Below are 114,062 nucleotides of genomic sequence, written 5' to 3' on the forward strand. Positions count from 1 at the left end.
CAAATATTGTATTGTTTGACTTTACTTGAAAGGTGATTGAAAAATGGAAAAGAACTCAGGAAAAACTTATATTTGTACAAGCATCCACTTTAAAGGTGGTGTGGGCAAAACAACATCTACGGTGAATTGTGCTGCTAAGCTTGGAAAATTAGGTTATACGGTTTTAGTAATCGACTTAGATAGCCAACGTAATGCAACAAAACATATTTCAAATGTTCCAGATATTAACGATATAGATGGCACTCTAAAAGATATTTTTGAAAACTATAAAACAATTAACATTCACGATGTTATACAAGGTCCAGATAAAACCAACTTTGAAAATGTGTCTTTGATTGCTTGTGCTAATAACATTCGTGATGTTGAAATCAATATTCAGCGTTCTAGTCCAGTTCCTAATGAAATTATTAGAAGTGTATTAAGAAAGATAAAAGGGGATTTCGACTTTATTTTGTTAGATTGTCCACCGCGAATGGAAACTCTAACTTTTAATGCTTTGTTAGCATCAAACAGTTTATTAATTCCATTACAGGGTGAATACAGTATTCAGGGTTTGGAAGATATACTTAACTCTATGGATGACTTAGAGACAAGCAATCCAGATTTAAAAATTCTATCGCCAGTACTAAACTTTTATAACAAGCGTAATACAGTGGATCTTACCTTGGCTGAAGATATTCGCAATGAATATGCTCAACCAAAATTGCAAGAAAAACTGGTAAATAAGGAATTAATCTGTATTCCAAATGCTACGGTTTTTAGTCAAGCATCATATGTTAAGTGTTCCGTATTTGATCTGGATGCTGGAAAAGAAACACCAGCAAAACAAGCAATTAATCAACTTGTAGATCTAATGGTTTCTGAATACAAAAAATTATAAGGTGCTGATATGAACTTTAAAGATAAAGTAAAAAGCATGAAAAAAACATCTGTTGCTAATGCAACAGGGAGTGATGCTCAAGTTACTGATGTAAAAGAAAATACAGTGACTCCAACTATAGAAGAGGGGAGTCTTAACCCACTAGCTAAGCGAGAAACAAAAAATATTGTTAGCGGATCTCATTTAGAATCAATCGACATTGATTTAATTGATCCATCACCTTATCAACCACGTATCATGAATAAACGTGTATATGAGAAGTTGCCAATTTTGGCTGCTGATATAGAAACTAATGGACAAATTAACCCGATTACAGTTCGACAGAAGGGTAATCGTTACGAGTTAATTGCTGGTGAGAGACGTTTTAGAGCAATTAAAGAGATTTTAAAGCTCAAGAGAATTACTGCTTTAGTTAAAACATCTATGAATGATGATAAAGCTGCTATAACAGCTTTATTGGATAATACTGCTAGACAAAATCTTTCAGATTTTGAAAGCATATTAAAAATCAAGCAATTATGTGAAGAGTTTGGTTATCCTTTTGAAAGTTATGAATTTGTTACTGAAAAATTTGCGATTGATAAGTCGAAGTATTTCCGTCTCAAATATATTCTAGACTTACCTGAGTTCATTTTGGACTCTTTGAACGAAGATCCTGAGCTAATTTCTGGATATATTGCTCAAGAAGTGAATACCGCAATAAATAAAGCTTTAGAAACTAAAACCAAAAAAGCAATTTTCGACTTGTTAAGACCAGAATGGGATAAATACGTTGAAGAATTTAAATCCACGGGCAAGCGTCATAAAGGATTTATAGCTATTTTGAGTGAAGAAGAAAAAGCGAATAAGGCGACTAAGCCTGAAAAAACTGAAGAAGCTACTACTGAAGAACAACCGAGTAAGATTAAATTCGATTTTAAGACAGATAAGGGCGTTAAATTTGGTTCTATGAGTTCTGAATGTGGTACCAAAGGTAAGAGTGTACTTAAGTTGCGAGTAGCCTTGGATGCAGATATTACAGAAGAGAAAGCTAGAAAAATTGAAGAGTTTTTTAAGAGCTTGAATGATTGAAGTTTCAAAACTTTGAATGAAAAAAACCGGCATTGCCGGTTTTTTTTATAATAGATCTGGATTAAAAGTCTGGTTAAGCCAATCCGAACTACTTGGATTGGTTACTGGTTTTGATTCAGATACGTTTTGACTTGGTTTAGCATTATTAATTTCGGACGTTTCGGTATTTTGAGATGTTTCAACGGTAGGGGAGTGGTCCTGAATGTTTTTATGTTCAGTATGTTTAGCTTCCTTTATCTTAACTGCTTTTTGAACAGGAACCTCCTTGCTCTTGATAGAATTAGTTACGGGCTTTTTAGGTGATTGTTCAATTTGCTCCTTACTACTTTCTGGTATTTGTATGGATATATGATCAAGATACTTTTTTTCAAGATATTCAATATCGTACACATAGTAAGCAGTATTAAACTTGGTGTATGTTTCAACACAAGTACTTAAGCCAAACCTTAATAGGAAAGAATTGACAGAATATAGGCTTGCCATATCCTCATTAACTTCATACAACTTATAAAGGTATGAAAGCTCAATTAGAACCGCTATACCAGCATGTAAAACAGCAGTTATGTAATTTCTACGAAGCTTTCCTTGAGGATGTTTTTTAATTGAATTAAATAGTTTTTGATTTGCATTTTTATCTATTTTCATTCGTACAGGCTGTGCAAACGTCTCGTCTATTTCATTTTGCACTGGCGCATTTAGAAAAATCTTCTGCTTGTCAGTACAAAAGATAAATCCTAAATACAGCAGACTTAAACTAAAAGCGTTTAAGTCTAGACCTGGTAGATTTCTATTAACACTACTAATCACATCAAGATCTTCTCTTGTTAAGTGAATTAATTGATAGGATAGTTGTATGTAGTTTGAATCTGTCATTTGATTTCTGCGTACATTTTATACATGTATTTAGCTAACTTATATAAACCTTTAGCATTGGCGTACTCTGGTGATTCAGCGATTCTTACGTTCGGTAAGTCGTACTTTTCTTTAATCTCTTTTTCAAGAAAAGCTGCACCGCCTCCACAAAATAATACTAATGCTAAATCATCGCCTCCACCGATCTGTTTAGAGATAAAGTTATTTAATTCGATCATGAATTCGTTTTTAGCTTGCTGAATTAAACCTGTAATATCTTTGGCTTGAGATCCTATACCATAAGTTCCAGATTTTAGTGCGAAATCTAGCCAGTTAGCGTTAACTGTTTTATAGCCAGATTCAAGAATTAAGCTAGTGATTCGTTCATAGATGGTAAGAATACCAAGGTTACGTGATGTAGAACGATGGCCATCAAGCATGTTTCCTCCATCTAATGTGACTACAATATCAGTGGTTTTACCGCCAATATCGATTACAGCACATTCAGAACTTATTAAAAGATCACTATCTTCTGAACCGTTTCCGTGTACATCAATAATCTCATTAAAATAAGCTGTTTGAGCTTCACATTTAACAATATGTCTTTTAATGATATTAAGCGGTTTACCAGCTTTATGATCTTTTAAGTTGAAGCAAACATCACCATTGAGTAGAAAATTAGTTTTCATATCAATAAGTGGCATGTTTTTGGTTTTTTCAGGTGTGTAATAGCGACTAACAGGAAGTGAAGTAGCGATTGCAAACGCTCTACCATCATATGTTCCGATATGGTCAATATAGGCCTTAATTGCCTGGTGTATTAGTGCCTTGTTATATTCAGATGTCGGGTATTCGTCTGTTCTGGTATCCAGAGGAACACTACTATTGATCTTCTTACCAACTGTATAAAAGTTTTCATTAACTTTAACCACATAATAGTCAGTAGAATCCTCTTCGCCAGTGAGGACTTTTCCTGAATAAGCAATACTAGGAATAGTCAGTTTGATTTCATTTCCATCTTGATCTAGACCAGCATAAAGCTTTGTACCGCCATGTCCATCATCAATACCTAGAACAATATAACGTTCTTCAATCGCTGGTTTTTCATTTTGAGTATTTTTCATAAGTTTACCTTTCAATTTTTCAAGATTTACAACGAGTAACGTCTTCTACCGCGTCTAGTGTATTTATTGCCCCCAAAAACTAAGCGTCTAAGAGCAGAGGGGATATAGCTGTATTTGTATTTAAATACTTTTTCAATAACCAATGTTGCTACTATCAAGCCGATGAAAAGCATAAGTTTGAACAAGGAAAACTTAATAACAACAGCTAGAAAAGGTATAAACAAATATCCGTTTAAACCGCCCCATAGGATTAGATTTAATCTAAATTGCGACCAGTGTGCATATTGATCATCCATATTCGCCTCTTAATAAATCAGTTTGTAATAGTAGTCTTCATGCAAACGACCAGCTTTGAGTAGATCGTCAGCTTGTTTCCTGAAACTCTTACTGATGTTTGGATCTGAACCATCAGAATTAATCATTAACTCTCGAATAAACTTCTGTTGAGCATGAATATCATCAATTAAAAGCAATTCTTCTTTCAGTTGAGGTGATAAAATTAAGTGTTCCCTTACAGCAAATACCTTGCCGTTCACATCTTTAACAAGACGTTGAGCAATCAATGTATAAACTGAACCAATAATGTCAGCTGCAGCCTGAAGATGTTCTTCATGCTTAAAGCGCTTCAACATACGTGGAATAATTTTGTCTACGGTGGTTGCGTGAACCGTTGCAAAAACAGGGTGGCCAGTTAAAGAAAGTTCTAGAGCTGCAGAAATTGTTTCTTTATCTCGCAATTCACCGATTTCAACTGCAGCAGGACGTCTACGCATCGCCTCTCTATTTGCATCCGCAAAAGTCTCGAAGTTATTGGGGATTTCGCTTTGACTAACAATACTGTGTGTGCTTTCAATTGCGTCATACTCGTATTCGATAGGCTCGTTGTGAGTCAAAATATTTCCACGAATATGAGTATTATTTTCCAACACATAGCGAATATTTGAAGCTAGTGTTGTACTTTTACCAGAACCAGTGATACCGCCAATGATGTAGCAACCATTGTGAGGTAGCGATCTTTTAATGAAATCTTCATCTAAACCCACTTTTGAAAAGTGAGGGGGAATGCCAGAAATTGTACGTAACGTTATCTGAAAAGAATCTCCAGATCCACGATACGAAGTTCGAGATACGTTCACACGAAAGTTATAACGAGTTTCCTTACCTGAAGCGTCTTTCTGCAGAATACGATATGCCTTATTAATAAACTTATTATTAATAAGGACTAAGTAGGCATTTTCATCAGCAATCGTTCTTAGGATGTGTAGAGCTTCATCACGATTGATAATACGGTGTGTTAACGAATATAACTCCAAGTCTTTCATCATTGTGATGGGGCGATCTGGACTAATGAAAATATCTGAAGCACCATGAGCTAATGCTTCATATAGAAGACTTTCAAATTCATCGCGACTTTTAAACCCTTGTTTCGGATCTTTGTATGTCGTTATGGCTGTTAATGTAGCCAAACCAAAACCACGGCTAGAATCGTAGTCTTTGCGAATGTCTTTGGTAGCTGTCAGAATCTTATTTTCAGATCCTTTAATCTTGTTAACATCAAATAATGCAGATTTTGCTTTTAATGTCGAAACCTTCATTTGCATTTAAAACTTCCAATTGAGTTAGCGAACTTAAGGTTCGCTAACAAGGTTAATTTTTGGAATTTGATAGCTAGGTGCAATTTGTTCAGGTTGGAGAATTGGTTTCCAAGTTTCAATATTTGAATTGAACTGCGGTAATTGTTGGATTTGAAGCAATTTCATATCAAGAGCAATAGTGTCTTGTGTAGAAGAAACAGCCAGTGATTGACTGCTAATTGCTGGCATTGATAACTTGCCCTCTAAAACAAACTTATGGAAAGTAACCATCCCCAAATAATCTCGTTTAAGACGATCTACTGCATCTTCAACAATATTTCGGCCCTCAACTAAACCCATTTCATAAGACTTAGCAGCAGTCTCTTTCCATATTTTTCGTTCTTGTTCGTTAGCTGGTAACATTTCTTTCGGAATGAAAGTCACGTAATCAACATTGCTATCAAGTGTAGGGAAAACAAGGTACTGACGCCAATCAGGTGCACGAGTACTGAAACGAGCTTGTTTCAAGATTTTATAAGTCTGCTTAGTCGTCTTGTACGACATGGCATTAGGTGTCTCAGTTACATCTTTTGATTCAATAATAACCGGGGGAACAACAACATCTTTGATCATGTAAGGTTTAAAGTTAAAGATTGTATCAAGGTTACGCTCTTGGCTTTTGATGACCTCACGAGCGTTGCTTAAATAAGTATTGATCCCTAACTTAATACCTTTTTGCTTAACTAATTCAAGCATGGCTTCATAACGAGCTTGCTGTTCAACATTACTAACATGAACTTCTAAAGAAGACTGGTTAGATGGGTTTAGTAGCTCTTGTAATGAAGCATTATTTGAGTAGTCCATAAAAACTCCAGATATGTATAAAAGGATTTAAAGGGTATTAGTTATAAGTCAATAAAATACTTTTATTTTGATGATCTAGAGTTATCGAAGCAGTATTTAAATATGCAGAAACATCGCGTAAAGCTTCTACACCAGTAAGACGCTTTTTATTAAAATTAACAATTGGAAGCTCATGAGTAGGACCAGCTTCTACAAAACGGTATCCGTATTGGCTAGAAATACTTTTAATTAAAGGTATTGGATCGCCTATGTAGTCGATATTTAAAAGGTCATGGTTGATGCTACCTTGTTTCTTCTGAACAGTTTGCATTTGAATTGCAGAAGAGTTCTTTAAGTTCTGTTGTGCAATTAAAGCCTCTTGAGATGCTTCAGATATAATAGATAAAGGGCTTGCTACGTTTAATTGAGTTACATCACGACTAGCACACCCAGACATCATTAAACCAATTGCAAGAACGCTTAAAAGCTTTTTATTGTGCTTCATTTTTACTCCAGATTAAGTGGGTATAAAGACAAAATGATTTTAGTCTAAAAACTATTAAAATGCACTTTATTAATTATAAAAAATCCCTTAAAAGGTATAAAGCCGACTTTTAGGCACTCGCTTAAACCTAATTTATAAGCTTTAACGTATATCTAAGGGCGTTCTTCAGGCAGTCGTACCTGGCCTAAACAAGACAAATCTGTAAAAAATACTCTTTTTAAGTGCATTGTCTGTCCAAAACAATGCTTTTTTTTAGTAGTACTTATCTGAAATGGAAATACAACGTACTTTTTTCAATCAATTATAGAGAGTAAATGAGCTCTTATAGTTTGCTAGACGTCTTTTATATTCCTTTATAGTCTTATTCTTTCTTTTTATTATCTTTTCTATTCTTTTTTGTTCTTTTTTTAGAATATAATTTATACAGAAAATAACAAAGTACATTTATTCTTTTTTTAATTAAAATAATGTTAATACTGTAATTTATATTTTACAGTATAGAAGTATATTAATAAAGATGTATATATGCTTTTTTTAATTAATATTAAAAATATTATTGGTGATAATACAATTTATTTATAAGCCAGCTTCTTTAATATTAAATAAATTGATAAAAACTGTTTGAAAAAAAATGCATCTTGGTATATACCATTCCTAATTTGAAAGTTTAAAGACATTAAAACTGCTACTTATAAAAACCTACCTTATGGTTTAGTGCTGTACATCTTAAATATAAAGATTTGACACCTTAAACACCAATTAAACTGCAATAATGATAGGCTTAGATCGTATTTTTCCCTAAAAATTTAAGGCATCACAACTGGCAAAAGACTATTGAAACTATGCATATCAAGCACTTCACTGTAAAAAAGGTCCACTGTGTTTTTATGATTTCTCAACTTCATTTTTTTGATTTTTCCACTGTACTAACAAGAGAGGAGTCAAAAAAGACATTTGCATTTATTGGGCTTAAAAGTGAAAAACATTTTGCTTAAAGTGAAAAACGTTTTAACGAGTACTTTTAGAAAGGTGTTTAACGTTGTAGTATGTGCTCATGTTTTGCATGTGGATTAAGGGTGGTAGTGGTGAGCAGTTTTGAGAATCCTAATAGCTATCCAAAGACATTAAAAGAATACACAAGTCGTATAGAAGATTTTCCGTATTCTACTAAGACTAAATATGATATTGAGCTTAAGCAAAAGATTGATAAACATTTAGATAGTTCAGAGCTAGATTTAAAAATGTTATATGAAAACATATATTCTGAATTTAAAACTAAATCTGAAAATGGTTATTACGCGGAATCTACATTTAGAACATATCGTGCATATTTAGTGTATGGAATCGGTCTAAAGCTTAATGAGTTAAATAATGGCTCTATTAATGATGAAGATATAGATGCTGGTTTTGATGAATATTTTTTAGAAGAATTATATTTAAGAATCATTAACACAAAATATACAGCTAATAAGGACAAACCTAAGCGTACTTCTGAGCTGAAAACAAAGTACTTTGAACGCACGTTTTACAACTACTTGGTAAGAGAATTCGAGCATAAGAACGAGAGTAACACCAGGGTTAGTGAGTTTGATCGGATGATGGTTGCTTTTGTTGATGCCAATCTTGTTGTTGGATTGCGTCCTGTTGAGTGGTTTTCCGTTTCATTCTGTTGTGCAGTAAAAGGACCAAAACTGATCATGATTGTGGAAAATGGCAAGGCTACACATGGTCGGGCTAATGGACTTAAAAGGTATTTAATACTTGATGACCTTAAACATGAAGATCAAGAAAAGATATACCTTTATTGGAACTTGCTAAATAGGTATGTGAGAAAGGTATCTAGTTTAAATAAAAGTAGTGGCTATACCTTTGGATGGGATGAAAAACAGACTTTTATTAAAATACTGCAAGAGCGTTTACGTTTAAGTTATATCAATTACTTTAAGCTTAGAGGCAAGGTTTTAACTAATGAAGATCAACGACCTACTTTATACAGTACAAGGCATCAATGTATTGCAAATGCTAAGGTAAAGGGTATTGATAAGTTTGTGATAGCCGGTGCTTTTGGACATGCTGGTAAAGATACTGCTTCTAACTTTTATGGGCGAAAGTGGAGAGGCCATAGTGGTTTTAGTATAAAGCCTACTTTAGATTCTATTGAAAACGTTAATGGTAGCCATGAATTTGTTAAAACACTTTTAGCTAATAACCTAGATACCTTTTATTATTTTGATCTTAATATAGCAAATGAGTTTAATACCGACTATTATAAGGACGAATTAAAGTCGGGTTTAGTGATTGACTAAATGGATAACTCTAAAACTAATTTGACTACTTCAACATGGGGTTCTCCCTACGCTGAAGTATCAATAATAGGTAAAAGAAAATACGCAAGGCTTTTAAGAGTGTTGGTTAGTACGTTTGCCTCATTGTGTATTTTAACCGTTTTAACAACGCTTAGTTTTGTAGCTTTTAAACTCACCACAACAGATTTTGAATCTTTGGTTTTTGATGACGGCACACCAGTTAAGTGTGTGCTTAGCTCTAAATCAGATCGTCCAATTCCATCTGTTATATATCAGCCAGCGAAATAGGAGTGCTGTTGTGTCTAAAGACAAATCTAATGAAAACGCTGAAATAGGTTCTTGTGATCCTAGTCTTTGGCTCAGAAAACAGGTGGATGAAAAAGATAAGGAGATTGCAAAGTTAAGACGATGGCTTGTTTTCGTGTTTTTCGCTTTTATCGTGAGTGCTGTTCTTGCGATGATTATTTTTGCTGCCTTTAATGCATACCCAAAAGTCAAAGCTGTTCAAACAGTAGATAACTCGGTTATCTGTCCAATCGAAGCATCAAAAAACCCTCGCGTTACTGACGTTGTTATTTCTGAATTCGGTAAGAGTGCAATTCTTTCTGTCTACAACTTTGATTTCTTGAACTGGCGTGACGTTATTAACAATGCTGGTTCAATGTATTTCACTGAGGGCGGTAAAGATTCATTGATGAAGCAAATCGCTCAATCACAAACAGTTGGCACAATCGTACAAAACAACCTAACGATGCGAACTACTGCTACTGATGTTCCACAAATCGAAAACCGTGATTTACATGCTGCAGAACCTAGTTGGACTGTTCGTGTTCCTATCACTACTCAATTCTTCTTAGGTGACAAACAACCTAAAGAGACTCACCGCTTCATTGCGACAGTTACTATTGTTGAGCATCCACGTTCTTATCTGAACTACAACGGTATTGCTGTTAAGACAATTACGTTAACTCCAGCGCGTTAATTGGATGATACTTATGAAATTGAAAAAATTATCTTTGGCTCTTTTTGCTTCTACTGCATTAACTACAATAGTTAATGCTGCTGATATGCCTCCGAATACTTTTGCGGATGCTCAATCTCCTTTGGTTGCACCTGAGGTAGTTGATACAGCATCGGAAATTGACAGACAGGTTCACAATCTTGTTGGTTTGCAGTTCACACCTGAGCAAACAAAAATAGTTAAAGGACTTTTGTTGCAACAAAAACGAAGCCTTTCTAGTCCTTATGTAAATACGCCACAAGCGAAAACCCGTAGTTTGGGTATTTCATTAAACCCTGGTGAGGAACCGCCAGTAATTCGTTTAAGCGCTGGCATGCTATCTACTATTGTCTTTACCGATTCTTCAGGAAATCCATGGAACATTGAAAAGATTTCTTTGGACCGTGGACGTTTCTCAGATGGCTTAGGTGAGCAAAACGAAAAAGAGCCAGACGAAATCCCTGAAACTAACATCCTTTCAATCGAACCATTAGATCCAGCTGCTTTCGGAAACGTAACGGTCACATTAAAGGGATTGGGTGCTCCAGTAATTTTGATGTTAGCTACTGGCCAACGTGATTTAGATGTTCGTGTAGACGCACGTATACCTGGTCGAAGCCCAACAGCCAAAGCTATGTATTCAACAGGCAATCAAACATCGATTATTCCAGATGGTGTGAGTTTGCAATTTATGGATGGCTTAGCGCCTGAGGGTGCTGTTGAAATGCGAACTGATAGTCCTAATGTCCGTGCTTGGAAGTTTGGTGGCTATATATATGTGCGTAGTAACTTTGGTGTTATTCAACCAGCCTTTTTGAGTTCTTTCCGCGCTAACAACGGTATGAAGATCTTCCGTTATGAAGATTCTGAAGATCTGAAGTACATCACATTTTCAACGACTGGCGGTACACCTAAAACTGTTTACCTCGAAGACGCATTTTAAGTCATTAAGTGAGAATTAAAAATGGATTCAACGAACCAACAAAATAACCCGAATGACATTGAAGAGAATTCTAGTCGTAGCACTGAAGTAGGTACTACCGATGAAACTATTATTTCTGCAAACCAAGTTCATTCAGAAGAAGACCAACCTAAAAAACTGAAAAATACAAGTATTAAAACTGCTAACAAAAAACGTGTTTTTGCAGATACGCGCTTTCGCGTTGTTGCAATTATTGGTTTGGTAGTAGTTGGTGGATTAGGCTTTTTTATGTTTAACCCAATGGGGAAAAGTGACCAACTAGCTTTAGATAATCAGGTTGCTATTGCTACACCAGAAATCCAAGGACAGGGTACAAATGTTATCCCTCCTGAATACGTAGAATATGAACGTCAAAAACAAGCTGAAGAAGCTGCTCGAGCTGGCAAAAATGGTGAAAGCTATTTGCCCGAATTTAAAACAGTTGCAACACAAGATCCAAACGGCGATCTGAACGATCAGAATTTTATTACAGGTCCAAATGGGCAACCTGTAAACGGTTCTGCAACAGGTGGTACACCAAATATTACGCTTGAACTTGACCAGATGGCCAGAGCTAATATGGCAAATCAAGGTGGTGCATTACCTCAACCAACTAGCGGTGGTCTACCACAACAACCACAAACACAAAACGGTGCTAATCAAAACGCACCGATTTATCAAACTAACTACGCGCAACAATATGAACATGCTTCATCTGCTGCTAATGATGTTGCTAATGTATATAGCCAACAAGCAGCTGCTTATGCAGAACGTAATGCTGCAACGCGTGAATTAAGTCAAACTGCTTTTGTTGATCAACTTGCTGCGTTTTCTAATACAAAGAACAAGGTCAACGGATATTCAACATATAAATATTCACACAACACTAAAGCATCGGAAGGGCAACAAAACCTTGGAAGCTTGAACGTTGCGAATACGACTAGCGAATCTACTAAAGGACTAGCAATCATTAAAGCTGGTACAACAATGAAAGCGCGTTTAGATACAGGTGTGAATACTGATAAAGGTAAAAACCTATTTGCTACTGTTATTGGCGGTAAATTTAACGGCGCAAAACTTATTGGTACTGTTGGTCTGAATACTGCGGATATTGAATTTAACTTTACCCGTATGTTGTTTAAGGGCGAAGAGTATGCAATCCAAGTACGAGCTTTAACTCTTGGAACAAAACAATCGGGCATGGCTGATAAAGTCCAAAAACACACTTTGCAAAAGCTTGGCGGTATGGTTACTGCTGGAATCTTTGAGGGTTACGGACAAGCCTATCAAAACATTGGTACAACCCAAATCACAAATACTGGCAATGTTGTAAGCACGAAGGAAGAGCCAAACGATAAAGAAATTGCCGGGAACATCATTGGTAACGTTGGTACGGAAATGGCGAACATGGCACGTACATCAACAGTTCGACCAACTACGTATATCGTTAACAGCGGAAAAGTATTTGAAGTCTTTTTTGATGCTGACGTAACAACACCGAAAAGTAAGGGGTAAGCGAAATGTCTGATAATCAAATGACTGCTGAACAGGCAAAGAAAAATCTAAAAGATGCTGAAGGCAAACCCCAAAAAGGCGAAGGTCGTGCGAAGGGTGGTATTCCTCCAAAACTTCTTATTGTTATTGGTGTTATTGCCTTAATTATGATTGGTACTTTCTTTTGGATACAAATGAGTAAACCAAAAGACGTCAGCACGGCAGTTGCTCCAGAACAAACACCAGAATCCATTGATACTGTTGGTCAAGGCATTCAACAAACACAAGCAACATACAATCAAAATCAACAACCTTTAAAGGACAATAGTATTGCTGATGATACGGCGTTCATTGTTGATGAAAATATTGTGTTTAAAGATCCTACCACTGGTCAATACATGATTATGTACAAATCCATGTCGTATCCGATTGATTCTGATCTAGGAATAGAGGCAATTAACTTCTATCAAAGTCAGGGTACGAATGCACTTATTTTATTACAACGTTTGAAAGAAAAAGAGCAAGCGCATGGGCAAGTACAAAACGGCGAACAAACTGCAGTTGCTCAATCAGAAACCATAATCAAAAATGAACAACTGAAAGCTGAAAATGACGATCTTAAAAACCTTGTTGAATTGCAAGAACAGGCAATTAAGGAATTAAAGACTAGTTTAATCAAAATAGCTAAAGACCAGACTAAGCAAAAGGCTTTAAGTACATCGGGATCTAAAACCTTATCAATTCCAAAAGGTGCAAAACGCTTGGATGCTTTTGCGGTTGTAGGCGATCGCGCTTGGATGACAGATTCTCAAAACCATACATATACAGTCTATGTAGGTCAGAAGATGCCAGACAATCGCACGGTCTATGCTGTTGACGAAAACGAACAAGCCATTTGGGTGAAATAAGGAAAATAGCGTGGATGCATTAGATATAGTTAAAGCGATATTAAACATATACGGTCCACTACTAAGCTTTATACGCATTTGCTTTGTTGTAACGGGGTTGGTGATTACTGGCACGGCGCTTTTTGACTTAGTGCAAGCATCATCACCTCAACAAAAGTTCTTTGGTCATGGAATGAAAGAGCCTACCACTGGTGGGGCATTGTTGAAGATTCTTATCGGTGGTGCTTTTGCATCACTTGGATATGACGGATATATCATTGGTGCACTAGGTTCTTCATTGTTTGGTGGTAATGGCATAGAACTTGTAACGGTACAAAGTTACTTGCCTAATGCTGGTGCTAATGATTTAGGTGCATATATCGTTACGGCGGTTGTAGGTTTTACGCAACTGGTAGGGATTATAGCGGTAGCTCGTGGCTTATATGGTTTTGTAGAGAAAATTGATGCTCAAGGCAATGCGACATACCGCAAAGCATGGGTTTTAATTATAACAGGTGTATTATGCGTATACGTTCAGGACGTACACAATGCCTTTGTTAATACCTTTGGAACACAAATAGGAGGTACCTTTTTTACAATATTTTAAACAATCTTCTTAAAATAGGGTGAGAGTTTCTTAAAAACCTTGTATAAGATATTGAAGATATTTAACGAGAAGTTTAAAATTAAGCAACTTAAAGCAATAGGGTTTTAAGAATGTTTAATTACAGTGCGGAGATTAGCTCCCGTATATTAAATAAAAGGAAAGTGACAATGGTATCATTAGTAAAACACTCAGTTCGCACTGTAAAAGCGACTGCATTCCGCGCAAAAGTAATGTTTTTAGCTTTTGTTTCTGCATTAATGGGTCAAGTTGCATATGCAAACACTGGCACATGGAACCCGGGTGGTTCAGCTTACGGAAAACACGCTGCTGGTTCTGATGCGAATGAAATCTTAGGCCGTGGTGAAACATTAGGTCAAAACGTTTATAAATTCTTAATCGTAGTGTTCATGGTGCTTGGTTTAGGCTTAGTTGGTACTGGTTTGTATATGATGTATACATCAGAAGAAGATCAACAAAAGAAAAAGAAAACTGCTTGGATCTGTATTATTGTAGGTGGTGCGTTATCAATCGTAGGCTTCATCATGTTCTCTGCTGCGAACACTATTACTGGTAAAGCGTAATATAATAATAAATAAGTTTAAAAGCGTGGCTTAGGCTGCGCTTTTTTTATTTTAAAAATAGTATATACATGTTTTAATTAGACCTTACTTAATAGTATTAAGGGGTTTAAGTGAAACATATAAACCGTAAGTTTGGTATTTTAAGACCTATTAACGGCGTAAACGACAAGCAAGAGATACGTCAAGATAAAACTATCCATGATGGTTTTAAAACCAATGAGACAATAAAGCAAATAATGTCTTCACAACCAGCTAAATGCTACTTTTGTGATTTCTATGACGAATACTTTTTAGAGCCACATCACTTAGACGGCGATCATAGCAATCATACGGCTGAGAACATTGTAGCGGTCTGTACGCTATGCCATGCACAAAACCACATCTTTGCACTATCACTGGAAAAGAAAGCTGAAATATGCGTATTGAGTACGAACATACCTCAAGAGATCTTTAATCAATATCAACGTTCATTACTGGTGTTATCGCATAAGTCTGACAACCAAGATCCTGAGCTTGCTAAGTTCGCACGGCGACATCGCCAAAGCTTGCTTGTAGAGCCGTTAAAGCGCCATCAACGCCCTAATCCTACAAAGATGTCTGAAGCAGAATACGCACGTAATATGTTTGAGGATATACAGGCGTTTAATGCGATTAAGACACGAGCCCAAAGCATTGATACCCAACTGTACTTCACGGACATTAAGTTCAACACAATGGCTGAATATGAAGAAGCCAAGCAAGAAGATATGTTGGTAGCGAACGTTGATTACGTAGACCAGCTCCGCAAGTACAAAGAGTGGTATTTGAATGCCATCAAAGAGAACAAAAACTTTTCTTTGTATCAACTCGCAAAAGCTTTGGAAAAGGTATCAGACGAAGCATACGAGAGCTTTAATCTGCCAAACCACTACATAGTATTTTCCCCGAATATCTTTACTGACGAGCAGTATGAGTACTACCAAACACTAGATGTATTTAAGGGTTTGGGTGATAAGTGAGCTCACAAAAATGACAGAATGCTTAGCAGATACCGAATACATAGATATGAGCTTAGAAGAGGTTATATCGGGCATAGTGTTACAGCCATTTAAGCCTGACATAGTGAATGATATAGCGGTATTGGATAGCGTATTTGAGACGGACATATTGAATGATGAATACTCATTTATTGGTCCATACATCTACAAATATTGGGAACTTGGGATAGATGCACTACCAAAGGAAACGCACGATCAGCTATCGATATTTCGCTTATGCGTTATAGGTACTGAGGCTTTCAACTTCCTGAACGATTTGTATATACCAACGACACGGGACACTGGCCATACATCTAACACGCTATTGCTACTCCATGTTGTACATATAGCGATAGGGAATCAGACAACAACTGGTGAAGACACAACGGGGCATTTTCAAGATCCACTGATTAAAGCGCTACTGTTGATGAATATCCCCGTTAACAGCGATTGTTTGCTGTTGGATGACACTTTGGTACACCTAAACAAAATAACGGCGCTGAGTGGCTTAGACGTTGAAATACAGGTTAAGCAAAGTGTGAGTGTGAAGCATAAGAAATTACTGAGCACCAACTTTGGATTTGACAATCCATTATCAATTATAAGCGTTTTGGAACAAAAGAAACTGTCTGAAGAACTGACACGCTACTTTCCGATGATACACCTACCAACGTCCGTAGAAGATGCGACAAACCAGATAGATACGGGCAACTTAAAAATGAGTTCGCTGCAATCTTTTTGTATATACCAAAACTTAAAGCTATCGGTGTCTAAAGTTTTCCACGAACAGGGCTTATACCAGAACAAAGAGATCTACATAGAGCTTGATAAGGTTCACTTCCAACTTAAAAATACAGGTTCCTTAAACTTCAAGGTGGGTACTTTAGGGGAAAGCCAAGAGGTTTTAGAAACGGCGTTTTGGCAACTGCTTAACAAGGGTTTAGTGTTTGACCTAAATAGTTTTAAGAAGTATGTCGAATTAAAAGAGGACGAAACCGTTAAAACTGATGTATTTACTAATTCAAAAAATGATAATATCCCTTTTAACAGTACCTTCTATGAGCTTTTATTAAGGTTGGTTTTAGATACAAGCTTAAAACCCTCTGTTAAAAGTCTTGAGGTCGCAATTCAAAAAAAGGATTTCGACAGTGCGATTAACGTTTTAAGAGAATTACCGTTTTTTAGTGCTTAATGCTTAAAGACATGTCTAATCAAAGATAGACGTAGAAAGGTGAATTAATAAAGGTGTTTAAATGAGTAAGAAGAAAGCTGAGAAGTCTGGTTATAATAAGACTGGTTACTCCAAGATTGAAATTATATTGATGTTATTCCTACAAAGCATGAAAGCTGACGTAGAGGATTATTGCGATTTAGAAACAGTATCGGACGAACATACGTTTGTCACAAAAACTGGTGCAATGATTACGATCATCGAATATAAGGGGATTAAGAGTTTAATTAGTGGTGATGCATTCAGCCGTCAAATTGGTTTGATGACGAGCAACATGCGTAACTACTTCAAAGACCGTGGACATACGATTCATCTAGCGTTCAAAGTAGACCATGAGACGCCATACGCCATTCATGACTTGAACGCCATGCAAAAGGCGACCACGGCGCGTTGTGCGATGAATCTAGACATCATCATTGATGAAATGACAGAAACCATTTCAGGCGGTGTATTTAACGAAAGCTGTTATATCGCTTTAATCTCTGAGCCAACCTTACTATCGCCAATCGATAAAGCTCAAGACTCAAAAAACCGTAAAAAGCTACTGTCGCAAATTACAATGCCAAGTACGGTCAATGCTCAAGACATGCTTAAATCATCGGACAGCTTATACGTACACCATGAGTCTTTTGTCTCACAATTCTTAAACTCACTCTCAACTGAAGAATTTCCAGCAATCTATGAAGTATTGAATGTTATTGAAGCTGGTCTAACGATTAAAAAACAAATTGCCTCACATTCAACTTCAGATGACTTCACCTTGTCTGTGCCGATGTTGAATACACGCTTACCGATGCGTTGGAAAGAAATACCATCAGAACATGATGCGTCACACGTTTTGTATCAACCGATCTCAGAACAACTCATGACGAATGCGATCTTACCTGGTACAAGTCAAGGTTCATTCTATCCAGTGGGAAGTGTTATCACTGACGGCGTTGTATATGCGCCATTGATGGTAGATATATATCCAGCTAAGACGAATACGTTTGAAACGCTATTCCGCTTACTACACCAGGCCAAAACGCACGACACTAACGGTAACATCCGTTCTATCCCATATGCGGTGAGTTACTGTATTACTGGTGATGGTATGGCTGGAACCATGATGAAACGCACGTTATCAAGCGTTATTCACTTTATGACGGCACAAAACAAAGCCATTCGTAATGCTGGTAACATTTTGATGGCCACTAAAAATGACCTAGATCAAGTAGACACTGTTGCTGGTCTGCAAATGACCATGATGACATGGGCACCGAATACCGAAGATGGTGTAAACATTCTTGTAGGACGGCGCCAAAAGCTTTGGAAGAGTTTTGAAGCGTGGGGCGGTGCAAAAGTCATGGAACAGGCTGGCGATCCTATTTTGACTTGGGCATCACATATACCGGGCTTGATGGTACGTAATCACGCACCTATTTCACCAGCACCGTTGTTTGATGTGTTCTACATGTTACCGCTGACACGTATTAACTCACCATTCCATAAAGGGCATCAGCTCAACAAAACCTTAGACGGTAAACTGATTATTCTTGATTCGTTCTCAAATGAAGTGACTGTATGGACGACTATTAACATTGGTAAACCGGGTACGGGTAAATCGGTCACAATGAACAAAGGCATGCTTGAGGACATCATGATGCCTGGTAACGAACGTATCCCGTTGACCTATATTGTCGATGTGGGTGAGTCAAGCCGTGGGTTAGTAGAAACAGTGCAAGATTCATTGCCTGAAGAGCTACGTCACTATGCCATCTATAAGCGTATTAAAAACTCAAAAGAAGAAGCGATTAATCCGCTTGAATTCAGTATGGGCTTACGCTACCCGTTGAACTACGAAATGCGTCAAATGACAGCGTTTTTAAGTTCATTGGTAACACCGCCTGAATTGAAAGGGCAACCAGCCAAAAACACTTCTGACGTTATTGGTGCGGTCCTACGCCGTACATTCTATTTTGCTGATGATACGAATGCTGATCATAAAGCACGTAAGTACATGCGCTTTGCAGATCCAGAACTAGATCGCATCATGGAAAAACACGGACTGATTGAGCCACATTCTGAACAAGGTAAGGATATTTCTTATTACGCTCTACGTGATCTTTTCCATTCAATGAATGAGATCCGTGGACGCACGTTGGCTCACCGTTACGCAATGCCGACTATTGGCGATATGATTGAAACACTTTCTGATTCATCAATTTTAGATGTTTGGAGTGATGTTCATATTGATAATGAACGAGCACTGGACTTTTTGGCGCATCAGATTATGGCTGCACAAAATACCTATCCAGCATTCTTCTATCACACCAACTTTGACATTGGTAACGCTCGTGTAGCTTCTATCGACTTAAACGAAGTTGCGACATCATCAGATCCTAAAACTACATCGCTATTCTTCCAGATTGTACGGATGTTCATTAAACGTAAGTTCGCCGTGAGCCGTGACGATATTCCAAAATTCCCACAAGCTTATCGTGAATATGCAACCCAACTGATTAATGAGCTTCTTGAAGACCGCAAAATTATGTCTTATGACGAATTGCACGTTGCGAAAGGCGATCCAATCCTATTAGAAGAATTGGCTGAAGACGCACGTACATTGCGTAAATGGGGTGCTCGTCTTAACTTGGCATCTCACAAAGTAGAAGACTTTAAAGACTTGGTGGGCTTTGCTACGGCGTATGTGATTGTCGATCCTGGTACACGCGAATCTCGTGAAGCTATTCGTGACAGCATCGGTCTAACTCAACTAGAAATGGATGCGCTTGGTTCAGGTAACGTAGGTTTCTCAGATCAAGGCTTAACGTACTTCAGTAAAATTAAACTCGAAAAAATGGAATGTTCGGGCTTATATACCGTTTCACTTGGTCCAATCCTTTTATGGTCACTCAGTACACATCCCGATGAACGTGCGCTCCGTAACTACACGTATGACCTTATCGGTGAACGTGGTAAGGCGTTGAAGGTCCTTGCACAATTCTATCCAAAAGGTGCGAAGAACCAGATTAAGACACGGCGTACCATGATTGAGAAAAATGCCAAAAATAAAGGCACGGACTTTGACGAAAACAAAGCAACTGCTTCAGTGATTTCTACCATGGCACAAGAGATGGTTGTTGAATATCAACGCTATGAACTTGAGCAAAACATGAAGAAAAAATTACTGAACCAACGTAAGTCTGAAGCTGTTTCTTCTTAACTCCAATCAGCTATATAGATTTGCGTTAATTGGTATATACATTGAAGTGCTTGGATATGGGTAAGGTCGTTAAACAACGACTTTGCCTATTATCCTGAAGATAAAAGAGTAGGTCGCAAAGTATGGCTTCTACACAAAAATACGGCACACAAACAAAGTTCAGACCTAGTTCGCTTAAGCGTGATACACGATCAGGCTTAGAGAAAATCCATTTAAAACTTACAGCGCCAGACGGCGCTAATTATTTGGTTGGCGTTCTTGGTGCTATTGCAGTTATTTTGTTTGTTGTTCCGTTTGGCGGTGAGATATTTATAGGGATCGCGTATTACCTATTAAAACGCTACACACATCCGAATGATTACTTTTTTGAGTGGCCATTCCGTGCGCCGTTGCATTCAAACTCACTGGATGCGTCAACTGACATTACATCACGCGTAAAAGATGACGTACTGGACAATCCAAAAGCCTTTTTGGAATACGCACGTACCAATCGCGATAAGCTACAAGGTGAGGGTGTGACTTACCTTGGTCGTTGCCGTGAAACTGGTCTACCTGTTTATGCATCCAACTCCGATGACCGTACACATCAAATTGTGTTAGGTACTACGGGTTCGGGTAAAACAGAATACATGCTAGGTAACTGTGCCAACCAGTACGTACAAAACTCAGGTTATATCTTTGTAGACGCAAAAGGTGATACCAAGGCTCAACAAGACCACTATCGTTTATGTAACCGCTTTGGGCGTAATGAGGATCTATTAACGATCAACTTCATTACCTCAGGTCGTAACATGCTACGTGCACAAACCGACAAGATGACCAACTCAATGAACCAAATGAGCAACACCAGCTCAGGGATGTTGATTGAATTCTTGATCAACTTGCTTGATGACTCAGGCGGTGGCGGTGGTGACATGTGGAAAGGTCGTGCGATGGCCTTTATCGCTGCACTTACACGAGTTTTGGTCTATCTACGTGACAATGGCTTCATTCAGCTTTCACCAAAAGTATTCACGCAATACATGGAACTTGAAGCACTTGAAGAATTGGTATTTTGTCATAACGATAAATACGGGATTGACTTTGAACGTGTGGCTGAACAGCTTCAAGGCTACCTCGTTTCATTACCTGGTTATTCAAGCAACCCTAAAAAGTTAAAGAAACAAGAAACCAAAACCCGTGAGCAACACGGTTATATCACCATGCAGTTAACCAAGGCGATTAACGACTTGACGTTTAACTATGGTCACATCTTTGGTGTAGAGCATGGCGGTGATATTGATATTTTTGACGTTGTACTTAACCGCCGTATCTTAACTGTGCCATTACCAGCTCTTGAGCGTTCACCAGACTCACTCAAAATGCTCGGAAAATTAATCATTGGCTCAATTAAACAAATGATGGCTGGTTCCCTTGGTAACAAAATGGAAGGTTTACGCCGTGCCATTATTGACGCACGACCAACCAACGCCTCTACTTCATTTAAGCTATTTTTGGACGAATGGGGCTACATCGTTATTGTCGGTGCTTCGGTTTTACCAGCTCAGGCACGTTCGCTTAACTTCTCTATTACGTTCGGTGCTCAAACATTTGAAGATATTGAACGTGGATCTAAAGAGGAAGCAGCTGCTACATGGGGTAACACGACCGTTAAAGCCATTGGACGTACTACTTCGGGTGCTGAAAGTACAACATACAAATTGGTTGATGGTTTTGCTGGTGAAGAGTGGCAAGGTAAAGTTAACTCAATCAATATGTATCAAGGTCTAGTATTCAACCGTTCGGTACCACAAACAGAAGTCCAGTTCGCCAAAGAAAAACGTGTGACAATTGAACAAATTGCCGGACAGCACAACGGCGAATTTACCTTGCTCATATCAACTAAAGGGGAAGGTGGTAAAACTTCAGACGTTAAAATCGTATCAATGTTGGCGTTCTATGTGGCTGGTGATCAACCCAAGTACTTACGCTTAAATGACCTTTGCCCAATCTTCAATATCCAAAAATCTGAAATCTACGATCCTACTTTAAAAATTGAAGACTTCATTCATGAGATTGAGGAAAAACACACGCTACTGACAGACAACAATTCATCTGCCAATGTCACGGCGCTTGGTGATTTTGAGATCTGCAGAAAGCTCAATAACACCTTGTACGAAAACAACAACACGGTAAAAGACTTTACTCAAGATTTTGTACATCAGATTCTTGAAGCAAGACGTCTTGAATCCATCACACCTGAAGGGATGGCACCTGGTCAAAGAACAGTAATGTCTTCGTCCACGGCGAAAGGTGAAATCTCCAAAGAACAAAAACACCGTGAAAGTATTGTTTCAGCACAAAAAGAAGCAAACATTAAAGACCAGATTATTGAGAAGCGAAAACAGTTCCAGTACTTCGGTAAAGATTCTGACATTTCACCTCAAGTACAAGCTGGTGCTTACAACAATGCGGATCTTGATGCTGAATTTAATATCTATGGTGAACGTATAAGCGAACCTGAACAGGCTCAACAGGAAAGTGATGTTGAAACTGTGACTCGCGCCGTTATCACACCAATGAACCTAGACAGCTACTATGATGAATTGAAAGAGATCCTAACAGGATATGACTTAACCGTTGCGCCAATTACTGAATATCAGCTTGTTCAGATACCACGCCATGTAAAACCTGAAGATCAGACACAATACATTGCGGAAAACAAAGCCAGTCTTGATCAAGCCATCTCACATAGCACTAAAAATGAAATGGAATTCGTAGAACAACAGTATGCAGCTAAGTTTGAAAAAGCTTTGATGAAAAACCCGTTCTCGCACGAATGCGTTACTTTTGAAAAATTGTTGGTGATACTTGGTTCAAAAGGTTCTTCAGCTTCATTACGATCAGGCATTACAATCAAAAAAAAGGATGACTAAACGCATCCATGTAGAAGACATAAGGCTGGTTATCCAGCCTTTAGTTTTTTTGGGTGAGCTGTTTGTACTTAATACGCCTTAATTCATCACTCGGCATGTATTGGGCTATTTCATATTCGCTCTTATACGGCGTTTCATTGAATATGGCCAATAACAACAACTGCGACAGCGGAATGGCTTCAGGCACCATCATTTCGATTAAGCGAAACTTTTCAGACGCATTCACATCAAATGCAACCAATAGCGCCGTATATGGAATGTGGCGATCTGCAAGTGATAAATCGGGGTAAATAGGTTGGTCCTAGTGCTAACGTTTGAAAGTCATACATATTCAAGCAAGAGATAGCTTTAGGTACATTGGATAGGTTCACGGCGTAAGATTCAATGTTTGAACACATATTGGCATCCAGTTTGGTTTTAACCCTAGTTTAGATGCATTTTAATATAATAACTTAGTTTTAACGTGCATATTCTTAAACATAACTAAACCACTTCTTAAAACCTTGTTTTGTTTTAGGCTTAATCGGTATATACCATTTCATAAAAAGTTTAATGAACTGTGTTTTACCCTTTACAATCCTTAATACATCAATTAAATTGCCCTTAAATCACATCCAATATACAGGATATAGGCAATGACTAAAGAACAGCTAGAAAACTTACAAACACTTGGAATGACTGACTATAAAACACGTTTACACGTTAAAGGTGTGCGAATTGTTGAAGTGCAACAGTACTCAAAGTCTGTCGATAACAACGCCGTACAACCACTTGCAACTAATACCACTCAACCGCAATTCTTAAATTAATTTTCCAAAAAAATACTTATAAGCACTTTCTGTATTAATATATCTTTATTAGTTTTAATAAAGCATTAATCAATGGAGTGCTTAAAATGTTAGACACTTTACTTTCGGTATTTTCAGCAAAACATAAGCTTTATAAGAATCTCAAGTTAAAACCCTTTATTGATACCCGTTTAGTCAATTCTGACAGCATCGCCATGACCGATGTTTTCCCTTTTCATCAAATCAAAGATTCTCTTTGTATGACTGGTATATCTCCTACTAATTTTGTACCAGGCAAAAACATTGTTTTGAATCCACATGCCAAAGATAACGATTCCATCAGCTACCTTGGTCAAGATACGCAAAATCATAAGCCGTTCTACATCTCTACCTTTGCTGAAGAATTGGCTGAAGTATTTAATCCGATTTTTGCAGAAATCATTCATCTTGAAACACCATGCTTACTTGACCTATCTGAAATTGGGGGCTTCTCAAATTCCAAGTCGGATTTAAGCCAGTACCGTAGCATTGATGATTTTGTAAAAAACGCATGCCCTGATTACATTAGTGATGTGAGTATGGAAAATTTAGATCGAATGTTGTTATGGCCAGAAATCCGTTTATTGAACTCTCCAGATACAACCACTGATCAATTTTTTATCTATGGCTGGAGTCCTAAGATTTTTGTTCAAAATGCTGGTGGATCACATCACATGGCTGCTGCACATTACTTGGCTAAGAAACTGAGCCAATGTGTGCCGATTCAAAGCAAAGTAAGTTTGAATCTAATCTCAAATAAAGCACTTCAAAACTTTGATTCAAAATACGCTGCGTTCGCCGTACCAGATGATGCATTGATTGATATGGGGAATGATTTATCAGAATCAGGGCTTGAATATCAGCTGGTGTTTTTCCGTGAACGTGAAGTTAATTTTATCTTCTTCAAAAAGAATGATCAGAATGCCCGTGTTATTTCGCTATTCAACAATCTGCATGCTTCATTGAATGGTGCATTAAAGACGGCGGTTCAAGCGCAATTCAAAAATGAAGCACTACTCACCATCATGAGTGCTAACCTCTCTGATACATCAAAAGATCAATTTTTTAGCACACGCCCTCACTTGGCTGAGATCTACAATCACGTTCAAAACGAAGTTTGTTTGAGTGGTCCTAAACCGACTAGCCCGACAATCTAAGGGGTAGGGAATATGGATCACCAATCATCAACTACACCACATGCACTCATTCTCGGTCTGACACTTGAACAGGCCATTTCTGTTTTAGCAAAGAAACCCGTTGATGCTACCCACTACAACTATCTTGAAGATGACGAGTACAACACCTACGTCATGATGAAACCTGAGTGGACTAGTCTCAACAAACATGCCTACCTACATGTAGATGGCTTAACCCATGAGCGTAAATGGATGTTTATGCCGAATGCTTCAGGTGAGTACAACTTACTAGAGGGCTGTATTGACCTGTTTGAACTTAACCAGGCCATCGAACAGCAATATCTTGTGTTTGAACAATTCCTGAATAGCCACGGCGCACCGTTCCGCAAAGTTGGTGAGAAGTTTTCTTTTGTCACTCAACTTCTCTTTGATGCATGGGTGATAGATCCAGAACGTGCGATTCAAAAACTTCATGAGATGAAGGAAACAAAAATCTCATTACAAGTGCCTTTGCTTCATGGGGATAGTCAGCATGATTGATACGCAAAATACTAATGAAAACATTGCTTCAGAAATTGAAGCTCGTAGCGCTTTTGAAAATAGATACGGCGTGGTCGGTAGTCTGTTGGCCAGTGGCAATTATTCTTCTTGGGTGCATCAGGCGAAATGGGAAGCTTTTCGTGATGGTTGGATGCAAAGTGAAGTAGAAACTAAAAAATCTATCTATCAAATGCAAACACCAGCCATCAGCGATGACCAATTGGAAGTGGAAAAATTACTGCAGTTGCTCGATGACTTTTGGAATAAGAAATGGGGCGATTGGAAATCATCTGCAGATATGGTGGCGCAAGGTGAGGCAAATGCCTATGAACATGCGAGAGGATTGCTTGAAACGGCGATAAAACAAGATGAAGCCACATGCCAGTGGTTACGCAATCAATTGGCAACGATTCAAACTGAATTGGATGCTTTTATCACATTCGTTAATGAACACCTTGTTTACCATGAAAGTGATGGTCCAGATTTAATGTCGAAGATCCAGAAGCTCAAACATTTGATAAAGGTTAAACCATGATTACGGTTCAAATAGAGATGTGTGGCTTTGGGATTAAACGGCGTTGGGAGTTTGGAGATCCGCGCCGTGCGCCAATTACAGTTTTAGAAATGGGCTTCATTAAGGTTTGTAAAATGCGTGGTGATAGCAAACTGGTTGAGTTCATGAGGGGTTATGCAGACGACAAAGAATTCAACTGGCATCCCAAAGTTCGCATTGCACGTAGAAAAGCAGAACGTAAAGCCTATTCGTACTATGACAACCACTACAAACAGCAGATTAGAGAACTTTTCGATCGCCAAAATGTAGACCGTCAAAAACAATATGAATTGGAACGCCAAAACAAAGCGTTATTGGCTGTTATTGAACTTAAAAAAGAACAATCGTAGGTATATACCATGACGGGAATTGAATATTTTCAGAAGTATGGCTGGAGTCACGCCGTCCAGTCCGTTAGTCGAATTCCAAGTGAATACAACGAATATTCACCAGATCTCAAAACTGTTGTTGTAAACGGCAACTTTCGTTATGCGATGGCTGCGGAAATCAGCAAAAAGAAAACTGAAGTCTATGTTACTGAGCTCAAACAAATCATTGAGAGTGAAAAGCTACTAGAAGACTTCTTTAACTTGAATCTGGTTGGTATAGAAAAAGGCTTAAGTAATGCTAAGCGTGAAATGCAAGACATGGAAGAACAGGGGATTGTTGAATTCAACCATCGTTTTGATGACGACCTGACTTGCACCACGGAACGCATGAAACTTGCCATCGCTCAAATAGACCATCTTTATCAAAACAACATTACAAAAAGTGAGTAATGCCCATGTTAGAAATGTTCCAAAATCAAACCATGCGATATATCTCTATTGCCATTGGCGTGATTAGTATCTTTATATTCCTATACCTACTTAAACTCGGTGAGGGGCTTGTCATTAGCCTTATGGTTGCTGTGTTCATATGTGGTTTGAGTTTATTCAAACTGAAAAACTACTATGAAAAAAATAACCCATACATCAATGCAGAACACCTTGCTTGGCTGTATGGTGAATTGCAAGAATATGACCAGGATCTATTCACAACTGTCAGCAATCTGACCAAGAGTACTGGACGTTTAGAATTGAGCCAGCTTAAATCAATCCGTAACCGCTATGCTTCTTCCATGAACGAAACTCAACTACAAGCATTGGCCAGTGAACATACTGAAGAAAGCAAATATCGCTTAGACCAGTACAACTACTCAATTTATGTGATGGATGAAATCATTAATCAATATTAATGGCTGTAATCTAATGGTGAGAAATATGAGTCAGCAAAAACAAATTAAGCAAAAAGTGAAGCTTTTAGATATATCCCCTCTATCCGCTTTTTTTGGATTTTAATGTCTGAACTCTCAGTCGTTTATGCGTTTTATTCGCCCTTATATGATGAATTATCGGGTGCCAACCTGATCATCATTCTTCATGCAATCTCTATTAACATCGCCGTGTTATATATCTGCTATACGCGGTATCAAATGTATAAAGAGCTACAAAACTATTGAAAGGTTTATAAAATGAACCTCTGTACACGACAAATTTCACAGAACCCTTATCCTATCAGGATTCTGCCTTCTTAAAATTGCCAAAATTTCCTTAAACTCTTCTTTTTTCCCAAAACCAATTAAACGCTGAATCGCCATTTGAACATAGTCTAAACCATAGCGAAATAAACTCATTGAGAGTCGTCCATGCTTCTTTATTTTTATCGCTTTTTTTTGATCATGTTGCCATTCACCCGTTAAGTAACACCAACAGAAGCTTATAGCTAACACCGCAATCAATTTTTTCACTCGTCTAGGGTCTGTCAAGCGCGTATTTTCAAGATTAAACCCGCGTCCTTTGAGACAACTGAATAAGGTTTCAATTTCCCAGCGTAATGCATAATCCTGAATAGCATTGGCATTAAACTGAGGAGAAACGACGAGTAAAAGCTCTCCATTTTCTAACTGTAGTGCACTTATATATAGTTTCACCCGACCAACCAAAATCCGTCGTTTACGACATTCAATTTGACCAACTTTAAGATGGCGAAATAAATCACTAATTTTATGATTCTTTCCTAAATGATTGGTGACAATGAAGTTTTTTTAACACGAATGCAGAAGTTGATGTCTTGTTCAATTAACCATGTAAACCACTGCTCACCGATAAACTCTCTGTCTGCGAACACATTCACAATACGGTCTTTACCAAAAATGGCTATAAAGCGTTGAATCAAAGCAATGCGCTCTTTCGTATCTGAATTTCCACGTTTATTAAGCAATGTCCAAAGGATAGGTATCGCTATTCCACGATAAACGATTGCGAGCATCAGGATATTAATATTTCGTTTTCCCCATTTCCAATTGGTTCTATCTAAAGTCAGTTGCACTTGGTCGAATGAAAACATATTGAAAATCAACTGAGAAATTTGACGATAATCAAAATACTGACCTGCAAAGAAGCGCTGCATACGTCGATAAAATGATTGTGGTAAGCACTTGATGGGCAAGGCTTTAGATGCAGAAGAAAGATTACATGTTTGCTTTAAAATAATCACAAGCATGATGAGCGCAAAGCACTTTAAATGTGACTTGTTCCATTTTAGAGATTTGTTTAAGATAAGATATAACTCATTGAGATGTATCATAGTATTCGTCGTTAGAAAACAATTATTGTGACATTATTTCAATGAGTTATCTATTTTTGTCGTGTACAGAGAAAAAATATATAAAAGTTGAATCAAATATTAAGAGCAAAAATCCTTAGTTTTAAATATAGATGAATGAAGACAGATGGTCATTAAGCGGTGTAATCAGCACTCTATCTTGGCTTAAATAAGTTATCGTTTTGTTATACCGTTAAAAGCATAATTTATTAAAAAATTTAGAGTTTTAGTTCGCTATCGCTCTACTGTGAACCATAAATGATTAGAAGGATGGGCTTTGTTGTACAAACCTATTCTTAAAGCCATCTTTAGCAATATAATTTCCGAATGAAGAAGCCAGCACCTAAAATTGACCGTACAAGCAATTGCTCCTCATATAACCGAGTTCTCATTAATCGTGGAAATATTGCCATTTGGTTTGATCTTGAAACTCAGAGGTATGCTCATTATTGAACAAAGTAGCAAAACCAGAAGTCATACAATATGGCTTCGACTTTTGTCTCTTAACTCGGTTGGAGGAACGCCAAACCAACTTTTAAAGTTGCGACTAAAAATAGATAACTCTGCATAGCCCAACTGTAGAGCAATATCCGTCAAATTCACATTGCCTGCATCAAGCATACGCAGTGCTTCTTTTTTTCGGACATTTTCGAGTATATCTCGATAGCTTGTTCCTTGCATTTTTAAAGCGCGCTGAAGCTTTTTCGGATGCATGCCCATACAGAGTGCGATATTTTCAATGCTGCAGTCTCCTGTCGCCATCAGCATGCGGACTGAACTCTCTATCAGTGCGGTATTGTCTTCAGTTTTGGTGCTGCTTTGTGTTTCAAGCTGCTGTACGATCAGCTGATTGATGGCATCTTCATTAAAATTATAGGGTTTATAGCTTAAAAAGCTTGCAGGAAAATAAAGTGCATCTTCATCGGTTTCAAACTCTACCTGACATGAAAAATGTGCTTGGAAAGTTTGAGCACCTTTTTGTGGTGCTTTTTGCTTGAAGCAAATTTTTTCTGCATGCCACTGCGGGCCAATCAAATCTTTTAAAATATTCGCGACAAGGCAAATGGCCAGTTGTGATTTTTGTGGTACATCGGTGTTGTATTCACTTAAACGCACAAAGTTCAGCTTACAGAGCAGAGCATTATGTTGCGAGACGTGGAAGACAATGCCTTCAGCATGTAAATAGACATATTTTTGCGCCACGCTTAAGGCTTCAAGTATGGTCATTTGTCGGGACATATAGACGCCAATCAAACCGATTGTGCTAATATTTTGGAGTGCACCGAGTTTTAAACCGAAGCAATCATCCTGACAAGCTAAGGCCGCTTTTTCCAATAAATTTAAATAATGATCATAATGAATAAATGAATCTGGATCACGGAGTAAAGCAGGTAAAATCCCGATCTCTTTCAAGATTTCTATAGGGTTTACGCCATAACTACGGACTAAGTCTTCAAAACCGCCGAGGCTGGCTGCACGAATATAACTTCCCATTACAACATTCCGTGTTGTCCTAAAAGATCAATTTAGTGTCCTAAAAAGTCAAGCATAATTCAAGTCATTTGTTAAAGTAGGATAAGAGATTGTCTCAATCAACATAGAAAAGAAGTATTGAATCACCATTTTTAGCCGTGAAAGGAAAAGCATATGCAACTTACGGTTCAGCCTCATATCGAGCAAACAGTGATAGAACAGACATTACACGATTGTTTTCAATTGCAGCGCAAAAGCTTTCATCAACAAGGCATTGAAACGATTGCGCAACGTAAGCAACATTTACTGAATTTAAAAGCACTGATTAACGATCACCGTGAAGCAATTATTGAAGCCCTGAATCGAGATTATGGCAATCGTTCACGTCATGAAACCTTACTGGCAGAAATTATTACGGTCACAGATGATATTAACGGCAGCATCAAACACTTGAAACAGTGGACTAAAGTACAAAAAAGACATGTCGATCATAGCTTGTATTTTGGTGCGAAGAACCGCGTAATTCCTCAGCCACTGGGGGTGATTGGAATTATTGTGCCGTGGAATTTTCCCATCAATTTGATGTTTTCACAGTTGTCGGCCGTGTTTGCTGCGGGAAATACGGCTATGGTTAAAATGTCTGAAAATTCAAGACATTTGGCTGAATTGCTGATTGAGTTAAGCCCCAAATATTTTAAAGCGGAAAAATTACAGATTTTCGATGAGACTGGTGAAGTGGGTATCGCATTTTCAAAATTGCCGTTTGACCACCTGATGTTTACTGGTTCTGGTGCGACAGGGCGTAAAGTCATGGCTGCTGCAGCACAAAACTTAACCCCTGTGACTCTGGAACTGGGTGGTAAATCTCCTGCGGTGATTGACTCTGAATACCCTATTGAGAAAGCTGTAGAACGCATTATGTTTGTGAAACAGTTTAATGCGGGACAAATTTGTACCAATGTCGATTATTTATTTGTACATGAGTCGAGGTTACAAGCGTTTATTCAAGCGGCATCAGTTTGGGTGCAGGAACATGTGCCTGATATTCATAGCAAAGATTATACTTCTGTGATTGATGAGCGTGCATTTCAGCGCTTAGTACATAGCTTGGCAGATGCTGAAGCCAAAGGGGCTAGTTTAATTAATTTAAATCAGCAAGAGCCTGATGCTGCGACACGAAAATTTCCACTGACTTTGGTGTTGAACAGTAATGATGAGATGGAAATTGATACGCGTGAAACCTTTGGCCCGATCTTGATGGTCAAAACCTACCAAAAGCCTGAAGATGTTGTTGACTATATTGTTCAGCGTGATCGTCCATTGGCCTTTTATCCATTTAGCAATAACAAAAGCTTAGTCGAATTTTATATCAGCAGAGTTATGTCGGGCGGGGTTTCGGTCAATGATGCCTTATTTCATGTCGGGCAGCATGACTTACCATTTGGTGGAGTCGGTGCCAGCGGGATGGGGCACTATCATGGCTATGAAGGCTTTTTGACTTTTTCCAAAATGCGTCCTGTGTTTTATCAGGCGGGTTTTTCAAGCTTGAAGTTTCTCGCGCCGCCTTACGGAAAATTTGCCAATTGGCTGTTGAATTTATTGATTCGGATGAAGTCATAAGCGCTTAAATTTAAAAACAGAAAAATAAAACTATTAAAGGAGTTAATAGGATGAATAAAATAGATTTTGATTATGATCAAATTGTGATTGGCTCAGGCTTTGGTGGATCGGTCAGTGCTTTACGCCTTAGTGAAAAAGGCTATAAAGTCCTGATTTTGGAGAAAGGCTTACGCCGTGAAGATAAGGATTTTCCAACCACCAATTTAGACACCAAAAACTATTTGTGGCGTCCTGAACTGGGATTCAGAGGTACGATGCAATTTACTTTCACCAGTAAAACCACCATTTTGCACGGGGTAGGCGTTGGTGGGGGCTCACAAATTTATGCCAATGTACATTTAATTCCACCTGATGCTGTTTTTGAGTCCGAGGCGTGGACCAAGATTCGTAAAGACTGGAAAGAAACCTTAAAGCCGTTTTATGGTCTCGCTCAACGTATGTTGGGTACAGCGAATAATACTTATACCAATATTGCAGATGACACGTTAAAAGAAGTTGCGAGTGAAATTGGATATGCAGACTCTTTTAAAACGGTCAACACAGGGGTATTCTTTTCGCAAGCAGCTGGTCAGGAAGGTCAATTAGCGAAAGACCCGTATTTTAATGGAGATGGGCCAGATCGTAACTCCTGTATTTATTGTGGTGCTTGTATGTTGGGCTGTCGTAATAATGCCAAAAATACCCTCATGAAAAATTACCTGTATTTTGCTGAGCGTAATGGCGTTGAAATTCGTCCAAGTTCAGAAGTGGTGAAAATTAAACCACTGAATGAAGATGGTAGCGCAGGTTACGAAGTAATAGTCAAAGAAACCCTTGGGAAACAAGTTCGTCAGTATAGTTTGCGCAGTCATGGGGTGGTGTTATCTGCGGGTGTAATGGGCACTGTACCGATGTTGTTAAAAATGCGTGATCAGCATAAAACTTTACCCAATATTTCTTCATTGCTGGGACAGGAAGTTCGGACGAACTCGGAAACCCTGACCACAGTGAACAATACTGGTAAAAAACTGGATGATGGTGTGGCAATCAGCTCCTTTATTTCAGTCGATGCAGATACCAATATCGAGGTCACACGTTTCCCTGAAGGTGCGGATGCTTCATGGATTTATATTCCATACGTGCCGATGGTGACCGGTCAGGGCTTTATGCGCTTTATGAAGTTTGTGTTCAACACTTTAATACATCCCTTAAAAACCTTTAAAGTACTGCGTTATAAGGGTAAAGCCAAAGACTCTATTATTTTATTGGTAATGCAAAAGTCTGAAGCGTTTATTCATTTTGAATGGCGTAGAAAGTGGTATCGACTGTTCAAAAATAGTATCACTGCCGTGCAAAAAGAAGGGGACACGCCACTCACCGTTTCATTCCCAGCGGCTGAAGAAGCCACTAAAATGATTGCACAAAAGTTGGGTGGAGAGCCAGGTTCTGCACTTACTGAAATTCTACTGGGAACGCCAACGACAGCACATATTATGAGTGGTGTCGCGATGGGCAATGACAAGTCGAATGGTGTTGTGGACTTCACTGGTCAAGTCTTTGGTTATCAAAATTTACGCGTATTAGATGGTTCGATTGTACCTGGAAATTTAGGTGTGAATCCCTCACTGACCATTACCGCACTGTCTGAATTTGCGATGAGTCAAATCCCAGTGTTCTCCGCAGAGCGGGCAGCAAAGATTCAGCGTATTGAATTTAGTCAGCCTTTGGAGGGACAGGTGTCTGACTTGAAGGGTACTGGTGATTTAGCCAGTGCATTAAGCAATGCTTAAAAAAAGTGGATATGGTTTGGGCTGGTGATGGTGCCTAATACGGCAAATTAGACAGCCCAAGCAATACAATCTTGAGATCATTATCCCTCTAACGCTTTATGACAGCGTTAGAGGGCGTTGCTGATTTTATGGGCTATAATTCAGAAATTCCTAAGCTAAGAAGAGAGCGAAAAGCTGTCTTACTTTTTTACCGATTAATTGGGGGGCATTACTGAGTCTATTCATAGACCCAAAAGCCATAGTTTATTTTTACTTGTTATAAAATATGACTAGGGTGTGTTGACACTTTTAGCTTAAAAAAATAGCGAAGTAGTAAAATCAAATCGCCGAACCCAATTTTACTATTCGCTATGCCTCGTACCATGCTGACAGATCAACACTGGCAAAAGTTGAAAGTTATTCTGCGTAATTTATCCATTCACCACAACTCAAATTTACGCAATTTTATTGAAGCTATTCTCTATAGAATTAGAACAGGCTGTCCGTGGCGAGATATTCCTTCTTGTTTTGGTCATTCCAACTCTATTTTCAAACGTTTTAATCGTTGGTCAAGCAGCGGTAAGTTACTTAGATTATTCAAATTACTAGCCTCATGCCCCGATATGGAGTGGATTTTTATTGATGGCTCTCATGTACGTGCTCATCAACATTCTGCCGGCATAGCGAATCAATCTATTTCTAAAAGTGTAGGAGGAAACTCCTCAAAAATACATTTGATTGTTGATGCACATGGCAATCCTATTGATTTCATGATTACCGATGGAACCACACATGATGTTAAAGTTGCACCTGATTTAATATCAACATTAGATTTAAAAGAGACAAAAGTGGTATGTGCAGATAAAGGCTATGATTCAGAACCACTGCGTGAACAGATCAGGAAAACAGGGACTAAAGCGAATATACCAAAGAAAACAAATAGCCAATCGAACAATGACCATATGGACTGGTATTTATATAAAATCAGGCATTTAGTTGAAAATATGTTTTGTAGATTAAAGCAATTTAGAGGAATAGCTACTCGATATGACAAGCTCAAAAGAAATTATCAAAGTTCTGTTGCTTTAGCCTGTATATTTTTATGGCTACCTTTATAGGGTTAATTATGAACAGTAAATGTCAACAGACCCTAGTAAAATCAAAATAATAGACTTCCTTCATAAATCATTTTTCAATCAATTTAATAGTTTATCTTTCACCCAATCTAAATTGTATATGCCAGCAAGTAAATTAAACCGCAGGTTTAATCGTTTACGACGATTTCTATATACACAAGATAAAATCTTAAAACATTTCATCCTTCCAAATACATGCTCTACTTGAATTCGTCTACGACCAATCTCTTTATTTAACTTTTTTAATTCAGAATCTAGTTTTTCAGTTTTCTTTGCTTTAGATGGCATGAGGCATCCAAAACCCAATTTCTTTATCCCTAAATACCCCTTATCAACGATAAAAAAGGGCTTAAATTTTAATTTCCTCATGCTTTTTTTAAATATTTTAAAATCATGCATGCTTCCATGACTTCCACATACACTCAGTATTTCACCTGTTGTATAGTGCATAGATAGCTGAAATTTAAAGGTATGTCGCTTTTTTTACCGCTATACCATTTCTTCTGTTTTTTTTTGGACGTTGAACTAATATTTCAGTTGCATCAATCACAACAACTTCCCAATCCACTTCATCTCGATTAGGAAGTTGTTTTGGCAAGTTAAATTTTCCAGAACGGATTAAGGTATCTTCAATAACACGTGTGATACGAATTGCACTCGTTTCAGATACACCGTAACTCATACCAAGATGGAAAAATGTTCGATATTCTCTCCAATATTCTATACATAAGAGCAAACGATCTTCCAACGGTAATTTATGCGGTCGTCCTTTACCAATATGACGGGGTAACTGCTTATTTATCTCGGCCAGCATGAGGTTAAATGTAGCCCAACTAACACCGGTAAGCCTACGAAACTTAACGTCTGATAATTTTTGAATATCTTTGAATTTCATCCAAGGATTATCCCTTGAATTAAATAATTTTGCTGATTAATTTAAGATCAAATAAATTGTACGTTTTTTGATTTATGAAGGAAGTCTAATAACTAAGATCAAAGTAATCATGACTGTTTCCATAGTTTGACCTCTAAATCTTATATTTTATCTCTCTGTACACGACAAATTTCACAGAACCCTTATCCTATCAGGATTCTGCCTTCTTAAAATTGCCAAAATTTCCTTAAACTCTTCTTTTTTCCCAAAACCAATTAAACGCTGAATCGCCATTTGAACATAGTCTAAACCATAGCGAAATAAACTCATTGAGAGTCGTCCATGCTTCTTTATTTTTGTTACAGCTGCTATGATGAATGAGATCGAAAACTGAAATCCCCCACTAGAATTGTTGACTGGAGTCAAAATGAATAAAAAGCGGCCGGTTAATCTTGATATTCGAACCATTCAGCTTCCTCTCACGGCGCTTACATCGATTCTGCACCGGATTTCAGGAATTATGCTCTTTATTTTTCTGGGACTGATACTGTATATGCTGAGCAAATCGTTGGAGTCAGAAAAGGGTTTTAATGAAGTCAAGGAGATTTTTTCTTCACCTTTCGGCAAAGTTAGTTTCTGGTTGGTATACTCTTCATTTATTTATCATCTCGTAGCCGGAATTCGACACCTAGTTATGGATGTGGGTGTTGGTCATACTTTGAAAGGCAGCAATCGCGCCTCTACTATTGTTTTAGTAGTGTCGGGTGTTTTAATGGTTGCTGGCGCCGTATGGATTTGGTAGCTGTGGAGTCGTAATGCGTATTTACAAGGACTAAAAGCGTCCTTTAAAGCTAACTTACGAAAGTATTTATAATCGACGGTTCACGCTTAAACGGTTGAATCCTTTCGGGCTTCCGAATAGCTGTTAGCTGAAAGCTATCATGAGCTAAGTTTTCTGTGCATCATCAAATGTGTTAATGGGAGCGCCATAGTACTAGGTACAAATATGGCTCTAGGACAATGTTAGATGTTTTGGATTTTGAGGCGGATCGCTCTTATCGAAGATCGTCTAATTCGCTCTGAAGCGCAGGTTTTTTGAAACTATCACCTGGTTGGCACACTGTGCGAATCAACATCAGATATGAGAAAGCCAATCAGGTGAACACTACCCTCGAGGGCTCATCTGTCCAGTTAAAGCCTCGAGTCTTTCTGGGTGCGCAAAAGACAAGAAGGTTATATGGGAAAATTATGAGGCCTGGATACCATGCGTCATGGGCGTGCCGATGCTGTGAGTGACAGAGCGAGAAGCAAGTGAAAGTCCCTGAAGTAGGGGCGGGATGCGCCCGAGTGGCATTTTTTGTCTTAAGGTAGATCGCGTAGCTGTTCTTCAGAATAATCTTCAGAGCGTTGACGACAGCCATCGCTGTGCATTCCTCAAGAATAGAATGTGTCGGAAGGGTGGCGTCATTGGTGTTAGTCATCGCTTAGGATTTCTCAATCTGGCTTACACGGGCGCCTGTACCGATATCCCCGCGGATGGCGACGTATCGATGTTGAATTCCTCGCCAGACGAAGTGCAATGAGCTGCGGCTATAGGCTTGCGCAGCCTTAGATAGCCGGCCGTCGCAGGCGCGCCGGTTGGCCGGGATCTTCTTCTGCCCGTCAGGTGTCCGGTCGGAACTCCAGCACGAACGCTACGACCTTTTCGGCGGACATTTCGCACGGCTTCAACAATGTCCTATCTGATGTAACGCGGAAGAGGTTGAAGCTGACAATGTCAGTCCCGTCCAACTCCCTGGCGAACAGACTGTTGCGACGTCCGTCCCCAGATCGCCGGACGATCAAGCTGAAACGCCGGCCTTCATAAGTCCCTTCTCTGTATCCCTCCGCAAGCTTCGCGAAAGCGGCATCGAACTCGGAATGCTCCATGTCATCCATCCTTATTGATAGAACAGAGGCGCGGCGGGTGCGAGACCGCCAGTGCCGGGTCGCGCTAAGGTGCCGGGCAGATTCCTGCAGCCGACGAGGCCCGGGGTGGGCAGGATAATTGAGATGTCGGCGCCCGCATGGCTATCAGCGAAGTCGTCCGTCCAGTCTGCTAGGCAACGTCCACGCCTTTCCAGAAAGCGATGTAATCCCGGATACCCTCGGCATCCGGAGTGGGGGCGGGATAGGTCCAAGCGGCGTTCACGTTGAGCGCGTCACCCGCGCGAACATGAAAGAAGCGCGCGGCGCCTTTGATCGGACAGACAGATGTGTGCGGGCTCATCTCAAGCAGGCTCAGGTCGACTCCTGACGGTGGGAAGTAGTGATTTCCCTCGACGATGACTGTTTCGTCGCTTGTGGCGATAGTAGTGTCTTTCCAGATGGCTGAGACCAACGGACTCTCCTTTTGTATTCATCAACCGGCGAAGGCTCGCGGGCTGGCTGCCCCAAGCCGCACCTCCTCAGGTGGCAGGCGGGTTGCGCCCGAGAAGTTTGTCGAGCTCGCCTCTGACATCGAGCGCGAATAGCTCATCGGAGCCACCGATAAGGGTGCCATTGATGAAGATCTGCGGCACGGAGCTTCGCCCCGACGCTTCCGCCATGGCCTGCCGGTGAGCCGGATCCGCCTCAATATCGAGCTCCTTCCATCGCACGCCCTTTTCCTTGAGGAGCGCCTTCGCTCGGCGGCAGAACGGGCACCAATTCGTGGTGTACAGCAATACATCAGTTGTCATATTGCATCTCCGGCAGTTGCACGCGGATCGCTGTCATGGCGTTGATCTCCAATTCGCGGCGTTCAAAGATGGCGACTGCACCTTGGCCGACATCGGAGCAGATGCTGACGATTGGCCGCTATCCAGGCGACATGGCCCAAAGTGCTTTCACCGCCAGGCAGAGGCCGCACGCGCCTCCTGTAGCGCCGAGCCGATGCTCTAAGGTAACCGAGCCTCGATTGGGACGGAAGCGGTCCCGCTCGAATCGCCCATCATGCTGGTCGAGCATATCAGGACGACGGATAGTGCAGGAACTTTCAAATTGAGCTTGATGTCGAGCCAGGTATCGCGAGCGAAGGCGTTCTAGAGGCCGGGGGGTACGAAGACTGTGTTCGGCAAAACGGTTCACGTTGATCGCCAAAGCTTCCCAGGGCGCACGTCTACGATCGGCGCGACGTGAGATAGCTCGCGCCGCTAGCCCCCGTAGCGCTCCGTCTTGATGATGGAGGCGTCCAAGCCCGCCAGCAGCGCGCTATCGGTTGCGATGTTGACGAATCCGTTAGACCCGCAGACGAACACTTGCGTCGGCTTTCCCTGAAGCCTGGTTAGAATTTCTTGGACCATCATGCCGTCGATCCGTCGCGCAAAGTCCGATGCGCGAACCGGTTTCTCGCGCGTAATCGCGAGCGCCAGGACGAACGCCGGATCGCTGATTTCGATGCAATGAAGTTCTTCTGAGAAGAGAACGTCCTCGGCGGTTCGTGCGGACAGGAGCAACGCTGTCGGAACGGCTTGGGCCAATGCGCGGCGCTGCCGGATCATTGCCATCAACGGCACGAGGCCGGAGCCTCCCCCGATCAACAGAACCGGATCTATGGCAGGCTCAGGCCAAAGGAAATGGCCACCGAGCGGACCGCGAACTTCGATTTCGTCACCAATCGCCGCGATGTCGTGAAAAAACGGCGAAACTTCGGCATCCGGCATGCGCTCGATAGCTATCTCGACGATCGGGGTCGAAACTGCCGATGACGCGATCGAGTAGCTGCGCATTGCACTGTAGCCGTCGGGCGCGGTCAGCCGGATATCGACGTGCTGACCTGCGGTGTGCGCGAACGGCTTGCTCAACCGAAGGAAGAAGCTCTTGATACTCGGTGTTTGCTGGATGATGTCGTCGATCACGCATGATTGCCACGAACGGACTTGCGCTTCGTTTTCAGTCATGGGTGTATCGTTGTTCGCGCCACGGATCGCCGTAGATGTGATAGCCGTGCAGCTCCCAAAAGCCGGCCTCGTCACGCGTCGTGAATTGCAGCGCATTCACCCATTTGGCGGATTTCCAGAAGTAAAGGTGCGGCACTAGAAGACGCGCCGGCCCCCCATGATCGCGGGAAAGTGGCTTGCCCGCATAACTGAGGGCGACCATCGCTTTCCCGGAAAGCAGATCCGTCAGAGGGACGTTTGTCGAATAATTATCGTAGCAGTGCGCCAAGACGAAATCGGTAGGCCGATCAAGCTCTGCATCTGCAAGGATGTCTTCAATGAGTACACCCTCCCAAACGGTATCCAGTTTGGACCAAGAGGTGACGCAGTGAATATCCTTTGTCACCTGGGTCTTTGGTAGAGTGTTGAATTCGCCCCAATTCCACGTTTTGACGGGCTTCGGACCAATTTTGACTGTGAATTTCCAGTCGGAGGGCTCTACCCTCGGCGTAGGGCCGGCCGACAGAACAGGGAAATCCTCCACCAGATGCTGACCTGGCGGAATCCGATCGGACTGGTCGCCTGAACCGCGACCGGTGAAACCTCTGGTGACCATAGTGACCCCTCTTGCTCGATACGGCAGACCGAAGCCGGCCTTCATTTCAGTACTCTGCGTAAAGCATTTGCCCGCACATCCGCCGAATAAGCCAATCGACTAAAAATCAGATACAGATGCTCTATCATCGTAAAAAATCGCGTATCGAACATAGCGTCAGGCCAGCATGATTCCCAATACCCAATGGCTATAGGGTAGATAACCCCAAGGCTGCGTACGCTGATCTGCGGTATGCGGAGCGGAAGTTGCAGGTTCGCTCTCAAACGGATGGGCAGCGTGCAAAGCTCAAGGCTCACCAGCGCATGGTTGCCCAGTTCGCGCTCGCCGGCAGCTTGAGTATATTAAGGACGAAATGTCGATCTGATCTATTCTGGCTTCAGGAAATAGGGAAAATAAGGTCGGACGTTCGCGCACCGTCGCGACGCGCGATCATCCACTAAGCTTCTGTATCGGGGTTGGAGGATCAGATGAACGAGATCGAACGACAAGCGCCTGAGCTGCGGGTGCAAAAATGGATTGGCAAAGATGGGGAAAGTATCGCGCCGTTCAAACTGTCAGATATCGGGCCCGGCCCGAAAATCTTGTTTGCCTTCCAGCATTGGTGCCAAGGTTGCCATTTGCATGGGTTTCCGACGCTACAAAAGTTGCATGCAGCGTTGAGCTCAAAAGACGTGGGGTTCGCAGTGATCCAGACCGTCTTCGAAGGAACGCATGAGAATACCTTCGAGAAGTTGCGCGTGAACCAGCTCAAGTATGAGCTTCCTATCGTTTTCGGTCACGACGAGCAACCGACCGGCTCGCCGTTTCCAACCTTCATGGAAGACTACCGCACACGAGGAACTCCGTGGTTTACGGTTATCGACGCTGGCGGTAGCATTGTTTTCTCGGACTTCCATCTCGACGCGGAGCGACTAGTGAAGCAACTTGAGCAAGGTTAATCGTTGGAAGGTGGGCAATCATCCTGATTGCCACCCATCCCCTGATGCCCACTACAGGCGTTGCGCGCTGTAACTCTGTTGATCAGCGTGCGAAAACCCGGATCCGGATAGGAGGAGCGTCAACGATTGAATCAATCCGTTGGGAGAGGGCGGCTCCGCTCCGTCAGCTCGGCAATAGATAACCCATTCTCGCCGAGCAACTCTCTGATCCGATCGACGATATGAGCCCCTAGCGCCGCTGTCTTGGTCCCCCCCACAGATTCCCAAGATGCGAGTTCACACGCCGATACCTCGTGGTCAGCGCCGAAGTGCTTCTGTCGGTATGTCACCGCCGCCCTTCAATGATAAAGGCGCGGTAACGGGAACCGGCAAAGCGATGAGCAGCGATGGTTTGGTAGGCGGGACTGTCATACCAGTCGCGAGCGGCCTGCATCGTCGGGAAACGCAAGATTACGGCCCCTTCGATGGGCGGCCCCTCCAAATGCTGGATCGCGCCATAAGCGGCGAGAAAGGTAACGTCGTGACCATCGAACGATGGTCCGACGCCTGCAGAATAGGTTGCGAGTGCATGTGGGTCGCTGGTTTCTTCCCGCGTAAAGACGACGAACGCTTCCATCATTAGGCCTCTCAAAGGTTGGATCTGTTGGCCATTACCACCGGTGATGGCCTCACAGTCGTCAGGCTGGCAACTGGAACCCGATTTTCATGAGTGCCTCGACGCACGCATCCTGATCCTGCTGATAGTTGCCTCCGGAGATGCCTATGCCGCCGATCAACTTCCCATCCTCCAGAATCGGATAACCGCCGCCGACAGCGACCATCCGAGGGCGATAGGCTAGCGGCGCCACTTTTGGATCGTTGGTCACATAGTCGTTCCAGACATGGGTCGGGAACCCAAACGAGGCGGAACTCCAGGCCTTGTCGATGGCAACATCGACGGTAAGGAACGGCGCATCGTCGGTGCGCTCGAACGCGCGCAGGTTACCGGTGGCGTCGACGACGGCGACGGCAGCCGGGATGCCGATGGCACGGGCCGCAGCGAGCGCCGCGTCGATGAGGGCGACTGCGGTTTCGCGGTTGATCGAGGCGGTGGCAATAGATTTGGTCATGGGATTCTCATCGCTGGGGCATAACCCGTTCGGCTTTTTGAGGTTGGACAAGATGTTTGGCGATCGCGGTCGTTAGAAGCCTTCGAGGACGATCTTGCCTTTAGCCGCGCCACTTTCGATCAGTGCATGCACCGTCTTCAGATTGGCGGCATTGATCGGCGACAGTCGCCGGGTCAGCGTCGTGCGGATTTTGCCGTCGTCAACCAGCGCTGCCATCGCATCCAGAATCTCGCCCTGCTCATTCATGTCGGGCGTGCCGTAGATCGACCGCGTGAACATCAGCTCGTGGTGGATCGACACCGCCTTGCGCTTGAAAACCATGATATCGAATGCCTTGGGATCGTCGATCAGTCCGAACCGTCCTTGTGGGGCGATCAGTTCGGCGATGTCGGCGACATGTTGCTCGGTATGTGTGGTCGAAAAGACGAAAGCGGGAGCACCGATGCCGAGTTCGGCGATCTGTGGCGCGAGCGGACGAGAATGGTCGATGACGTGGTGAGCTCCAAGCCCTCTTACCCACTCTTGGGTTTCCGGTCGAGAGGCTGTGGCGATGACGGTGAGGTCCGTGCGCTGTCGCGCGATCTGGACGGCGATCGACCCAACCCCGCCCGCGCCACCGATGATGAGGATCGCCTCCGCCGCACCGGGTACGGGCTTCGCCACGTCCAGGCGGTCGAACATCGCCTCCCAGGCCGTCAACGTCGTCAGCGGCAGCGCCGCCGCTTCCGCCCAGGAGAGCGACGCAGGTTTGTGACCGACAATCCGGGCGTCGACGAGATGGAACTCCGCATTGGTACCGGGCCGTGTGATCGATCCGGCATAATAGACCTCGTCGCCTAACTCGAACTGCGTGACGTCGGGGCCGACCTCGCGCACAATCCCGGCGGCATCCCATCCCAGCACCTTCCAATCGCCATCTGCCGGCGGCGTGCTGTTGCGGACCTTGTAGTCGACCGGGTTGACCGAGACGGCCTTCACCTCAACCAGGATATCGTATCCTGCAGCGACAGGCCGAGGCAGATTGATGTCGACCAGCGCGGCATCCGCGGCGATGGGTCCCGGAACCTTGTAACCAATGGCTTTCATAAATGTCTCCAGCTTGCTTGATCGGATGACGCGAATGCTCGTTAGTCAACTTCTTCTACATTGAGGTCCCGACTCTTGAACTGGGTCGCGGTAGCAGATTTCATCGAACACGTCGATCAACAGGCCCTTATGCTCGGTCGCCGGATCGGTGATCGCGTAGAGGGTGGAGGCGTTATCGCCATCATCACCGCTTCCGAGGCGAAACGCCGCGTCGACGCAGATGCCGCACGGACCGATGGTTGATCCTGGCTCGAGATCGACGAGATTGCTGTCCTTGACGCGCTATTCGCGGTCTTAGCCCTTGGCGATGAAGGACTGAACTGCTTGTAGAGCGTCGGTCAGCTGCTATGTCATGGACGCACCTTCATCTTGAGTTGGATTGGACAAGCTTCCGTATAAGGCCCGCTGTAACCGTCAGATGACGGCGAAGAAAACGATGGGCAGTATTCACAGCCACTTAGCCTTCTTGAAGCGCACAAATAGGAAAACGCACGATATCGCTATCACTCCGAGCACGACAAAGTATCCGTAGGCCGTGTCCAGCTCCGGCATGTGCTTAAAGTTCATGCCGTATATTCCAGCGATCGCCGTCGGGACTGCCAGTATTGCCGCCCAAGCCGCCAGCTGGCGGGTGATCACCCCCGTCCTTTGCGCTTCAAGAAGGCTGCTGAACTCGAAGACGGTGGACAGAACCTGCAGGAGGCCATCGACCATGGTCTGCACGCGAGCGACATGATCCGCGACGTCGCTGAAATAGGGTCTGACTTCTGAACTGATGCAGGGGAAATGGCCTCGGACGAGTTTCCGGACCAGTTCAGCCATAGCGCCGAGCGTGCGCTGGAAGCGCGTGAGTTCGCTTCTCAGCCCGAAGATGCGGTCGATTTCTGCCCGTCCGAGAAAGTCGTCGAGCGATCGTCTCTCCATCGCCAGAACGTCATCCTCGATCATCTCGAAGATGGGAAGATATTGATCGACGATCCGGTGCAGGATCGCATGCAGCACATAGTCGACACCTTTGCCAAAAAGCGCCGGCGAAGCCTCGAGTTGCTCGCGAAGATTGCCCAGCGCTCCGCCGTTGCCGTGCCGTACGCTGATGAGATGGTTGTGACCGGTGAAGATCGCCATCTTGCCGTAGCGGATCTGGTCTCCATCCAGCTCGGCGGTCTGCGCGACGACGTACAACTCATCGTTGTAGACCTCGAGCTTGGGCGGGCACAGCGGGTGCATCGCGTTGTCGATCGCCAACGGATGAAGATTATATGTCCTTTGGATCGCGAGTAGTTCCTCGGGGGTGGGTTCGCTAAGCGCGATCCAGCAGAAGCCCGAGCGACTCTCGCCCAACTTGACGTGCTCATCGAGCGCGATTTCGCGAACTCGCTTGCCTTCGTTGTAATAATAGGCGGCGATGATGCTCATGCTGGCCTCGCGGGAATGTGGAGGCCACGCTGGACGGCCGGTCGAGCCAGCCCGCGTCCAAGCCATGCGCGGACGTTCGAAAAGCTGCTGAGGCCAAGGATGTCACCCGCAGCGTAGAATTCCACCAGCGCATTCACCCAGCCGAGCGTCGCGATGTCCGCGATCGAATAGTCGTCGACGATCCAGTCGCGGCCTTCCAGCCGGCGATCCAGAATCCCCAGCAGACGCGTGGATTCGTCGATAAAGCGCTGTTGCGGCCGCTTGTCCTCATAGTCCTTGCCGCCAAATCGCAGGAAGAAGCCGAGCTGACCGAACATCGGCCCGATGGCCGACATCTGAAAGAACACCCACGCTAGGGTCTCGTAACGCTGGCCTGGTTCGGTGGAGATGAACTGACCCGTCTTGTCGGCCAGATAGAGGAGGATCGCACCGGATTCCCATAAGGCGATGGGTCTACCGTCAGGGCCAGCCGGATCGATGATCGCCGGTATGCGTCCGTTCGGGTTCAGCGACACGAACGCCGGATCCTTCGACTCGTTGTTCGAGATGTCGATCAGGTGGGGCTCGTACGCCAGGCCAGTCTCCTCAAGCATGATCGAGACCTTGACGCCATTGGGCGTAGGGGCTGCGTAGAGTTGCAGGCGATCGGGATGAGATGCCGGCCAGCGCTGCGTGATCGGAAAGGACGAGAGGTCTGGCATAAATCTGCGATCCTGGTGTTGCGATGGCGACTGACTGGAACGAGCCGTCACTCTGAAGTAGGGTTCGATGACCGCGTCGCTGAACGACGCGGTCACGAAGATTGCGGACCGGACCGGCGCAGTGGCAACGGCAGTGAAGCCTATTCCGCCGCGGTCCCGGCCGCTGGCTGTACGTCGTCAACCTTTTGGCGCTTCGGAAGCACCCAGCCGGGACGGACGAAGTGGCAGGTGTAGCCGCCCGGGTGCTTCTCCAGATAATCCTGGTGATCGGGCTCGGCCTCCCAGAACTCGCCGACCGGCTGGACCTCGGTCACCACTTTGCCATCCCACAGCCCCGAGGCATCCACATCGGCGATCGTATCCTCGGCGACGCGCTTCTGCTCCTCGTCGACATAATAGATGCCCGACCGGTAGGAGAGCCCACGATCATTGCCCTGGCGGTTCAGCGTCGTCGGATCGTGGATCTGGAAGAAGAATTCCAGGATGTTCCGGTAGCTCGTCACTGTCGGGTCGAAGACAATCTCGATCCCCTCGGCATGCGTGCCGTGATTACGATACGTGGCGTTCGGAATATCGCCGCCCGTGTAACCCACACGGGTCGAGATGATGCCGGGCCGCTTGCGGATCAGATCCTGCATGCCCCAGAAACATCCTCCTGCGAGAACAGCGCGCTGATGCATGTTAAGCCTCCTCTACTTGATCGAGATATTCACCGTATCCCTCGGACTCCATCTCGTCGCGCGGGATGAAGCGAAGGGACGCTGAGTTGATGCAGTACCGCAGACCGCCGCGGTCGGAAGGACCATCGGGGAACACATGGCCGAGATGACTGTCTGCGTGTACTGACCTGACCTCCGTCCGGACCATGCCGTGTGCGCTGTCCCGCACCTCCTTCACGTTTGCCGAAACGATCGGCTTGGTGAAGCTGGGCCAGCCAGTACCCGAATCGAACTTGTCCGTCGAAGCGAACAGTGGCTCTCCCGACACTATGTCGACGTAGATGCCAGGCTCCTTGTTGTCGTTGTACTCGCCCGTGAAGGGCCTTTCGGTGCCCGCCTCCTGGGTAATTCGGTGTTGCTCGGGAGTCAGGTGGTCGATTGCTGTCTGTGACTTTTCAAACTTCATTACAGTCTCCAATACTTATCTAGAGGGCCAGGCACGCTACCGCTAATTTTTTATGTCTCCTGATTTGCTCCTACAATGGTAGTGGGATGGCAAACGAGGTTTTACTAAGTGTTGGAAAATTAGAGATTTAAATTTCGCGTCTATTAATTATAGCGCAACTGAGTGGTTAAGCAAGTACGTAATCAGTAAATATTAAAAAAATAACACAAAAGCACGATTATATAATACAGTGTCAGTGTTTTATGATAATCAACAACGCCTGTTTAGATGCTGGTAGATGCGAATTTTTTGGCGTACAGTCAAAATTTTCTGATGGTTGCTTAGTGTGTTGGCGCTGATGGAAAATTGACCCACCCTGCCGATTGAAATTTGACCCAGGGCGGATTGCTGATTTTGTTACCAGCAACTGTGGATAAGTCTACCAGCGCAGCTGCTGTTGCCCCCACTCCTTCGCTAGCCCAGTTCAGTTGTTTAAGACCTGCCACACGCAGCCATGTAGCAGGCCGTCGTCGCCATGAAATCAGAACGGCTCATCGTCCTCCGGTTCCTGGCCGCCCTTACGCTTTCGCTCCCGTGATTTGATCTTGGCCTGGGCCGCCAAGCTACTGTGTTGCAGGCGATAGGACTCGTTACCGGTTTCGACGATGTGGCAGTGGTGGGTCAGCCGATCCAGCAGGGCGGTGGTCATCTTGGCGTCGCCGAACACGCTCGACCATTCGGCGAAGCTCAGGTTGGTGGTGATCGCCACGCTGGTGTGTTCGTACAGCTTGGATAGCAGGTGAAACAGCAACGCACCGCCGGCCTGGCTGAAGGGCAGATAACCCAGTTCGTCGAGGATGACCAGATCCATGCGCAGCAGAGCTTGGGCGATCCGCCCGGCTTTGCCGTCGTGCTTTTCGCGCTCCAGCAGATTGACCAGATCGACCGTGGAGTAGAAGCGCACGCGCTTGCCGTGCCGGGTGATGCCGGACACGGCCAGCGCAGTGGCCAGGTGGGTTTTACCGGTGCCAGGCCCACCGATCAGCACCACGTTCTGCGCGGTGTCGGTAAAGGCCAGACTGGCCAGTTCGCTGATCAAACGAGCGTCTGCGCTGGAGGCGCTGAAGTCGAAGCCGGCCAGGTCGCGGTGCATCGGCAGCTTGGCCATGTTCATCTGGTGGCTCACCGAGCGCATGGCGCGATCTGTGTGCTCTTGTTCCAGCAGGTGTTCGAGCAGCCACTTGGACGAGGCTGTGTTCGACTCACCCTGCGCAGTCAACTCCGCCCAGGCCGTGGCCATGCCGTGCAGGCGCAGCTCCTTGAGTGATGTGTGCTGAAAAAACAGGAGGTTTTAACTTGGTAAACTAAACACACTCATCAGGAGTTTACCATGAGCAAGAAACACAAGACTTACACCACAGAATTTAAAGCTGAAGCCATCAAATTAATTGAAGCCAATCAAGGCAATGTCTCGGAAACAGCTAGACAACTTAGCATTTCAATGCAAACTCTTTCAAATTGGAATACCAAAGCAAAGGCTGGAACTTTAGCAGGTACAAAACAGTATTCACCTGATCTAAACGCTCTACTCGAAGAAAATAAAAAACTCAAACAACAGCTCAAAATAGCTGAAATGGAACGTGAATTTTTAAAAAAGGCAGCAGCGTACTTTGCCAAAGAAAGTCAGTAAGGTACGCCTATATGAAACAAAAAAGATATTCTTTTCCAATTACCTTAATGGCTCGATTACTTCATGTTTCAGTTTCATGTTTTTATGATTGGCTCAAGAGAGGCGTGAGCAAAAGAACGATTCAACGAAATCAACAGACGATATTGGTGAAAATAGCCCATGAGGAGACAAGGCAGAGCTATGGTTATATTCGATTAACCAAATACTTACAAGCTCAGGGCATAAAAATGAGTATGTACGCTGTACGTCAGATAAAAGCGCTGAACCACCTGTATTGTAAGCGACACAAGCGTTTTAAAAGGACTACGAATAGTGACCATAATCGAGCGATCTATGAAAACCTGCTGGAGCAACAATTCTCAATGACTAGACCAAATCAAGCATGGTCAAGTGATATTACGTACATATGGACTGTTGAAGGATGGCTGTACTTAGCAGCGGTAAAAGACCTTTACACGAAACAAGTGGTTGGCTATAGCTTAAATGAGCGCATGACAGCACAGCTTGTTTGTAATGCGCTAAATATGGCTATTCACAATCAAAAACCAACCAAAGAACTGATTGTGCATTCAGACAGAGGAAGTCAATATTGCAGCCATGAATATCGAAATATACTTGAGCAATATGGTTTTCAAGGTTCAATGAGCAAGCGCGGAGACTGTTACGATAATGCACCGATTGAAAGCTTTTGGGGAATACTGAAAAATGAGTTAGTGCATCATTACAACTATCAAACCAGAGAAGAAGCCAAAGCAGATATTATAAAATACATTGAATTATTTTATAATCATCGAAGAATTCAAAAGGGTTTGGGTTTTAAGACACCAAATCAAATGGCCGAAGACTTTTATAAGTTGGCTGCCTAGAATCTCCCAAGGGAAAGTCTCCTGATAATTCAGCGTATATCATTAACTTTTTAAATCTAAAAAACAGGAATTTCATTTATGTCTAAACACTATGATTATATTGCGATTGGCGGAGGCAGTGGCGGTATTGCATCAGTCAATCGTGCTGCCATGTATGGTAAGAAATGTGCACTGATAGAAATGGGTGATATTGGTGGAACCTGTGTCAACGTAGGATGTGTTCCTAAAAAAGTGATGTGGTATTCAGCTCAAATTGCCGATGCGATTCATAAATATGGTCCTGACTATGGCTTTAATACAGAATTGAAATCCTTTAACTGGAAGAAATTAGTTGAAAACAGACAAGCCTATATCAGCCGAATACATACATCGTATGACACAGGACTAGCTAAAAATAATGTTGATGTCATTCGAGGTTTTGCAAAATTTTTAGATGCTCAAACAATTGAAGTAAATGGTGAAACGTACACAGCTGACCATATTTTAATTGCTACGGGGACTCAAGCATTCAAACCTGAAATTGAAGGTGCTGAATATGGTATTGATTCCAATGGTTTCTTCGGATTAGAACACTTACCGAAGCGGACTGCTATTGTTGGTTCTGGCTATATTGCTGTGGAATTGGCAGGTGTTCTTAATGCATTGGGTTCGAATGTACAATTATTTATTCGTAAACATCAGCCTTTGCGTGGATTAGATCATTTCCTTGGTAAAACACTATTAGAGAATATGCGCAGTGAAAATATTAACGTGCATACTCATAGTCAGATTAACAAAGTGACTAAAGTTCAAGATAACTCACTTGTATTACACCTAGAAGATGGTACAGAACATAGTGTAGATTGCTTGATTTGGGCAATTGGTAGAAAACCTGCAACTGAAGCGATCAATCTTAATAAGACTCAAGTTCAATTGAACGAGAATCGCTTTATTCATGTTGATGCATATCAAAATACAACACAGTCTGGCATTTATGCAGTGGGTGATATTACAGGTAAAGTCGAGTTAACACCTGTTGCTGTGGCAGCGGGTCGAAGACTGTCTGAACGTTTATTTAACAATAAGCCAAATGAACATTTAGATTATGAAAATATTCCGACTGTGGTGTTTAGTCACCCACCTATTGGAACAGTTGGATTAACCGAAGATCAAGCCATAGAAAAATTTGGTAAAGATGCCATCAAAATTTATAGTTCTTCCTTTACATCCATGTATACAGCGATAACAGAACATCGACAACTCACAAAAATGAAATTAATTTGTGTAGGAACTGATGAGAAAGTGGTCGGAATTCATGGTATTGGATACGGTATGGATGAAATTCTGCAAGGCTTTGCTGTTGCTTTAAAAATGGGAGCAACTAAAAAAGACTTCGATAACACTTTAGCAATTCATCCGACTTCTGCTGAAGAATTCGTCACAATGCGTTAATCATTGATCATCTAAAAGAGCATTTATTTATATATTTGCTCTTATTTTTATATTCTATATCCAAATTATGAACTTTCAACAACTTAGAATTATTAGAGAACTCACTCAACATAATCTCAATTTATCACAAACAGCACATGCTCGGCTTTGTTGCACAAAGATTTGAAATGCAAAGCGCCCCTAATTGAGCCAAATTTAAGGCGTAACTTGGGTAAGTGGTCGACCTAATTCCGTAAATCTGTTAAGGACTGCTACACGTGCATGGATCTCATTCACTTGGCTATCAAAACTCCTTGCACTGAGTTTATCTCCTAATAATTTGATGCAATGCATCTTAGTTTCAACCAAACTTCGCCGATGATAGCCTGACCATTTTTTCCATAGTGTCCTGCCTAAACGTTTAATTGTTCGAAGTAATTCATTTCGCTCTAGCGAGCTACTCTTTGTATCTTTCCATGGTTTCGCATTTTTTCTAGGTGGAATCACCGCATGCGCTTGCCGATCTGCAATGACCTGACGGCATTGCTTGGTGTCATAAGCTCCATCGGTATAAACAGAGTTAATCCGCTCATCTTGTGGAATCTGATTAAGTAAATCACCAAGCACCTGTGAATCACTGACATTATTGGTTGTAAGCTGAACTGCTCGTATTTGCAGGGTTTTAGCATCTATACCAATATGAAGTTTACGCCATTGGCGACGATATTCAGGTCCATGTTTCTTGCGTTTCCATTCGCCCTCACCTAGAAACTTCATGCCTGTAGAGTCCATGAGTAGATGCAGCCCATCGCTACTTTTTTGGTAGCTGATTACAATATCAATATGCTTTTGTCTTCTACAAAGCGTGGTGTAATCTGGAGCTATCCAATTTAATCCGCAAAGTTTAATCAGACTTTGCACAAAGCCAGTGACCATACGTAAAGACAGACGGAATAAGGATTTAATCATTAAGCAGCATTGGATGGCTGCGTCGGAGTAGGTTTGATTTCGCCCTTGTTTGCCTTTTGATGGCGCATACCATTGCGTAGCAGGATCAAACCAAATGGCAATATTTCCGCGACTCATGAGTGCTCGGTTATATGCGGGCCAATTGGTTGTGCGGTAGATTTTGTGTGTAGGCTTCTTCATTTGAAAATTATATCGCTGAAAAACCCTTTACAGATAGGTTTGTGCAACAAAGCCGTTTCCGAGACATTGCCTTGATTGGCTTCAATTAATTTGATGGCTTCAGCTTTAAATTCTGTGGTGTAAGTCTTGTGTTTCTTGCTCATGGTAAACTCCTGATGAGTGTGTTTAGTTTACCAAGTTAAAACCTCCTGTTTTTTCAGCACACATCATTTAACATTGAGTAATATTTATTGGATTAAGGTTTATAACCAAATAGTTATTAAGATAAATCACCAATCAGATGCAAAAACTAGGTTTTATACGAAGTATTGTACTCATAACAGTAAGGTATTCGGACTAAAGATGGTAAGAAAAGCACTTGCTGACTTGGATAATCTATCTAGCAACGCTTCTCTTGTTGATGTTTTGGCAAATCAAGTTGGTATATACGACACGATATGGAGTTTTAAGTTTGTCGAGAAATCTCCTAGAACCCGTATACACGGCACTGGCATCAATAAAAAAAGAAAAATAGACCTATGTTTTAATATGATTCGCACTTTTGAACAGGTCGCTAAATCTATTAATTTGAATATTAGTAATGAATATTCACTATTAAAGATAGAAGAGAATAGGTTTGATCAGGCTATCCAGGAGTTAACTAAAGATCTAAATATTAGTAAAGGTGCTTACATCCAGATTAATGAGCATCTTGAAGTTAAATTGGCAAAGACATCCAGCACAATTTACGTCAAATTTAGTGATTTAGCATCCGAAAAGCTCAATAAGCTTTATGGTAGATAATCGTCTTCAACTGAATAGACATATAACTATTTTTAAAAAAAATTATATTCATACAAATTACTCTAAAATTAGGTAATCAAGCTCATTGCTTAAAACTTGGAGTCGGTCGTGGATTTAGTAAAAACGCAAAACAATAATGAACAATTGCAACTTTTCAATAAGCTTTTATTGGATGCAAGAAGTAGTTTTATTGATGCTGAGTTTAAGATTTCAAATATCTTTGATGCACCGCATAAGAATGAAGTTGTTCGCTTAAATAAGAAATCACAAGCATATGTTGAAGCTAATGGCTGGATGTCCAGATCTTCCGCATTAGAGCGTTTAGAACAATGGAAAAACGTTGCGTTTAACCAATATCTAGATCCAACGATCCGCAACCAAAACAACCAAAAAATTGTCATTTCTCTTTTTGATTTGTCTGGCACATGGTCACAACCATGGGTTGATGCTGGCTATCAAGTATTTCGCTTTGATATACAGGCAGATCCTTATTTTGGCGATATTAATAACTTCAGCGTGGAATTCTTTAACGAGCTTTTTGCATGCTTTGATGGTTTGGACGTTCATGCGATTTTAGCTGCATGCCCATGTACTGACTTTGCTGTTTCTGGTGCAAGACATTTTACCGCCAAAGATGCTGATGGTCGCACGTTAAGCAGTATTGAGCTGGTGTACCAAACTTTAAGAACAATTGAATTTTTTAAACCGAATATTTGGGCAATTGAGAATCCAGTAGGGCGTATTGCGAGCTTAACCGGGTTGTCGCCGTGGCGTCTGTCGTTTGATCCGTTTCATTTTGGGGATACTTACACTAAGAAAACCTTATTATGGGGTAGATTTAATGCTGACCTACCTATTGCACCAGTAGAGCCTATAGAGGGATCTAAAATGCACAAGTTATATGGTGGGAAAAGCTTGGCCACTAAAAATGCTCGAAGTGTAACGCCTGTTGGTTTTGCATATTCATTCTTTATGGCCAATAACGCGCATGACCATAAACTGATGGCATTTTCAAACAAATATGACCGATTAGACCGGAATCTTTTAAAACTCGCTCTGAATTCAGGAGTTTCTGAATATGAAATTTCGTCTGCCATCGATGATGCTTACTATGATTATGATGATTTGGCAGCCATTGATTCTATAAATGAACTAATGCTTGCCTAAGTATTCATACAGTATTCGCGTACACGAATTTAGTGGCAAAAAGCCAAAAACTTGGAGTTTATATTATGTTTAATTTATTACCACACGAACTTATTGTTGATAATTTTGCCGGGGGTGGTGGAACATCAACCGGTTTAGAACGTGCATTTGGGAGACCGATTGATATTGCTATTAATCATGATCCTAAAGCTTTGGCGATGCACCGGGTAAATCATCCTCTTACAAAACATTATTGTGAAAGTGTTTGGGATGTAGATCCAGTTGAAATCACTGGTAATCAACCCGTTGGATTAGTCTGGTTGAGCCCAGACTGTAAACACCATTCCAAAGCTAAGGGAGGTAAACCTCTCAATAAAAACATTAGGGGATTGGCCTGGATTGCATTGCGCTGGGCAGCAAAGGTTCGACCTCGTGTAATAATGCTTGAAAATGTAACGGAGTTTGCAGAATGGGGTGACCTTGATAAAGATGGACGTCCATGCCCAAAGCGTAAGGGACGAACGTTTAATTGCTTTGTAAATGCATTGAAATATCAAGGATACTCAGTTGAATACAAAGAATTAAAAGCATGTGACTTCGGTTCACCAACTATACGAAATCGATTTTTCTTAATAGCTCGCCGTGATGGATTGCCAATCGTATGGCCAAAGGAAACCCATGGTAATCCTAATACCAGTCTTGTAAAAAAGGGACGTTTATTGCCATGGCGTACAGCTGCTGAATGCGTAGATCTAAGTTTTGATTGCCCTAGTATATTTAAAAGAAAAAAAGCACTGGCACCAGCTACGTTAGAGCGTATTGTTCGCGGTATTTTGAAATATATCGTTCATAATCCAGAGCCATATATCGTTGATGCAGCTGCTCCAATTCTTACAGAATGTGCAAATGGATCAAGTCGGAGATCAATGCCGATCGATGAGCCTTTGAGGACAATTACAGCTGAAACTAAAGGCGGTACCCACTCACTATATGTTTGTCACCTTTCAAAAATGAAAAATGGATGTACTGGCCAAGAGTTAAATGAACCTATGCATACACTCACAACAGTAAATCAATTTGCAGAGGTACGAGCTTTATTAACGAGATTTACTGAAGGGTTAAATTTCAAAAATGAACTTTTTGAAAAATTTGGAATCATTGAAATCAATGGTGAACGCTATTGTATTGAAGATATTGGCTTTAGAATGCTTCAACCATTTGAACTTTATAAGGCTCAAGGCTTTCCGCATGATTATATTTTCAGTTATGGACATGATGAAAATAACCAACAATTGAAGTTAACTAAACAAGACCAATATCGTATGGTCGGTAACTCAGTACCACCTGATTTATCTTATGCACTGGTTCTGGCCAACTTTACTCATGAACAGGAATATAGTCTGGCCTCATAAGGCTATTTGCATTCTATAAATTATGAGTTAAAAAAAGAGGTCCCTAATGACCTCTTTTTAAGCTAGATAATAAAATTAATAATTACACTTAAACCAATTTGCTTTACTGTCCCAAACCGTTCTACCAGCTTCAAGTGGGATCTGGTTGTACAACACATCACTTCCAGCTGAGATTCCATTTTGGGTATTTAAAAAGCCTTTGATATGGAACAGAGCCATTAATTATAAAGCAGGGGAATAAGTTTATCCTTGTCTGTGATCGTGGATTCCCATCGGATATTGAAGATCCGAGTATTTATAATTACTTGTCCAATTATATCCAATAGAAATCATTTTCTATAAAACAGAGTGTGTTTCCACACTCTGTTTTATACGGTATTTAGGTCCTTTAAAAGTTCAAAAGCATCCATTTCTTTAACGATGTTCAATAAATATTGCCTGTTGTTTAATAGCAATTCATCAAAGTGACGTATATCAACGATATTACTTAAATTATGTATTTTGAATTGATTTTTTGACATGTAATTAATGCATTCATCTTGATCAAAACATTTTGTTGCTGGAGATCCTGATTCACTTATGAAAATAATGCTGCTGTTCCACATAGATAAATAAAAATATCTGTAAATTTTATCATTTCGCGAAGAGTACCAGTCAGGAAGCATAATTTCACAAGAGTACTTAACATCACCTCCATGAGAATATTGATCCCAAAGTTCAATCATTTCAGAACGTTTTAATTTAGATGTCTCCAGTGCTAAAACTGTGTATTGAGAATCCCTACTTAACCCTAATTTAAAACACATATCTGCGTAATTAATCTGATCGATATCAATTGTGTCTTTGTATCGTTGTTTTTTTAATTGATTCAATAATTCAATCTGATTGCTTGTAAAAATATCCATCCATTGAGTAACTGGCAATGATTTTATTAGGGCCAAAAAAGCTTTTTTATCTTCTCTGGTGCAATCTATGTCTTCTTTCACTTGTCTATTCCGCAAGTATCCATAATTGCCATTTTCTAAATCGGAGCTAACCCAATATGCATCCTGTAAAGTTCTATCGGCTTTACTTTCTAAAGGTGTAATGTCAAATAGTCGGAGATCGTTAGGACAGCACTCTGTAAATGTTGGATGCTTAATAGGTCTGCTGGTATACGCTATTAAAGTTTTACGATGCTTTGATAAGAGAAAAACACTATCTAAATAGTTAGTCATCGTGTTTAGAACGGATAAAGGTAAGGCATATTCTTCATTTTTAGTTTTATATGTATCTAGGACGTCTATCTCAGAGTAACATTCAATATAAGGATAGTGTTGATGCTGACGAAAATTAGCAATAGCTTTTTTATTCTTACTATCAGAAAACTCATATTGAATATTATTCGAGTCTAACCAACTATAAAATGATTGATTAATAATATCCTTCACACGATGATCGATAACCAGGATATCTGGTATTCCAAAAACTAATGGAATATTTGGGCCATTAGTCTTGTAGTAACGGCTCCAAAAAGTCTTCAGGAATTTTGACAGGGAACAACTACTGTCATTTTTTTCATAATATTCCGTGTAATTTAATGGAAAATCATTGACGGAGATGCCAAGTAAACATAATGGCTGCATTGATAGATCAGGATCTATAACTAATGGATCATTAGAACGCATTACGCCGTAGTTAGGCTCTATGAATACCCGTTTGCAAACCTGTACTGTTAAGTAATGAATAATTGGCATCATCTCTGACATATTACGTGTAAATTTTATTATTCATAAGATAGACGATCTTTATTCTAACTCCAAGGATAACCCATTGTGTATTGGTAACTTTTAAGAAATATTTGAACAAACATACAGCTCTCAATACAATGGGTCTCAAATCATAGTAAGGTTTTTTTCATGTCTACTTGCAGTTCAACGTCAGGAAAACCTGAAACGAAAGTTATCGCATTTAGCGGTGCAAATAAAAAGATAAGCGATATTCTTGACCTCGAGCACGTCAGATCTAACTCGCTTTTACAAATTCCTATTGCAGCTGAATTATTATCAGCTGGATTTCCTTCACCAGCACAAGATTTTATTGAAAAGTCGGTCGATCTCAACGAAATGCTGATCACCAATGAGTACTCTACGTTTATTGGTAAAGTAGGCTCTCGTTCCATGCTAAATGCTGGTATAGATATTAACGATAAGCTCATAATCGATAGAAGCTTCAATGCCAAGCATCTAGATATTATTGTTGCTCAGCTAGAAACAGACTTTACCGTTAAGCGGTTGATGATCACCAAGCAAATGTCAGCTGGTGAAATTAATGAAATTTTTGGTCCAGATGCAAAATCTATCCCTCCAGTTTGGCTTAAAGCAGAAAACCAAGAGCACTCACATATTTTTCTAAAACCTGAACAGGAATTGATTGTGTGGGGCGTAGTGACTTACATCATTAAAGACGCACGAAAATGACAAACCGGGTATTTATTCATGTTGATATAAATTCGGCATATTGTTCGATGGAAGCATTTTGGAACCCTAAGTTAAAGGGTAAACCATGCGTTGTCTTAAGCTCTAATGACGGAACAATCATCGCGAGAAGCGCTGAAGCTAAACTCTTAAAAATCCCGATGGGTGCGCCACTCTTTAAGGTCCAAGACATCATCAATAAACATAACGTTCATGTGCTATCGAGCAATTTTGCGCTGTATGGCGAAATGTCACGCCGTTTTCATGGAATATTATCTGGTTTTGTAGATCCAAGCTGTTACAGCATTTACAGCATTGATGAAGGCTTTATAGAATTTACTCAATTTACTAAAAACTTTGATGCTACTGAAATGGCACGGGAGATTCGGCATCAAGTATATAAGCTTATTGGCTTAACAACGTGCGTGGGTGTTGGTAGAACACTGACTGAAAGTAAAATGGCCAACAACCTTGCCAAAAAGAATCCAGAATTAAATGGAATCTGTAATTTAGTGACAATGAGCCTGGTAGATGTCGAAAGCTTCTATCAAAGCATGCCAGTTGATGAAATATGGGGTGTAGGGCGAAAGTACGCTAAAAAGCTTAATGACATGGGGATTTTAACTGTGCTGGATCTTGCAACATCCAACCCGAATCGAATGCGTGAACTCTTCAATGTGAATATGCAAAGTACGATTTTAGAATTGCTTGGCCAGTCATGCTTTGAATTTGAAAGTTCACCTAAGGCGAAACAACAGATTGTCTCGAGCAAATCTTTCGGCCAGAAAATTACTGAGCTCTCAATTCTTCAAGAAGCCGTCAGCAAATATACCCATAATGCATTCAATCGGCTTGTTGATGAACACCAGCTTTGCGGATCTCTGATTGTTTTCTTGCAATCCAACCCATTTGACCAGTCAAAACCGTATTACAGCAAGTCGTTAACATACACGTTTACCCAACCTACAAACAATTTGATGCAACTTGTTAAAGCTGCCACATCACTGATTGATAAATTGTACAAAGAGGGGATAGAGTTTAAGAAATGTGGCGTGATGTTGTGTGAATTGATAAAAGAAGAACATCGCACGATCGGCCTACTAACTGACGTAGAGCAGCTTGAAAAAGAGCAAGCGTTAATGACGGCGTTTCAAAGCATTCAAAGTAAGTTTGGCAAGGCTAAAATTGCTGCTGGATCATGTAATCTGAAAAATAGAGATTGGGAACCTAAGTCAGAACGTCAAAGCCGTAACTATTTTAGTGAGGCTGGTATGATTGTCTTCAATTGATTCATTTGAGGGAATTTGTTGGCAATGACGGGGATGGTCAGACTCGAACTGACATTCAAGGAATTAAACCTTTGCTTTAATGAGATTGATCAGATCTCAAAACCAATTGGCTACACCCTCGGAAATATAAGTACTTTTACCTCCAAAATAAGAAATTAAGATTGCTGATAGCTTCTTGGTGATTCAGCTGGTGTACCATCATCATATCGCCAAAATAAGAAGCTTCCACTCCATTCGACATCACCTGAAGCATAGTCACGGATCTTATCGCTCCAGCGGATAGGTTTAATTTCATGGTCTAAGAATTCATCCCACACAATAAACGCCGTGCCATCTTTGTTTGGGATTTGGTCCTCGATGAAGAACCAGGGTGACTTCACATCACCAGAACAGCGTTTTGTCATTTTGTCTCTCTCACACTTTTGAGTAAGCCTCAAATTAATTGAAAAGATCATGAAAACTGTTTTGAACGTCAGACCGTGCGATCGGCGCTGTTTCTTGCTGCACAACTTCATCAATCAAATAAGCAACAGGACTTACAGATTGGCTTTTTGTGAAAGTCGGTGCACCAACTTCAGCGATAAACTTCTCGCTAATCGGTTTTTTTATTTCTAAGCGATACACACGGCGCAGCTTGTTTAAGCAATCAGACATCGATCCATCGCCAATACCGTGACGGGTTTTCTTGTTATCACGAGTCTTAAACGTGAAGTATGGAAAATGTTTGGCCATGACTGCAGTAATGTCTTTACCAACCAGGTAAATGTGGCTGTGTGTTTCGTAGAAGTGGGTAAATGACGCCTCTACGTGATAAGCAGCCAACAAGCTTTTTGCTTGTGGGTCAGTGATAACCGATTTAACTTGGTTAATCATTTTTTTGGCAATTGTTTTGTTATTCATGATGAACACCTTATAAATTTGATTAATTAGATTGAGTTAATGCTAGTTGCGTAAAAATACGTGATAGGCACACTTTACATGTAACAAGGTGCGGTACCGTGTCCACGGTAACATCACCTACTTTCATTTTGAATTCTTTCTTTGCTTCATCTGCAGGGAATAAGCCTCCAGCTGAGCACAAGTACTGGTTTTTCTCACGAACCAATTTAGATCCTGAGTAGTCTTCAGCAAAAACCAAGTGAGTCACTGTATTTGATTTCTCACCATCGCGTTGCTAAAACCTTGGTGGACCATTCCTCCCACAAATTGAACTTTTTAGCTTGTTCAACCATATGGTGCAGATCTGCAGTAGAAATTCTAACTGATGGCATTGAAGGGTTATTTACTGATTCTGGCGCACGAGTTACACGAACAAGTTCTATAACTTCATGAGCTTCAATTGGACCATATTTGCGATCAAGGTTTTTGCTCAATAATTCATTAATAGTAGCCATTTCAACTCCAAGTTTTAAGCGTTGTGCTTCTAATTGTTAATTTTAAGATAGAACCTAAACCAAAAAACTTTTTTGAAATTATTTATTATTGTTTTACTGATCCTTGCTGCGACTTTTAACAGATAGCAGCTAAAAATGGTAATGAGGATGCTATTAAAATGATGGAAGCAATTAAGGAACCATAAAAATAAGCATTGATCCTGGTGCGCCAGATCTAGCGCTGGCCACAACCAAATTTCTAAACCTTTTTTTAATCAACTAAAAAAACATCGAATGCGGTTTTCAACTGCCAAAAAGTGAAGCAATAGACATGCTTCACTAATTGTTGTTATTAAACTTCAGTCAATTCATTAATATCTAGGATATGAACGCCGTTTGATGTCAGTAGCCAACATGGGAGGGTATGTGCTTCAGTGACTTGAAGTATGAGGCTGTTAAGAGTGTCACTAGATTTTTTGCAGTAAAGGCAATCAGGCTCAGGATTGCTACCATCATCATCAATCAATGGCGTGTCAGCAATTAAGCGGTATGAAGCATACTTAATGATGTCAATATCATCGGCATTGATTGGCTCTTTTGAGCTTAGGAGTACTTGCTCTAAGCTGAATGCTTCAGGTTCAATCCATTTAACCTTGCTGGTGTTTTCAATCTGGTAACTTAACTGAGTGCCATCAGCAAAAAACACGACAAATTGACCATCTTCAATGTGCTGTACTTTAAAATTGCATGGAATGGTGAATGTGTTGTAGTAATTCATGGGGTTTCTCCAAGTTGTAGGCGTTGAGCCTAAGTTGATTAATCGTTTAAAACAGATTCGATAAAAGAGAGTATTTCAGCTTTAAGAGATGCTGAAATGGTTGCAGTATTTAACTGGCTTAAATACATATCAGCTTTGTCTTTTATTTCTTTTGACGTTGCGGTTTTACGAATTAAAACTAATGTATTCCACATATTAAAACCTTTAAGGATAGTGATTAAATCTATATTCATTATACAAAGCGCAATAGCTGTTTAATTTTTCTTAAAATTTAAAAATTCAAAACCTTTTTAATCAATTAAAAAACATCGAATGCGCTTTAAAAAATGCCCAAAAGAAAAGGGATAAGGTTTTACGCTTATCCCTGTTTGGGTTTTAGATATGGCAATCAACAATCGTGATTATATAGTCGCTTGGAAAGCTCTTGAGCAAGGCTTGGTTTTTGTTTTCCCAATCTTCTTCCTTGCGAATATCCTGTCCAAACATGCCACACTCTGAACCTGTCCAGTCGCCTATTTCATCACCACTGGTCGCATCTAAGAAACAGTATGTACCGAATGGGTTTGCTGATTTTTTAGCTACGAATTCTTCACGGCTCACCAAAAATTCATCAAAATCATAGCCACTCAAGCCATAAAACTTATCAGTGTCATTGGCTCTAATTGTTTTGATTGAATCTTGGTTATGATAAATGTCACGCTTTTCATTGACTGTTTCGATTGATTCATCAGCCCACAATTCACTTAATGGACGCCAAGTACGTGAAGCATCACCGATACATTTTTCAAAGTAGTCATAAACACGGTTGGCTTCGGTTTTTAAACGGTTGATTTCGGATTCAAAATCAAGCTCACCAATCGGGCAACTATTCACATTACGTCCATCAAGACGCAACAGCATGTTTTTCCAACGTCCTCCGATTTCATACCAATCGTATTTCGGATTCGGGTTGGTGGTGGTGAAGTAATCGACCACTTTGCCATCAGCATCAAGCTCTATCCATTCTGTCCAACTTTCATCAGGTTTTTCACCTGTCAAAACAGTTGGCGTAACTTCTTCGTTATACCAATTAATGAACTGTTGAAGCTCAAACACTTCAGTACATGGCACATCTTTTTGATGCCATTGAATGAACATGCCTAAATCACGAATGCGACTTGAGTACGTACCATCATCGTTTTTGACCTGTACCACTGATAAATGCTCACCGCCGTTCGGGAAGTCAGCAAAAATATCACCTTTGTTGTTTTTGATGGCATCAAGCTCTAAGTCTGTTGCATCACGCACGAAACGAGGGTCGTCAAGAAACGCATAGCGTTCTTCACCATCATCTAAGATAGGCTTTGAGTTTTTCATCAAAGTGATTTCTGTCGATTCGTATTGGTCTTTAATTTCGTCCAATGATGATTCTGAAATGCAATATTTGTTTTTAATGCCTGAGCATTCAAATTCGTAAAATGGTTCTAGGGCATCTACAACATCACCATCAGGGGTGGTAACTACTGCAACTGTGAAATGTGACATTTTAAAATCTCCAAGTTTTGAGCCGTGTGCTCTACATCTGAGATTCCATAATAGCTATTAAGTGGCGTTTATAACTTTTTCTTAAAATATAAATGAAGCTGAATATAACAACGGTAGTGATTCAGCAATGAAAATATTTTAATCAATTAAAATCACCGTATACGTTGAATAAAAGTAATATCAATTATTTCTATTTAATGAAATAAAATAAGGCTCACATATTAAAATAACCTGATTACATAGATCTATATCAAAAAAAGCAATTTAGTTCATTAAGCTGATAACTTAAAGTCATAAGGAATCCTATATTTAGGGTTTATAATTTATATGTTAAAGAAAATAAATAAAAGATGGCAATAATTAATAGTTGCCATCTTTTTGAGTTCTAGTTAATAGACTTCCTTCATAAATCAAAAAACGTACAATTTATTTGATCTTAAATTAATCAGCAAAATTATTTAATTCAAGGGATAATCCTTGGATGAAATTCAAAGATATTCAAAAATTATCAGACGTTAAGTTTCGTAGGCTTACCGGTGTTAGTTGGGCTACATTTAACCTCATGCTGGCCGAGATAAATAAGCAGTTACCCCGTCATATTGGTAAAGGACGACCGCATAAATTACCGTTGGAAGATCGTTTGCTCTTATGTATAGAATATTGGAGAGAATATCGAACATTTTTCCATCTTGGTATGAGTTACGGTGTATCTGAAACGAGTGCAATTCGTATCACACGTGTTATTGAAGATACCTTAATCCGTTCTGGAAAATTTAACTTGCCAAAACAACTTCCTAATCGAGATGAAGTGGATTGGGAAGTTGTTGTGATTGATGCAACTGAAATATTAGTTCAACGTCCAAAAAAAACAGAAGAAATGGTATAGCGGTAAAAAAAAGCGACATACCTTTAAATTTCAGCTATCTATGCACTATACAACAGGTGAAATACTGAGTGTATGTGGAAGTCATGGAAGCATGCATGATTTTAAAATATTTAAAAAAAGCATGAGGAAATTAAAATTTAAGCCCTTTTTTATCGTTGATAAGGGGTATTTAGGGATAAAGAAATTGGGTTTTGGATGCCTCATGCCATCTAAAGCAAAGAAAACTGAAAAACTAGATTCTGAATTAAAAAAGTTAAATAAAGAGATTGGTCGTAGACGAATTCAAGTAGAGCATGTATTTGGAAGGATGAAATGTTTTAAGATTTTATCTTGTGTATATAGAAATCGTCGTAAACGATTAAACCTGCGGTTTAATTTACTTGCTGGCATATACAATTTAGATTGGGTGAAAGATAAACTATTAAATTGATTGAAAAATGATTTATGAAGGAAGTCTAATGATTAAATATATTCTTCAACCGTACTGGTCATAAGTTTTTTCATCTTGTAAGGTTTGTAATGAGGAACATAACAAGGCTTGCAAACTGATTCATAGGTTTTGGTATCAGAATGATAATAAAAACGATCCAGTGGTTCATAACCGTTGCAATGATGGCAATAACGCTCAAAACCCAATGAAGTGAAGATCATCTTCTCCATAAATGCTTGTTTTTTATGTTTTGCTTTAAGTGTGGGTGAGTTTTTGACTTCACAAGAACAGATGTAATCTTGGTAATTATCTAACTCTGGTGATTCTTGGTATATACAAACAAACCGACTTAAGACATTCGGATCAAAAATATTCCATTGCTGGTCATGTTCTGAAAATAGGAAATATCCATCTGCACCTGATGGCATTTCTTTACTGTATTTCGAGTAATGGATAACATGTTTTTCCGTTGGCTCAAAGTCATTCAGGAACATTCTCAAGGTATTGATGTTCGGGAATTGGACTTTCATTAACTGTGCTTGAGTCACCAGATTGGATCTTGATTCGTAGTTCACCAGAACCATAATTTTACGGCTTTTGTCGATTCTGCCGATGATGTAATTATAGATATGATCAGACATTGTATTTTCTCCTATTCCATAGAGATCCATGTTAAGAACATGGATCATTCCCAAAAAATGCAATGAGATCGTTGCTCTGGTAGCTAAACTGCAATTCGATGTAGTCCATTTTCAGTGTGCTATCTAAGTACGGTGTAATGTCGAGTTGCACGAATGAATCAATAAATTCACTTTCTGCGCCATACGCATCTATTGAGCCTTTGAACAGCTCCAGTACATTGCATGTTACATAGTCGCCAATTTCTGATTTATGTGTCTTACATGATGGTAGGAGTGCCAAGTCATTCAGGATCACTTGAACATGAGTGCCATCATATGAGCCTTGATATAGGCTGTAATGTTTTTCAGGATTCAAGATACATTCAAGAACTAAATCAAAGTTGTTGCTGTAAGAGTTACGCATAGCGACATATACACTTTCTGCTACTGGCTTTTCGACTTTGGTGAGAGTGATTGAGTCTGAATACTCATGAGCGAACAAAATAGGGTCGTCTTCGTCTTGTTCTTCATCTGGCTCAATGTCCAGTAACGCCAAGCGTCTATCTTTGGTTTCTTGGTCGAGAATTTCCCAACCATCGATAGATAAAGTACCGCCGTCAGCAAGTTGAATGAGAACAGGGGTTTCTTTGTCCTGATCTGAATTGTCCAGAATGGTGAAGATCCCTAGTAATCGAACCCATGAAGTGATTAACTGGCAAATGGGTAGGTTTTCATTAATTTCATGGCGATTCTTGCAAGACTCGCTAAACATCGCCAGATTTTCAGGGTGATTAATATCAATATAGACATTGTGCAAAACAGCATCAGCACTGGTGTTGTTTGGTGCTTCGTAGCTCAATTCAATCAAAAAGTATTTTTTAGACATGATCAATATTCCTTAGTACAAAACTTCAGTGCCAACAACGCAATCCAAAAACCTACCTTGCAGATCAAACACAAAAAATTGTTGCAGTTCTTTTTGTGTCGAGTGGATGTTAAAAACAGGCACAATCAAGCTGTCTTTTTCAAATAGGTTATGGTTGTTAATGACGAAATCATGAGCTGAATAGCAATGACCTTGCAGATATACACCGCAACGCATCAGCTTATCTAAATCAAAAGATTGAGAGATGTAGTGAACATCTTCTGGTGCATATTCACTGAGCCTGTAAATTATTTTGTGTAAGTTCCATTTTTTATAAATGATCTTTTAATCGATCATCGAACTGAATCGTAAACCAATTCATTGCTAAACGCCAATTTTGAATTGGCATCGTCCATTTCTTCGCAGCATTTGATGTTGCTAAGTAAATGACCTTCTTTACTGAGTCATCAGATGAAAAGATTTTCCTTTTCTTCGTTGAATGGCGTATTACGCTATTCAACGACTCAATCGCATTTGTTGTATAAATTGCATGACGTATTTCGGCTGGATAGCTAAAGATCGTTCGGATATTTTCCCAATTGGCCCGCCAGGATTCTCCAATTTTGGGATACTGGTGATTCCATTGATCACAGAAGATGTCTAGGGATTTTAAAGCATTTTCCTCTGTACTTGCCTGATAAATCGCTTTCAGACCCGACGTAACAGCTTTGTAGTCTTTCCAGCTTACAAATCTCAGGCTATTGCGTACAACATGCACGATACACAGTTGAATATCAGTATGAGGGTAAACAGAGGCTATCGCGTCAGGGAAGCCTTTTAATCCATCTACACAGGCAACAAGAATGTCCTGTACTCCTCGATTTTTTAGCTCTGTCATGACTGACAGCCAGAATTTGGCACCTTCTGTCTGAGCAATCCACATACCCAGTAATTCTTTTTGCCCATCCATATTGATGCCTAAAGCAAGGTATACGGACTTGTTAATCACATTGGAGTGCTGACGGACTTTGACAACAATACAGTCAAGATAGACAACAGGATAAAGGCTATCTAAGGCTCTATTTTGCCACTCAGTCACTTGCTCAATCACAGCATCGGTAACTTTGCTGATGAGAGATGCTGACACATCGGCATCGTACATTTCTTTGAAGAAGGCTACAATTTCCCTATTAGTCATTCCTTTTGCATACAGTGAGAGGATTTGGTCATCCATACTGGTGATGCGTGTTTGGTGCTTTTTGATAATTTGTGGCTCAAATGAACCTTCTCGATCACGGGGAATATCTAAAGCCAGTTGTCCATCTTGAGTTGTAATGGTTTTAGAACTAAACCCATTACGGCTATTTGAGCCTTTCTTGGGCTGATGCTTTTCATAACCGAGATGGTCTGAAAGTTCAGTATTGAGTGCAGTTTCAATCATGAATTTTTTAAAGACTGCTGTCATTTGGTTTAAGTCTTCTGGTGTTTTTAGACCTTTAGCCAATTCGGCAGCCATACTTTTGATTGTTGCTTCATCCATGTGAAGTACCTTTTGTAATTATCCTCTGAAGGATAAATGAAAATTAAGTACTTACACAAAATTTAGAACAGTCCCTATTCACTGGCAATATCTCGGCTATATGCAAGATTGACTTGTTTGACCAAGCTTTGTTGAAAAAAGTCGCTGTCATGCACTTCTGAACGTGCGATGTCAGTAACAACTAAAATGGGTTGTGTTTCCCAAAAAATGCTGAGTAATTGATTAAAATCAAGATGTTCAGGGAATTGAACTTTTGAAGTAATCACGCCCCAATCATCAAGGGTTAAAGATAGAAAGTTTCCGTAATGATCACGCGGAATAACCGTTAATACATTAAGGTCTTGATGCAATTCTTCGTTATACGAAAAATCAGCAAGGGAATGACCTGTATTTAATTCAGGATTCACAATAATGTTTAATGTTTTAGAACGGTTTGTAAAAAAATCAAGTACGCTTTTCATATCTTCAACTCCAAGTTTTAAGCAATTGCTTAGGTATGAATTAATTATATCTGTGAAATATCCCTTAAAAACTTTTCTCAAATTACTTATGGAACTGGCAATGAAAAATTTCAATATTTTTTTAATCAATTAAAAAACATCGTATACGTCATTAAATCTAATGGCATAAAAAAAGAGGGTAGACCTTTATTGGATCTCCCTCTATTTGTTTAATGGTTTCTTATGACAGGTTGTTTTTAAAGTACTCAATCAGTCTTAAATAAACAGTGTTCGCCATAAAATGTGAGCTATGCAGCGCATTAAAATCTGCGACATCTTCAAAACATTCAGTCAGTAATGCACTGGCGAAACCTTTATTCCATGTATTGAACTTTTCCAGTTCTGCATCTGACAGCAAATCATATTGAATCATGTCATTAATGGCTTGGTGTTGTAAATTTATCGCCACATCCATGACTTCGCCCTCAATCAATGCATGAGAATCATCAGGACTGAATCTAAATGATTCGTGAGCGTCTGCGATGGCTTGAACCTGTAACGGTGCATTGACTTCAATGCAGTAGGCTTGTGACTTATGTTGGTGAAATAAAACGACATCCAGTTCAATGTTAAAAATAAACTGCGGATCTGCTTTGGTTGCTACGCCAATCACATTGATGACGCAACTTGGTAAACCGTCATACGCTTGGGTGAAGCTTTGTAGCAAGTGGCGCACATTAGCAGTACCAGTATTAAATTTTTGTAGTTGCATTGTCGTATCTCCAAGTTTTAAGCAATGAGCTTTGATGTATTCATTATATCGGTGCATGTGGCCTGTATAACTTTTCAGTAAAAGTATTTCGGCTGATAGGCTCATGATTTCAAGTTATTTTTAATCAATTAAAAACACCGTTTACGGCCATCATCTTATGAAAGGAATAAGCTATGGGTGCTTATTCCTGGTGGGTGTGATTAGTGCGGTTCTACGTCATACGTGTTTTCATTTTCTTTAAGTCTGGCTTTTTCACGCTTCAGTCTTAAACGCTCTTGATGTTCCCTGTACAGGTTGGTGAGTTGACCGACTGGCAAATGTAGAAACTTTAGATCAATGTTTCTTACCCAGCTATTAACAGCAAACTTTTTGCTTTTTTTAACGTCTGGTATTTCGTAATGATCACCCTTGATTGCGCCTTTTACGGCATTTAACACGAGATCCGCGGTAGCTTCATTCCAGCACTTGAATAATTTAATGCCTTTAAACGCCTTATATTTAGCTGGTACTTTTTCACTGTACTTAAACAGCTCTCCAGTAGATGTCACGGCGATAAACCAGTCACAACGGACAAGCTTCATCGTTTCTATACGTTTTAATTCGTTTTTTTCTCTTTGTTGTTCTATTGCTTGCATATTTGCAAAGCCGAATAGGTCAAGGTTGTCAATTTTCATAGTAGCCATTTGCATTTTTAATACCTCTCAATGAACGTTCGGATCTCAAAAAACCTAGCATTGGTTGGTCAATGCTAGGTGTTGTGTTTATTGGTCTTCAGGCATCATAAAAGTAATGATAGGCTCACCATTCACGCCAGGCCCAACCGTAGCAATATTGGTGATTAAGGTGTCAGAAAAGGTATGCGGTGTATCTTGTAGAGCATATTTAAACTTAACGCTTTGGTCATTAAGTGCAACTGAACCACGAACGCTCATGTTCAACATATCAAAGATGGTATATCCCATTAAATCATTGATTTTTTCAGCATCAGCTTCCGTACCATTCGGAAAAATTGCTTTTGCAGCTGTCAGGTGCTTGTTATACAAGTTGCTTGTAATATAAACAGGGAACTTATAGAACTGTTTGCAATCTTTGGCATGTTCTTCTTTATCGCTAAGGCAAAGAATCACGCCCTCTTCTAAAGCGTCTTGTAAAGAAAAAACAGTGATGACTTCAGCACCAGCGAAAAAATTATTCATAATAGCTACTCCAAGTTTTAAGCAATTGCTTTTGATGTTTTAATTATAATAAATCCATAAACCTTAAAACTTTTTTTTAAAAAAAAGATAGTATTTATTCAGGTTTAATAATTATAATTAATATAGCTTTTAATATATATTTGAGGTTTTAGGTGGTACTAACAGGAACAATTAAAAATTATAATATTGAGCGTGGTTTTGGTTTTATATCCACGAGTAATTTTGGTGATGTATTTTTCCATATTAAGGATTTTCAGAAAGGTGAACAGCCAATACCAGGTCGAGAGGTTTATTTCGAGGTAGTTAAAAAAGAAAATAAAAAAAGGGCAATCCATGTTTACTATTCCGACCATGAACAAACGCAAGACAAGCAAAAACCATTGCCAATATATCTATGGATAATTTTTATTAGCATAGCTATTGGGGTGGCATATCTAGGTAGCATTCAATTAAAGAAATATCTATATAAAGATAATCAAACTACAAATGCTATATATCAAAAGCCAGTAGCCTATAAATGCGATGGTCGTAAGCATTGCTCTCAAATGCGATCTAAAGAAGAAGCTGATTGGTTTGTGAAAAACTGCCCAGATACCATGATGGATGGTGACGGCGATGGCGATGCCTGTGAAAATGATTCAAGGTGGTAGTTGTATAGTTTCAGACAATAAAAAATGAGCTATTAATACTTAATTAATAACTCATTCCTTAGGTTGATTTTAGATTTCTGCCAGTGTTTTACCGTCTTGTAATTCATTAATCTGCGCCAGTGTGACAGCTTGAGCGTCATATTCTTCTGTCACATACGATACAATTTCTTCTATTGAGCATTCACCAACTACACCCCAAAGCGTAAAATTGGTATGGGTTTTTTCATTCCAGATCTGCTCAACTTGCTCTAGATCCAGATGCCCAATACTCACCAAAAGGTCATAAGCCAATGCCCAATTTTCGTAACGGCTGACAGATTTATCAATGATAGGATCATCAGACATTAAATAGGTCATCATTGCCTTAGCTTTACAGAACTTTTGCATTGTTTCGTTTAAAGTTGTCATAAACATCCACCTTCCTGATTTTTTTATGCTTCGTACTGTTTGAGCGTTTTGGTAAATTCTGACAACACGCCCATTTTTTCCAAAGCTTGTCCACCATAAATAATGTCATGTGCCAAAGCGACACCTTGCTTGTAGCTTGTGGTTAGACCAGAAACATAGATACCCGCACCCGCATTAAGTGCAATCATATTAGCCGCTTTTTCGCCTTTGTCTGATTTGTTTTTGCCTAATGCATCTTTAATCAGATTCAAGCTTTCAGCTGGGTTTTCTACAGTCAGTCCTGTTAAAGTTTGAGATTCAATCCCTACGCTTTCTGGCGTAAGTTCCCATTCGGTAATTTCACCCTCTTTGAGTTCTGCAACATAAGTGCTCGAAGCAAGACTAATTTCATCTAAACCATCTTTAGAATGCACCACCATGACATGCTCAGCACCAAGCTGTTTCATCACTTCTGCGATCGGGCGGCATAATTCATTGCTAAATACACCAATCACAAAACGCTTTACACCAGCAGGGTTGGTCAATGGCCCCAGCAAGTTGAAAATACTGCGAATACCCAGCTCTTTACGTGGTGCAACTGCATACTTCATGGCTGTGTGATGATTCGGTGCAAACAAAAAACCTACGCCCATTTCACGAATACAGCGTTCAGTTTGTTGCATATTTAAATCAAGATTAATTCCTGCTTGCTCAAGCAAGTCAGATGAACCCGAATTAGTTGAAACACCACGGTTACCATGTTTGGCAATGGTTGCGCCTGCAGCTGCAATTACAAAAGCAGAGGCGGTAGATACGTTAAATAGGTTTTGACCATCGCCACCTGTACCTACAATATCCACAAGGTACGGAATATCGCTGACATCAATTTTGTTGGCAAACTCACGCATTACACGTGCAGCAGCAGTAATTTCATCAATGCTTTCGCCTTTTAAGCGTAAGCCCATCATCAATGCACCAATTTGAGCGTCTGTTGCTTCGCCCGACATAATCGCGCGCATTACATCTTCCATTTGAGGCTGAGTCAGGTGAATTTGTTTTGTAATATGGTTCAGTGCTTGTTGAATATTCATGTGATTTGACTCGCTCATTATGCGTAAATTTCCAAAAAGTTTTTAAAGATTTGATGACCGTGTTGGCTCAGGATCGATTCGGGGTGAAATTGCACGCCTTCAACTGGTAGAATTTTATGCTTCACACCCATAATTTCTTCCATCGAACCATCTGCTTCTTTGGTCCAGCATGTCACATCCAGACAATCTGGCAAGGTTGCTTGATCAATCACCAAAGAGTGGTAACGGGTTGCAGAAAATGGTGAAGGCAGATTGCTAAAAATACCTGTATTGCTGTGGTACATATCGGATAAACGACCATGCATCACGGTTTTAGCGCGCACAATGTTTCCGCCAAAGGCTTGTCCGATACTTTGGTGTCCTAAACACACGCCCAGTAACGGAATTTTGCCTGCAAAATGCTGAATTGTAGGAATGGAAATCCCTGCTTCAGATGGGGAACAAGGGCCTGGGCCAATCACTAAATACTTGGGTTGCCATCGCTCAATATCTTCTAATGTCACGGCATCATTACGAACGACTTTTACTTCCTGATTTAACTCGCCAAAATACTGGACGATGTTGTAGGTAAAAGAGTCATAGTTATCGATCATTAAAAGCATGAGCTAACCTATTGAAAATTAAACACTTTAAGTGCTAAAGAGTCTGGGGTAATTTGCTTTATTCCGGCGCCTATAATGAGAAAGGACTTTATTTTTTCTTGTCGAAAAGAAGGTGGAATAAGGAAGCACTGATCATCATAGCAAATAATAAGCATTTTCTGCTGACTATTTATATGATAATCCCTGTTAAAGCTTATCAGCGCATTCATCATTTCAAAGCTTGTTGCGCATTATTCAGGTTTGGTCGGAAAGAAAAGATCATTTGATCAAACTGGGTCATTCAGCAGTCATATTTTAGCTTCACACTTAAGATAGCATTAAAAAATGCGCCAAAAAGTAGCATCCTGACGCATGCTATTGTGGCTCAAGTCGGTTGGTTTGGTTGCAGCGTTTCGATAGAAAATACAAATCCGCAGTATAGGTATTTTCAATCGGGTTGCTCAAAAGAATGCAGATTTAGAATTGTTAAACGATTTTATTAGACTTCCTTCATAAATCAAAAAACGTACAATTTATTTGATCTTAAATTAATCAGCAAAATTATTTAATTCAAGGGATAATCCTTGGATGAAATTCAAAGATATTCAAAAATTATCAGACGTTAAGTTTCGTAGGCTTACCGGTGTTAGTTGGGCTACATTTAACCTCATGCTGGCCGAGATAAATAAGCAGTTACCCCGTCATATTGGTAAAGGACGACCGCATAAATTACCGTTGGAAGATCGTTTGCTCTTATGTATAGAATATTGGAGAGAATATCGAACATTTTTCCATCTTGGTATGAGTTACGGTGTATCTGAAACGAGTGCAATTCGTATCACACGTGTTATTGAAGATACCTTAATCCGTTCTGGAAAATTTAACTTGCCAAAACAACTTCCTAATCGAGATGAAGTGGATTGGGAAGTTGTTGTGATTGATGCAACTGAAATATTAGTTCAACGTCCAAAAAAAACAGAAGAAATGGTATAGCGGTAAAAAAAAGCGACATACCTTTAAATTTCAGCTATCTATGCACTATACAACAGGTGAAATACTGAGTGTATGTGGAAGTCATGGAAGCATGCATGATTTTAAAATATTTAAAAAAAGCATGAGGAAATTAAAATTTAAGCCCTTTTTTATCGTTGATAAGGGGTATTTAGGGATAAAGAAATTGGGTTTTGGATGCCTCATGCCATCTAAAGCAAAGAAAACTGAAAAACTAGATTCTGAATTAAAAAAGTTAAATAAAGAGATTGGTCGTAGACGAATTCAAGTAGAGCATGTATTTGGAAGGATGAAATGTTTTAAGATTTTATCTTGTGTATATAGAAATCGTCGTAAACGATTAAACCTGCGGTTTAATTTACTTGCTGGCATATACAATTTAGATTGGGTGAAAGATAAACTATTAAATTGATTGAAAAATGATTTATGAAGGAAGTCTATCATCTCATATTGATTGGTTTAAAATCATTTTATGCTGACAGGTGGTGTCAAAAACTTATTCAAAAACAAAATTATTCCAAACCATTTTTAATCAATTAAAAAACATCGCTTGCGGTTTTCATCCTAAAAAGGTGCCAAATGGCACCCTAATTTACAGCGATCCACAACCCTCCTTGTTGAATGCGCCTGGTGGAACCGTCCAGTTATCCGTGAACACTGGTAGGTAATAACTTTCAATTTTGGACTGTACCAGTGCTTCCATATCCTGAATGTCGAATGGCTCAATGCCATTGCTCAGACTGACGACATCGAGCTTTGAGCGACTGATCGTACAGTCAAACTTTTGTTCATAACCAGCGATCAGCTGAGCGCGTTCAGGGTAGTAGGTGCTGATGGTTGACCAGATTTTAGGACTGTTGAAGATACAGGTCATGCATGAGCTACGGCCCCAACCTAAGCGATATGGCACTGGTGGCGTAACCTTGTACTTCTCCAGTAACGCCCATACTTGCTCTTCAGTGAAGTGAAGCACGTTCTTCCACCAGTCAACGCGTCTTGCTTTCTTACCGCTTCTACGGTCGCATGGGTGCGGTTCTAGCTGGTTGTACTTACTGCGGTTTGGTGACTCTTCACGGCGTTCACCAGTGATAAAACAAATGTTCTTGCCGTCAAAGCGTTCTTGGTTGTTCAATGCTCTGCGTCCGACATCGATCTTTAACGCTGAAGAACACCAGCGCGTCATGAGGCTGGCTGCTTGTTGTGGGAACTTCAAGCGTGTGCCTGGTTTACTGCGGTTGTTGTCGCGTTCAAGCTTAATTAAGCCCTCTGGTGTTTCTACGAAGTGGGGTTTTGAGTAGCTGTTTTCTTTGAGCATTTCGCCAAGGAAACCGCCCTCGAGCCAACTGAAGTACAATGGTGTGTCGAATGCCTGAGCGAATGCTTTGGTATAGTTTTCCATGAACACCCAATCCATGAACGGCTGGTTTTCTTCATCAATTTTGTGGTGCCAAAGCTCAATTTTGCTTTTATCTACTCCAGCCTCCAGTAAGCGCAAATACGCTGCAATCGAATCCTTACCGCCACTTAAGCAGACAATAAAAATGTCATAGATACTTAGATCGATGTCTGGTGCTTCATGAAAAACATGCTCAGCCAGTTCTTTGTTTAGATCGGTACCAGACAGCAACTCCAGTTGCCCGGCTATTGTTGGGATGATGACTTGATCATCGTACTTATGCGCTGTATTCATTCGACTTACTCCAGATTTAAGGCTTTGTGCCTTGCTTGCTATGGATTAAGTATAGAGGGGTGTACCAGGGGAAAAACTTTTCTCAAAATTTAAAAATATTGAAAATATTTTAACCAATTAAAATCATCGTAAGCGGTTATAACGTCTAGCAAAACGGCATTGCGCCGTTTCGGTGGTTACTTATATTTTTGGATGATGCGTTCAATAAATCGAATCATTGTGTCCTTATCAATTTTGGCCTGGTCGTAATTGTCATAGCTAAACATCACCAAAGCATCTTCCTGAGTGATGCCAAAAAACTCACGTACTGCTTTCCACTGGTAAACGACTGGTACAGTGACAACAGGCGCATCTTTTAGCTCTTCATTGCTGAGTATTTTTTCATACATGAAGATTGGCCCAACAGAACCATGAAAATTGAAACCTAGATTTTGGAAATACTCGACAGACGTAGCCCAACCAATCAGGCATCCTACAATATTTTTATCTAACAATTCTTCAGTGGTGAAACCTGAAAAGAAATCGGTGTGTTGTTCTGTATGGCTTGCGTCATAATCACGCCAAATGTCGAAATCAAAGCTTTCATCAGGAATGACCTCGATCACTAGCTCAATCAGCTTTTCTAAACGCTCAACGGTCGTTGCTTTGTTCATATCTGCTCCAAGTTTTAGGCGGTGTGCCAAAAGGGGTAGCGGTACATACTGGCGCACGTACCGCTGTTGGACTTACAAATCCAGTTGAATTAAGAACAGTGGTAAAGGTGCATCACTGTCTTGTGTAATGAGCATAGGCAAGAAGAAACTAAATCCCTCAAAAAACACGCCCATGTCGTAATCATCTTGAAAATAAAAGGGCTGTGAAGTGATACTGACATTCTCAATAGCACTAATTAGTGCCTCGATGTTGGTATGTTTTGCTGTATCGATCACATACACACGAAACCCGGCTTCTGTGGTGTTCGGTATCTGTTGTACTTGCTGTGGCAAGTAAAAGCCAAGTTCGTTGATGGCACTGACGAGTTGCGGATTTTCAATTGTCATGGGTAGGTTTCCTTATTGAACTGCTTTTGCGTTATTTAAATTTTGCAATGCGATGTGCGTTAAACGTTGATTAATGATTTCGTCATACGGCGAAATGAAATCCTCTTGCCAGTTATGCATGAGATATTCGATCGGGTATGTTTCCAGATATTCTTCTAATGCTTCATTCGGCTTAGGAACGAAAGCTAATGGCTCTTTAATGTTGTAATTGCTGGCGATGTATTCCAGTGGATCACAATCACCTGGTACGTTGACCGTAGCAATAAACTCAAGATAAGCACCATCGGGGAAAAACTTATTGAAGCAATCAACCACAACAGATATTTCACGGACTTCATCATCATTTAAAGTGAACTCACGGACTTCTTTATCCAGTGCAACAATTGAGCTAGATAACAAATGGTCAAGGTCTTGTGGACGGATGTTTACACGATCAATAACATGGTTGATATGATCAATAATCTCGTCTTTGATTGGGTCTTCAAAAGCGTAGTTGCTCTCAAAAATAATATGATCGACATCTTCATAATTGAGTCCAAAAAACTCACGTACTGCTTCAGAACCGCGATAAACAACATTTGTTTTGAGTTCTTCATAAGTGAATGGTTCACCAGTATTCGCACGGAATGGTGCATAAAGGGGAACGCCGTCTAACATCATGAAGTTAAGTCTTTTAAATGTTTCATCAGCTGTCGCCCAACCTATGACGCAACAATTAGCATCACTATTTATAAGTTGAGCAAAAGTCATATTGTCGGTACCAGGGATCGTGCGCCATAAATCCAGATCAAAACGCTCATGTGGTACTTGCTTGATGATATTTTTTAAATGATTTAGCTTATCAAGTTGATTCATTACAGGACTCCAAGTTTTAAGCAATTGCTTTCGATAGAGCCATTTTATTTAAAAAATACTAATGAATAACTTTATTGGAATTGATTAACCGACCTAAAACACGTAATGGATATTTGAAATATTTTTAATCAATTAAAATCATCGTATACGTTTTAAGCCATGCTTAGACGGCGTATATACCGGTCTATTTTTCTAATGCAAAAAAAAGAGTACTTAAGTTCGGACTTAAATACTCTTAATGAGTTGGGGCATTATTTCCGATTGGCTAAGTTGAAAAATAGTGAATACATTGCATTCTTAAATAACCAAAAGGTGAGGGGATTATCCGCTTCATCTTTAGACTGGTGGCGAATGATATTCCAGTTGAAATACTTTTCTGAATAGCCCATGTGAGTGACATAAGCAAAATTACGAACGTCATTTTCTGAAACGTATTGGAATGCTTGTTTAAGCTCATTTTGGGCGTTTTGTTCGCCGTCATGGTCAAAAGCATCAGCTTCTAAGATAAGTTCGCGCATGCCGACCATAGCAAGGTATATGACTGCTTCAAAGTCATAGTTCATCATGCGTAGGAAGTGTTTTTTCAAAAAGGCTTCGTCAATGTGTTCAACTTCTTTGTAATTTTTAAGTGCGCTTAGACCATGCTCACCAAAGATATATTTAAGTACACGAAATTGAGCGCATAACGGCAAGTTTTCACCCTCCACATGTGAGCAAAGGGCGGTGTAGCGGTTCATGTCGATGACTGAGCTTAGAGATTGTTTTAAAGCGCCTAATAGCATTGTTATATCCTTTTTCGGGTTTTGTTTATTGTATGGTGTACGGTTAAGCAAGAAATGTGTTAACTAAATGAGTTGTGTCATGGTGTTGAGATAACTTTTCGGCATCCATGTCGTTATGTTCTTCATAGATAGTTTTTAAGGTTTTAATGGTTTCATGCATCAAGGTTTCATGATGCTCAGTATTGAATTTGAACTTGTGGCACTCTTTAGCAAGGGATACACGAACTTTGAATTTTTCTAAAAATTCGATGGTTTTATTGGTGGTGTCACTTTCACATCCAAAGTAACAAACATTATCAATATGCAATGCGGTTGTTTTCAGCATTAATGGATTTTTATCAAACACAAAATAAGCAAAAATGCAGCTTTCTCGACTGTTGTAAGTAATGTAAGACTTCTCAACATTAATTGCGTCCACTGATTTAAACCAAACAACGCCATCGTCATAGGTTTCAGCATGGCTTGAGAAAAGCATATAAATTAAGGTGTCGATAATTTCTGCGGTGCTGTTGCCGATAATTAAATGATTCAGACTTGAATCACTTCCGTTTGTAAATTGGTATTGAGCGACCACTTTATTTGCAAATTGATGTGCTGCGTTATTCATTATTCATCTCCAAGTTTCGGACAATATTTTCCTAAGGTTTTATTTTAATCTGAGTCACTTCATTAGAAATTTTTCTCAAAAAAAAAAGATTCTTTTTTCAAGAATCTTTTAATCAATTAAAAGCCATCGTATACGGATTAATCTAATTATCCGTAACTCGGTGAATCATCATCATTTGATTTATCCTGGTCATTTTCCTGTTCTTGCTCTTGTTCTTCCGTATTTTCAAGCTTCAGGACTAGATCGTATGGTTCAATGATACTGTCCATGACTTTTAAAAGGTAAGAGAGGTCTTGTTCCATCGGTTCTAGGTTTTCATAGTTTTCACCGACATAAAGCTCTTGATCTGTCAGTGAACGTTTAAACGCATAGTTCCAATCTGATACGGCGACCTTGCTATATACCATGGTGTAACCAGCATCATTCGCCAGCTGGTTCATCATCAGTTTTGCAGCGCGACCGTTACCCTCTTCAAAAGGGTGAGCTTCATTTAACTTGGCATAAAGCTGAGTGAACTCTTGCACAAACTGGTCTTTGTCCAAACCTTTCAGGTGGTCTTTTTCTTTAACCGCCTGTGAGAACTTATTCAGTTCATCAGGGATCAGGTTTTTATCTAGGAAATGACCGATTTCATAATTACCGTTCGGGTCGATCGCACGTTTAGAAATGTCGTCCAGACGCACTTCTCCAGCCCAATCGTAAATATGCTCAAAGATTTTTTCATGGATTTTAGAGAGGTGGTCGAGATCATAATTGCCACGTAAAGGCGAAATTTCCATTTTCGCTATTCGATGTTCCGTGATTTCTTTTTCCAGTGCCTTTTTATAGTCGCCTTGCGCTTGGCAACTGGTAGGTTGAGATAAGATGTCTTTTGCATCTAAATAAAACTCAAGTTTATCGTCCATATTGTTCTACTTATGAGTGATTGGGTTTGGTAATCCGCTGTAAGCTAGATTAGGTTGTATTCGCGATGATTAGGCTTTGTTTTTAAGTGCATTCCATTTTTTCATCAATGCAGCTTCTTCCTCGTCAAATGTTGTTTGACCAGTTGCTAAGCGCTCCATACGTGCGTTTGATGATGCTTCACATGCTTTAACAATGTGAGGGGAGAACTCTTGAGCTACATTGCCTTGAGCAGAACGGTATGCAGCACGTACACGGTCTTCGTATTTCACTTCTTCAGACATATCGGTTTCCTGTATCAACAATCTGTAAATTACAATAATTGTAACCCCAAACAAGGGGGCGATTCTTGCTAAATTGCGTATAAACAATCTTATTGGTATATACCGATTAACAAAATCAAATAAGATTAAAATTCCAAAAAAATCAAATATCGTATATTAAGTATATAATTTAAGTATATACAGGAAAGTCGTTAAACATGAACGTATTCAAAACACTAAAACTATCTGCAGTTGCAATAATCTCAGTGTCTATGTCGTGCGCTGTTTTAGCTAATAGTTCTTTAAATAACCTGAATACAAACAGCTTAAAATCTGCTGTTGCGCTTTCTCCTACTGCTGAAAACAAACGTAAAGTTGAGCGTTTGCTTAACACTAAAACACCGTACCAGATTGAAACTGGTGCGGTACTTAAAAAAGTGAAGTATTCAAAACACTTTAATATGAACGTTCAGATGTCTAGCAAAACTGCAGATAAATACTCTTCTGATGAAACTGACTCTTTAAACCGCTTTGTGAATGAAAAGATTCATCCGTTTTATTGCTCTGTATTCGCCAATGCTCCAGTTAAACCAGATCTGTATGTAGACATCGTGGACAATCAGGGTGAATCATTCTTTGGAAGTGCTGAGCGCTATTCAGATACTTGCCAATAGTTTTAAGGGCTAAATATTACATAGATCTGTTAACGCCGTTTTAGGCAAAAAAATAGACCGCTTAATTGCGGTCTATTTGTTTTTATACTGGCACCTAAAACCTTATGGAAAGGTCTTAGGTAGCACCGCTGTATAGCCTACGATCTTGCGTATTTTGATCTGCATATCAAGATGCAACGGCTGTACTGTCAAACGATTGAAGTAAGACTTAATCTCGCGCATCCACGCATGGAAACGATCATCACAATGACGCATAAGCTTCTTAAGGTGATTGCGGTCAGCTTCTTGTAAGAAACTGAGTTCTCTGTCGATTGACCAAAGATCAATATCCTGATCATTTATACATAACAAGTACTGCGTATCAACGACCAATGAAGATACCAACTTGCCTTGGTCTTGCTTGTAGATCAGCTCAAAATCAACTAGTGCATCTAAAGCGCCGTTGATGTTTTCGATTTGAATGTCACGGCGTAAACGTACTGGTAGCTCCAGCAGTACAGTATTCTTATTTGACTGGTAATAATCAGCACGGACTTGGCTATCCCATGCAATATTTTCAAACATAAAATTTTGAAAAGAGGTGAGAGAATCTTCTTGTAGACCGACAACTTTTGTTTTAGATAAGATTTCAAAGTTCATATAATTTCTCCAAATGGTGAGCATTGAGCTCATACATTCATTATATTTCACTGTACCTTTTCAAAACTTTTTTCAAAAAATATAGATTGTTTTAATGCTGTCCACGTTTACATTACATAGACAATGGCAAGAAATCTAATTAAACTGACCTTGAATAAGAAATGCGTTCAAGTGATTTGTGTTTTTTTTATTCACCTTTCAATTTTAAAGAGCCAGGCGTTTTGCGTCTGGTTCTTTGCTTTCTGGTATATACCAAGCACATTTTTTTAATGTGCACTGACCAATCTCAATAATAAAGTTTCAGTTTTAAACCTTATTTATCGCTACGATTAAGCTAGTTGCTAGATGGGCTTTAAGATATGAATGCATCAAGTACAATAGCTTTAATGGCGGTATCTATTGGTTTTCCAGTGGTATTAAACTTTGACTTTGCTTTTACTTATTTAATTGTTTTTGCCTTATTCCTCTGCACGATCGCTTTAATGTTTATGATAGTTTTTATTGTTCATAACGGTACTGTGACGGAAAAGATTAGCGCAATAATTAAAAGGATGTTCTTTTTTGCTGGTTATTGCGCTTGTGTATTAGGTGCGGTTTTGTTTACAAGATGCCTAGTCTAGTACGTTAATATTTAATGCATATTTGCTAAATAAGTAATACCCAAACATACAGATCGCTAAAGTAACTACCGTCACTTTACGCGTTGAGTTCACAACTTCAGCACTGTCTTTCTTGCTATTAAAAATACCAACTTTGACTAACTTAAACACTGAGTCAAAAAGGGTGATGGCAAACCACGTTCCTAAAAAGTAAATCGCCATGGTCAAATATTCCTGTTTGTGCAACACATACTTATATAAATAGACCAGTGTAGTGACCACAATTAATGAAAATGAAGCGCCATAGTGCAAGGTTTTGACGGCATTGCGATGTTGTTTTTCATTGTTGATGTTAATCGCTGCGTTGATAAAACAAAAAATTGCCAATTGTCCAATGATGACGACAATCCCCATTGCAAATAATTGGATGTTAAGACCATAAGCCTCTTCCACTAAAATTACGGCGCTTGCAAACGCAAGGAACATTAAATATATGAGATATGGCATGATTCTCTTGGTATGAAGCGATGATATTGGATGATTCTAGGCTAAGGTTCAAAAAAAAAGAAGTATGCTGGTCGCAACATACTTCCGATCTGATCAGGCTTCTACGTTCTGATTGATATAGTTTTTGTAGGCTAACTTCACTTCACTTAAAAGGGCTTCTTTCAAAACACCTTTGTCTTTTATCGTTGGATTGTGCAAACCAAGTGACGCACGGCGCTGTTTAGTGGTGTTTTTATTGGCATCTGTTACCCAAACTGAGTCGATATAATCATCAACTAAAGCATGCAATTCGTTTGGTTTTACTGCATTGTCTAAATTGGAAAGTATAGCCTTATTGTTTACGATCGCTAAACTTTCATCATATTCTCGATAGCTTGTACGTAAAGAATTCTTAAAATGAAGCAATTGATCTTCAATTTTTAATTTACCGCCATCAAGCTCGATGTCGATTACAAATGTCGTGATTTTAGATGATAGACCTAAAACACCAACTGATTTAACGCGAACAATAGTATCCATAACAACTCCAAGGTTTTGAGCAATGAGCTCAGGTAAAACGGTTAAACTTTTGTGAGATCTGCTTCAATATCTATCAGCAATTCTTTTACTGCTTTCATGTGTGGCAATAAAGTATAGGTGTTCATTTCGCTATTAAATGCACCAGCTTCAAGTTGTACACCAGCAATAAACGGCTCATTGATTAAGTTGTTGCCAATGAGATGACTTAAGCAAGCCTGTACCAGTTTGTTATTTTCTTCAGACTTAACCAGTAGGGGATACAAAACCACGAGTATTGGTAAATCACAAAACTCCATGTTGTTTGCATCAAGTAGCTGTTTAAGTGCATCCTTAATATCTTCATTGAGAACCAACAGTTCTAAACCTTTTTTCATGTCTTTATAGGCGTTATCAATGGCTACTTCGGAAAAGTAAAACCAATCGCGCTGGTCATCGAGCATGAAGCTATCTAATGCAGCGATTTTCTGTAAGATCTGCAATTGTTCAGGGTTGAACGTGCGAATCGCTGTTCCATTGATTTTATGCTGTAACAACAGCTTTAACGCCTTTTGCGCTTGATCGTTTAACTGCTGTACTTCTTGATTGAAGAAATTGCATAACTGATTCGACAGATCTACAAAGATAGAATTGTCATAGCAATCAGGTACCACGTTTTGAGTGGATAGCAACATAAAGCCATTTTCTGACAGCTCAGGATTCATATAGATACAAAGATTATGATCTTCGGTCAGCTCTGCAAAACCTTTTAAAGTGGTATATGCAATTTCATGATCAGGCAATTCAATGCCAGCATGGATATTAATGTGGAAGCTTGGGCTTTGGTCGCCGTGGTCTTGATCTGCAGTACTGATCATAGATAACAGGGTTTCCAAAAGCGCCGTATTCTTACGAATAGGCGACATAGCTTCATTAATTAAGATAAAGCTACTATTCATTAAAGTGCCTCCAAGAATAGTGAGCCCACAATATCAGTATTGAGTGGGTTAATTTCAATGAATTCGACTAGCTCCAGCGCTTTATCAACTGTGAGTTCCTTAGCGCGGAAATCAAAAAGTGTATCCACGCCAACGCCATCAATCACACCATATGAAGACATCAACTCTTCCAATTCAGGGATATTTTGATAATTTTCTTCAGCCAAGTTTTCCAAGGTCAAAAGGGCATTATCCACATGTGATTTGAACATGTGGGCAAGGAAGAAAGCTAAACGGTGCTCATGAGGTGCTCGAATGAAGAAATACTCACTATGCTCGTCATCGTTAGAATCCTGGCGTGACGCTTTAACCAAAAACAAAGGTAAATTGTCAGTACTGCCGTAAACTTCGTTAAAATCGATCGGGCAAAAATTACGGTTTAAATTCATGAGCTTTCTCCAAGTTTTAAGCTATTTGCTTGATTAGGTTTCATTATATTAAGAATATGAACGGATAAAGTTTTTTTAAAAAATACTTATTTAAGCATCCAGAAAGAATTAATAATGACGAGCGCCATTGCAGCGCTAAAAATTCAAAACCTTTTTTAATCAATTAAAAAAACATCGTTTACGTTTTTAAGCGCAACTTTAAGAGATTTCTCTCTTAAAGGCTTGGTTTATTCAAAAGTGTTGGTGTATAAGTCGGTCTTAATAAGATTAAACACATACTCGCATTCAACAACGAGACTTGCATATTCATCATCAAAACATTGTTCATCTTCAAGCATAATTTCAAGATTTAAAGGCTCAATCACTGAATAAGGGTTTTTGACGCCAGTTTCTTTGTAATTTGAAATAATGACCTGAATAGCTCCAGATGCGAAGTCACCCTCAAGCGTATGGCTAAAGTAGGAACGATTTCTTGTATCGCTGTGAGTGCTGTCGATAGGTTCTAAAGCTGTACCAAACTTGTAGGTAGTCAGCAACTCTATAACGTCTTGAGCAAATGTCGAGTTTAAAGGGGCATCACTTTTTAGGTTGAATGCAATGTCTTTAAACTGCTTCAAGATTTCTTGCTCTTTAGACTCGTTAAAGTTTTTGAAATATTCGTCAAAATTATGCTCACCATGATTCGACAAAAGTTTATGGTGGTAGTTGTATTCGTCTACCACGGTCAACAGGTCAAGTTTTTGCAATAATTCAAACTCGTCTTTTGTAATTTCTTTAAAACCCAAAACGTAAAAAGAATCACCGCTGATTTCCCAAGAGTCATAGCGAGTTTTAAAATCATGTTCTTCTAATAAGGTTTTAATGTCTTCAAGTTCTTCACTCTCATAGCTTGAATACTTAAACAGGGTGTAATTAACCAATGCCATTAAAGCTGGCACTTCTGAAATTTTCTTAGAGGCATATAAGCCGATATTAAAATCACAAATACGGATACCAATTGGTAGTGCTGATGTTTCGTTAATCGCAAGATTCATCATGAGATACTTGTGCATATTAATTTACCTAACAGGTTGAATGTATTTTTAGATTAATGGATTTAAAGTGGGAATAACTTATGCTTAAAAATTAGAATAGCCATGGAATAAGTTGAATATTTTAATCAATTAAAACTACCGTATGCGGTTGTAAACAAAACGCACTGGTGTATATTTGATATATCCAAATTTTCGAGATTAGTTATGGAAGTTGAAAACCTAAGTAAAGACCAGTTAGAAGACCTAATTAAAAAGGCACAAAACCAAATTGTTGTAGTAGAGAATAAGAAACTTGATGACGGTTATCTCAAAATGTTTGAGATCGCAAAAGAATTAGGCTTAACTATTCTTGAATTAAATGAGCACGGCGAAAATCGTAAATTAAATAAAAAGCCAGTGGTTAAAGCAGATCCTAAATATCGCAACCCGAATAACCACAAAGAAGTGTGGGCCGGTCGTGGTAAACGTCCATCCTGGTTAAATCGTGAGATTGAATCTGGAAAAACATTAGAAAGTTTTCTTATCGTATAAATATTAAAAGGGCTTAAATGATTTAAGCCCTTTTTTTAAATGCAATTGTCAGTGTTGTTTAGAGCACGTGCGCGACTACTTAACAAAGTTCAGCTTTGATGTGTTCTAACACATCATCTTCAACACCCTCATTAGAAAATGCTTCAATGAATTCATTCAGGTTTTCATTGCTTAATGGCAAACTTCCGTATTGATCTACTGCAATCATTTGTGAGTTATGCACCAGATATTCAATACTGCAGTCAACAGAACAAAAGGTTTCTTGAATTACATCATTCACCTGATGGCCAGACTTTTTATCGTTAGTATCAATATCACTATTACAGTGAGGGCAACTAAATAATCCCATTACGCAACTCCTTTCTCAATTAAGCTAATTACACCGTGTTCTAATTGATCATCAAACCAGTGCCAGATAATGAAGCGGTCTGTACCTTTGCCCCATAGATGAAAGTCTTCTTCGATTTCATCATCATTGTTTATCGGGGTGTTGCCAAACTCTTCCCATAATGTTGTATAGGTTTTGCCTTGCAAGCTTAATACGCCATTTTCAGAATTTGCTTCAAACCAATCTAGGATCTGATAGCGATATGCACCTTTATTCCAGATATGGAATTCGCATGGTAGGGAATTAGATTCATCAAATTGAATCTGCTGTAATTCACTCCATAACTGGTCTATTGATTTAGCCATGTTTTATAACTCCTTGCTTAATAATTCAATTTTAATAAATAAAAGTGCTCAAAAACTTTTCTTAAAAAATATATAAAATCCGCTAATAATTTCTTTTGGAAAAAAATGCTATTTAAGCATTTCTATTGTTATTATCGAGTGAGCTTATTAAGAGGTTTAAGCATGAATCTAGATAAAAACGAAAAAGAAATTCTTGTTTGACCAACCCAAAAAAAAGAGCCTTAGGGCTCTTTCTATTTTTAGGTGGCTTTTTCTTTAGGCACACCGCCAACAATCTGAAATGGTATCCAATGGTTAACCCATTTTTCTTTGGTACCACGTTTGCCCAACCAGTAAAAGTTCCAGTGAGGAATCCGTGGATGTGGTTTTTTGGTACCTTTGTAGTTGCCAGACTTTAGATCTTCATCGCGCTTTAGGATCGCTTCATTGATCTTTTTATTTGTTTCGGTACCAACAATAGTCGGCTTGTACTTATTAGCCTCAAATAAACGCAATTCACGCTTAATCAGCTCTAATTTAGGCTTGGCTTGTGTTGTTTCTGGTGTTAATGGTCTGAGATCTGGTTCTTTTTGGCTGAACCATAGAATCAAATTGATTAGCTTCTTCTGCAGTTCCATGAACGTGTTAATTTCTTGTTCATCTGGCAAGTTCTTTTCATCAAAAAACGTATCAATGAAATCGGTCATGCAGTCCTCAACAGTTGATTCAAAATCATCATCATCAGGGAAGTGCATGGTAATGGTTTTTGCTAAGCCAGTATCGGTATATACCGTGGTAAATAGCACCTTGCGATCGTTTAACGTGTTTTTCGCAAAAATAACACCGACCACTTGTTCATTTTGCACATAGAGGTTGGCGTTATCTGTTTGAACGTAGATCGCAATATCAGGTAGGTTTAATAGGAATCCGGGGATACTGCGGTTATATTCGGTCTTCACAAGCATTTGAATGACTTGATCTTCAAACCGATAAATATTTTTGGTTAGGCTCCATGAGCCAAGGGTAATGATTTCACCAATGTTGCAAGGTAGCTGATTGATAAATGAGAGTGGGATTTCTTGGCCAGTGGCTTGAACACCCATAATGGTACTGGTGCGTTTCATTCGTTCACGCCAGATAGGATCTCGACAATCTAGTGCAGCATATGTCCATTCATCACCACTGATTAGGCATTCGTGCGGATCTTTACTGTTTTGTCGTGCGATCGCATAAGCTTCTACACGTTTCATTAAGCCATTGAGGTTAAACTTCACATGCTCTAATCGCGCTGTGATGACTTTAAGCGGTATTCCTATCTTTGGATCTAAATCTTTATTTCTCATGTTGAGTAACCAGGATCTACATCAGATCAATATCTGAAAAAATTCGTTTAAAAAAGGACTTTAAAAGTCCTTTCGATTAGGCGTGAGCACTATTATTACAAGGCGGTGTAAACAAAGTGCCATCTAAGCGGATCATTCCAAAGCCGTAGGTTTTATCACGACCAATACCATTGAGCCATGCTGTTTTAAATAGCACTAAATCCCCAACAGTCGCACTAAATGAAATATCTCTGGTCTGGACTGGAATATTCAAAATGCTGAGCTGTGGTCCACATTGTTGCTCAATTATAGTGACATCCAATAGACCTTTGCTACTAAGAGCGTTTTTGGTGAATTCGGCTGCTTCATCTGCAGTTAGATTTTTACGCTTCTTACCTGAATTGCCTTTGGGTTTTTCGCCGTGGACCGAAATGTATTCTTCAATTTCTTGACGGTTAAAGCTACATTCTCGGTTGAGGGGAACCATGATCTTGCCAGTGATTTGCTGACCGTGCGAGATTTCAATATGTTCTTTGGCCATCGGGATATTTGCATCTGATACGCACGTTCTTAAGTAGATGTGCTTGCCATCAGTAAAAAATATAACTTTTGCGGAACAGAACGTTTCGACCTTATTGCGTTTGAACATTTCTCTAAAAATGAATTTGAACAAGTTCTTTTCATTTTCAGGATGCGTAAGGGCAAAACAATTGGCTGTTAGTTTTATGTTATTCAGACTCATTTCGATATCCAGTATTCTATAAACAGCAATATTAATAACCATTACCTTTAAAATAATACCTTATTTAAATTAAGGGTATTATTCAGCATTTTAGCTATGCTTAAAGTAAGTCCTATTTTAACAAAGTTGGCTTATAATAAACTTAAAACCCCCAAAATTGATATAGGAACACCAATTTTGTGAATAAGTATGGCGCAATACTCATAATATGAAAATTGACCACAATTTATTAAACCCACACTTTCATGATACTTATTTTTGTGTTGAAAAAATTTTTTTTAAAAAAAATATGGATCGCTGATTATTTTAAACTATTGACTGTATTTTAAGCTGTGCGTAAACTTCAAACGTTGTTTTGTACATTCCACACCAAGTTTGATCCTGTTTGGACGACTGAAAAATGAACATAAAGAATAGAACTACATTGCAGTTTTATGAAGAACTGCAGTTGGTGTATGACCGTTTCAATGAAAGGCTATTCAAAAATGAATTACCAGATTGTTTGATTACGCTTCAACGTATCAACAAAAATACCGGGTATTGGTCTGAGAATAGATTTGCTTCGACAGAAGATGATACGGCTTATACGCACGAACTGGCTCTCAATCCTGATTACTTTGGCACCCAACCATTGCTTAACATTTTTAAATGCTATGCACATGAGATGTGTCATATGAAACAAAGCATTTTTGGTGAGCCATCTAAACGCTCATATCACAATGCTGAGTTTGCGACATTTATGCTTGAGATCGGTTTGATTATGACTGATGACGGCACAAAAGAAGGTCGCACGACAGGCGAGAAGATGACCGAAATCGTTGTACCTGATGGCTTGTTTATCCAAGTGTGCAATGAGCTTGTCAATGAAGGGCGTATTATTAAATGGTATGACAAGTACGCACCCAAAACCATTTCCAGTCTTGAAATGATTCAAGAGCAAGTGCAGTTATTAGAGTCCATTCCGACTGCTTCTCCAAAGCTATTTCATATTGCCTTACTTGGCAATGAAATCAATTCAGCTTTGAAATCACCTAAAAAAGAGAAGCCAGTTGCAGAACCGTCAAAAGCACCAGATACCCTCACTGGATATGCCATCCCAACAAGTGATGAAGAAGAGGAACCGACTTCTACTTCAATGAATCCCTTTGATGTCGCTATCGGATGCATCGACATATCAAATACCGATGAAAACCTTGTCGGTTATTATCCAACGGCTTTTGATGAAGATCCGCTAGATGATGACGACCAACCGAAACCAGAACCTAAGATTGTTAAACTTTATAAGGGCGGACAACCAAACGGCGATGATAACGATCTAGTTGTATTCAAAGAAACTTTGATCGGTGAAACACTCTATCAAGAGCTTGGTTCAGCCAATTTTGAAGAACCTGAGCCTAAGAAACAGACTAGGGCATCTTTTGCGTGTCCTGAGTGTGGCCGTGGTGCAACGTGTAGCCCTACTTTTAGATTGTCGTGTACTGAGTGTGAAGTTGAATTGGTACCGTCAAAATCCATTGATAAAAGCCAGGTTAAGAAAAACAAAAAGGCCGCAAATGCTGAACAAGGGGATGCAGAATGACAACGATTGATGAACTTGGAATTCTGTTTTCTTCCTACAAATATCGTTTTTATAACGAAAAAGACTTACAACTCGCGATTGAGCAAATGTTTATTGCCAATGACATTTCGTATGAACGTGAGGTTCGTCTATCAAATAAAGACATCATTGATTTTACTGTTGAGCTTGATATAGGCAAGGTGGGTGTTGAATTAAAAATAGATGGTGCACGTAACGCATTATTGCGTCAGATCAATCGCTATCTAAGCCATGACAGCATAACAGCGCTCTATGTGGTTGGTACGCCGTATTGGGTGAATAACATTCCAATTCAATTGAACAATAAATTTATTTACCGCCATCGTATTTTAGTGGGGATCTTCTAATGTCTAAATCTTACGGCACCATTTCTCGTCAAGAAAAAAACTGGACCATCGAATGTGAACCACATGTTAAAACACGACTTAAGCGCGTATTCCCACAAGTCAGCCAACATGCATCAAAATTCATTGAGCTAAGCGATACGCCGTCTAATTGCCACGATCTACTTTGGTTTATTGAACGTTATCCAATGCGTGTTGATGATCTTAAATACATGAAAGCGCAATCCAAGGCTTATATGTCTTTAAAAGAAGATATTTTGGATGTGATGGACTATAAGCGTCCGATCAAAACATTTGATCTGGCTGTACCTCCTTATGAGTATCAAAGAGCAGCTGCAGATCTACTTCTTAATGTTAAAGGTTTGCTCTTGGGGGATGATTTGGGCCTGGGTAAAACTGCGTCAGCGATTTGTCCAATGATACTACCTGAATCGCTTCCAGTGCTTTTTGTGACAATGACACATCTTCCAATTCAAATTAAAAATGAAGTTGAACGCTTTGCTCCACACCTTAAATGTCACATCCTTAAGAAAGCCTCACCTTATCCATTGTATAAAGAGGGTGAAGCAGCACCCGATGTTATTATTACCAGTTATTCAAAATTGAATGGTTGGGCTGAGTATCTTGCCGGGAAGATTAAGTACGTAGTGTTTGACGAGATCCAAGAGCTACGGACGGGCTATACATCTCAAAAGTATTCCGCTGCCAAACTCATTAGTGATCAAGCTGAATTACGCCTCGGTCTATCAGCTACTCCGATTTATAACTACGGCGATGAATTCTACAACATCATTGAAATATTGCGTCCAGATAGCTTAGGTACCGCTACTGAATTCGCTCGTGAGTGGTGTTCATACGAAAAACGTATTAATGATCCTAAAGCGTTTGGGATGTTTTTACGTGATGAAGGTCTAATGTTGCGCCGTACTCGAGCAGATGTAAATCGAGAGTTACCGCCAGTACAAATCATTCCTCAATATGTCGAAAGTGATCCTAAAGTATTGGATCAGATTAAGGGCAAAGCAATGGAACTGGCAAAAGTAATTTTAAGCTCTACTCAGGAATTCCAAGGGCAAAAGCTTCGAGCGACAGAAGAATTCAACATTATGATGCGCCAAGCAACAGGTATCGCCAAAGCGCCGTATGTCGCTGAGTTCGTGCGTATGCTTGTTGAGTCTGGTGAATCAGTGATGCTTTATGGTTGGCATCGAGATGTGTACAACATTTGGTTAGAACGCTTGGCTGAATTCAAACCTGTTATGTATACAGGCACGGAAGGACCTGTAGCTAAGGAACGCTCTAAACAAGCATTCTTGAATGATGAAAGTAAAGTCTTCATTAGTTCATTACGTTCGTCTGCCGGGCTTGATGGTTTGCAGTACCATCCAAAATGCAGAACTTTTGTGTTTGGTGAATTGGACTGGTCGCCTGGTGTCCATGATCAATGTATTGGTCGCTTAGACCGTGACGGTCAAATCAAACATATCTCCGCATATTACTTATTAGCTGATTCGGGTTCAGATCCGATTATTTCTGATGTCTTGGGCATCAAAAAAGGCCAGTTGGAAGGGGTTAAAAACCCGAACGGCGAACTATTTGAACATTTAATTACGGACGGTGGTGGTATCAAACGCTTGGCCGAACTTATATTGAATAAGAAAGCAGCTTAAATAGTAATTAGAGAACCTTTATGACTGAATTTTACCTTGCTTGTTTTAGAGATAATGTCGGCTCAAATATTGGGTGGCATAGATTAAACGGGAAGGGCTATACAACGAATGTTGATCAAGCACACGTATATACTTTAGAGCAAGCTCAGGAAGCATGGGATAATGCAAGATCCATAGATCAGCCGATCGTCGTGCACCATGTTCGCAAAAATATTGTGTGGAAGGTGGACTATCAATATATCCCCTCGATCTCACAAATAGATGATCCCTATATCAAGTATGTGGCACTTGTGAAGGATAATTTTGGTTTTTTGTGCGATGGGAATGATGTCTATTGGTTAAACCTTGCCACGGGTAAAACAAGTACAGATTTTTCTTCTGCTACAAAACTTCGGTATGATCAGGCGCTTTCGTTAAAAGATCTCTATATTCTTCTTCCTTTTGATATAGCCGATGCACATAAACGACCAACGTTCCCGATTACTAAATTCAATTTAAAGCAGATGGTGATTGAAGAGGGTTTAATCGAACCCTTACGCCGTAGTATGAAAAGGAAAAAAAGCCTATCAGGTAAGACGCGTATGCAATGCCCTGAATGCGGTAAGTTTATATGGCAAGACAATCCATATGATTTTACTGGCTGTATATACGAGAGCTGTAAATAACAGGCACAACAAAAGAGTCTACTGCAGTAATGGCCGTGCGTAGTAGACCAACTATAAATAAGCCATGGATGGTGCTATTTATGAATATTGAAATGCTTTTGTGTATGTCCAACTTAAATTGAACAATAAGTTAGGTTCCTTATCCAAAGCGAATAGATCTGAATAAACATTAAAGTTTTTACCCAAAAATGCATTGTGTAAGAAGTGAATAAGGTTTAGATCCACATAGTTAACCGTAGACACAATCTTTAAATATTCAGACAAAGCTTTAAACATCGGTGTTAGCTCTGCGATGGCACGGCTAAACCGCTGTTCTAATTTATGCTCTCTATATTTTTCAAAGCCATTTTTCAAAATGTTTTTGAGCTCTATATCATCAAATGGATTATTTGAATAAAACTCACCATTACTAAGATCTCCAAAATTAGACATAAAATTATCTATCACGGGTAACTTTTGATTTAGGGATAAGCGCTGCGTAGATCTAATCAACTTAATGAATGAATAGAAGAAGGGTAAGAAGCGTCTGTAGTAATCATAGATAACCTCTGCAAGCTTACGATCGCGCACATCAGCATTGATGGCTACACATTTAGGAAATTGAGTAACAAAAATGGGTTTCTGCAGATAAATGGTAAGGTCCTTAAACACCTCAACATCATTTAGGCGATTAGATTTAAGGAATGACCAATCAACCAAGTCATAATCAGCTGGACGGATCTCTTTTAGATGTAATTCGTCAAGCTTAAAATTGAGTAGGCGTAGGTAATCTACAAAATTAGCTAAGTACCATGGCTGTGTTTTATTGATGTCGTATTCAGGATGACTATCAATGTCCAAGTGGTCTAATAAATTGGTCCACGACTGGTTACTGCCAGCCAAATTTACTTGTTTGTCTACTTGATCAGGGGTAAGCATACTAATCCCAATTGTATATACTAATTTGAAAGAAATTGGATACATTGTATCAATAATTCCTAGAATAAATTTTCTTTTAATTTTTTTATCGATTCAAATTAGCCACACAACAAAAATGCTTATTTACTGAGCTAAAAACTTATATCCAATTAATTAAAACCCTATATAATTATTTTAATACTCTAATTCGAGTGAGTTGTTATGATTAGTGATCCAATCGAAATTGCAAAATTAAAACAAAGCATCTTAGATTTAAGAAACAATATTTTTCCTCCACAAAACCTTTTAACGGTTGATGGATTGCCAATTTATTATGGTGAGAAAAAGCTTGTTGATGAATATCTTGAACAATGGATGGACTTTTATCAAAAAGCATTAGAGCTTTCTAGTCCTTTTGATGATCCTATTGATTTGTCCGAAATAAATGAAATTCATCTGCCTGTTCATTATAATTTGCCCGTGTTTGCTCGTAATGTCACTCGCATGATTTTAAATAAAACACTGGCCAAGGAATCTATTACTTTTCGTTCAAGTGCAGATCTTTTTGAGAAGTGCGGATACTTCAATCGCGAATATACGGATTTAATTCATGAGTACTTTAATCGTGATGAAGATAACGTATTGGTCGGCCATCGACCGTATAACGATATTCGTGCGTACCTGTTTTATGCCGGGGATGAAGAGCGCCATCGCACGAGATTTTATAACGCTGGACTGGTGCTTGGTTATCCTGAAGGTTGGAACAGCATTGAGATCTTAGACAATCGTAGCAACACTCGAAAACAGCGTAGTGATGCATATACAAACCCTTTAGCGAAAAACAATACATGGTTCATCTACAAGAAGCTGTAATTAGTCAAAGCGCCGTGCGAGATCGCAATAGAGTCTTAGATCTATTGAAGTGGGTTGCGATTGTCACCATGGTTATTGATCACGCATCAATACTATTTCCTCAATATAATCTGTTGTTGAGATCTATTGGCCGTTGGGCTTTTCCTTTTTTTTGTATCATGCTTGCATTCAATTTGAATCAGGCTATTTCTAAAAAGAAAACCCATACACTCAAAAACTATTTTAAAAATTTGGCGTTGTTTTGTGTGCTATCTGAAGTGCCGTATCAACTATTCAACCAAGAGCCATTTACAACACTGAACGTCATGCCAACGTTGCTTTTAGGGTTTTTGCTTGTTGTATTGGGTGAATCTAAACATAAGTATGCAACGCTGCAGTTTGTCTCGCTATTCGTTGTGACCACATTGCTATCTAATTTTATTATGTACAGCGTGTGGGGCGTATTATTAATCGTTTCACTGTATTTATTCTTTAAAACAACCAACGATCGCTCTAAGAAATATTTTTTAACGATCAGTGTATTGCTCACTTCACTGGCCAACATTTTTAACTGGTTGCTTGGTGGCTACTATACCGATATGACTACATATTCTTTGGCATTCTCATTCGCTGTCAGTAGCGCCGTTGCAACGTATGTTGGTGCACAATTCCTACTGAAAGGACAGCATATGAATATACCTTTTGATGTACCGCCAGTGGGGAAGTGGGCGTACTGGTTCTATCCTGTTCACCTCGTTATCATTTGGATTCTTTTTAAATTTTCATAAGAAATTTAGGCACAAAAAAAGCACCAAAGTTTTTATGACTAAGGTGCTTTTTTATTGCTTAATCAGCGTTATTCGCTAGATCCAGCATCTAAACCGAATGAGCCAATTTCTTGTTGTCTTTCTTGTTCCGCTGCTTGTTCTGGTGATGCTTGTGGAGTAGGTGCACCAGCTTGATTTTTTTGTTGATCATATTGATTGAGCAACTGCTTTAAAGCTTCAGGATCTTGAGCAATTTGATTCGCAATTTCTGCTGTTGGGTCCTGTTGTTTTTTACCAGCAACATAACCAAAAATAGCCAAACCAATGAATGCAACAAAGAAAGTGGCAAGTACGATCAGTACAAATTTACCAATAATGCTACCTTTGAAGCGTTCAAACCAAGTTTCATCTTCATAATGGTAAGGTTGGTTAATGTTTTGGCAACCATCGCTAAACGCATCCATCCACGCATTACGAACCAATTGTTTAATTTGTTCTGTTTGCGGTAAATGACCTTTTTTAGCCACGTTTACTTTGATTTTTGGCTCTGCTAATACAAAAAGATTTTGTTCACCATTACCAAGTGTATTAACGAGCTCTACGGTACCAGAACAAGTGAAATAACGACCTATTTCATTATTTTCGAGATTATCAAATCCACTTATTTGAATTGTTAACTCTTTAAGATCAGCATTCGCGATTTTTATATTTTTAGGTTGACGATTCAAATCTTCAGAATCCGTATCAACTGAGATTGTTAAAAGGTCATTATTACTAAAAATTGAAATAAGAGGGTCGTGAGATAGAATGTCTTTTTGCTTCTTAATTAAACTCACAATGTATCACCAGTTAAAATAGAAATTAAAAGTATTATATTTTAAAAATAGGTTTTAGTGATAGTTTTTTTATGTTTAACGTAAAAAAGCCACTTTTAAGAAAGTGGCTTTTAGGTTTAAGGGAGATAGTTATTACTTATAAAATATTCCTTTTTAATTCGCTTAATCTCCATGCCTTTGTCTAAAAGCTCTTTAAACTCATTAAAATCATCACGCATCAGCTTATGAACCTTTAATGATTTTTGGCTCTTCGCTTTGATTGCACTGTTGTATTGTACTGCAGCAACCAGATCGTAATGCTTGTTCAGATCTAAACCATAAAGTGATGTGAATTTTTCAGAAATATAATCAAATATAACGGTCAAACAGATGACCTTGTTGTTTGGGTTGGTCAATATCTCTTCTGGAAATTCATTATTCCCCGAAGCTGCACTGGCTAAACGTGCCCATTCTGTCATGGGTAGGGAACCATCTTCACCAATCACGTTGATTAAGTTATTTAAAAAGATAAAGCGATGATTAAAAAACTTCACTTTGCTTTTTTGCAAAATTCTAAATGTATAAACGTTTGCCCAATACACAACATAGTTTTTAATCTTTAGGCCATTGATTGAGTCTTGCGTTAATAAATCTTCATTGGTGATGCTATGATATTGAATTGCTTCTTCAGTGACTTGTTTTTGTGGCTTCCAGTAGCTCTCTTCAGCATTATAAAGATACTGAATCTGTTCTTTTGGTGATGTACGGCACTTTTTAATACGCGTCAAAATCGACGACTTAATAATGTCAGGCACATCAACTGGATTCTTAACTTTGGCGGTAAATTCCAGTGTGAGGAAACATAATGGTGCTGGCATAGCTTGGCCTTTCTAATATCCCTTAATTTTTAACTTAAAACGTTCTATTTTCTGAATTGATATTCGCGAAATAAGGAACTAATTGTTTCTCACGGTCATGAAGGTATGCAGTTGATGACATATCCAAAACCGCACCTGGTACATAAGTTAGGTTTAGATTGATATTTTCACCATTACCATCGATCAAGACGCCATTAAACCGCGCTTTGTCTGGATCTCCTTTTACAAATAGCTGTTGGCCAACATAACCAGACAAGCTATTGATATAGAAGTTTTTCATTTTTTCAGAAGATTGCAAAGCATTTATATAGAGAAGATCCATAATTTTTTCTTCTCCTTTTTGATTTCTAATTTTCACTGTTTTTGGACCAACAACATCCACAATTGTAGCAATCCATAAATCATGATGTTCCACTTCCCAACCGTTGTAGCGACTTTCAATCCAATCAGGGCTTAAGAGTCTTGGCTTAAAGGGGTAGGTATAGATTTTGAATATTAAGATCGATGCCACAATTATGATTGGCAAGCCAAAACATATTTTTATTTTATGTCTCTTAAAAGCTTTGTTAAACATAAACGTATATACCAAAAATTTTAAAATCATTTTAACTTAAAATAATAATTTTGTATTGGTTAAAACCATTGATATATCAATTATTCATCACTGTTATAAGTATAACCATCATCGCTACTGCGATCTTTACCTACTAATAAGTCTTCAATACGTTTAGCTTCAGCTATTGTTCTGAGTGCATTTTCTTTTCTTTGTTGTCGTTCAGCATTTTCACGAATAGCTTCAAGAACCTCAGGAGATAAGGCGTTTTCAGGTTGTTGCTCTTGGGCACCAGGCTCGGAAGCGCTTGCTTCTTCAGTCTTTAAGGGTTGGTCTTTTTTCTTAGGATCTACCAAGTCATAAAACACTAATTCTTTTGGTTCATTTGCTGCGGATTCATCTAAAAACTTCTGTTCTTGACCTTTTAACGGGTCATGTTCTTTTGGAGTATTAGAGTTATTACATGCACTTAAAAGGCTAGAAATTAAAATAACCGCTACTAGGTTAAAAAGGGTTTTAGACACGTTGAAAATCCTTTAATATAATAACCTATTCTACATAATAAAAGTCCGTAGGTAAAAGTATGTCTTCAGATAAAAATAGTTCTGATGGTGCTACACAAAAGGTAAGTATTACCAATGAGGTTTTAGATGAAGCTGCCATTAAACAGGCAATTGAAGATAGTCAACCCCGTAAATCAGGTATATTAAAGCGATTTTTCTTCGATTTTGGCCGTAAAAGCCATTGGAGTTCTGCAAGAAAAGGCTTTTTACCACATTTATCTAATATTAGATCAATGCTGTCTCCGACTTGCCCTGAATGCGGTAAATCGATTTTAATGCATGACAACCGTATTCCACGTTCTTATAAAGGCAACGTGAATTGGGTATGTGCACACCCATTATGTGATTATGAAATTGTGGCACCAAACAATTTTAAGAAACTAAAAAGACTTATTGCTAATACTCACTACCCAAGAGGGCAAGAACGTTTAGCGTCAATGAGTAATGATGAAATAGACAAGCTTGTTAAAAACCATCAGTTTTCTTCTTATTTATATTTATCACTATCTATGTTTACGGGCTTGTACGTAGTTTACATGTTCTTTAAAGCGTTATATCCAATGCTTGTTGTACCAGGTGTGCTATTGGTGTTTTATCTATACATGGTTAGCATCAATTCTGCTTATCGTGCGTGGCAAGTCCGTACTGGTCTTTTATTCTTACCGAATGCGCCATTCTTGGCATGGTTCCGCTATGCGCCTAAAAAATATAGCTTATCGTGGTATGACGGCAAAAACCCATTGCCAGTTGAAACACTGAATAAGTTAGCTGACCGTAAACAACACCTAATCGATAATTTAAACACCAACGATAAAGGCGCTGACTAATATGCTGTTAAAACCAACGCTATTTGCGACTCTATTAGGATCTAGCGTTGCTTATGCTAATTTGCCTCAAAGTTCTGAGGCTTTAGGTGCATATGCAAACCATGTCAATTCTAATGGTTCAAGTACACCATATCGACCATTTCAGGTCATGAACAACGCTCAACAAGAAACGGCACCAGCAAAGCCAAGAGGCTTTACGAGCCGTTACTTGGGCGTGAAGTACAAACCGCAAAAAACTGAAGAACCCCCGACTAGCACTGAGCGCACGACAGTTGTACAAAATGGACCACAACCTAGTGGCCAGCAAGCACCAGCACCACAACAACAACCCGTTCGCCAGAATATCCGTCCTGTTTCTTATACATATCCAACTACGCAATACAATCAATACAACCAAGCGAGTGCATCTTACGATCAAACCGTACCGGGTAGAGTCGCTACTTTGAGTTGTGTTATTCATGCTGCGCGGTCAGAAGGTGTTCCGCTGTATGTTTTATTGGGTATACATAGCAAAGAGCGTGGTACCAATGGACAAACAGCGCAAAATAAAAACCTTTCATTGGATATGGGGCAATTCCAAATCAATTCCATGCACTTTAAACGTGGCGGTATGTTTGAGAGTTATAACAGCCATTATGTGCGTACTGATGGATGTCTGAATGCTCGACTTGCAGCCAAGATCTTGCGAAATCGCTTAACGACAAAACCATCAACCGATTTTTGGGTTAGAGCAGCTGCTTACCACTCATGGACGCCATCTTATAATGCGATATATCGTAATGGCACGGCGAAACAACCTGGTTTAGTTGCTTATGCACTTCAATGGAAAAACTGGCTTGAGAGAAAGGGGATAAATCCTAACTAATCAGCTAAATATATTTTTTAAGAAAAAAATTGCAGATACACAATGCGATATAATTTACCTATTATTTACCCACTAAGGATTCAAAATGAACCTTAATACAACTTTAAAAAGTTTAGCTTTAACCTTAACCATGTCTGTTGTAGCTACTGCAGCGCAAGCCGATTTTGTTGGCAAAGTTGTACGTATTTCTGACGGCGACACTATCACCGTTTTAAACAACAACAATGAGCAGATCCGTGTTCGCTTCAACCAGATTGATGCACCAGAAAAGAGTCAAGCTTTTGGTCAGAAATCGCGTCAGAACATCAGTTTCTTGCATGAAACGATTGTGTATGTGCAAGAAAATAGTAAGGACCGCTACGGTCGTACCCTTGGTACCATTTTTCAGATGCGTACAAACAAAGTGCCTAACTTAAACATCGTGAATAGTGTTAACTATAAGCAAGTTAAAGATGGCTATGCTTGGGCTTATCGTGAATATCTCAAAGATAAAGTTATTTTGAGTGCTGAAAGCAACGCACGTTCTCAACGCCTTGGTTTATGGACTGATCCAAACCCTGTTTATCCAAGTCAGTACCGTCACAATAAGTAATATTGATGAACGGTGAATTAAATACCGCTAAAGCCGTAACGGTATTAAGTAAATATGTACTGCAACAACAATGTGGTAATCGTATGGAACTGCAGTTTTTTAGTGAAGAACTTCAAGCTCAGATAGAAGCTCTCAGCAAAACGTCTGTACGAAATGAGTTGGTTACTCAGTTGGCAAGTTTAGGGAAACGTCTTTGTGATGAAAAGTTGGTGAATTGTTCAGCCAACGCAAATTACTCAGAAGTGGCAATAGATTTCCTTGAAATGCACTTAGAGTCGCTGGAAGGGCGACAGTACAAAGAAGGTTTTATATGACATCTATTGTCATATCCACGGAATCCATTTAATCACCAGATCAGAACGAGCCACTAAGCAATTAGTGGTTTTCTTCCTAAGGAAACTAGATCAATTGTAGATTTAAAAAGGTAATGTTATGACGAACAAAGATACTGCATCTCGCAATGCCGTAGGTATTAATCAAGAAGTCCTAGAGTTTGCCCTAAAACTACCATTCGCCAACAGATCTCAATATTTATCTGCAGTTTGGCAAAACAAGCGAACTTTAACTAAGTTTAATCATCTTTTTGAAATACCATTAACTTTAGACGCCAGTATCGAATTAGATACACTTCGCAATAAGGTGTTCCACTCCATGCCTGAAGAAAAATTTATAGAAGAATTGAAGCAGTCAATCTATTGGGAACGATTTAAACCTTTTAAACTTAAAACCAATAATTCTGCTGATGAATAATGACTTAGATCCTTAAAGATAGAGTGGATTGTATGAATCAAAATGAATTTTGTCGTGTACTAGCTTTAGCAAGATCTAGCTTAAAACATCCGAATGCTGCGATAACAAATCACATTAAACATCTGATTAGAATCCTTGAAGAACAAGGTGAATTTGATAAGGCTGAATCCTTTAAAAGATTGTTTGATGACTGTTCATCTGTACCTAAACCTAAGGTAGTCCTTAGCAATAAAGAGAATGAGCATGCCACTAAATAAAGCTTTCTATCTTTACCTTACTTTTGTATCAGTTTTTTGGGCTATAGTCTGGTGGTGTTTTATGATTGATATGCACCAGTACTTTAGTGCAGTTTTTTATGTTTTAACGGGGTATTATTTTATTAATAAGATTTTGATGAAAATTAGCCCTTATTCATCAAAACTACTTTTTACAGTTTTATGGCCTATTGCTTATCCAGTTTTATTTTTAATACTCTTGTTCAAGAGATGGGAGAAAATATAAAGATGTTGATGCAACTTAATTTACCATTTATTAAAGAGGATGAACTATGAAATCATTTTGGTTTTGGATCGCTATTATTAGTGCTGGTGGTGTATTAAGTTGGTGTCTCTTATGAGTTTAATAGAAAATTACTTATATATTGTGAAAATAAAAAGGTATCAAAATGAATAAATTACATGATTTAAACTTTCTTAGCAAAATTGAAGTAAATGAAATAATTAAGGCCTTTATCTATGTTGTCACTATTGTTGCAAAGTTTGTAGCCTTTATTGTTATGTCAGTTTTGGCTTTTTTTTGTGAAAATGACGGCTACTGGTTCGGTGCTGGTATATTCCTTATTTTTTCCATATATTTAATCTCACATGGCTTCATCAATAAAGTGAAATTTAGATCTGCTTTCACTGCAAATGTAGATCATGTAAAGAAAGAAAAAATTCAAACGTTCATAAGCCAGATCCCGATCTACGATTTTTTAATGATCAAAGATAAAATTACTAAAATCATTACTGATAGAGGTTATTTAATCAAAGATGATTTTAAAAAGATTAAACAAAACCTTGAGCTTGAAATGACACACCATAACAACACCCTAGAAGGTGAAGTAATCCGAAAGTTGATTGGTTCAGTTGATCAAGTTTTGGCTGAGTAGTTTGTGATTCGAAAATAAAATAATTACTATTTATTATTATGAGACTTATTGTTCTAAAATAGTTCAAAAGCTTCATAAATGTTTAAAGACAATTTAGCAAAAAAAAGCCCCTTTTTAAATCGGGGCTTTTTCATATCTGTTTTTACATGTCGAACGACTGTCCACTTTCGTTAGTTTTGTTTGAATTCTTTGGTTCTATACCATACAGCTTCAGACCATCTCCTAGAACAAGATCATCTACACGCTTTTCAAAACGAGTAAAGAAATCATTCAGTCTTTGGAAGACTGGTGGTTCATCTAACAGTTTGGCCATGTTGTTTAATGTTTTACTTAGACTGTTCACAAGATTGAACTTTTGTTGACGGTCCAAAGACAAGCTGTTCGATGAATCTAAAAGGGCGGTGAGGCTTTCTTGAACTTTCAGATAGTTTTGATCATTGGTCACATTACTGACAATCAAATGCACCACTTTGTTTTTGATCTTCAATGTATCCAGATTCAATTGGTCAAATGCGATGGTCCTATCAGTAAGATTTTCTCTAAATGTTTTGAGATTCTGCCACTCTGGATGTGCAGCCTCTAAATCAGATAAAACTTTCATGATTGACGCACGGTATTCGCTATCAGACGCACTAATCACAAAAAGTTCAGGATACGACCGCTTCTTAGAAACTTCTTCCTGAGCTTTATTGAGCTTATCTTCAGCGACAACAATTGAACCCTCAACATCGGCATTACTAATACCAGCTTCATGAATTAACTTTCTAGCTTTATACATTTCTGCTGAATGAAGCCAAAAAGCGGTAAAGATAGCTGACTTAGCGTAGCTTTGATGATCGATACCTTGCTGAAGATTTTGTTCGGGAATGGTCGAACGATCCACACTCTGCAATTTAACTGTATCTTTGTTGATGTCCTTGGATACATCAATATGTACTTTGGTATTTTGCATGCTATCCATACTTGGGTTTGTGCTACTGGTTGGTTCTTTGGCACCCATTTTCTCGAATTCAATATCACCGGCTTTAATCTTTTGATGGCCATCTGCAGTAGCGACAACTTTCAAAACATCATTTTGAACTTTGGTGACATCAATTTCAGAAAGGATCTCCATATAAGACTTAATGCCCTCAAGAGTCATGACGGGCGTAGATACGGGTGCCGTAGCGGTTGGAGTTGGTATATCATCAAATGCTTTATCAAATGACGGCGGTTGGTACTTTGGTTTTGCATAGGATTTCGTGCTACCTGTACCAGCTGGTCCATCATAGTTAGCTTTTGATAGATCTTGTTTACGCTTTTCAATATTTGCGTTGTAATTTTCAATATTTGCTTGGTTTTTAGCACGTATGTTCTGCAATTCCAGATATTTTTCATCTGATTGTGCAATCACAATGCCGTAATTCGGTTGGTATTCTTTATTAGGGAACTTGGTTGCATAAGCTTCGCGTTGACGGTTGTAGCGGTTAATTGCATACGCAACTTCAGGGATCTTGTTGTCTATACGTTTGACGGCGTTATTCAGTTCTTTTGCCAACTCTGCAGCTAAACGTTCAACACCTAAATATTGACGAGCATCATCCCAATCAGAAACAGATAATTTATTTTGGAAAACCGGGGGTAGGGTGATACGTGTTTTTTCATGTTTGCTCACATCACCTAACACACCACTTAATGAAAAGTTGTGACAAGCTTCTTGTAAGCCAGGATTCAAACCAGACTCAAGCGTTTGGCCAGCATCGTTATCATAACCAACAAATATATTGGCTTTAGGATTGATACTGCGGATAAGCTCAGCAACACTTGAGATATTGGATTTACTGTATGACGCTAAAACTTGTGTGTTTTCTGCAGTAAAACCCTCACCCAATAAACCAAGCTCTAAACCAGCATCCAACGCCTTACGTGCGCTGATCGCTGTTGCCCAACCCTCCTTGATCAAATAGTTCTTTGCATTCGGGTTAAAGACTTCATAGCCAACATCAGGATTTTTGCTAACAGGCAAGAATGCATCTTTCGTTTTGGCTTTATCAAAAAAGTACTTACCCTTATGCAGTACTTCTTCAAGCTTGTTGGTTTCTTTGTTGCGCTTTTTTTGGCGATGGTGGGTGATACGCTGTAAATTGACGACTTTGTTATTGGTGTCAATTAACGGTGCAAGAATGACAGCTCTGCTTTTACGTAAATCAAAGCCTTTTTTCTTTTCGCCCTCAAGCTCAGGTTCAAAGTTGATGAAATGCTTTTGATACGCTAATACATTCTCTACTGTTTCAACGAGAAGCTGTTGATTGGTAGCTGATTCAGGAAGTTCACGCTTTACTGCTTCAATGGCTTCATCACGGGTAAAGTTATCTTTACGCATGATTTTAGCGCCGTATGGCTCTAGGTTCTTTTCAACCATATACGGCATTTGTCGAATGTCGCGTTTAAAGGTCTGAAGGCTTCCAGTTTTATTATTAAAAAATGAATCGTCAATAATTTTACCAGCACGTTGCCACTCAATACGGATAGCGATTTGTGCAGCTAAGAGCTCTTTTTCTTGTTGAAGTAGATGCTTCTTTTGAGCTTCTTCAAACTCACGTACACGGCGATCAACATCTTCTTTGCTTGGTGGTTTGTAGTTAGGGTTTGAATCTCGTTGAGGCTTGATTACGTTCTTATAGTGGTCAGCAAAAGCAATTGAGATTTCAATGTCAGTTACACCAAAGCGGTGTCCTTTGAGTACTGGCCAGTATTCACCAGTATCACGGTTCATGTTTGGATAGATCCAATACATCCCTCGTGGTTTGACATTGTTGCTACTTGATTTACTAGGGTTATCTGATTCGGTGAGGCAAGGCACTTTTTCATCAAATACGGTCACGAATTGATATTTACCAGATGACTTGAATACGAATCCGTAGTTTCGCTCCAGTTCTTCTTGGAAAAACTGAAACATCGTATTTAAATCACAATTATGTCGGGCGCTCGGTACTTTCTCAGCCATAACAATTCCAATTTCTAATATATATTTAGGTGCAATGTGCTACCCAGGTTGCATAGGACTATTAATCATATGCTTAAGAAAATTTATACTTTTAGTATATACCGATTCTAAAAACATTTCTGTTTAATCTTTAATATAAGCTATGTCTAATAAAGGTTTAAAGAAAAATTAAAAGCTTTAATTTATTATTTTAATAAAAAATGTTTAAGCCCTCAATGTTATAATTTACAGATATTAAATAGGTTATGAATGACCACTTATATAGGGTTAAATTACTTTTAATAATTTGAGGCTTTATATGTCAAAACATATTTTTTCGGGTTCTGTTGTAATCAATGGCAACGGCAATGTATACAGTTCAGGTTCCAACTATCAAATCGTTGGAAGTGGCAAACCAGTGACTAAGCAAGTACCTGTAAACCCATTTAACGAAATCTGTATGAAAGGTCCAATGAGTCTGAAGTTTTTTGCTTCAAGTGTTTCTAAAATGGAAATTACTGCAGACGACAATATTGTAGATCTTATTAGTGCGACTTTTCAGGGTGGTGTATTGGTTTTAGCTATTCAGGACAATGTAAGTTTTAGTACTTGTTCACCGTTAGAAGTATCGATCAGTCACCCAAATTTAAAAGCTATTGATTTAAAAGGTTCAGGCAATATTCAGGTCTTAAATCTTAATGAAGATAAATTCACAGCAAGTATTAGTGGATCTGGAAATATGGATTTAGACGGTACCGTTGAACACTGTGTCTTATCTTTGAGAGGTTCAGGCAATTTTGATGCATTACCATTGAAAAGCAACAATTTAGAAGTGGCACTATCTGGTTCAGGCAATATCTTTTGTACAGCTATCAATTCTGCTCAAGTACAGCTTTCAGGCTCAGGCAACGTTAAAGTTTATGGCAAACCAATCCATAAGTCACAAAACCGAACTGGTTCAGGAAACATTAGTTTTAAATAGGTCGATAAACCTAGTTATAAGTCACAAAACCGAACTAGATCAGGAAACATTTGTCTTAAGTAGGTCGATAAACCTAGTGCAATGAAAGTTTAGAGAAAAACAAACCCCAAAAGTTTGCTACCTTTGGGGGTTTATGTTTGACATTCAAATTATCGAAATAAAAATATTATTAATGAAGTTTTCGGACCATTCAGGATCGTTCGATTTACTCACAATATCTTTGAGCCAAACCTTCAATGATTCAATTGGATAATCTGCATTTTTGTATAAATTAATCACGGCGATAATCTGTTGATTCAGTGCTGTTGTTGAATCATTACGTGCGATCATTTCTACAAGTTTTGTGTAGGCCTGAAGGAGTTCTGGTTCTTCAGCTCCAGTGACTTTACGGGGTTGTTTGCTGATCTGTCCAAGAATTTCAATAAATTGTTCTTTGACCAGCTCAATCGGGTGGATCTGACTAAATCCCTGTTGAGTCAGCAAAGCATATGCACGTAAAACCAAGCTAAACCAATTCTTTTTGGTCATGCTATCAGGATAGAGGCCTATATCATCCAACTGTTGTTTGATGCCAAAGAATAGGGCGCTGATAGAATAGTTCGGGTTAACCGTGCTTTGAACTGCAGTCGTCCACACGGCATTTTGCATTTTATGACGTATTACATCACGCGTGTATTCAACGCCGTACAAACACTTAAAATCGTTCCAGTCACTTAGATCTAACTGTTCATCAGTAAATTCAGGTCCAATCATGGCTGCGTTTACAGCTCGGCATGCTTCTGTTGCGTAATAGATACCGGGATTGCGCTTTATTTTGCTTTCTAATGCTGTTTTATGGTCATTATCATTGAAGATATAGAAGCGTGAAAACGGGAATTCGGCACGGAAATCACGTACTACATTCATGATGTTGCCAGCCACGTACACGACAATGACTGGAATAGAGTATTGAATTGATTCTGCAATTGCTTCACCAGTGGCGTAGCCCTCACAAAAGATTATCCGATCTTGGTTCCATGCATCCAATGGATCTTTAAATAAGATTTTGAAAGCGCCGTTTGCAAGTACACCACGTAATGTAAACTTATCTTCACCACGCTTGTTTTTATGTTCAGCGATGGTCTGAAGGAAAATGATTTGATTTTTGAGGTTTTGCCCCTCAACTAAAAGCTTGTTCTGACGTAGCGACTGTTGATCTAGATCTGGTTGCAGATCAATAATACGGTTCAGAATAATGGTGCTGTTCTTGTGTTGAGGGTAGTACTGGCTGACATAATCAATCAGCTCATTTTTAGTGAAGTTGCTTGGATTGTACAATCTAGCATGACTGAAGCTAATCTGCTTTTTCACATTGTAGTTGTGTGGACGGTTTGGCAAGGGTAGGCTTCTGGCCCATTCAAAACCCATATAGATTTGAGCCAATATCTCTTGGTCTTTTTTGTTCTTCTCAGCACTTTTGCATGAGCTTAAGAAGCGTTTAAGATCTTCTTCTTGCTGTTCCTTGGTATATACGGTATCACCAGGTTGCAGATCCATTTCTTGAATGTATTCATACAAGCTGTAAGTGAAGTTTGCACCGCCAGCATGAAACCAACCATAAGACATACGTGCGTTATCTAGATCTACAAGATACCAGGCCGTTTTTTTCTTATTTTTTGTGGCGTCATTGTGGTGATTGGTTCTGAGGTAAATACGTTTAGAGCTTCGTTCAAGCTGAAAGTCACTCTCACGATCAAATACAATGCCCTCATTTTCAAGATGCGATCTAAATATTTTAGATAGCGTACCAATATCGATACCATACTTGATCATGAGGGGGTTCATAAATAAAGAAACTCACTTATAAATATTTTATAACCAGAGGTTGAGCGACTACATATTTTGATGGGTTGTTGGTTTGCAACGTGATTTCATGAGCGTAATGCCATGCCTTAGTGATACGGTTTAGGATGACACTTTCAAGGTCGTCTTCTAAGAATTCGTAAAGATTAAATCGCACGTTGTTTAAGATCAGTTTTTTATAACCTTTCACAAGGGTATTTAAAAAATTCTGAGATTGGTCCATAAAGGCGTTAACGTCAGCATCATAACTTATTGTGTTATTCACGACTGCATTATAAAAGTACTGCTCAGAATCAATTTTAATAATATGCATCTGCTCTAAGAATGACTCTAAATAAGCTGGATGCATATTTTTACTTAAAAACTTACAGATCCGCTTATTCTTGTTGTCGTTAAAATAGATGTATTTAGAGGTTAGCTCAGTATTAATCACTGTGACATATTCGCCGTCCACACGAAACTTCACGGTATTATTGTTGGTGAACTGCAGCATTAATTCTGTGAAGATATAGCTATCTAACGTTTTTTCATGCTTAAACGTCTGCTTGTCCAAGAAATTACTGTTGTACTGAAGATCTGCAACATTGGCATAGCTTTGAACGAATTGAGCGATGTCATTGTGCATGTTTTGGGTGTCGAGATCCGATACTTCAGTTGAAACCGATTGAAAGGCACTATTTTTATAAAGATGCCCTAATAATTCTGTTTGATTGTGGTTTTTAGGTTTAACTTTCAATCCAACTGTAAAATCGTCTTGCTCATAATTCCCTTTAATTAGATTGCTTAAATAACTTTCAGCTTCTTGAAAAGATACGTTTCCAAGGTTGTCTAAAAATGATTTTAAGGAAGTGCCATCTAATCGTACTGCAACATGAGATATAAATGATGGATCGAACTCGAAACGCATAATACTTCATTGATTGAAATGGGTATTAAAAGTATATAACAGGTTTAAGGAAAAAAGAATGAAAACCTTTAAGTATTATTACCATAAAAGTAATTTTGAATTGATTTAATAAGTTTAGTTTCGGTTTCTTGAGTATATAAACTACCTGAAATTAGTTTTAAGCCAGTATCAGTTTTAAGCCAATGTAGTGTATTAAAATGGTCATTAGCGATATGGCTACTCTTGTGCATGCGCGACACAAAACCAGTGTTCAGACCAGTATCAAACAGGCGTGGACAGCTTGGTGCGTGGACATGATAGAGGACTTCACGGCGTTGATTGCTAGAGGGTGATTTACCTACGCCACGGCGTACTGGCATACCTTTGTGCTTTCTATAACTACTGAGAAATGAATCAATCGTATCGTTATACGTGGGTTGCATCAGGTAGCCACGGTGATTGTAGATGTCAGTTTTAGGATGAATAGAGAAATTAAATAAGCTAAGCATTTTACCAAGTAAGATTAATAGCTCAGGACTACCTTTAAGGTTGGTACCAATCAAACTATCTTTAATAGTTTTAATAGTATCCGTGCGATACTCTAAAACCACATAGTCACCCCAATTAGAGGTTAAGCTTAAAGCATCTTCATCAGATATGTTGGCTTCAGTATCTTCATAGCAAAACACAATGATCAATACTTTAACGTTGTTGCCGTTAAACAAAACTTCGTTTTGATGCGCGAAAAAACCATATAAAGGTTTGTCGTTGTGTCCTAGACCTGGTGTATGAATAAAGTTGGTCCACTGAAAGTAGTAATTCAGCAAATGACCATCGACATAGCGACCGTTTTCATCATTCAATAGGGTGCGATATACATCATTTTCAAGCTTTAGCACGGGTTGGCTGTACCGCCAAGCGCTCAACGCTGCAGTCGTAAATGCAAAGTCATAAAAGTTAAACTCAGGGTTCATATTTTTATAGAACAATGCATAAGGCTGTAACACACTTTCCCATACCTGTAATGGGATAAAGATGTTGGAACCCCACTTAGGAATCTCCGCAAAATAACCAGTGCCATAGGTATGATTTACGTTATCCCAAAACAGGCGTTCTAGCTGTTTATAGTCTGGAATGTCTACGCTTTTAACCAATGATGCTGTACATAATGCTAACTTTTTCTCCAGTGCCAATAATTGACTGACAGGAGGGTATAAGCGACCAGCTTTTTGCGTAAAAACTTCCGCATTCAACTTTGATATAACATCAGCAAAGATTGAATCTTTCACTATACTGGTCATCCATAAAAGGTGTGTGAGGGTGGCTGATTTAGTATAAGGCATTCTAACAAGTTGTATGTATTCTATTAGGCGTAAAATTCTAAAAAGTTGATAATATATATCAGTTTTTAAAGCATTCACATTTCATACATAATTCTAACCTCGCTCAAATATAACATCTTATTGTTTGCAATTTCTAAACAGCAGTTTAACTAATCTGCAATATATCAGGGTAGAGTTGAGTATAGGGCTTAATCATTACTTTTGTTCAGCATGAGATAACAGTTTGTGGAATTTACGTGAATATAATTAAAAAAGCTTTAAAACTTATTAGAGATCGGTTATATTACGAATCAAGGGATATTACCCTATTTAATAAACTATTAGACTGAGATTGTTCTAATAGTTTTTTTTTGCCCTTTTTTTGACATTTCCTCTTTTTTCTTCTATAGCTTCTGCTATATTTCTCCATATTTTTCGTTATTTTGGTTAATATTTAATCAATGTTAAAAGCTTAAATAATCAGCAACTTAGCCATTTATACCCACTACTATCCACAAAAACCTGTGCATAATAAAACCAAATATTAAATCCCAAAATGGAATTTCTTCAATTTTAAGCTATAATTTACGCACATATTTTTAATCATTGTAGTGGACTTAGTTATGAGCCATGTAGACCAAATAGAAACGATTAAAATTACTAATCGCGAAATCGGAATATTGCCTAACAATGTGCCAGTAGTAGATCAGTTTTTGAATAACTACCGCACACATAAAGCATCAACGACTCATTCAGTGGCTAGTAATTCACCTTTAATGAACAATACCAATTCAATGCATGTGCATCGGTCAGTAGAAGATTCTCCCTATAATCAACCTATTCGTAAAATTCATTAGAAATAAAAAAAGCAGCGATTTCGCTGCTTTTTTATTGCCTATTGGATTTGTTTAGTGCTGATCCATATAGCTTTGAGTGAGCTTCTTACGCTCGTAATTCTCTTTGAGCTGTATGCCAATACTAATAATTACCATAGGTAAAATGGCTAGGGCAAAAAGAATGCAGATCGAATCAAAAATATTGGCCTGGGCATATGAGCGCATTATTGCGGATTCGCATTGGTTAATTCCTCTAGTGTTGATGGTTTTGTGGCGACTGGTTCATTTGCTGGTGCTTCAGGTGATACTTCTGGTACTTCAGGTGATACTTCTGGTGTTGAACTTGGTTCTTGTTGTGGATCTAACTTGTCTTCATAAGACTCTTGTGGAAGTCTATTGCTTGCAACAAAGTTATCTAGAATATCCTGAGCCTTATATGCCTTATTGCATTCGTCATTTGAGGCGTACAATTCTTTTTGTACGCTATCGTCTAAATACTTTTCTCGGCCATCACTAACATCATCGCTGTAATAACCAGCTTTCTTAGCAGAATCTATATAAATGGAATAACAAATATTTAAAACATTACTACGCTCGTAATCATGTTTGTAATACCAGTCAATACTACGTTCCTTTGCATCGGTTTTCGTATCTTCAAGATATTGATCTAAGCGTTTTTCTTGTGGCGTAGACGAACACCCGATGATTAACAATGAGGTGCTTAAAACTATAAGTTTTTTAATCATGGTTTTAGCTTAAAACAAACGATACCTTTATAGTACAACATTAATTCGTTAAATAATATTTTTGGAATTTTAATTTGTGATGGTTAAACATTGCATTTTCAAACAATTAAGCCGTTTTTTCCCATAATTTTAGATAAATATTGTTGTCTTTTTGCGCGTAGAATATTGAAAACAGGAAGTAATTTAACCACTTGAAATGTTCATCCAACTAAAGATTAAGAAATAAGCCCTTAAAAGTGTTTGTTTATCAACCCTTAAACCTATTTAAACATTTTTAAAATTGTATATACTAAAACCATTACTAGATTAACTTCAGTAATTATTACTAAAGAAAGTTAAAAATTGGATGAATTTTAATGAGTAGTTTGTTCATAGTAGAGTCACCCGGAAAGGTCGAAAAAATTCAACATATCTTGGATGACCTGTATCCGCACGAATTCGTTGTACGCGCTTCAGTTGGCCATGTATGTGATTTACCTAATCATGAGATCGGTTTTTCATATCCAGCCTTTGTTCCTAAATACGAAATATCTCAAAATAAAACACGCGTTGTTCAAGAATTAAGACAGGCTGCTAAAAATGCAGATACGGTTTTCCTCGCAACTGACTTGGACCGTGAAGGTGAAGCCATTGCATATCACTTAAAACGTATCCTGAACTTATCTGACGATCAGTATATTCGCGTCAAATATAACGCTATTGATAAAAGTACGATCGCTAATGCACTTCAAAATGGTGAAGAGCTGGATCAAGGTATGGTGGCATCTCAAGAAACACGCCGTTTCCTTGACCGTATGATTGGTTTTTACTTGTATGAGCCAATTTCAAACATTTTAAAAGGCAAATTTCCTGTTGGCCGTGTTCAATCTGCCGTACTCGTTGTGCTTGGTGATTTAGAAGATCTACTGAAAAACTTCAAATCACATGAACATTACAATCTTGAAGTAACTCTAAAACAAGGTTGGGCTGCGAAATGGGATTTTTCTAAGTGGCTTAATCCTGAAATGAAGGATGTGCACAATAACCAGTGGTTAGATAAAGCTTCAATTACCCGTCTACAAAACGTAATTGATAAAAAAGACTTAACCATTACCAGTGTTGAAACTAAGCCATCTTTCCGCAGTGCTCCAGCGCCGTTTATTACTGTTGATCTGCAAGCTGCAGCTGCAGCGCGTCTTGGTTTGGATCTAAAACAAACTATGGAAGCAGCGCAAAAGTTATATGAAGGTGGTTATATCACTTACCATCGTACTGATGCTGCTGTAATTTCGCCTGAGGGGATGCAAGCTCTAGAAGCTTTTGGTGAGAGAGAGGGCATTGCGATTATCGGCAATAAAACCAAATCTCGCGATGGTGCTCAAGAAGCACATGAATGTATTCGTCCTAGTGACTTCTTTACCTTTGAAGCTGGTAAGGACCAAGTTCAAAAGGATCTATACCGTCTAATCTGGTTGCGTACTGTTGCATCGCAAATGGCTCCAGCTGAATACGAAGTTAAATCCGTTATAGGTGTCTATAAAGATGTCACTCTCAATGTAGATGGTGAAAGCATTACTAAAGATGCTGAATTCAAAGCTTCTAGCCGTATCTTAAAAGAAGATGGCTGGTTGGGCTTATTAAAGACCTACAGTATTGATGAAAATGCACTTGAATACGTGGACGGTGAAGAAGATTCAGAAAAAGAACCTGAACATACGCTACCTATAGATATTGAAGTCGGTCAAAACCACAATGTTATTGCTGGTAAAGTTATCGCGACCAAAACCAAACCACGTTCACGCTACACCGTACCATCATTGGTCAAATTACTTGAGAAAAAAGGAATTGGTCGTCCTAGTACTTACCAATCAATCTTTGAACGGTTAATCAAGCACGGCTATATCAAGCTTGTTAAAAAGAAAATTGAAGTTACACCGCATGGATTGAAGTTGATTCAAAACATTAGAGGTAAGTTTAGTTTTGCAGATCCGCTTTACACCAAAGAAATTGAAGAAACACTGGATCTAATCGCTACTGGTGATGCCGATTACAAACAAGAACTCCAAAAGTTCCATTTAGGGATTGAAAGTGAATTAGGACAGTTCTCAAAACATTGGCTTGATTCATTCCCTGTCTACAAATGTAAAAACTGTGATGACGGACGCATGTTGCCGAAAATCGGTACCAATCGCGACAAAACAACATCGGTCTACTGGTCATGTAATTCATGCAAAAGTTCAGCGCCAAACAGAAATGTTGATGGTAAAGATGAACCGGGTAAGCCAACTGTACGTGAGCCAACTGCTCATTTATGTTTATGTGGCAAATCACTGACTCAGGTTACAACTGATAAATCTGTATTTTTTGAGTGCTCTCAACGTGCGTTCGTAGATGGCACCTGTAAAGAAACATACCGTTCTACAAATGACGAAAGCGGTAACTTGGTTCCTGATTTTGACGAATATCGCCGTAACCATACATACAAATGTCAGCTTGAAGGGTGTGGCGGTTGGTTGCGTGAGTTAAAAGGTATTTCAACTTCTTCAGGTAAGCCGTATCACTTCTTTTCTTGTGAAAAATCCAATCCAAACCTGAAAGGCAAAAAATGTAAGTCGGGTCCATTAGAGGTGTTCCCTGATGGTAGTCCTAACTACGAGCCAAGATTCCAAGTGACCAAAACAGAGTATCCATGTATCTGTAAAAAGCCTCTTGTACATACCAAGTACCGCAAAGAACCTGGTGTTTACGAAGAGCGATACAGTTGTGAAGCTGCATCATGTAAACGTTATTTCGACATATTGCCAGATGGATCACCAGATACCCAACTTACAAAATCTCGCACTGGCAACGAAGCCAAGTGTTTTGAGTGTGGCCAGACCATGATTCAGTCTGCATTTAATTTACGTGGTGAACGTAAGTATAAATGGGATTGCTTTAGCTGTGGTGCAAGTGGATACGACAACAACGGTGAGCCAGTTCAACGTGGCAAAAAGAAAGCCAAGTCTAAATCGACCTCTACAAAAGCTAAATCAAGTAAATAATTGAATAGGTGAATAAATGAGTAATCACGAACCAGATGATATGGACAACATCGGGAAGGAAGCTGAAGAAGCGATCAAAATCCAACCCGATGATGAACATGTAAGTGAGCCTGAACA

126 protein-coding genes and 7 pseudogenes (1 of these 133 only partly in view) are annotated in these 114,062 nt (G+C 39.5%); 61 read left to right on the forward strand and 72 right to left on the reverse strand.

Annotated elements, in window-relative coordinates; all coding sequences use genetic code 11:
• The first annotated feature begins 43 nt into the window (after positions 1–43).
• Both EGS47_RS00540 and EGS47_RS00545 read left to right on the forward strand, forming a co-directional pair.
• The gene (locus tag EGS47_RS00540; RefSeq protein WP_005028640.1) at positions 44–880 is read left to right on the forward strand and encodes a ParA family protein; all 837 of its coding nucleotides are present in this window, start codon (positions 44–46) and stop codon (positions 878–880) included.
• Positions 881–889: 9 nt separating this feature from the next.
• A complete protein-coding gene (locus EGS47_RS00545) occupies positions 890–1,951 on the forward strand; it encodes a ParB/RepB/Spo0J family partition protein (protein WP_125269082.1) in 1,062 nt (353 codons plus the stop codon).
• Positions 1,952–1,996: 45 nt separating this feature from the next.
• Here the strand turns inward: EGS47_RS00545 and EGS47_RS00550 are convergent, their stop codons facing one another.
• The 5 genes from EGS47_RS00550 to EGS47_RS00575 all read right to left on the reverse strand — a co-directional run bounded on the left by EGS47_RS00550 (position 1,997) and on the right by EGS47_RS00575 (position 6,849).
• A complete protein-coding gene (locus tag EGS47_RS00550; protein ID WP_044110986.1) occupies positions 1,997–2,824 on the reverse strand; it encodes a hypothetical protein in 828 nt (275 codons plus the stop codon).
• Positions 2,821–3,927: a ParM/StbA family protein gene (locus tag EGS47_RS00555; protein ID WP_024160787.1), complete on the reverse strand. Its 1,107-nt coding sequence runs from the start codon at positions 3,925–3,927 to the stop codon at positions 2,821–2,823. Before EGS47_RS00555 ends, EGS47_RS00550 begins: the two co-directional genes overlap by 4 nt.
• A gap of 305 nt (positions 3,928–4,232) precedes the next feature.
• Positions 4,233–5,528: an ATPase, T2SS/T4P/T4SS family gene (locus EGS47_RS00565; protein WP_024160788.1), complete on the reverse strand. Its 1,296-nt coding sequence runs from the start codon at positions 5,526–5,528 to the stop codon at positions 4,233–4,235.
• A 27-nt stretch (positions 5,529–5,555) separates the two neighbouring features.
• On the reverse strand, positions 5,556–6,365 hold the full coding sequence (locus EGS47_RS00570; protein WP_024160789.1) for a type IV secretory system conjugative DNA transfer family protein: 810 nt from the start codon (positions 6,363–6,365) through the stop codon (positions 5,556–5,558).
• Positions 6,366–6,402: 37 nt separating this feature from the next.
• Complete coding sequence (locus EGS47_RS00575; RefSeq protein ID WP_044103272.1) at positions 6,403–6,849, reverse strand: DotD/TraH family lipoprotein; 447 nt, start codon at positions 6,847–6,849, stop codon at positions 6,403–6,405.
• A 1,085-nt stretch (positions 6,850–7,934) separates the two neighbouring features.
• Here EGS47_RS00575 and EGS47_RS00580 point away from each other — a divergent pair.
• From EGS47_RS00580 to EGS47_RS00635, 12 genes are all read left to right on the forward strand, one after another.
• Positions 7,935–9,155, forward strand: coding sequence for a hypothetical protein (locus tag EGS47_RS00580; protein WP_227518656.1), 1,221 nt, complete (start codon positions 7,935–7,937; stop codon positions 9,153–9,155).
• The gene (locus tag EGS47_RS00585) at positions 9,156–9,443 is read left to right on the forward strand and encodes a hypothetical protein (protein ID WP_024160792.1); all 288 of its coding nucleotides are present in this window, start codon (positions 9,156–9,158) and stop codon (positions 9,441–9,443) included.
• A 10-nt stretch (positions 9,444–9,453) separates the two neighbouring features.
• Positions 9,454–10,137 (forward strand): DotI/IcmL family type IV secretion protein, encoded by a 684-nt coding sequence (locus EGS47_RS00590; RefSeq protein ID WP_005005897.1) that lies wholly within the window; start codon positions 9,454–9,456, stop codon positions 10,135–10,137.
• Positions 10,138–10,222: 85 nt separating this feature from the next.
• Positions 10,223–11,098 (forward strand): DotH/IcmK family type IV secretion protein, encoded by an 876-nt coding sequence (locus tag EGS47_RS00595; RefSeq protein ID WP_227518657.1) that lies wholly within the window; start codon positions 10,223–10,225, stop codon positions 11,096–11,098.
• A gap of 21 nt (positions 11,099–11,119) precedes the next feature.
• Positions 11,120–12,631: a DotG/IcmE/VirB10 family protein gene (locus tag EGS47_RS00600; RefSeq protein WP_044110984.1), complete on the forward strand. Its 1,512-nt coding sequence runs from the start codon at positions 11,120–11,122 to the stop codon at positions 12,629–12,631.
• 5 nt (positions 12,632–12,636) lie between these two features.
• Positions 12,637–13,518 carry a hypothetical protein gene (locus tag EGS47_RS00605; RefSeq protein WP_044110982.1) on the forward strand — a complete coding sequence of 294 codons (882 nt, stop codon included), beginning with the start codon at positions 12,637–12,639 and terminating at the stop codon, positions 13,516–13,518.
• Between the two features lie 10 nt (positions 13,519–13,528).
• The gene (locus tag EGS47_RS00610) at positions 13,529–14,104 is read left to right on the forward strand and encodes a hypothetical protein (RefSeq protein ID WP_044110980.1); all 576 of its coding nucleotides are present in this window, start codon (positions 13,529–13,531) and stop codon (positions 14,102–14,104) included.
• Between the two features lie 167 nt (positions 14,105–14,271).
• Complete coding sequence (locus tag EGS47_RS00615) at positions 14,272–14,685, forward strand: hypothetical protein (protein WP_005005912.1); 414 nt, start codon at positions 14,272–14,274, stop codon at positions 14,683–14,685.
• A 110-nt stretch (positions 14,686–14,795) separates the two neighbouring features.
• Complete coding sequence (locus EGS47_RS00620; protein ID WP_005005914.1) at positions 14,796–15,683, forward strand: HNH endonuclease; 888 nt, start codon at positions 14,796–14,798, stop codon at positions 15,681–15,683.
• 10 nt (positions 15,684–15,693) lie between these two features.
• On the forward strand, positions 15,694–16,893 hold the full coding sequence (locus EGS47_RS00625) for a hypothetical protein (RefSeq protein WP_005028615.1): 1,200 nt from the start codon (positions 15,694–15,696) through the stop codon (positions 16,891–16,893).
• A gap of 61 nt (positions 16,894–16,954) precedes the next feature.
• Entirely contained in the window at positions 16,955–20,137 is a 3,183-nt protein-coding gene (locus tag EGS47_RS00630) for a hypothetical protein (RefSeq protein ID WP_005028612.1), read from the forward strand.
• A 122-nt stretch (positions 20,138–20,259) separates the two neighbouring features.
• Complete coding sequence (locus tag EGS47_RS00635; protein WP_005005919.1) at positions 20,260–23,052, forward strand: hypothetical protein; 2,793 nt, start codon at positions 20,260–20,262, stop codon at positions 23,050–23,052.
• A gap of 40 nt (positions 23,053–23,092) precedes the next feature.
• Here the strand turns inward: EGS47_RS00635 and EGS47_RS00640 are convergent, their stop codons facing one another.
• Entirely contained in the window at positions 23,093–23,278 is a 186-nt protein-coding gene (locus EGS47_RS00640) for a hypothetical protein (protein ID WP_058952567.1), read from the reverse strand.
• 409 nt (positions 23,279–23,687) lie between these two features.
• On the opposite strand from EGS47_RS00640, the gene EGS47_RS18315 reads away from it, so the two are divergent.
• The 7 genes from EGS47_RS18315 (at position 23,688) to EGS47_RS00670 (ending at position 27,345) form a co-directional block, all read left to right on the forward strand.
• The gene (locus tag EGS47_RS18315; protein WP_005005921.1) at positions 23,688–23,861 is read left to right on the forward strand and encodes a hypothetical protein; all 174 of its coding nucleotides are present in this window, start codon (positions 23,688–23,690) and stop codon (positions 23,859–23,861) included.
• Positions 23,862–23,947: 86 nt separating this feature from the next.
• On the forward strand, positions 23,948–25,036 hold the full coding sequence (locus tag EGS47_RS00645) for a DUF6685 family protein (protein WP_005005924.1): 1,089 nt from the start codon (positions 23,948–23,950) through the stop codon (positions 25,034–25,036).
• A 12-nt stretch (positions 25,037–25,048) separates the two neighbouring features.
• A complete protein-coding gene (locus EGS47_RS00650) occupies positions 25,049–25,555 on the forward strand; it encodes a hypothetical protein (RefSeq protein WP_005005926.1) in 507 nt (168 codons plus the stop codon).
• Positions 25,548–26,090, forward strand: a complete 543-nt coding sequence (locus EGS47_RS00655; protein ID WP_005005928.1) for a hypothetical protein — start codon at positions 25,548–25,550, stop codon at positions 26,088–26,090. The genes EGS47_RS00650 and EGS47_RS00655 overlap by 8 nt, the downstream gene beginning before the upstream one ends.
• A complete protein-coding gene (locus EGS47_RS00660) occupies positions 26,087–26,458 on the forward strand; it encodes a hypothetical protein (protein ID WP_005005929.1) in 372 nt (123 codons plus the stop codon). Before EGS47_RS00655 ends, EGS47_RS00660 begins: the two co-directional genes overlap by 4 nt.
• 9 nt (positions 26,459–26,467) lie before the next feature.
• The gene (locus tag EGS47_RS00665) at positions 26,468–26,887 is read left to right on the forward strand and encodes a hypothetical protein (protein WP_000145713.1); all 420 of its coding nucleotides are present in this window, start codon (positions 26,468–26,470) and stop codon (positions 26,885–26,887) included.
• A 5-nt stretch (positions 26,888–26,892) separates the two neighbouring features.
• On the forward strand, positions 26,893–27,345 hold the full coding sequence (locus EGS47_RS00670; RefSeq protein WP_005005931.1) for a hypothetical protein: 453 nt from the start codon (positions 26,893–26,895) through the stop codon (positions 27,343–27,345).
• A gap of 300 nt (positions 27,346–27,645) precedes the next feature.
• Here EGS47_RS00670 and EGS47_RS00675 read toward each other — a convergent pair.
• Positions 27,646–28,736, reverse strand: a protein-coding gene (locus EGS47_RS00675; protein WP_100607965.1) for an IS4-like element ISAba1 family transposase whose coding sequence is annotated in 2 segments (ribosomal slippage) — positions 27,646–28,196 and positions 28,196–28,736 — 1,092 coding nt in all. Because the reading frame shifts where the segments join, the coding sequence is not laid out codon by codon here.
• A 345-nt stretch (positions 28,737–29,081) separates the two neighbouring features.
• On the opposite strand from EGS47_RS00675, the pseudogene EGS47_RS00680 reads away from it, so the two are divergent.
• A pseudogene (locus EGS47_RS00680) lies at positions 29,082–29,198 on the forward strand (IS5/IS1182 family transposase); the annotation flags it as partial.
• Positions 29,199–29,228: 30 nt separating this feature from the next.
• Here the strand turns inward: EGS47_RS00680 and EGS47_RS00685 are convergent.
• The gene (locus EGS47_RS00685; protein WP_005399986.1) at positions 29,229–30,248 is read right to left on the reverse strand and encodes an AraC family transcriptional regulator; all 1,020 of its coding nucleotides are present in this window, start codon (positions 30,246–30,248) and stop codon (positions 29,229–29,231) included.
• 153 nt (positions 30,249–30,401) lie between these two features.
• On the opposite strand from EGS47_RS00685, the gene EGS47_RS00690 reads away from it, so the two are divergent.
• The 3 genes and pseudogenes from EGS47_RS00690 to EGS47_RS00700 all read left to right on the forward strand — a co-directional run bounded on the left by EGS47_RS00690 (position 30,402) and on the right by EGS47_RS00700 (position 34,732).
• Positions 30,402–31,847, forward strand: a complete 1,446-nt coding sequence (locus EGS47_RS00690) for a coniferyl aldehyde dehydrogenase (RefSeq protein WP_125269083.1) — start codon at positions 30,402–30,404, stop codon at positions 31,845–31,847.
• 50 nt (positions 31,848–31,897) lie between these two features.
• Positions 31,898–33,616, forward strand: coding sequence for a GMC oxidoreductase (locus EGS47_RS00695; protein WP_125269084.1), 1,719 nt, complete (start codon positions 31,898–31,900; stop codon positions 33,614–33,616).
• 350 nt (positions 33,617–33,966) lie between these two features.
• A pseudogene (locus tag EGS47_RS00700) lies at positions 33,967–34,732 on the forward strand (IS5-like element ISAba31 family transposase).
• Positions 34,733–34,791: 59 nt separating this feature from the next.
• Here the strand turns inward: EGS47_RS00700 and EGS47_RS00705 are convergent.
• The 3 genes and pseudogenes from EGS47_RS00705 to EGS47_RS00720 form a co-directional block, all read right to left on the reverse strand.
• Positions 34,792–35,181 carry a transposase family protein gene (locus EGS47_RS00705; protein WP_125269085.1) on the reverse strand — a complete coding sequence of 130 codons (390 nt, stop codon included), beginning with the start codon at positions 35,179–35,181 and terminating at the stop codon, positions 34,792–34,794.
• A 13-nt stretch (positions 35,182–35,194) separates the two neighbouring features.
• Positions 35,195–35,626, reverse strand: a complete 432-nt coding sequence (locus EGS47_RS00710) for a transposase family protein (RefSeq protein ID WP_125269086.1) — start codon at positions 35,624–35,626, stop codon at positions 35,195–35,197.
• A 171-nt stretch (positions 35,627–35,797) separates the two neighbouring features.
• Positions 35,798–35,962, reverse strand: a pseudogene (locus EGS47_RS00720) (IS4 family transposase); the annotation flags it as partial.
• 70 nt (positions 35,963–36,032) lie between these two features.
• On the opposite strand from EGS47_RS00720, the gene sdhC reads away from it, so the two are divergent.
• A complete protein-coding gene (gene sdhC / locus EGS47_RS00725; protein WP_005005993.1) occupies positions 36,033–36,407 on the forward strand; it encodes a succinate dehydrogenase, cytochrome b556 subunit in 375 nt (124 codons plus the stop codon).
• 860 nt (positions 36,408–37,267) lie between these two features.
• Here the strand turns inward: sdhC and EGS47_RS00735 are convergent.
• The 6 genes from EGS47_RS00735 to EGS47_RS18770 all read right to left on the reverse strand — a co-directional run bounded on the left by EGS47_RS00735 (position 37,268) and on the right by EGS47_RS18770 (position 40,402).
• Complete coding sequence (locus tag EGS47_RS00735) at positions 37,268–37,534, reverse strand: hypothetical protein (RefSeq protein ID WP_003464988.1); 267 nt, start codon at positions 37,532–37,534, stop codon at positions 37,268–37,270.
• Positions 37,535–37,703: 169 nt separating this feature from the next.
• Positions 37,704–37,985 (reverse strand): DUF427 domain-containing protein, encoded by a 282-nt coding sequence (locus EGS47_RS00740; RefSeq protein ID WP_003464986.1) that lies wholly within the window; start codon positions 37,983–37,985, stop codon positions 37,704–37,706.
• 67 nt (positions 37,986–38,052) lie between these two features.
• Positions 38,053–38,325: a glutaredoxin 3 gene (grxC, locus tag EGS47_RS00745; RefSeq protein WP_005005995.1), complete on the reverse strand. Its 273-nt coding sequence runs from the start codon at positions 38,323–38,325 to the stop codon at positions 38,053–38,055.
• Positions 38,326–38,778: 453 nt separating this feature from the next.
• Complete coding sequence (locus EGS47_RS00750) at positions 38,779–39,525, reverse strand: ferredoxin reductase (RefSeq protein WP_002118292.1); 747 nt, start codon at positions 39,523–39,525, stop codon at positions 38,779–38,781.
• A complete protein-coding gene (locus tag EGS47_RS00755; protein ID WP_003464980.1) occupies positions 39,518–40,120 on the reverse strand; it encodes a sulfite oxidase-like oxidoreductase in 603 nt (200 codons plus the stop codon). Before EGS47_RS00755 ends, EGS47_RS00750 begins: the two co-directional genes overlap by 8 nt.
• A gap of 156 nt (positions 40,121–40,276) precedes the next feature.
• Complete coding sequence (locus EGS47_RS18770) at positions 40,277–40,402, reverse strand: hypothetical protein (protein ID WP_256380712.1); 126 nt, start codon at positions 40,400–40,402, stop codon at positions 40,277–40,279.
• Between the two features lie 185 nt (positions 40,403–40,587).
• Between EGS47_RS18770 and EGS47_RS00760 the strand changes: the two genes are divergently transcribed.
• On the forward strand, positions 40,588–41,058 hold the full coding sequence (locus tag EGS47_RS00760; RefSeq protein ID WP_003464979.1) for a TlpA family protein disulfide reductase: 471 nt from the start codon (positions 40,588–40,590) through the stop codon (positions 41,056–41,058).
• 325 nt (positions 41,059–41,383) lie between these two features.
• Here EGS47_RS00760 and EGS47_RS00770 read toward each other — a convergent pair whose 3' ends face one another.
• The 3 genes from EGS47_RS00770 to EGS47_RS00780 form a co-directional block, all read right to left on the reverse strand.
• On the reverse strand, positions 41,384–41,677 hold the full coding sequence (locus EGS47_RS00770; protein WP_003464978.1) for a DUF1330 domain-containing protein: 294 nt from the start codon (positions 41,675–41,677) through the stop codon (positions 41,384–41,386).
• Between the two features lie 58 nt (positions 41,678–41,735).
• Positions 41,736–42,167, reverse strand: a complete 432-nt coding sequence (locus EGS47_RS00775) for a GlcG/HbpS family heme-binding protein (protein ID WP_005006001.1) — start codon at positions 42,165–42,167, stop codon at positions 41,736–41,738.
• 72 nt (positions 42,168–42,239) lie between these two features.
• Positions 42,240–43,253 (reverse strand): zinc-binding alcohol dehydrogenase family protein, encoded by a 1,014-nt coding sequence (locus EGS47_RS00780; protein ID WP_002118279.1) that lies wholly within the window; start codon positions 43,251–43,253, stop codon positions 42,240–42,242.
• Positions 43,254–43,328: 75 nt separating this feature from the next.
• Here EGS47_RS00780 and EGS47_RS18320 point away from each other — a divergent pair, with 75 nt between their 5' ends.
• Positions 43,329–43,496: a hypothetical protein gene (locus EGS47_RS18320; RefSeq protein ID WP_016487060.1), complete on the forward strand. Its 168-nt coding sequence runs from the start codon at positions 43,329–43,331 to the stop codon at positions 43,494–43,496.
• A gap of 204 nt (positions 43,497–43,700) precedes the next feature.
• Here the strand turns inward: EGS47_RS18320 and EGS47_RS00785 are convergent, their stop codons facing one another.
• From EGS47_RS00785 to istB, 5 genes are all read right to left on the reverse strand, one after another.
• A complete protein-coding gene (locus EGS47_RS00785; protein ID WP_125269087.1) occupies positions 43,701–44,669 on the reverse strand; it encodes a magnesium and cobalt transport protein CorA in 969 nt (322 codons plus the stop codon).
• A complete protein-coding gene (locus tag EGS47_RS00790) occupies positions 44,666–45,370 on the reverse strand; it encodes a glutathione S-transferase N-terminal domain-containing protein (protein WP_003464969.1) in 705 nt (234 codons plus the stop codon). Before EGS47_RS00790 ends, EGS47_RS00785 begins: the two co-directional genes overlap by 4 nt.
• Before the next feature lie 140 nt (positions 45,371–45,510).
• Positions 45,511–46,050: a peptide-methionine (S)-S-oxide reductase MsrA gene (gene msrA, locus EGS47_RS00795; RefSeq protein WP_023294902.1), complete on the reverse strand. Its 540-nt coding sequence runs from the start codon at positions 46,048–46,050 to the stop codon at positions 45,511–45,513.
• Between the two features lies 1 nt (position 46,051).
• Positions 46,052–46,495, reverse strand: a complete 444-nt coding sequence (msrB, locus tag EGS47_RS00800) for a peptide-methionine (R)-S-oxide reductase MsrB (RefSeq protein ID WP_023294903.1) — start codon at positions 46,493–46,495, stop codon at positions 46,052–46,054.
• 520 nt (positions 46,496–47,015) lie between these two features.
• Entirely contained in the window at positions 47,016–47,774 is a 759-nt protein-coding gene (gene istB / locus EGS47_RS00805; RefSeq protein ID WP_125269088.1) for an IS21-like element ISPst3 family helper ATPase IstB, read from the reverse strand.
• A 90-nt stretch (positions 47,775–47,864) separates the two neighbouring features.
• Here istB and EGS47_RS00810 point away from each other — a divergent pair.
• A protein-coding gene (locus EGS47_RS00810) for an IS3-like element ISAba22 family transposase (protein ID WP_085944217.1) occupies positions 47,865–49,030 on the forward strand; the annotation gives its coding sequence in 2 pieces (ribosomal slippage) (positions 47,865–48,123 and positions 48,123–49,030; 1,167 coding nt in all).
• A gap of 78 nt (positions 49,031–49,108) precedes the next feature.
• Complete coding sequence (gene gorA, locus EGS47_RS00820; RefSeq protein ID WP_002122354.1) at positions 49,109–50,461, forward strand: glutathione-disulfide reductase; 1,353 nt, start codon at positions 49,109–49,111, stop codon at positions 50,459–50,461.
• Positions 50,462–50,656: 195 nt separating this feature from the next.
• Here gorA and EGS47_RS00825 read toward each other — a convergent pair whose 3' ends face one another.
• Together EGS47_RS00825 and EGS47_RS18865 are read right to left on the reverse strand one after the other, a co-directional pair.
• Positions 50,657–51,589 carry an IS5-like element ISAba12 family transposase gene (locus EGS47_RS00825; RefSeq protein WP_002114401.1) on the reverse strand — a complete coding sequence of 311 codons (933 nt, stop codon included), beginning with the start codon at positions 51,587–51,589 and terminating at the stop codon, positions 50,657–50,659.
• Complete coding sequence (locus EGS47_RS18865) at positions 51,586–51,732, reverse strand: transposase (protein ID WP_005028587.1); 147 nt, start codon at positions 51,730–51,732, stop codon at positions 51,586–51,588. The genes EGS47_RS00825 and EGS47_RS18865 overlap by 4 nt, the downstream gene beginning before the upstream one ends.
• Before the next feature lie 199 nt (positions 51,733–51,931).
• Here EGS47_RS18865 and EGS47_RS00835 point away from each other — a divergent pair, with 199 nt between their 5' ends.
• The 3 genes from EGS47_RS00835 (at position 51,932) to EGS47_RS00845 (ending at position 54,930) form a co-directional block, all read left to right on the forward strand.
• Positions 51,932–52,372 (forward strand): hypothetical protein, encoded by a 441-nt coding sequence (locus EGS47_RS00835; protein WP_024160767.1) that lies wholly within the window; start codon positions 51,932–51,934, stop codon positions 52,370–52,372.
• Positions 52,373–52,480: 108 nt separating this feature from the next.
• On the forward strand, positions 52,481–53,539 hold the full coding sequence (locus EGS47_RS00840; RefSeq protein ID WP_005006014.1) for a DNA cytosine methyltransferase: 1,059 nt from the start codon (positions 52,481–52,483) through the stop codon (positions 53,537–53,539).
• Between the two features lie 65 nt (positions 53,540–53,604).
• A complete protein-coding gene (locus EGS47_RS00845) occupies positions 53,605–54,930 on the forward strand; it encodes a DNA cytosine methyltransferase (RefSeq protein ID WP_005006017.1) in 1,326 nt (441 codons plus the stop codon).
• A 368-nt stretch (positions 54,931–55,298) separates the two neighbouring features.
• Here the strand turns inward: EGS47_RS00845 and EGS47_RS00850 are convergent, their stop codons facing one another.
• Positions 55,299–56,678: a hypothetical protein gene (locus EGS47_RS00850; protein WP_005006018.1), complete on the reverse strand. Its 1,380-nt coding sequence runs from the start codon at positions 56,676–56,678 to the stop codon at positions 55,299–55,301.
• Positions 56,679–56,828: 150 nt separating this feature from the next.
• Between EGS47_RS00850 and umuD the strand changes: the two genes are divergently transcribed.
• Entirely contained in the window at positions 56,829–57,389 is a 561-nt protein-coding gene (gene umuD, locus EGS47_RS00855) for a translesion error-prone DNA polymerase V autoproteolytic subunit (protein WP_005006020.1), read from the forward strand.
• The gene (locus tag EGS47_RS00860) at positions 57,386–58,675 is read left to right on the forward strand and encodes a Y-family DNA polymerase (protein ID WP_125269090.1); all 1,290 of its coding nucleotides are present in this window, start codon (positions 57,386–57,388) and stop codon (positions 58,673–58,675) included. The genes umuD and EGS47_RS00860 overlap by 4 nt, the downstream gene beginning before the upstream one ends.
• Before the next feature lie 155 nt (positions 58,676–58,830).
• Here EGS47_RS00860 and EGS47_RS00865 read toward each other — a convergent pair whose 3' ends face one another.
• The 6 genes from EGS47_RS00865 to EGS47_RS00890 form a co-directional block, all read right to left on the reverse strand.
• Positions 58,831–59,055: a hypothetical protein gene (locus EGS47_RS00865; RefSeq protein ID WP_228268769.1), complete on the reverse strand. Its 225-nt coding sequence runs from the start codon at positions 59,053–59,055 to the stop codon at positions 58,831–58,833.
• A 58-nt stretch (positions 59,056–59,113) separates the two neighbouring features.
• Positions 59,114–59,575, reverse strand: a complete 462-nt coding sequence (locus EGS47_RS00870) for a hypothetical protein (protein WP_005006024.1) — start codon at positions 59,573–59,575, stop codon at positions 59,114–59,116.
• Between the two features lie 260 nt (positions 59,576–59,835).
• A complete protein-coding gene (locus tag EGS47_RS00875; RefSeq protein WP_005006026.1) occupies positions 59,836–60,069 on the reverse strand; it encodes a hypothetical protein in 234 nt (77 codons plus the stop codon).
• A gap of 331 nt (positions 60,070–60,400) precedes the next feature.
• On the reverse strand, positions 60,401–60,826 hold the full coding sequence (locus EGS47_RS00880) for a hypothetical protein (RefSeq protein WP_005006029.1): 426 nt from the start codon (positions 60,824–60,826) through the stop codon (positions 60,401–60,403).
• A gap of 38 nt (positions 60,827–60,864) precedes the next feature.
• On the reverse strand, positions 60,865–61,020 hold the full coding sequence (locus tag EGS47_RS00885) for a hypothetical protein (protein WP_005006030.1): 156 nt from the start codon (positions 61,018–61,020) through the stop codon (positions 60,865–60,867).
• 181 nt (positions 61,021–61,201) lie between these two features.
• Entirely contained in the window at positions 61,202–62,350 is a 1,149-nt protein-coding gene (locus EGS47_RS00890) for a hypothetical protein (protein ID WP_005006031.1), read from the reverse strand.
• A 481-nt stretch (positions 62,351–62,831) separates the two neighbouring features.
• Between EGS47_RS00890 and EGS47_RS00895 the strand changes: the two genes are divergently transcribed.
• Both EGS47_RS00895 and EGS47_RS00900 read left to right on the forward strand, forming a co-directional pair.
• Complete coding sequence (locus tag EGS47_RS00895) at positions 62,832–63,236, forward strand: transposase family protein (RefSeq protein ID WP_125269091.1); 405 nt, start codon at positions 62,832–62,834, stop codon at positions 63,234–63,236.
• Between the two features lie 37 nt (positions 63,237–63,273).
• Positions 63,274–63,666 (forward strand): annotated as a pseudogene (locus EGS47_RS00900) (transposase family protein); the annotation flags it as partial.
• 32 nt (positions 63,667–63,698) lie between these two features.
• Here EGS47_RS00900 and EGS47_RS00905 read toward each other — a convergent pair.
• From EGS47_RS00905 to EGS47_RS00940, 7 genes are all read right to left on the reverse strand, one after another.
• Positions 63,699–64,307 carry a hypothetical protein gene (locus EGS47_RS00905; protein ID WP_005006032.1) on the reverse strand — a complete coding sequence of 203 codons (609 nt, stop codon included), beginning with the start codon at positions 64,305–64,307 and terminating at the stop codon, positions 63,699–63,701.
• Positions 64,308–64,338: 31 nt separating this feature from the next.
• Entirely contained in the window at positions 64,339–65,172 is an 834-nt protein-coding gene (locus EGS47_RS00910) for a hypothetical protein (protein ID WP_005006035.1), read from the reverse strand.
• A gap of 310 nt (positions 65,173–65,482) precedes the next feature.
• Positions 65,483–66,691 (reverse strand): IS256-like element ISAba26 family transposase, encoded by a 1,209-nt coding sequence (locus EGS47_RS00920; RefSeq protein WP_000343018.1) that lies wholly within the window; start codon positions 66,689–66,691, stop codon positions 65,483–65,485.
• A 74-nt stretch (positions 66,692–66,765) separates the two neighbouring features.
• The gene (locus EGS47_RS00925; protein ID WP_228711779.1) at positions 66,766–67,152 is read right to left on the reverse strand and encodes a hypothetical protein; all 387 of its coding nucleotides are present in this window, start codon (positions 67,150–67,152) and stop codon (positions 66,766–66,768) included.
• 220 nt (positions 67,153–67,372) lie between these two features.
• Positions 67,373–67,903 (reverse strand): hypothetical protein, encoded by a 531-nt coding sequence (locus EGS47_RS00930; protein ID WP_005006040.1) that lies wholly within the window; start codon positions 67,901–67,903, stop codon positions 67,373–67,375.
• A 200-nt stretch (positions 67,904–68,103) separates the two neighbouring features.
• Positions 68,104–68,592, reverse strand: coding sequence for a hypothetical protein (locus EGS47_RS00935; protein ID WP_005006043.1), 489 nt, complete (start codon positions 68,590–68,592; stop codon positions 68,104–68,106).
• Positions 68,593–68,664: 72 nt separating this feature from the next.
• Positions 68,665–69,099, reverse strand: coding sequence for a DUF6573 family protein (locus EGS47_RS00940; RefSeq protein ID WP_005006045.1), 435 nt, complete (start codon positions 69,097–69,099; stop codon positions 68,665–68,667).
• Positions 69,100–69,251: 152 nt separating this feature from the next.
• Here EGS47_RS00940 and EGS47_RS18825 point away from each other — a divergent pair.
• Positions 69,252–69,428 (forward strand): annotated as a pseudogene (locus EGS47_RS18825) (cold shock domain-containing protein); the annotation flags it as partial.
• A gap of 183 nt (positions 69,429–69,611) precedes the next feature.
• A pseudogene (locus EGS47_RS18830) lies at positions 69,612–69,749 on the forward strand (excalibur calcium-binding domain-containing protein); the annotation flags it as partial.
• Between the two features lie 69 nt (positions 69,750–69,818).
• Here EGS47_RS18830 and EGS47_RS00950 read toward each other — a convergent pair.
• From EGS47_RS00950 to EGS47_RS00960, 3 genes are read right to left on the reverse strand one after another with little or no spacing between them, the layout of a single operon-like run.
• The gene (locus tag EGS47_RS00950; protein WP_125269092.1) at positions 69,819–70,157 is read right to left on the reverse strand and encodes a hypothetical protein; all 339 of its coding nucleotides are present in this window, start codon (positions 70,155–70,157) and stop codon (positions 69,819–69,821) included.
• A gap of 23 nt (positions 70,158–70,180) precedes the next feature.
• Positions 70,181–71,227: an anthranilate phosphoribosyltransferase gene (gene trpD, locus EGS47_RS00955; RefSeq protein WP_125269118.1), complete on the reverse strand. Its 1,047-nt coding sequence runs from the start codon at positions 71,225–71,227 to the stop codon at positions 70,181–70,183.
• Positions 71,228–71,244: 17 nt separating this feature from the next.
• Positions 71,245–71,829, reverse strand: a complete 585-nt coding sequence (locus tag EGS47_RS00960) for an anthranilate synthase component II (protein WP_213070257.1) — start codon at positions 71,827–71,829, stop codon at positions 71,245–71,247.
• Positions 71,830–72,396: 567 nt separating this feature from the next.
• On the opposite strand from EGS47_RS00960, the gene EGS47_RS00965 reads away from it, so the two are divergent.
• Both EGS47_RS00965 and EGS47_RS00970 read left to right on the forward strand, forming a co-directional pair.
• Positions 72,397–72,801 (forward strand): transposase family protein, encoded by a 405-nt coding sequence (locus EGS47_RS00965; protein ID WP_125269091.1) that lies wholly within the window; start codon positions 72,397–72,399, stop codon positions 72,799–72,801.
• 37 nt (positions 72,802–72,838) lie between these two features.
• Positions 72,839–73,231, forward strand: a pseudogene (locus EGS47_RS00970) (transposase family protein); the annotation flags it as partial.
• A gap of 180 nt (positions 73,232–73,411) precedes the next feature.
• On the opposite strand, the gene EGS47_RS00975 reads toward EGS47_RS00970, so the two are convergent.
• The 8 genes from EGS47_RS00975 to EGS47_RS01010 form a co-directional block, all read right to left on the reverse strand.
• The gene (locus EGS47_RS00975; protein ID WP_125269093.1) at positions 73,412–74,509 is read right to left on the reverse strand and encodes a phosphohydrolase; all 1,098 of its coding nucleotides are present in this window, start codon (positions 74,507–74,509) and stop codon (positions 73,412–73,414) included.
• A 176-nt stretch (positions 74,510–74,685) separates the two neighbouring features.
• The gene (locus tag EGS47_RS00980) at positions 74,686–75,162 is read right to left on the reverse strand and encodes a hypothetical protein (protein ID WP_005006052.1); all 477 of its coding nucleotides are present in this window, start codon (positions 75,160–75,162) and stop codon (positions 74,686–74,688) included.
• Positions 75,163–75,234: 72 nt separating this feature from the next.
• Positions 75,235–75,549: a hypothetical protein gene (locus tag EGS47_RS00985; RefSeq protein WP_044111919.1), complete on the reverse strand. Its 315-nt coding sequence runs from the start codon at positions 75,547–75,549 to the stop codon at positions 75,235–75,237.
• Positions 75,550–75,561: 12 nt separating this feature from the next.
• Positions 75,562–76,404, reverse strand: coding sequence for a hypothetical protein (locus EGS47_RS00990; protein WP_077169165.1), 843 nt, complete (start codon positions 76,402–76,404; stop codon positions 75,562–75,564).
• Between the two features lie 251 nt (positions 76,405–76,655).
• Positions 76,656–77,237 carry a hypothetical protein gene (locus EGS47_RS00995; protein WP_228711780.1) on the reverse strand — a complete coding sequence of 194 codons (582 nt, stop codon included), beginning with the start codon at positions 77,235–77,237 and terminating at the stop codon, positions 76,656–76,658.
• Positions 77,230–77,793 (reverse strand): hypothetical protein, encoded by a 564-nt coding sequence (locus tag EGS47_RS01000; protein WP_057694171.1) that lies wholly within the window; start codon positions 77,791–77,793, stop codon positions 77,230–77,232. Before EGS47_RS01000 ends, EGS47_RS00995 begins: the two co-directional genes overlap by 8 nt.
• Positions 77,794–77,939: 146 nt before the next feature.
• Positions 77,940–78,698, reverse strand: coding sequence for a Fic/DOC family protein (locus tag EGS47_RS01005; protein WP_024160753.1), 759 nt, complete (start codon positions 78,696–78,698; stop codon positions 77,940–77,942).
• Between the two features lie 69 nt (positions 78,699–78,767).
• Complete coding sequence (locus EGS47_RS01010; protein WP_005006071.1) at positions 78,768–78,980, reverse strand: hypothetical protein; 213 nt, start codon at positions 78,978–78,980, stop codon at positions 78,768–78,770.
• Between the two features lie 197 nt (positions 78,981–79,177).
• Between EGS47_RS01010 and EGS47_RS01015 the strand changes: the two genes are divergently transcribed.
• Positions 79,178–79,633 (forward strand): hypothetical protein, encoded by a 456-nt coding sequence (locus EGS47_RS01015; protein WP_024160752.1) that lies wholly within the window; start codon positions 79,178–79,180, stop codon positions 79,631–79,633.
• Positions 79,634–79,735: 102 nt separating this feature from the next.
• On the opposite strand, the gene EGS47_RS01020 is transcribed toward EGS47_RS01015, so the two are convergent.
• On the reverse strand, positions 79,736–80,272 hold the full coding sequence (locus EGS47_RS01020; protein ID WP_024160751.1) for a hypothetical protein: 537 nt from the start codon (positions 80,270–80,272) through the stop codon (positions 79,736–79,738).
• A gap of 359 nt (positions 80,273–80,631) precedes the next feature.
• Here EGS47_RS01020 and EGS47_RS01025 point away from each other — a divergent pair, with 359 nt between their 5' ends.
• Positions 80,632–80,892, forward strand: coding sequence for a hypothetical protein (locus EGS47_RS01025; RefSeq protein ID WP_024160750.1), 261 nt, complete (start codon positions 80,632–80,634; stop codon positions 80,890–80,892).
• On the opposite strand, the gene EGS47_RS01030 is transcribed toward EGS47_RS01025, so the two are convergent.
• From EGS47_RS01030 to EGS47_RS01050, 5 genes are all read right to left on the reverse strand, one after another.
• Positions 80,884–81,378, reverse strand: a complete 495-nt coding sequence (locus EGS47_RS01030; RefSeq protein ID WP_024160916.1) for a hypothetical protein — start codon at positions 81,376–81,378, stop codon at positions 80,884–80,886. The genes EGS47_RS01025 and EGS47_RS01030 overlap by 9 nt on opposite strands.
• Before the next feature lie 93 nt (positions 81,379–81,471).
• A complete protein-coding gene (locus tag EGS47_RS01035) occupies positions 81,472–81,897 on the reverse strand; it encodes a hypothetical protein (protein WP_024160748.1) in 426 nt (141 codons plus the stop codon).
• A 41-nt stretch (positions 81,898–81,938) separates the two neighbouring features.
• A complete protein-coding gene (locus tag EGS47_RS01040; RefSeq protein WP_024160915.1) occupies positions 81,939–82,832 on the reverse strand; it encodes a hypothetical protein in 894 nt (297 codons plus the stop codon).
• Entirely contained in the window at positions 82,832–83,260 is a 429-nt protein-coding gene (locus EGS47_RS01045; RefSeq protein WP_024160914.1) for a hypothetical protein, read from the reverse strand. The genes EGS47_RS01040 and EGS47_RS01045 overlap by 1 nt, the downstream gene beginning before the upstream one ends.
• Before the next feature lie 227 nt (positions 83,261–83,487).
• Complete coding sequence (locus EGS47_RS01050; protein ID WP_207778940.1) at positions 83,488–84,297, reverse strand: hypothetical protein; 810 nt, start codon at positions 84,295–84,297, stop codon at positions 83,488–83,490.
• A 201-nt stretch (positions 84,298–84,498) separates the two neighbouring features.
• Here EGS47_RS01050 and EGS47_RS01055 point away from each other — a divergent pair, with 201 nt between their 5' ends.
• The gene (locus EGS47_RS01055) at positions 84,499–84,825 is read left to right on the forward strand and encodes an H-NS family nucleoid-associated regulatory protein (RefSeq protein ID WP_024160744.1); all 327 of its coding nucleotides are present in this window, start codon (positions 84,499–84,501) and stop codon (positions 84,823–84,825) included.
• Between the two features lie 79 nt (positions 84,826–84,904).
• Here the strand turns inward: EGS47_RS01055 and EGS47_RS01060 are convergent, their stop codons facing one another.
• From EGS47_RS01060 to EGS47_RS18560, 4 genes are all read right to left on the reverse strand, one after another.
• Complete coding sequence (locus EGS47_RS01060) at positions 84,905–85,174, reverse strand: hypothetical protein (RefSeq protein ID WP_024160743.1); 270 nt, start codon at positions 85,172–85,174, stop codon at positions 84,905–84,907.
• Positions 85,174–85,518 carry a hypothetical protein gene (locus EGS47_RS01065; RefSeq protein WP_125269094.1) on the reverse strand — a complete coding sequence of 115 codons (345 nt, stop codon included), beginning with the start codon at positions 85,516–85,518 and terminating at the stop codon, positions 85,174–85,176. Before EGS47_RS01065 ends, EGS47_RS01060 begins: the two co-directional genes overlap by 1 nt.
• 239 nt (positions 85,519–85,757) lie before the next feature.
• Positions 85,758–86,840 (reverse strand): hypothetical protein, encoded by a 1,083-nt coding sequence (locus tag EGS47_RS01070; RefSeq protein WP_005006100.1) that lies wholly within the window; start codon positions 86,838–86,840, stop codon positions 85,758–85,760.
• A 76-nt stretch (positions 86,841–86,916) separates the two neighbouring features.
• Positions 86,917–87,360 (reverse strand): hypothetical protein, encoded by a 444-nt coding sequence (locus tag EGS47_RS18560; RefSeq protein WP_228711781.1) that lies wholly within the window; start codon positions 87,358–87,360, stop codon positions 86,917–86,919.
• A 601-nt stretch (positions 87,361–87,961) separates the two neighbouring features.
• On the opposite strand from EGS47_RS18560, the gene EGS47_RS01080 reads away from it, so the two are divergent.
• Genes EGS47_RS01080 through EGS47_RS01095 form a run of 4 tightly spaced genes read left to right on the forward strand, consistent with a single transcriptional unit; the run spans position 87,962 to position 91,837 of the window.
• On the forward strand, positions 87,962–89,140 hold the full coding sequence (locus EGS47_RS01080) for a SprT-like domain-containing protein (RefSeq protein ID WP_125269095.1): 1,179 nt from the start codon (positions 87,962–87,964) through the stop codon (positions 89,138–89,140).
• The gene (locus EGS47_RS01085; protein ID WP_125269096.1) at positions 89,137–89,505 is read left to right on the forward strand and encodes a hypothetical protein; all 369 of its coding nucleotides are present in this window, start codon (positions 89,137–89,139) and stop codon (positions 89,503–89,505) included. Before EGS47_RS01080 ends, EGS47_RS01085 begins: the two co-directional genes overlap by 4 nt.
• Positions 89,505–91,172 carry a DEAD/DEAH box helicase gene (locus EGS47_RS01090; RefSeq protein ID WP_125269097.1) on the forward strand — a complete coding sequence of 556 codons (1,668 nt, stop codon included), beginning with the start codon at positions 89,505–89,507 and terminating at the stop codon, positions 91,170–91,172. Before EGS47_RS01085 ends, EGS47_RS01090 begins: the two co-directional genes overlap by 1 nt.
• Positions 91,173–91,192: 20 nt before the next feature.
• Positions 91,193–91,837: a hypothetical protein gene (locus tag EGS47_RS01095; protein WP_125269098.1), complete on the forward strand. Its 645-nt coding sequence runs from the start codon at positions 91,193–91,195 to the stop codon at positions 91,835–91,837.
• Positions 91,838–91,915: 78 nt separating this feature from the next.
• Here EGS47_RS01095 and EGS47_RS01100 read toward each other — a convergent pair whose 3' ends face one another.
• Positions 91,916–92,755: a hypothetical protein gene (locus tag EGS47_RS01100; protein ID WP_228711782.1), complete on the reverse strand. Its 840-nt coding sequence runs from the start codon at positions 92,753–92,755 to the stop codon at positions 91,916–91,918.
• Between the two features lie 201 nt (positions 92,756–92,956).
• On the opposite strand from EGS47_RS01100, the gene EGS47_RS01105 reads away from it, so the two are divergent.
• The gene (locus tag EGS47_RS01105; RefSeq protein WP_125269100.1) at positions 92,957–93,607 is read left to right on the forward strand and encodes a hypothetical protein; all 651 of its coding nucleotides are present in this window, start codon (positions 92,957–92,959) and stop codon (positions 93,605–93,607) included.
• Positions 93,583–94,374, forward strand: coding sequence for a TraX family protein (locus tag EGS47_RS01110; RefSeq protein ID WP_125269101.1), 792 nt, complete (start codon positions 93,583–93,585; stop codon positions 94,372–94,374). The genes EGS47_RS01105 and EGS47_RS01110 overlap by 25 nt, the downstream gene beginning before the upstream one ends.
• Before the next feature lie 68 nt (positions 94,375–94,442).
• On the opposite strand, the gene EGS47_RS01115 is transcribed toward EGS47_RS01110, so the two are convergent.
• The 4 genes from EGS47_RS01115 to EGS47_RS01130 all read right to left on the reverse strand — a co-directional run bounded on the left by EGS47_RS01115 (position 94,443) and on the right by EGS47_RS01130 (position 97,123).
• Positions 94,443–95,189, reverse strand: a complete 747-nt coding sequence (locus tag EGS47_RS01115) for a hypothetical protein (RefSeq protein ID WP_125269102.1) — start codon at positions 95,187–95,189, stop codon at positions 94,443–94,445.
• A gap of 116 nt (positions 95,190–95,305) precedes the next feature.
• Complete coding sequence (locus EGS47_RS01120) at positions 95,306–96,046, reverse strand: hypothetical protein (RefSeq protein ID WP_125269103.1); 741 nt, start codon at positions 96,044–96,046, stop codon at positions 95,306–95,308.
• 34 nt (positions 96,047–96,080) lie between these two features.
• Positions 96,081–96,620, reverse strand: coding sequence for a hypothetical protein (locus tag EGS47_RS01125; protein ID WP_228711783.1), 540 nt, complete (start codon positions 96,618–96,620; stop codon positions 96,081–96,083).
• 80 nt (positions 96,621–96,700) lie between these two features.
• Positions 96,701–97,123 carry a hypothetical protein gene (locus EGS47_RS01130; RefSeq protein WP_125269105.1) on the reverse strand — a complete coding sequence of 141 codons (423 nt, stop codon included), beginning with the start codon at positions 97,121–97,123 and terminating at the stop codon, positions 96,701–96,703.
• Between the two features lie 59 nt (positions 97,124–97,182).
• Between EGS47_RS01130 and EGS47_RS01135 the strand changes: the two genes are divergently transcribed.
• The 7 genes from EGS47_RS01135 to EGS47_RS01165 all read left to right on the forward strand — a co-directional run bounded on the left by EGS47_RS01135 (position 97,183) and on the right by EGS47_RS01165 (position 101,346).
• A complete protein-coding gene (locus EGS47_RS01135) occupies positions 97,183–97,989 on the forward strand; it encodes a hypothetical protein (RefSeq protein WP_125269106.1) in 807 nt (268 codons plus the stop codon).
• A 1-nt stretch (position 97,990) separates the two neighbouring features.
• The gene (locus EGS47_RS01140) at positions 97,991–98,854 is read left to right on the forward strand and encodes a transglycosylase SLT domain-containing protein (RefSeq protein ID WP_125269107.1); all 864 of its coding nucleotides are present in this window, start codon (positions 97,991–97,993) and stop codon (positions 98,852–98,854) included.
• An 85-nt stretch (positions 98,855–98,939) separates the two neighbouring features.
• Positions 98,940–99,446: a thermonuclease family protein gene (locus EGS47_RS01145; protein ID WP_125269108.1), complete on the forward strand. Its 507-nt coding sequence runs from the start codon at positions 98,940–98,942 to the stop codon at positions 99,444–99,446.
• A 5-nt stretch (positions 99,447–99,451) separates the two neighbouring features.
• The gene (locus tag EGS47_RS01150; RefSeq protein WP_125269109.1) at positions 99,452–99,760 is read left to right on the forward strand and encodes a hypothetical protein; all 309 of its coding nucleotides are present in this window, start codon (positions 99,452–99,454) and stop codon (positions 99,758–99,760) included.
• Positions 99,761–99,878: 118 nt separating this feature from the next.
• Positions 99,879–100,196, forward strand: a complete 318-nt coding sequence (locus EGS47_RS01155) for a hypothetical protein (protein ID WP_125269110.1) — start codon at positions 99,879–99,881, stop codon at positions 100,194–100,196.
• Between the two features lie 32 nt (positions 100,197–100,228).
• A complete protein-coding gene (locus EGS47_RS01160; protein ID WP_125269111.1) occupies positions 100,229–100,453 on the forward strand; it encodes a hypothetical protein in 225 nt (74 codons plus the stop codon).
• Positions 100,454–100,860: 407 nt separating this feature from the next.
• Positions 100,861–101,346 carry a hypothetical protein gene (locus EGS47_RS01165; RefSeq protein WP_125269112.1) on the forward strand — a complete coding sequence of 162 codons (486 nt, stop codon included), beginning with the start codon at positions 100,861–100,863 and terminating at the stop codon, positions 101,344–101,346.
• A gap of 142 nt (positions 101,347–101,488) precedes the next feature.
• On the opposite strand, the gene EGS47_RS01170 is transcribed toward EGS47_RS01165, so the two are convergent.
• Positions 101,489–104,332, reverse strand: coding sequence for a hypothetical protein (locus EGS47_RS01170; RefSeq protein ID WP_125269113.1), 2,844 nt, complete (start codon positions 104,330–104,332; stop codon positions 101,489–101,491).
• Positions 104,333–104,630: 298 nt separating this feature from the next.
• On the opposite strand from EGS47_RS01170, the gene EGS47_RS01175 reads away from it, so the two are divergent.
• Positions 104,631–105,293 carry a GIN domain-containing protein gene (locus EGS47_RS01175; RefSeq protein WP_032056293.1) on the forward strand — a complete coding sequence of 221 codons (663 nt, stop codon included), beginning with the start codon at positions 104,631–104,633 and terminating at the stop codon, positions 105,291–105,293.
• Between the two features lie 144 nt (positions 105,294–105,437).
• Here EGS47_RS01175 and EGS47_RS01180 read toward each other — a convergent pair whose 3' ends face one another.
• The 3 genes from EGS47_RS01180 to EGS47_RS01190 all read right to left on the reverse strand — a co-directional run bounded on the left by EGS47_RS01180 (position 105,438) and on the right by EGS47_RS01190 (position 109,310).
• Positions 105,438–107,105, reverse strand: a complete 1,668-nt coding sequence (locus EGS47_RS01180; RefSeq protein ID WP_134253128.1) for a virulence-associated e family protein — start codon at positions 107,103–107,105, stop codon at positions 105,438–105,440.
• 28 nt (positions 107,106–107,133) lie between these two features.
• The gene (locus tag EGS47_RS01185; RefSeq protein ID WP_005006163.1) at positions 107,134–108,042 is read right to left on the reverse strand and encodes a hypothetical protein; all 909 of its coding nucleotides are present in this window, start codon (positions 108,040–108,042) and stop codon (positions 107,134–107,136) included.
• A gap of 68 nt (positions 108,043–108,110) precedes the next feature.
• Positions 108,111–109,310 (reverse strand): hypothetical protein, encoded by a 1,200-nt coding sequence (locus EGS47_RS01190; protein WP_032056292.1) that lies wholly within the window; start codon positions 109,308–109,310, stop codon positions 108,111–108,113.
• Positions 109,311–109,966: 656 nt separating this feature from the next.
• Between EGS47_RS01190 and EGS47_RS01195 the strand changes: the two genes are divergently transcribed.
• Positions 109,967–110,200, forward strand: coding sequence for a hypothetical protein (locus EGS47_RS01195; protein WP_005006165.1), 234 nt, complete (start codon positions 109,967–109,969; stop codon positions 110,198–110,200).
• Positions 110,201–110,403: 203 nt separating this feature from the next.
• Here the strand turns inward: EGS47_RS01195 and EGS47_RS01200 are convergent, their stop codons facing one another.
• On the reverse strand, positions 110,404–110,925 hold the full coding sequence (locus tag EGS47_RS01200; protein ID WP_032056290.1) for a hypothetical protein: 522 nt from the start codon (positions 110,923–110,925) through the stop codon (positions 110,404–110,406).
• Positions 110,926–111,281: 356 nt separating this feature from the next.
• Between EGS47_RS01200 and EGS47_RS01205 the strand changes: the two genes are divergently transcribed.
• Positions 111,282–113,945, forward strand: coding sequence for a type IA DNA topoisomerase (locus tag EGS47_RS01205; RefSeq protein ID WP_032056289.1), 2,664 nt, complete (start codon positions 111,282–111,284; stop codon positions 113,943–113,945).
• A gap of 16 nt (positions 113,946–113,961) precedes the next feature.
• Positions 113,962–114,062, forward strand: the start of a protein-coding gene (locus EGS47_RS01210) for a hypothetical protein (protein WP_005006204.1). 898 nt of this gene lie beyond the right edge of the window; 101 of the gene's 999 nt are visible here — the first part of the coding sequence; its start codon is at positions 113,962–113,964; its stop codon lies off the right edge, out of view.

Source organism: Acinetobacter sp. FDAARGOS_515 (genome assembly GCF_003938865.1).
Lineage (GTDB): Bacteria > Pseudomonadota > Gammaproteobacteria > Pseudomonadales > Moraxellaceae > Acinetobacter > Acinetobacter ursingii.

Excerpts from the sequence above, each read along its gene's own strand:
- EGS47_RS00540 (WP_005028640.1), top strand. The coding sequence starts at position 44 with ATGGAAAAGAACTCAGGAAAAACTTATATTTGTACAAGCATCCACTTT.
- EGS47_RS00545 (WP_125269082.1), top strand. The coding sequence starts at position 890 with ATGAACTTTAAAGATAAAGTAAAAAGCATGAAAAAAACATCTGTTGCT.
- EGS47_RS00550 (WP_044110986.1), bottom strand. The coding sequence starts at position 2,824 with ATGACAGATTCAAACTACATACAACTATCCTATCAATTAATTCACTTA.
- EGS47_RS00555 (WP_024160787.1), bottom strand. The coding sequence starts at position 3,927 with ATGAAAAATACTCAAAATGAAAAACCAGCGATTGAAGAACGTTATATT.
- EGS47_RS00565 (WP_024160788.1), bottom strand. The coding sequence starts at position 5,528 with ATGCAAATGAAGGTTTCGACATTAAAAGCAAAATCTGCATTATTTGAT.
- EGS47_RS00570 (WP_024160789.1), bottom strand. The coding sequence starts at position 6,365 with ATGGACTACTCAAATAATGCTTCATTACAAGAGCTACTAAACCCATCT.
- EGS47_RS00575 (WP_044103272.1), bottom strand. The coding sequence starts at position 6,849 with ATGAAGCACAATAAAAAGCTTTTAAGCGTTCTTGCAATTGGTTTAATG.
- EGS47_RS00585 (WP_024160792.1), top strand. The coding sequence starts at position 9,156 with ATGGATAACTCTAAAACTAATTTGACTACTTCAACATGGGGTTCTCCC.
- EGS47_RS00595 (WP_227518657.1), top strand. The coding sequence starts at position 10,223 with ATGCCTCCGAATACTTTTGCGGATGCTCAATCTCCTTTGGTTGCACCT.
- EGS47_RS00600 (WP_044110984.1), top strand. The coding sequence starts at position 11,120 with ATGGATTCAACGAACCAACAAAATAACCCGAATGACATTGAAGAGAAT.
- EGS47_RS00605 (WP_044110982.1), top strand. The coding sequence starts at position 12,637 with ATGTCTGATAATCAAATGACTGCTGAACAGGCAAAGAAAAATCTAAAA.
- EGS47_RS00615 (WP_005005912.1), top strand. The coding sequence starts at position 14,272 with ATGGTATCATTAGTAAAACACTCAGTTCGCACTGTAAAAGCGACTGCA.
- EGS47_RS00625 (WP_005028615.1), top strand. The coding sequence starts at position 15,694 with ATGACAGAATGCTTAGCAGATACCGAATACATAGATATGAGCTTAGAA.
- EGS47_RS00630 (WP_005028612.1), top strand. The coding sequence starts at position 16,955 with ATGAGTAAGAAGAAAGCTGAGAAGTCTGGTTATAATAAGACTGGTTAC.
- EGS47_RS00635 (WP_005005919.1), top strand. The coding sequence starts at position 20,260 with ATGGCTTCTACACAAAAATACGGCACACAAACAAAGTTCAGACCTAGT.
- EGS47_RS18315 (WP_005005921.1), top strand. The coding sequence starts at position 23,688 with ATGACTAAAGAACAGCTAGAAAACTTACAAACACTTGGAATGACTGAC.
- EGS47_RS00645 (WP_005005924.1), top strand. The coding sequence starts at position 23,948 with ATGTTAGACACTTTACTTTCGGTATTTTCAGCAAAACATAAGCTTTAT.
- EGS47_RS00650 (WP_005005926.1), top strand. The coding sequence starts at position 25,049 with ATGGATCACCAATCATCAACTACACCACATGCACTCATTCTCGGTCTG.
- EGS47_RS00655 (WP_005005928.1), top strand. The coding sequence starts at position 25,548 with ATGATTGATACGCAAAATACTAATGAAAACATTGCTTCAGAAATTGAA.
- EGS47_RS00660 (WP_005005929.1), top strand. The coding sequence starts at position 26,087 with ATGATTACGGTTCAAATAGAGATGTGTGGCTTTGGGATTAAACGGCGT.
- EGS47_RS00665 (WP_000145713.1), top strand. The coding sequence starts at position 26,468 with ATGACGGGAATTGAATATTTTCAGAAGTATGGCTGGAGTCACGCCGTC.
- EGS47_RS00670 (WP_005005931.1), top strand. The coding sequence starts at position 26,893 with ATGTTAGAAATGTTCCAAAATCAAACCATGCGATATATCTCTATTGCC.
- EGS47_RS00685 (WP_005399986.1), bottom strand. The coding sequence starts at position 30,248 with ATGGGAAGTTATATTCGTGCAGCCAGCCTCGGCGGTTTTGAAGACTTA.
- EGS47_RS00690 (WP_125269083.1), top strand. The coding sequence starts at position 30,402 with ATGCAACTTACGGTTCAGCCTCATATCGAGCAAACAGTGATAGAACAG.
- EGS47_RS00695 (WP_125269084.1), top strand. The coding sequence starts at position 31,898 with ATGAATAAAATAGATTTTGATTATGATCAAATTGTGATTGGCTCAGGC.
- EGS47_RS00705 (WP_125269085.1), bottom strand. The coding sequence starts at position 35,181 with ATGCACTATACAACAGGTGAAATACTGAGTGTATGTGGAAGTCATGGA.
- EGS47_RS00710 (WP_125269086.1), bottom strand. The coding sequence starts at position 35,626 with ATGAAATTCAAAGATATTCAAAAATTATCAGACGTTAAGTTTCGTAGG.
- sdhC (WP_005005993.1), top strand. The coding sequence starts at position 36,033 with ATGAATAAAAAGCGGCCGGTTAATCTTGATATTCGAACCATTCAGCTT.
- EGS47_RS00735 (WP_003464988.1), bottom strand. The coding sequence starts at position 37,534 with ATGGAGCATTCCGAGTTCGATGCCGCTTTCGCGAAGCTTGCGGAGGGA.
- grxC (WP_005005995.1), bottom strand. The coding sequence starts at position 38,325 with ATGACAACTGATGTATTGCTGTACACCACGAATTGGTGCCCGTTCTGC.
- EGS47_RS00750 (WP_002118292.1), bottom strand. The coding sequence starts at position 39,525 with ATGACTGAAAACGAAGCGCAAGTCCGTTCGTGGCAATCATGCGTGATC.
- EGS47_RS00755 (WP_003464980.1), bottom strand. The coding sequence starts at position 40,120 with ATGGTCACCAGAGGTTTCACCGGTCGCGGTTCAGGCGACCAGTCCGAT.
- EGS47_RS00760 (WP_003464979.1), top strand. The coding sequence starts at position 40,588 with ATGAACGAGATCGAACGACAAGCGCCTGAGCTGCGGGTGCAAAAATGG.
- EGS47_RS00770 (WP_003464978.1), bottom strand. The coding sequence starts at position 41,677 with ATGATGGAAGCGTTCGTCGTCTTTACGCGGGAAGAAACCAGCGACCCA.
- EGS47_RS00775 (WP_005006001.1), bottom strand. The coding sequence starts at position 42,167 with ATGACCAAATCTATTGCCACCGCCTCGATCAACCGCGAAACCGCAGTC.
- EGS47_RS00780 (WP_002118279.1), bottom strand. The coding sequence starts at position 43,253 with ATGAAAGCCATTGGTTACAAGGTTCCGGGACCCATCGCCGCGGATGCC.
- EGS47_RS00785 (WP_125269087.1), bottom strand. The coding sequence starts at position 44,669 with ATGAGCATCATCGCCGCCTATTATTACAACGAAGGCAAGCGAGTTCGC.
- EGS47_RS00790 (WP_003464969.1), bottom strand. The coding sequence starts at position 45,370 with ATGCCAGACCTCTCGTCCTTTCCGATCACGCAGCGCTGGCCGGCATCT.
- msrA (WP_023294902.1), bottom strand. The coding sequence starts at position 46,050 with ATGCATCAGCGCGCTGTTCTCGCAGGAGGATGTTTCTGGGGCATGCAG.
- msrB (WP_023294903.1), bottom strand. The coding sequence starts at position 46,495 with ATGAAGTTTGAAAAGTCACAGACAGCAATCGACCACCTGACTCCCGAG.
- istB (WP_125269088.1), bottom strand. The coding sequence starts at position 47,774 with ATGGCCACGGCCTGGGCGGAGTTGACTGCGCAGGGTGAGTCGAACACA.
- gorA (WP_002122354.1), top strand. The coding sequence starts at position 49,109 with ATGTCTAAACACTATGATTATATTGCGATTGGCGGAGGCAGTGGCGGT.
- EGS47_RS00825 (WP_002114401.1), bottom strand. The coding sequence starts at position 51,589 with ATGAAGAAGCCTACACACAAAATCTACCGCACAACCAATTGGCCCGCA.
- EGS47_RS18865 (WP_005028587.1), bottom strand. The coding sequence starts at position 51,732 with ATGAGCAAGAAACACAAGACTTACACCACAGAATTTAAAGCTGAAGCC.
- EGS47_RS00835 (WP_024160767.1), top strand. The coding sequence starts at position 51,932 with ATGGTAAGAAAAGCACTTGCTGACTTGGATAATCTATCTAGCAACGCT.
- EGS47_RS00845 (WP_005006017.1), top strand. The coding sequence starts at position 53,605 with ATGTTTAATTTATTACCACACGAACTTATTGTTGATAATTTTGCCGGG.
- EGS47_RS00850 (WP_005006018.1), bottom strand. The coding sequence starts at position 56,678 with ATGTCAGAGATGATGCCAATTATTCATTACTTAACAGTACAGGTTTGC.
- umuD (WP_005006020.1), top strand. The coding sequence starts at position 56,829 with ATGTCTACTTGCAGTTCAACGTCAGGAAAACCTGAAACGAAAGTTATC.
- EGS47_RS00860 (WP_125269090.1), top strand. The coding sequence starts at position 57,386 with ATGACAAACCGGGTATTTATTCATGTTGATATAAATTCGGCATATTGT.
- EGS47_RS00870 (WP_005006024.1), bottom strand. The coding sequence starts at position 59,575 with ATGAATAACAAAACAATTGCCAAAAAAATGATTAACCAAGTTAAATCG.
- EGS47_RS00875 (WP_005006026.1), bottom strand. The coding sequence starts at position 60,069 with ATGGCTACTATTAATGAATTATTGAGCAAAAACCTTGATCGCAAATAT.
- EGS47_RS00880 (WP_005006029.1), bottom strand. The coding sequence starts at position 60,826 with ATGAATTACTACAACACATTCACCATTCCATGCAATTTTAAAGTACAG.
- EGS47_RS00885 (WP_005006030.1), bottom strand. The coding sequence starts at position 61,020 with ATGTGGAATACATTAGTTTTAATTCGTAAAACCGCAACGTCAAAAGAA.
- EGS47_RS00890 (WP_005006031.1), bottom strand. The coding sequence starts at position 62,350 with ATGTCACATTTCACAGTTGCAGTAGTTACCACCCCTGATGGTGATGTT.
- EGS47_RS00895 (WP_125269091.1), top strand. The coding sequence starts at position 62,832 with ATGAAATTCAAAGATATTCAAAAATTATCAGACGTTAAGTTTCGTAGG.
- EGS47_RS00905 (WP_005006032.1), bottom strand. The coding sequence starts at position 64,307 with ATGTCTGATCATATCTATAATTACATCATCGGCAGAATCGACAAAAGC.
- EGS47_RS00910 (WP_005006035.1), bottom strand. The coding sequence starts at position 65,172 with ATGTCTAAAAAATACTTTTTGATTGAATTGAGCTACGAAGCACCAAAC.
- EGS47_RS00920 (WP_000343018.1), bottom strand. The coding sequence starts at position 66,691 with ATGGATGAAGCAACAATCAAAAGTATGGCTGCCGAATTGGCTAAAGGT.
- EGS47_RS00925 (WP_228711779.1), bottom strand. The coding sequence starts at position 67,152 with ATGAAAAGCGTACTTGATTTTTTTACAAACCGTTCTAAAACATTAAAC.
- EGS47_RS00930 (WP_005006040.1), bottom strand. The coding sequence starts at position 67,903 with ATGCAACTACAAAAATTTAATACTGGTACTGCTAATGTGCGCCACTTG.
- EGS47_RS00935 (WP_005006043.1), bottom strand. The coding sequence starts at position 68,592 with ATGCAAATGGCTACTATGAAAATTGACAACCTTGACCTATTCGGCTTT.
- EGS47_RS00940 (WP_005006045.1), bottom strand. The coding sequence starts at position 69,099 with ATGAATAATTTTTTCGCTGGTGCTGAAGTCATCACTGTTTTTTCTTTA.
- EGS47_RS00950 (WP_125269092.1), bottom strand. The coding sequence starts at position 70,157 with ATGACAACTTTAAACGAAACAATGCAAAAGTTCTGTAAAGCTAAGGCA.
- trpD (WP_125269118.1), bottom strand. The coding sequence starts at position 71,227 with ATGAATATTCAACAAGCACTGAACCATATTACAAAACAAATTCACCTG.
- EGS47_RS00960 (WP_213070257.1), bottom strand. The coding sequence starts at position 71,829 with ATGCTTTTAATGATCGATAACTATGACTCTTTTACCTACAACATCGTC.
- EGS47_RS00965 (WP_125269091.1), top strand. The coding sequence starts at position 72,397 with ATGAAATTCAAAGATATTCAAAAATTATCAGACGTTAAGTTTCGTAGG.
- EGS47_RS00975 (WP_125269093.1), bottom strand. The coding sequence starts at position 74,509 with ATGAATACAGCGCATAAGTACGATGATCAAGTCATCATCCCAACAATA.
- EGS47_RS00980 (WP_005006052.1), bottom strand. The coding sequence starts at position 75,162 with ATGAACAAAGCAACGACCGTTGAGCGTTTAGAAAAGCTGATTGAGCTA.
- EGS47_RS00985 (WP_044111919.1), bottom strand. The coding sequence starts at position 75,549 with ATGACAATTGAAAATCCGCAACTCGTCAGTGCCATCAACGAACTTGGC.
- EGS47_RS00990 (WP_077169165.1), bottom strand. The coding sequence starts at position 76,404 with ATGAATCAACTTGATAAGCTAAATCATTTAAAAAATATCATCAAGCAA.
- EGS47_RS01000 (WP_057694171.1), bottom strand. The coding sequence starts at position 77,793 with ATGAATAACGCAGCACATCAATTTGCAAATAAAGTGGTCGCTCAATAC.
- EGS47_RS01005 (WP_024160753.1), bottom strand. The coding sequence starts at position 78,698 with ATGGACGATAAACTTGAGTTTTATTTAGATGCAAAAGACATCTTATCT.
- EGS47_RS01010 (WP_005006071.1), bottom strand. The coding sequence starts at position 78,980 with ATGTCTGAAGAAGTGAAATACGAAGACCGTGTACGTGCTGCATACCGT.
- EGS47_RS01015 (WP_024160752.1), top strand. The coding sequence starts at position 79,178 with ATGAACGTATTCAAAACACTAAAACTATCTGCAGTTGCAATAATCTCA.
- EGS47_RS01020 (WP_024160751.1), bottom strand. The coding sequence starts at position 80,272 with ATGAACTTTGAAATCTTATCTAAAACAAAAGTTGTCGGTCTACAAGAA.
- EGS47_RS01025 (WP_024160750.1), top strand. The coding sequence starts at position 80,632 with ATGAATGCATCAAGTACAATAGCTTTAATGGCGGTATCTATTGGTTTT.
- EGS47_RS01030 (WP_024160916.1), bottom strand. The coding sequence starts at position 81,378 with ATGCCATATCTCATATATTTAATGTTCCTTGCGTTTGCAAGCGCCGTA.
- EGS47_RS01035 (WP_024160748.1), bottom strand. The coding sequence starts at position 81,897 with ATGGATACTATTGTTCGCGTTAAATCAGTTGGTGTTTTAGGTCTATCA.
- EGS47_RS01040 (WP_024160915.1), bottom strand. The coding sequence starts at position 82,832 with ATGAATAGTAGCTTTATCTTAATTAATGAAGCTATGTCGCCTATTCGT.
- EGS47_RS01045 (WP_024160914.1), bottom strand. The coding sequence starts at position 83,260 with ATGAATTTAAACCGTAATTTTTGCCCGATCGATTTTAACGAAGTTTAC.
- EGS47_RS01050 (WP_207778940.1), bottom strand. The coding sequence starts at position 84,297 with ATGATGAATCTTGCGATTAACGAAACATCAGCACTACCAATTGGTATC.
- EGS47_RS01055 (WP_024160744.1), top strand. The coding sequence starts at position 84,499 with ATGGAAGTTGAAAACCTAAGTAAAGACCAGTTAGAAGACCTAATTAAA.
- EGS47_RS01060 (WP_024160743.1), bottom strand. The coding sequence starts at position 85,174 with ATGGGATTATTTAGTTGCCCTCACTGTAATAGTGATATTGATACTAAC.
- EGS47_RS01065 (WP_125269094.1), bottom strand. The coding sequence starts at position 85,518 with ATGGCTAAATCAATAGACCAGTTATGGAGTGAATTACAGCAGATTCAA.
- EGS47_RS01070 (WP_005006100.1), bottom strand. The coding sequence starts at position 86,840 with ATGAGAAATAAAGATTTAGATCCAAAGATAGGAATACCGCTTAAAGTC.
- EGS47_RS18560 (WP_228711781.1), bottom strand. The coding sequence starts at position 87,360 with ATGGCCAAAGAACATATTGAAATCTCGCACGGTCAGCAAATCACTGGC.
- EGS47_RS01080 (WP_125269095.1), top strand. The coding sequence starts at position 87,962 with ATGAACATAAAGAATAGAACTACATTGCAGTTTTATGAAGAACTGCAG.
- EGS47_RS01085 (WP_125269096.1), top strand. The coding sequence starts at position 89,137 with ATGACAACGATTGATGAACTTGGAATTCTGTTTTCTTCCTACAAATAT.
- EGS47_RS01090 (WP_125269097.1), top strand. The coding sequence starts at position 89,505 with ATGTCTAAATCTTACGGCACCATTTCTCGTCAAGAAAAAAACTGGACC.
- EGS47_RS01095 (WP_125269098.1), top strand. The coding sequence starts at position 91,193 with ATGACTGAATTTTACCTTGCTTGTTTTAGAGATAATGTCGGCTCAAAT.
- EGS47_RS01100 (WP_228711782.1), bottom strand. The coding sequence starts at position 92,755 with ATGCTTACCCCTGATCAAGTAGACAAACAAGTAAATTTGGCTGGCAGT.
- EGS47_RS01105 (WP_125269100.1), top strand. The coding sequence starts at position 92,957 with ATGATTAGTGATCCAATCGAAATTGCAAAATTAAAACAAAGCATCTTA.
- EGS47_RS01110 (WP_125269101.1), top strand. The coding sequence starts at position 93,583 with ATGGTTCATCTACAAGAAGCTGTAATTAGTCAAAGCGCCGTGCGAGAT.
- EGS47_RS01120 (WP_125269103.1), bottom strand. The coding sequence starts at position 96,046 with ATGCCAGCACCATTATGTTTCCTCACACTGGAATTTACCGCCAAAGTT.
- EGS47_RS01125 (WP_228711783.1), bottom strand. The coding sequence starts at position 96,620 with ATGTTTAACAAAGCTTTTAAGAGACATAAAATAAAAATATGTTTTGGC.
- EGS47_RS01135 (WP_125269106.1), top strand. The coding sequence starts at position 97,183 with ATGTCTTCAGATAAAAATAGTTCTGATGGTGCTACACAAAAGGTAAGT.
- EGS47_RS01140 (WP_125269107.1), top strand. The coding sequence starts at position 97,991 with ATGCTGTTAAAACCAACGCTATTTGCGACTCTATTAGGATCTAGCGTT.
- EGS47_RS01145 (WP_125269108.1), top strand. The coding sequence starts at position 98,940 with ATGAACCTTAATACAACTTTAAAAAGTTTAGCTTTAACCTTAACCATG.
- EGS47_RS01150 (WP_125269109.1), top strand. The coding sequence starts at position 99,452 with ATGAACGGTGAATTAAATACCGCTAAAGCCGTAACGGTATTAAGTAAA.
- EGS47_RS01155 (WP_125269110.1), top strand. The coding sequence starts at position 99,879 with ATGACGAACAAAGATACTGCATCTCGCAATGCCGTAGGTATTAATCAA.
- EGS47_RS01160 (WP_125269111.1), top strand. The coding sequence starts at position 100,229 with ATGAATCAAAATGAATTTTGTCGTGTACTAGCTTTAGCAAGATCTAGC.
- EGS47_RS01165 (WP_125269112.1), top strand. The coding sequence starts at position 100,861 with ATGAATAAATTACATGATTTAAACTTTCTTAGCAAAATTGAAGTAAAT.
- EGS47_RS01170 (WP_125269113.1), bottom strand. The coding sequence starts at position 104,332 with ATGGCTGAGAAAGTACCGAGCGCCCGACATAATTGTGATTTAAATACG.
- EGS47_RS01175 (WP_032056293.1), top strand. The coding sequence starts at position 104,631 with ATGTCAAAACATATTTTTTCGGGTTCTGTTGTAATCAATGGCAACGGC.
- EGS47_RS01180 (WP_134253128.1), bottom strand. The coding sequence starts at position 107,105 with ATGATCAAGTATGGTATCGATATTGGTACGCTATCTAAAATATTTAGA.
- EGS47_RS01185 (WP_005006163.1), bottom strand. The coding sequence starts at position 108,042 with ATGCGTTTCGAGTTCGATCCATCATTTATATCTCATGTTGCAGTACGA.
- EGS47_RS01195 (WP_005006165.1), top strand. The coding sequence starts at position 109,967 with ATGAGCCATGTAGACCAAATAGAAACGATTAAAATTACTAATCGCGAA.
- EGS47_RS01200 (WP_032056290.1), bottom strand. The coding sequence starts at position 110,925 with ATGATTAAAAAACTTATAGTTTTAAGCACCTCATTGTTAATCATCGGG.
- EGS47_RS01205 (WP_032056289.1), top strand. The coding sequence starts at position 111,282 with ATGAGTAGTTTGTTCATAGTAGAGTCACCCGGAAAGGTCGAAAAAATT.